This window comes from Pseudomonas sp. xss_4 (genome assembly GCF_043104125.1).
GTDB classification, from domain to species: domain Bacteria; phylum Pseudomonadota; class Gammaproteobacteria; order Pseudomonadales; family Pseudomonadaceae; genus Aquipseudomonas; species Aquipseudomonas parafulva_B.
Map to the genome: position 1 here is coordinate 1 of NZ_JBICKJ010000009.1, position 81,620 is coordinate 81,620.

At 63.0% G+C, this 81,620-nt stretch carries 60 protein-coding genes; 17 read left to right on the forward strand and 43 right to left on the reverse strand.

The annotated features are described in order from the left end of the window. Window positions 1-586: 586 nt before the first annotated feature. On the forward strand, window positions 587-1,492 hold the full coding sequence (locus tag ACF8GB_RS00640) for a LysR family transcriptional regulator (RefSeq protein ID WP_145257347.1): 906 nt from the start codon (window positions 587-589) through the stop codon (window positions 1,490-1,492). Window positions 1,493-1,502: 10 nt separating this feature from the next. Here ACF8GB_RS00640 and ACF8GB_RS00645 read toward each other — a convergent pair whose 3' ends face one another. From ACF8GB_RS00645 to ACF8GB_RS00710, 14 genes are all read right to left on the reverse strand, one after another. Further along, window positions 1,503-2,198, reverse strand: coding sequence for a response regulator (locus ACF8GB_RS00645; protein WP_078478813.1), 696 nt, complete (start codon window positions 2,196-2,198; stop codon window positions 1,503-1,505). Beyond that, window positions 2,195-4,849: a DUF4118 domain-containing protein gene (locus ACF8GB_RS00650; protein WP_392526432.1), complete on the reverse strand. Its 2,655-nt coding sequence runs from the start codon at window positions 4,847-4,849 to the stop codon at window positions 2,195-2,197. The genes ACF8GB_RS00645 and ACF8GB_RS00650 overlap by 4 nt, the downstream gene beginning before the upstream one ends. A gap of 22 nt (window positions 4,850-4,871) precedes the next feature. Then, window positions 4,872-5,438 (reverse strand): potassium-transporting ATPase subunit KdpC, encoded by a 567-nt coding sequence (gene kdpC, locus ACF8GB_RS00655; protein ID WP_326384104.1) that lies wholly within the window; start codon window positions 5,436-5,438, stop codon window positions 4,872-4,874. Between the two features lie 10 nt (window positions 5,439-5,448). Beyond that, complete coding sequence (gene kdpB, locus ACF8GB_RS00660) at window positions 5,449-7,503, reverse strand: potassium-transporting ATPase subunit KdpB (protein WP_392526433.1); 2,055 nt, start codon at window positions 7,501-7,503, stop codon at window positions 5,449-5,451. Between the two features lie 9 nt (window positions 7,504-7,512). Further along, entirely contained in the window at window positions 7,513-9,207 is a 1,695-nt protein-coding gene (gene kdpA, locus ACF8GB_RS00665; RefSeq protein WP_392526434.1) for a potassium-transporting ATPase subunit KdpA, read from the reverse strand. A gap of 10 nt (window positions 9,208-9,217) precedes the next feature. Beyond that, window positions 9,218-9,307 (reverse strand): K(+)-transporting ATPase subunit F, encoded by a 90-nt coding sequence (gene kdpF / locus ACF8GB_RS00670; protein WP_058639621.1) that lies wholly within the window; start codon window positions 9,305-9,307, stop codon window positions 9,218-9,220. A 134-nt stretch (window positions 9,308-9,441) separates the two neighbouring features. Beyond that, complete coding sequence (locus ACF8GB_RS00675; protein WP_392526435.1) at window positions 9,442-10,491, reverse strand: AI-2E family transporter; 1,050 nt, start codon at window positions 10,489-10,491, stop codon at window positions 9,442-9,444. Between the two features lie 11 nt (window positions 10,492-10,502). Further along, window positions 10,503-11,297, reverse strand: coding sequence for a DUF4892 domain-containing protein (locus ACF8GB_RS00680; protein ID WP_392526436.1), 795 nt, complete (start codon window positions 11,295-11,297; stop codon window positions 10,503-10,505). Window positions 11,298-11,406: 109 nt separating this feature from the next. Then, complete coding sequence (locus ACF8GB_RS00685; RefSeq protein WP_196121902.1) at window positions 11,407-12,261, reverse strand: alpha/beta hydrolase; 855 nt, start codon at window positions 12,259-12,261, stop codon at window positions 11,407-11,409. Beyond that, complete coding sequence (locus ACF8GB_RS00690; protein WP_058639962.1) at window positions 12,258-13,046, reverse strand: alpha/beta fold hydrolase; 789 nt, start codon at window positions 13,044-13,046, stop codon at window positions 12,258-12,260. Before ACF8GB_RS00690 ends, ACF8GB_RS00685 begins: the two co-directional genes overlap by 4 nt. Window positions 13,047-13,137: 91 nt before the next feature. Next, window positions 13,138-13,512, reverse strand: coding sequence for a hypothetical protein (locus tag ACF8GB_RS00695; RefSeq protein WP_058639964.1), 375 nt, complete (start codon window positions 13,510-13,512; stop codon window positions 13,138-13,140). A 132-nt stretch (window positions 13,513-13,644) separates the two neighbouring features. Continuing rightward, entirely contained in the window at window positions 13,645-14,103 is a 459-nt protein-coding gene (gene sixA / locus ACF8GB_RS00700) for a phosphohistidine phosphatase SixA (RefSeq protein ID WP_078478820.1), read from the reverse strand. Next, entirely contained in the window at window positions 14,100-14,447 is a 348-nt protein-coding gene (locus ACF8GB_RS00705) for a DUF4389 domain-containing protein (protein ID WP_058602678.1), read from the reverse strand. The genes sixA and ACF8GB_RS00705 overlap by 4 nt, the downstream gene beginning before the upstream one ends. A gap of 36 nt (window positions 14,448-14,483) precedes the next feature. After that, window positions 14,484-15,509 carry an NAD(P)H-dependent glycerol-3-phosphate dehydrogenase gene (locus ACF8GB_RS00710; RefSeq protein ID WP_058602677.1) on the reverse strand — a complete coding sequence of 342 codons (1,026 nt, stop codon included), beginning with the start codon at window positions 15,507-15,509 and terminating at the stop codon, window positions 14,484-14,486. A 201-nt stretch (window positions 15,510-15,710) separates the two neighbouring features. Here ACF8GB_RS00710 and ACF8GB_RS00715 point away from each other — a divergent pair, with 201 nt between their 5' ends. The 5 genes from ACF8GB_RS00715 (at window position 15,711) to fabB (ending at window position 22,598) form a co-directional block, all read left to right on the forward strand. Then, on the forward strand, window positions 15,711-17,825 hold the full coding sequence (locus ACF8GB_RS00715) for a TonB-dependent receptor plug domain-containing protein (protein ID WP_392526437.1): 2,115 nt from the start codon (window positions 15,711-15,713) through the stop codon (window positions 17,823-17,825). Beyond that, window positions 17,825-18,715 carry an ABC transporter substrate-binding protein gene (locus ACF8GB_RS00720; protein ID WP_197844746.1) on the forward strand — a complete coding sequence of 297 codons (891 nt, stop codon included), beginning with the start codon at window positions 17,825-17,827 and terminating at the stop codon, window positions 18,713-18,715. The genes ACF8GB_RS00715 and ACF8GB_RS00720 overlap by 1 nt, the downstream gene beginning before the upstream one ends. Continuing rightward, entirely contained in the window at window positions 18,712-20,643 is a 1,932-nt protein-coding gene (locus ACF8GB_RS00725; RefSeq protein WP_196185411.1) for an ATP-binding protein, read from the forward strand. The genes ACF8GB_RS00720 and ACF8GB_RS00725 overlap by 4 nt, the downstream gene beginning before the upstream one ends. A 207-nt stretch (window positions 20,644-20,850) precedes the next feature. Continuing rightward, window positions 20,851-21,366, forward strand: a complete 516-nt coding sequence (gene fabA, locus ACF8GB_RS00730; RefSeq protein ID WP_023533607.1) for a 3-hydroxyacyl-[acyl-carrier-protein] dehydratase FabA — start codon at window positions 20,851-20,853, stop codon at window positions 21,364-21,366. Between the two features lie 11 nt (window positions 21,367-21,377). Beyond that, on the forward strand, window positions 21,378-22,598 hold the full coding sequence (fabB, locus tag ACF8GB_RS00735; RefSeq protein ID WP_058639738.1) for a beta-ketoacyl-ACP synthase I: 1,221 nt from the start codon (window positions 21,378-21,380) through the stop codon (window positions 22,596-22,598). A gap of 94 nt (window positions 22,599-22,692) precedes the next feature. Here the strand turns inward: fabB and ACF8GB_RS00740 are convergent, their stop codons facing one another. The 3 genes from ACF8GB_RS00740 to htpG form a co-directional block, all read right to left on the reverse strand. Continuing rightward, a complete protein-coding gene (locus ACF8GB_RS00740; RefSeq protein ID WP_058639739.1) occupies window positions 22,693-23,697 on the reverse strand; it encodes an amidohydrolase family protein in 1,005 nt (334 codons plus the stop codon). 108 nt (window positions 23,698-23,805) lie between these two features. Then, a complete protein-coding gene (locus tag ACF8GB_RS00745) occupies window positions 23,806-24,531 on the reverse strand; it encodes a dienelactone hydrolase family protein (RefSeq protein ID WP_196127007.1) in 726 nt (241 codons plus the stop codon). Window positions 24,532-24,596: 65 nt separating this feature from the next. After that, entirely contained in the window at window positions 24,597-26,501 is a 1,905-nt protein-coding gene (gene htpG, locus ACF8GB_RS00750) for a molecular chaperone HtpG (protein ID WP_058602670.1), read from the reverse strand. 433 nt (window positions 26,502-26,934) lie between these two features. Here htpG and ACF8GB_RS00755 point away from each other — a divergent pair, with 433 nt between their 5' ends. Beyond that, entirely contained in the window at window positions 26,935-27,210 is a 276-nt protein-coding gene (locus ACF8GB_RS00755) for a hypothetical protein (RefSeq protein ID WP_058602669.1), read from the forward strand. A 66-nt stretch (window positions 27,211-27,276) separates the two neighbouring features. Here ACF8GB_RS00755 and ACF8GB_RS00760 read toward each other — a convergent pair whose 3' ends face one another. From ACF8GB_RS00760 to sdhC, 11 genes are all read right to left on the reverse strand, one after another. Continuing rightward, complete coding sequence (locus tag ACF8GB_RS00760) at window positions 27,277-28,026, reverse strand: DUF599 domain-containing protein (protein WP_058602668.1); 750 nt, start codon at window positions 28,024-28,026, stop codon at window positions 27,277-27,279. Between the two features lie 236 nt (window positions 28,027-28,262). Next, on the reverse strand, window positions 28,263-29,576 hold the full coding sequence (brnQ, locus tag ACF8GB_RS00765) for a branched-chain amino acid transport system II carrier protein (protein WP_058639741.1): 1,314 nt from the start codon (window positions 29,574-29,576) through the stop codon (window positions 28,263-28,265). 408 nt (window positions 29,577-29,984) lie between these two features. Then, window positions 29,985-30,869, reverse strand: coding sequence for a succinate--CoA ligase subunit alpha (sucD, locus tag ACF8GB_RS00770; protein WP_004376004.1), 885 nt, complete (start codon window positions 30,867-30,869; stop codon window positions 29,985-29,987). Next, window positions 30,869-32,035, reverse strand: a complete 1,167-nt coding sequence (sucC, locus tag ACF8GB_RS00775; protein WP_023533614.1) for an ADP-forming succinate--CoA ligase subunit beta — start codon at window positions 32,033-32,035, stop codon at window positions 30,869-30,871. The genes sucD and sucC overlap by 1 nt, the downstream gene beginning before the upstream one ends. Window positions 32,036-32,207: 172 nt before the next feature. Continuing rightward, window positions 32,208-33,644: a dihydrolipoyl dehydrogenase gene (gene lpdA, locus ACF8GB_RS00780; protein ID WP_392526438.1), complete on the reverse strand. Its 1,437-nt coding sequence runs from the start codon at window positions 33,642-33,644 to the stop codon at window positions 32,208-32,210. Window positions 33,645-33,738: 94 nt separating this feature from the next. Continuing rightward, window positions 33,739-34,959 carry a 2-oxoglutarate dehydrogenase complex dihydrolipoyllysine-residue succinyltransferase gene (gene odhB, locus ACF8GB_RS00785; RefSeq protein WP_058602665.1) on the reverse strand — a complete coding sequence of 407 codons (1,221 nt, stop codon included), beginning with the start codon at window positions 34,957-34,959 and terminating at the stop codon, window positions 33,739-33,741. A gap of 42 nt (window positions 34,960-35,001) precedes the next feature. Beyond that, entirely contained in the window at window positions 35,002-37,833 is a 2,832-nt protein-coding gene (locus ACF8GB_RS00790; protein WP_058602664.1) for a 2-oxoglutarate dehydrogenase E1 component, read from the reverse strand. A gap of 239 nt (window positions 37,834-38,072) precedes the next feature. Then, window positions 38,073-38,777, reverse strand: coding sequence for a succinate dehydrogenase iron-sulfur subunit (locus tag ACF8GB_RS00795; protein ID WP_023533615.1), 705 nt, complete (start codon window positions 38,775-38,777; stop codon window positions 38,073-38,075). A gap of 11 nt (window positions 38,778-38,788) precedes the next feature. Next, window positions 38,789-40,561, reverse strand: a complete 1,773-nt coding sequence (gene sdhA / locus ACF8GB_RS00800) for a succinate dehydrogenase flavoprotein subunit (RefSeq protein WP_058602663.1) — start codon at window positions 40,559-40,561, stop codon at window positions 38,789-38,791. Between the two features lie 3 nt (window positions 40,562-40,564). Then, window positions 40,565-40,933 carry a succinate dehydrogenase, hydrophobic membrane anchor protein gene (gene sdhD / locus ACF8GB_RS00805; RefSeq protein ID WP_023533603.1) on the reverse strand — a complete coding sequence of 123 codons (369 nt, stop codon included), beginning with the start codon at window positions 40,931-40,933 and terminating at the stop codon, window positions 40,565-40,567. Continuing rightward, window positions 40,927-41,313, reverse strand: coding sequence for a succinate dehydrogenase, cytochrome b556 subunit (gene sdhC, locus ACF8GB_RS00810; RefSeq protein ID WP_008091902.1), 387 nt, complete (start codon window positions 41,311-41,313; stop codon window positions 40,927-40,929). The genes sdhD and sdhC overlap by 7 nt, the downstream gene beginning before the upstream one ends. A gap of 352 nt (window positions 41,314-41,665) precedes the next feature. Here sdhC and gltA point away from each other — a divergent pair, with 352 nt between their 5' ends. Beyond that, window positions 41,666-42,955, forward strand: coding sequence for a citrate synthase (gene gltA / locus ACF8GB_RS00815; RefSeq protein WP_058639744.1), 1,290 nt, complete (start codon window positions 41,666-41,668; stop codon window positions 42,953-42,955). A 110-nt stretch (window positions 42,956-43,065) separates the two neighbouring features. Here the strand turns inward: gltA and ACF8GB_RS00820 are convergent, their stop codons facing one another. From ACF8GB_RS00820 to ACF8GB_RS00860, 9 genes are all read right to left on the reverse strand, one after another. Next, window positions 43,066-43,671, reverse strand: coding sequence for an START domain-containing protein (locus tag ACF8GB_RS00820; RefSeq protein ID WP_058602662.1), 606 nt, complete (start codon window positions 43,669-43,671; stop codon window positions 43,066-43,068). Between the two features lie 33 nt (window positions 43,672-43,704). Next, window positions 43,705-43,959: a YkgJ family cysteine cluster protein gene (locus ACF8GB_RS00825; protein ID WP_027916297.1), complete on the reverse strand. Its 255-nt coding sequence runs from the start codon at window positions 43,957-43,959 to the stop codon at window positions 43,705-43,707. A gap of 126 nt (window positions 43,960-44,085) precedes the next feature. Further along, window positions 44,086-44,550 carry a hypothetical protein gene (locus tag ACF8GB_RS00830; RefSeq protein ID WP_196127013.1) on the reverse strand — a complete coding sequence of 155 codons (465 nt, stop codon included), beginning with the start codon at window positions 44,548-44,550 and terminating at the stop codon, window positions 44,086-44,088. Between the two features lie 64 nt (window positions 44,551-44,614). Continuing rightward, window positions 44,615-46,057, reverse strand: coding sequence for a PLP-dependent aminotransferase family protein (locus tag ACF8GB_RS00835; protein WP_196127005.1), 1,443 nt, complete (start codon window positions 46,055-46,057; stop codon window positions 44,615-44,617). Between the two features lie 293 nt (window positions 46,058-46,350). Continuing rightward, on the reverse strand, window positions 46,351-47,160 hold the full coding sequence (locus tag ACF8GB_RS00840) for an OmpA family protein (RefSeq protein WP_153008582.1): 810 nt from the start codon (window positions 47,158-47,160) through the stop codon (window positions 46,351-46,353). Continuing rightward, a complete protein-coding gene (locus tag ACF8GB_RS00845; protein WP_058639747.1) occupies window positions 47,160-47,513 on the reverse strand; it encodes a DUF4398 domain-containing protein in 354 nt (117 codons plus the stop codon). Before ACF8GB_RS00845 ends, ACF8GB_RS00840 begins: the two co-directional genes overlap by 1 nt. A 9-nt stretch (window positions 47,514-47,522) precedes the next feature. Next, window positions 47,523-48,344 (reverse strand): ABC transporter substrate-binding protein, encoded by an 822-nt coding sequence (locus tag ACF8GB_RS00850; protein ID WP_058639748.1) that lies wholly within the window; start codon window positions 48,342-48,344, stop codon window positions 47,523-47,525. Between the two features lie 75 nt (window positions 48,345-48,419). Then, the gene (locus ACF8GB_RS00855; protein ID WP_058602655.1) at window positions 48,420-49,349 is read right to left on the reverse strand and encodes an electron transfer flavoprotein subunit alpha/FixB family protein; all 930 of its coding nucleotides are present in this window, start codon (window positions 49,347-49,349) and stop codon (window positions 48,420-48,422) included. After that, window positions 49,350-50,099 (reverse strand): electron transfer flavoprotein subunit beta/FixA family protein, encoded by a 750-nt coding sequence (locus ACF8GB_RS00860; protein ID WP_023533596.1) that lies wholly within the window; start codon window positions 50,097-50,099, stop codon window positions 49,350-49,352. Between the two features lie 585 nt (window positions 50,100-50,684). Between ACF8GB_RS00860 and ACF8GB_RS00865 the strand changes: the two genes are divergently transcribed. Then, entirely contained in the window at window positions 50,685-52,349 is a 1,665-nt protein-coding gene (locus tag ACF8GB_RS00865; RefSeq protein ID WP_058602654.1) for an electron transfer flavoprotein-ubiquinone oxidoreductase, read from the forward strand. A gap of 99 nt (window positions 52,350-52,448) precedes the next feature. Here the strand turns inward: ACF8GB_RS00865 and ACF8GB_RS00870 are convergent, their stop codons facing one another. The 3 genes from ACF8GB_RS00870 to ACF8GB_RS00880 all read right to left on the reverse strand — a co-directional run bounded on the left by ACF8GB_RS00870 (window position 52,449) and on the right by ACF8GB_RS00880 (window position 54,945). Then, complete coding sequence (locus ACF8GB_RS00870) at window positions 52,449-53,768, reverse strand: MFS transporter (RefSeq protein WP_144965070.1); 1,320 nt, start codon at window positions 53,766-53,768, stop codon at window positions 52,449-52,451. A gap of 73 nt (window positions 53,769-53,841) precedes the next feature. Further along, the gene (locus tag ACF8GB_RS00875) at window positions 53,842-54,315 is read right to left on the reverse strand and encodes a response regulator (RefSeq protein WP_058639751.1); all 474 of its coding nucleotides are present in this window, start codon (window positions 54,313-54,315) and stop codon (window positions 53,842-53,844) included. 153 nt (window positions 54,316-54,468) lie between these two features. Continuing rightward, window positions 54,469-54,945, reverse strand: a complete 477-nt coding sequence (locus ACF8GB_RS00880; protein ID WP_058602651.1) for a sigma-70 family RNA polymerase sigma factor — start codon at window positions 54,943-54,945, stop codon at window positions 54,469-54,471. A 211-nt stretch (window positions 54,946-55,156) separates the two neighbouring features. On the opposite strand from ACF8GB_RS00880, the gene ACF8GB_RS00885 reads away from it, so the two are divergent. Genes ACF8GB_RS00885 through ACF8GB_RS00895 form a run of 3 tightly spaced genes read left to right on the forward strand, consistent with a single transcriptional unit; the run spans window position 55,157 to window position 59,707 of the window. Next, window positions 55,157-56,323: an efflux RND transporter periplasmic adaptor subunit gene (locus ACF8GB_RS00885; protein ID WP_058602650.1), complete on the forward strand. Its 1,167-nt coding sequence runs from the start codon at window positions 55,157-55,159 to the stop codon at window positions 56,321-56,323. Beyond that, entirely contained in the window at window positions 56,324-58,288 is a 1,965-nt protein-coding gene (locus ACF8GB_RS00890) for a MacB family efflux pump subunit (protein WP_058639753.1), read from the forward strand. Window positions 58,289-58,291: 3 nt separating this feature from the next. Beyond that, window positions 58,292-59,707: an efflux transporter outer membrane subunit gene (locus tag ACF8GB_RS00895; RefSeq protein ID WP_392526439.1), complete on the forward strand. Its 1,416-nt coding sequence runs from the start codon at window positions 58,292-58,294 to the stop codon at window positions 59,705-59,707. A gap of 247 nt (window positions 59,708-59,954) precedes the next feature. On the opposite strand, the gene ACF8GB_RS00900 is transcribed toward ACF8GB_RS00895, so the two are convergent. Beyond that, the gene (locus ACF8GB_RS00900; protein ID WP_326384094.1) at window positions 59,955-61,583 is read right to left on the reverse strand and encodes a PvdJ/PvdD/PvdP-like protein; all 1,629 of its coding nucleotides are present in this window, start codon (window positions 61,581-61,583) and stop codon (window positions 59,955-59,957) included. 211 nt (window positions 61,584-61,794) lie between these two features. On the opposite strand from ACF8GB_RS00900, the gene ACF8GB_RS00905 reads away from it, so the two are divergent. From ACF8GB_RS00905 to ACF8GB_RS00925, 5 genes are all read left to right on the forward strand, one after another. Further along, complete coding sequence (locus tag ACF8GB_RS00905; protein ID WP_058602646.1) at window positions 61,795-63,141, forward strand: dipeptidase; 1,347 nt, start codon at window positions 61,795-61,797, stop codon at window positions 63,139-63,141. 16 nt (window positions 63,142-63,157) lie between these two features. Beyond that, window positions 63,158-64,444 carry an aminotransferase class V-fold PLP-dependent enzyme gene (locus ACF8GB_RS00910; RefSeq protein ID WP_392526440.1) on the forward strand — a complete coding sequence of 429 codons (1,287 nt, stop codon included), beginning with the start codon at window positions 63,158-63,160 and terminating at the stop codon, window positions 64,442-64,444. Window positions 64,445-64,481: 37 nt separating this feature from the next. Further along, window positions 64,482-65,384, forward strand: coding sequence for a formylglycine-generating enzyme family protein (locus tag ACF8GB_RS00915; protein WP_078478832.1), 903 nt, complete (start codon window positions 64,482-64,484; stop codon window positions 65,382-65,384). A 27-nt stretch (window positions 65,385-65,411) separates the two neighbouring features. Then, entirely contained in the window at window positions 65,412-67,061 is a 1,650-nt protein-coding gene (locus ACF8GB_RS00920; protein WP_058602643.1) for a cyclic peptide export ABC transporter, read from the forward strand. A 110-nt stretch (window positions 67,062-67,171) separates the two neighbouring features. After that, window positions 67,172-69,622: a TonB-dependent siderophore receptor gene (locus ACF8GB_RS00925; RefSeq protein ID WP_392526441.1), complete on the forward strand. Its 2,451-nt coding sequence runs from the start codon at window positions 67,172-67,174 to the stop codon at window positions 69,620-69,622. A 563-nt stretch (window positions 69,623-70,185) separates the two neighbouring features. Here the strand turns inward: ACF8GB_RS00925 and ACF8GB_RS00930 are convergent. Together ACF8GB_RS00930 and ACF8GB_RS00935 are read right to left on the reverse strand one after the other, a co-directional pair. Beyond that, entirely contained in the window at window positions 70,186-71,148 is a 963-nt protein-coding gene (locus tag ACF8GB_RS00930) for an alpha/beta hydrolase (RefSeq protein WP_196126172.1), read from the reverse strand. Between the two features lie 36 nt (window positions 71,149-71,184). Beyond that, the coding region (locus tag ACF8GB_RS00935; protein WP_392526442.1) for an amino acid adenylation domain-containing protein at window positions 71,185-81,620 on the reverse strand (10,436 nt) is incomplete at its 5' end.

Below are 81,620 nucleotides of genomic sequence, written 5' to 3' on the forward strand. Positions count from 1 at the left end.
ACCCACGCCAACGCAATCAAACTTGAAACTTGAAACTTGAAAGCGTGGGCGCGCACAGCAAGTTGGTATTCATTGCCGCGGGTGGCGCACAGTCACCTTTCCGCCCTTACGGCGGCTCACTTTTTGTCTTGTCAAAAAGTGAGCAAAAACCGCCTGCTCCTATCATCCGGCCCCTACGCTGCGCTCCGGGGTTCCCTCACTCCGGGCTTGCTCCCGGGAGGACCGCGCTGTAGGCCCCATCCTGGGGCCCAGCGCTTGACAGGCATCCATGCCTGTCACCTCCCTCCGCAAGCCCTGCGCTCAGCCTCCTGAAGTCGCGATCTGCGGCGCCTGAGCTACCGCGCGCTTAGAAGCAAAAGCCAAAGCAACGGCAACGGCAACGGCAACGGCAACGGCAACGGCAACGGCAACGGCAACGGCAACGGCAACGGCAACGGCAACGGCAACGGCATCTTGGGCTTAAACTGTAGCTCCAGTTCCAGGACGAATCTAATAGATGGGCATTGAAGGCCCGGTAGGCGGTAGCAATCCCCCCGCCCCAGCATTACCCTCGCCCCACCCAATCGGCTCATCAGCAGGCACCCGCATGGCCTTCACCAGTGACTCCTTGACGATCTTCCTGGCCGTGCTGGAGGCCGGGTCTTTTTCCGCTGCAGCGCGCAAGCTGGGCCGGGTGCCATCCGCGATCAGCATGGCCATCGCGCAACTGGAGGCAGAACTGGACCTGCCGCTGTTCGACCGTACCACCCGCAAAGCCTTACCCACCAGCGCAGCGCTGGCGCTGGAGTCGCAGGCCAGGCAGGTGATCTGCCAGCTGAACCTGCTCGATGCTCAGGCCCTGCAACTGCATCAAGGGTTGGAAAAACGCCTGACCATCGCCATGGCACCCGAACTGCAAACAGGGCCCTGGAGCCAACCACTACACGCCTTGGCGCAGGCCTTTCCTGGCCTGGAAGTGGAGGTGCGCTCGGCCAGCCAGCGCGAGGCCATCCGCTTGCTGCATGACGGTACCGTGCAACTGGCACTGGTCTTCGAACGCCCAGGTATCGATGAGCGTGAGTCGTTTCTCGAAGCCGGCAGTCAGCTACTGGTGGCAGTCGCCTCCCCCCGTCACCCCGCCGGCATGCAGGGCGCCTTGCCCCTGCCCGAAGAGACCTTCGCCGAACAGCGGCAGATCATCGTCGCCTCCGGCAACCCCACCGGCTCCGACCCGCGCATGGTGCTGTCCCGGCGCATCTGGCTGACCGATAGCTACCTGGCCACACTGGAGCTGGTGCACTCAGGCCTTGGCTGGGCCTATCTGCCGCAGCCCCTGGTCGAGCCGCTCATCGCCTCGGGCGCGCTGGCTGAGGTGCGCTTTGACAACATGGCCAGTCGCCTGCGCCTGTGGGTGGACATCATCTGGATCAAGCCTCGACCCTTGGGCCTCGGCGCACGGCACTACCTGGACAGCGTCCGCAAGCTATTCGAAAAGGACCCGCCCAGGGCCTGAGCCAGGCCGCTCACTGCACCGGGGCGAGCAATCGGTACCCTACCCCTGCCTCGGTGGCGATGAAGCGCGGCGCCATCGGGTCATCGCCAAGCTTCTGCCGCAGGTGCCCGACCACGATGCGCAAATAATGCGTGTCACCCACATGGGTTGGCCCCCAGATGTCCTTGAGCAGTTGCTGCTGAGTGATGACGCGCCCGGGATGGCTCGCAAGTTGCGCCAATAGGGCATATTCCTTGCGGGTCAAAGTCACATCGGCGTCTTCCAGGGTCACGCGTCGCAAGGCAAGATCGACGGTCAGCGGCCCGATACTGACGCAGGCCGGCGCGCTGCCCCTCTGCGGCACCTGCCTGAGCAGGGCACGAACGCGTGCAAGAAACTCCTGAATGCCAAACGGCTTGGTCACATAGTCATTGGCGCCGGCGTCCAGGGCGTCGACCTTCTGTACTTCGCTGGCGCGTACCGACAAGACCATCACCGGCACCGTGCTCCACTGGCGCAGTTCGCGCAGCACCTGCTGCCCGTCCATGTCCGGCAGGCCAAGGTCGAGGACCACCAGGTCAGGCTTACCCAAGGCAGCCTGCGCCAGCCCCTGGGTGCCGTTCTCCGCTTCAAGGACTTTATAGCCCTGGGAAGCTAGGCTGATGCGCAGGAATTTGCGGATCTGAGGCTCGTCATCGATGACCAGCAAGGTGGCGGTCTGGCTCATGGCACGTCGCTTCCAGTGTCCGGTTGGGTAGGCAGCGGCAAGCATAAGGTCATGCAGGTGCCAACACCATCTGTGCCCTCTCCAACCCTGACCTGACCGCCATGCGCCCCGACCATGCCCTGGCAGATTGCCAAGCCCAGGCCCGTGCCCTGGCCACCGCGATCACCGCGTGCAGCGGTGTAGAACATGTCGAAGACCTTGTCCCGGTCCGCCAGGGCGATGCCAGGGCCTTCATCGCTGACGGCGATATGCAACTGTTGGTCAAGCACCGTCACCTCGACACGCAGGCGCCCTTGAGCAGGCGAAAACCGCGCGGCGTTCTCAAGCACGTTGACCAGGGCCTGCTCGATCAACGCGGCGTGCACGAAAAGCAGTGGCAAGTTGGATGGCACCTGGATAATTAGGTTCAGGGGTGCCAGCACGGCCCGCAGTCGATGCAGCGCGCTGCCCACGATGTCGGCAGGCGCTACCCAGTCCCGAGCCAGCTTGAGACTGCCGTGCCCCAAGCGGGTCATGTCCAGCAGGTTCTGGATGTAGCGGTCCAACCGTTCCGCTTCGTCGCGGGTGCCTTCGAGCAGTTCACGCCGATCCGATTCGGCAATGACCTCCCCCAACGCCAGCAAGCTGTCGATGCTGCCGCGCATGGACGTGAGCGGCGTGCGCAAGTCGTGGGATACGGAGGCCAGCAATGCACTGCGCAGCTGTTCGGTCTCGCCGTGCAGACGCGCCGCCTCTAACTGCTCGGACAGCTGTGCCCGGGCCAGGGCCTGGGCCACTGGCTGCGCCAAGCCACGCAGCAATCGCCGCTCGGGGCCACTGAGCGCCTGGCCTGCGCACTGAGCCACGCCCATCAAGGCCAAAGGCTGGCTGTCCACGGTCAAGGGCCACCACCACCAACGCCCTTCGGGCAGTGTATCGCTACCAAATCCGGCCGCCTGGTCGTGCTGCCAGGCCCACTGCGCCGCTGCGCGCTCGTTGTCGGTAAAAGAAGTGGGGTCGCCGCTGGCTACGTGCAGTTGGCCATGCTCGTCGCGCTGCAGGATGCAGACCTGCAAGCCAAGCCGGCCATCGAGGTGCTGGTGCGCAGCCTCCAGCACCGCCTGACGGTCCGTGGCTCCGGTCAGGCGGCGAGACAGGTCCAGCAACTGGATGGTTTGCGCCTGGGTTTCACGCAGGGCCTGCAACTGACTGCGCTGGCGCGCGGCAAGGTTACCCGTGAGCGCGGCCATCAGCAGGAAAAACACCAGGGTCAGCACGTCCTCTTCGCGCTGGATACTCAGGGAAAAGTTGGGCGCAATGAACAGATAATCGTACGCCAGGAAGGACAGCATCGCACAAGCCAGGGCGGGCCCAAGGCTGGTGCGCACTGCCACCAGCAGCACCGCTGCCAGAAACACCAGGGAAATGTTGGGCAACGCCAGCACGCTGGTCACCGCCCAGGCCAGGCCCGCCGCCAGGACGGTCGCGGCCAGCGCCAACAGGTAATGTCGCCATGCCCACACATACCGGGCTGCGGGCTTGGGTGCCGAGCGCTGGACGTCGCGATCGAGCACATTGACCTCCAGACCATGACTGCCCCGCAGCAGCCGTGCAGCGACACCTGCGCCGAACAGTCGGCGGCGCCACCGGTCACGGGACTGCCCTACCAGTACCAGGCTGGCACGCCGCTCTCGGGCATGCTCGATCAGCGTACGAGCCACCTCCGCAGCGCGCAGCACGACCACCTCCCCACCCAGGCGCTCGGCCAGTTGCTGGGCGGCTTGTATTCGCTGGCGCCCGTTCTCGTCGTGCAGGCGCCCGTTGTCCACGTGGACCAGGCTCCAGGGCAAGTGCCGACGCTGCGCCACGCGACTGGCATGACGCACCAGGCGCTCAGCCTGGTCGTCGCCATCTACCCCGACCAGCAAGCGCCCGCGCAGCGCTGGCGCTGCAGTGCCGCCCTGGCGATAGCCCTGGGCGGCGTCGGTATCGACCTGGGCGGCAGCGGCCTGCATGGCCAGTTCCCGCAGCGCGCTGAGGTTGCGCTGGGAAAAGAATGCGTCGATGGCCGCCCTCGCTTGCTCAGGCACGTACACCTTACCTTCGCGCAGCCGTTCGAGCAGGTCGCGTGGCGGCAGGTCCACCAGCAACAGGTCGAACGCTTCGTGTACCACCCAGTCCGGCACCGTTTCACGCACCAAAACACCGGTGATGTCGCGCACTTTGTCGTTGAGGCTCTCCAGGTGCTGGACATTGACTGTGGTGTAGACGTCGATACCAGCGGCTAGCAGTTCCTGCACATCCTGCCAGCGCTTGGCGTGGCGGCTGCCCGGCGCGTTGCTGTGAGCCAGTTCGTCCACCAGCACAAGGCTGCCCGGGGTACTGAGCACCCCATCCAGGTCCATTTCGTGCAGGGTCACGCCCCGGTAACGGGTGCGCAACAGCGGTTGCTGGGGCAGGCCCGCCAACAGGGCTTCGGTTTCGGCACGCCCGTGGGTTTCGACCACGCCTACCAGCACTTGGCGGCCCATGCGCTGCTGGGCATGGGCATGGGTGAGCATGGCGAAGGTCTTGCCGACACCGGGCGCGGCGCCAAGAAACACCTTCAGCCGCCCTCGCCCCGGCTTTGGGAAATCTGCCAGCAGCGCATCGGCGCGGTCGGAATCACTCATGGGGTTTCCTTCACAGCAAGGGTCACAGGCCCTGGCCCGAACGGCTCATCCTTTCCAGTGCCTGGTTCAGGGCCAGGACGTTGACCACCGCAGGGCCCACCAATGGGCGCAGCGTGGCGGCTTCGAGCAGACCCTGCAAGCGTTCGATGGGTAGATGTCGGGCGGCGGCTACCCGTGGCAACTGATAGGCCACGGCCAGCGGCGGCAGGTGTGGGTCCAGCCCACTGCCCGAGGTTGTGACCAGCGCCAGTGGGACCGGCCCCTGCTCTGGCTGGTGCAGCGCGGCTGCCTGTGCCTGAACACGCTGCATCAAGGCTGGGTTGCCAGGGGCAAGGTTGCTGGCGCTGCTGGCCACGGTCGCGAAATCACCTGCCGAGGGACGGGAATGAAACCAACCGTCACCCTCGAAGCGCTGGGCGATCAAGGCAGAGCCGCGCACGCGACCCTGCTCGTCTTGCACCAGGCTACCATTGGCTTGGTAGGGGAACGCCACCTGGGCAATACCGGTGACTGCCAGGGGGTACAGCGCACCTGTCAGGAAGGTCATCGACAGAACCAGGCTCAGAGCCGGGCGTAGGTATGCAGTCATGATGGCCTCCTCAGACCAGGTGCAAGGCGTTGAGCAGCAGGTCGATGACCTTGATGCCGGCGAACGGTACGATGATGCCGCCCAGCCCGTAGATCAGCAGGTTGCGCCTGAGCAGCTGCGCAGCACTGGCAGCCTGTACCTGCACCCCACGCAAGGCCAACGGAATGAGCACGACGATAATCAGTGCGTTGAACACGATGGCCGACAGGATCGCGCTCTGCGGGCTTGCCAGCTGCATGACGTTGAGCACCCCCAGCTGCGGATAAATCACCGCGAACAACGCTGGCAGGATGGCGAAGTACTTGGCCACGTCGTTGGCGATGGAAAAGGTCGTCAACGCCCCACGGGTGATGAGCAGCGCCTTGCCAACCTGCACCACGTCCAACAGTTTGGTCGGGTCGCTGTCCAGATCGACCATGTTGGCCGCCTCCCGTGCAGCCTGGGTGCCATCGTTCATGGCCATACCCACATCCGCCTGGGCCAGAGCTGGCGCGTCGTTGGCACCATCGCCGCACATGGCCACCAGACGGCCGTCTTGCTGCTCCTGGCGAATGCGCGCCAGTTTTTTCTCCGGTGTTGCCTCTGCCAACACATCATCCACGCCCGCTTCGGCCGCGATGGCGGCTGCCGTGAGCGGGTTGTCGCCAGTGACCATGACGGTCCTGATACCCAGCTTGCGCAGTTCGGCAAAGCGTTCGCGAATGCCAGGCTTGACCACATCCTTGAGGTGAATCACGCCCAGCAGACGCTTGTCGAGGCACACCAGCAACGGCGTACCGCCTGACTGGGCAATGCGCTCTACCTCTCGGGCAAGGGCTGTCGGCATGTCCGCGCGCTGCATCTCGACGAAGGCAAGGAGCGCATCGACGGCGCCTTTTCGATAACGACGTGGCCCCAGGTCGATACCAGACAGGCGTGTCTGGGCCGTGAAGGCTACCGGTTGGTAGTGCCCGGCCGCCGGTTCGACGAAATCATGAAGCTGGTGCAGGTACTCGACGATCGACTTGCCCTCTGCCGTGTCATCGGCCAGCGAAGCCAGCAAGGCCCCCTCCCCCAGCTCACGGGCGGTCACACCGGGCGCGGCGTACAGTGCGCTGCAGCGGCGGTTACCGAAGGTGATGGTACCGGTCTTGTCCAGCATCAAGGTGTGCACGTCGCCTGCGGCTTCCACGGCGCGCCCTGAACGTGCGATGACGTTGAGGCGCACAAGGCGGTCCATGCCGGCGATGCCGATGGCAGAGAGCAAGCCGCCGATGGTGGTGGGAATGAGTGTGACGAACAACGCGGCCAGAAAAATCAGCGGCAAGCTGCCCCCAGCGAAGTGAGCAAAGGGTTGCAGGGTCACCACCACAATCAGAAACACCAGGGTCAGGCCGATCAACAGCATGTCCAGGGCGATCTCGTTGGGCGTTTTCTGCCGGCGCGCGCCCTCGACCAGGGCGATCATACGGTCCAGGGTGGAGTCACCGGGGTTGCTGGCGATGCGGATCAGCAGCCAGTCCGACACCAGACGGGTATTGCCGGTCACCGCCGAACGATCGCCGCCTGACTCCCGAATGACGGGCGCAGATTCCCCGGTGATGGCTGCCTCGTTGACGGCAGCGATACCTTCTATCACCTCGGCGTCGGCGGGGATCATCTCGCCAGCCTCCACCCGGACTACATCACCCTTGCGCAGGGATACAGCCGGCACGTTGTCGAAGCTGCCATCCGGATTGCGACGCCTGGCCGAGAGCCCCTGGCTGCCGGCTTTGAGGCTGTCGGCTCGGGCTTTACCCCGGCCTTCGGCCAGGGCCTCGGCGAAGTTGGCGAACAGCACGGTGAACCACAGCCAGGCTGCGATCTGCACCGCAACGCCTGGGGTGACGCCATTGGCCGGGGCCAGGCACAGCACGGTGGTCAGTAAGGCCGTAATGGCCACCACCAGCATGACCGGTGAGCGTTTGAGTTGACGTGGATCGAGCTTGAGCAACGCCTGCAGCAACGCTGGCCGCCACAGCGCGGCCAGCCGCGTCTGGGCTACTGCGTCTGGTTGGGCCTTGATCTCTGGAATGGGCATGTTCATGGTCATCTCTCAATAGGCCTGGCTCAAATGGTCGGCAACCGGCCCCAAGGCCAAGGTCGGCAGGAAGGTCAGCCCGCCTACCAGCAGGATGGTCAGCAGCAGCAGGAGGGTGAACAGTGGCCCTTGGGTGGGAAAGCTGTTGGGGCCTTGAGGTGCCTGTGGCTTGGCTGCCAGGCTCCCAGCCAGCGCCAGGACAGGCAGGATGTAACCGAAACGGCCGATCAGCATCGCCAGACCGATCATGAGGTTGTGAAACACCGTGTTGGCGCCAAAGCCTGCGAAGGCCGACCCGTTATTGGCGGCCCCGGAGGTATAGGCATAAAGCAACTGACTGAAGCCATGGGCGCCAGGGTTGCTCACCGCTGTGGCCGGCCCTGGCAGGCTGGCAGCGACGGCGGCCAGTACCAGCACGCCGACCGGCATCACCAGCAACGTCGCCATCAGCAGCTGTACCTCGCGGGCTTGAAGCTTCTTGCCCAGGTACTCCGGCGTGCGGCCGATCATCAGCCCGCACAGGAACACTGCGATCAGCACGAACAGCAACATGCCGTACAGGCCTGCCCCGACGCCGCCGAAGATGACTTCGCCGACCATCATGTTGACCATGGCCACCATGCCTGTCAGTGGGTTGAGGCTGTCGTGCATGGCATTGACCGAACCGTTGGAGGCTGCAGTGGTAGTGACTGTCCACAACACCGAACCCGTGATACCGAAGCGACTTTCCTTGCCTTCCAGAGGGGCTGCCTGCTCCACCTCGCTGACGTGCAGCGCCGGGTTGGGCTGGTGTTCGGACCACAAAGCCGATGCGCCGCCGACCAGAAACAATGCAAGCATGCAGGCCACAATGGCGCGGCTCTGGCGCAGGTCTTTCACGTAATGGCCGAACATGAACACCAGCGCCACGGGAATCAGGATGATCGCCGACACCTCGAACAGGTTGCTCCACGCTGTCGGGTTTTCAAACGGATGCGCCGAGTTGACGCCGAAGAAGCCACCGCCGTTGGTACCCAGTTGCTTGATCGCAATCTGGCTGGCTGCCGGGCCGAGCGGGATCAGCTGCTCGGCCCCTTGCAATGTCAGGGCATGGGCATAGTCGCTAAAGGTCTGGGGCACGCCCTGCCATACCAACAGCAGCGCCAGTAGCAGGGACAGGGGTAACAGCCCATAAAGCGTGGCCCGGGTCATGTCCACCCAGAAATTGCCCAAGGCCGCACTGCTGCGACGGGCGATACCACGGCACAAGGCTACCAGCACGGCCAGGCCCGTGGCCGCACTGATGAAGTTCTGCACGGTCAGGCCGAGCATCTGGTTCAGGTAGCTGATGGAGGCCTCGCCACTGTAGGCCTGCCAGTTGGTGTTGGTCACGAAGCTGACCGCGGTGTTGAAGGCCAGCGACCACTCAAGGCCGGGTAAGCGCTGCGGATTCAATGGCAGAAGGCCTTGGGCCACCAGCGCGCCGAACAGCAGTAGGAACCCAACTAAATTGAAGATCAGAAGCGCCAGGGCATAGTGGCGCCAGCCCTGCTGCTGCGATGGGCAGACCCCAGCCACCCGGTAACAGACATTTTCAATCGGTCCCAGTAATGGCGTAAGCCAGGTGCGCCGGCCTTCCATGACATTGAAGTAGTACCTTCCCAGCCAAGGGGCCGGTAGCAGGACAATGGCGAAGAAGGCCATCAGCAAGGCGATATCGTAGGCGTGCATTGGCGCCCCCTTAGCTGCGATCGGCGCGTAGTAGCGCCGTCAGCAGGTACACCGCCATGGCCACCGCGATCAGCAGTGACAACCCTTCGAGCAAGTTCATGAATCAATCCCCTTTAATGCGGCTGCGGCCGCTTTAGGGGGATTTTCGGTCAGGCCAGCGTAAAGGCTCGAGATCGTGGGGGCAGGCCTGGCATAAAGAACACGTAAAGAAACATGCTCGACCAGGCGGCAGGCCTAGGCAGTCGGGGTAGGCTGCACGTTGCGACTCCAGTCCAGCAGCAGGCTGTAGCCGATGGCCAGTAACGTCGGGCCGATGAACAGGCCGATGAAGCCGAAGGCAATCAGGCCGCCGAACACGCCGAGCAACACGATCACGAGCGGTAAGTCGCCGCCACGGCTGATCAGGTAGGGCTTGAGCACGTTGTCCACGCCACTGATCACGAAGGTGCCCCAGATACCCATGAAGATCGCCATGCCGTAGTCACCCTTCCAGATCAGCCAGCCGGTCACCGGCAGCCAGGCCAGCGGCGGGCCCATGGGGATCAGGCTGAGCATGAAGGTGATCAAACCAAGCACGATGGCACCCGGCACGCCTGCGATGAGAAAGCCGATCAACGCGAGCAGGGCTTGCGCCGCCGCCGTACCGATCACGCCATTGACCACCCGTTGTACCGTGCCGGCCACCAGGTTCAGGTAATACTCGGCGCGCTCGCCGGTCAGCCGGTGCAGCAGCCGAAGCACGAACGCCGAGAGCCGCGGCCCGTCGCGGTAGAAGAAGAACACGAAGACCAGGCTCAGGGTGAGTTCCAGCACGCCACTTCCGATCTGCGCGCTGCGGGCCAGGAGCCAGTTGCCCACCTGCCCCAAGTAGGGTTTGACCGATGCCAGCAGCGCGGCGCCCTGCTGGTCCAGCGACGACCACCAGCTGGCCATGCGTTCGCCTACCAACGGGATGTCGACCAGCCACACAGGCGCATCCGGCAGGCCATCGACCTGCACATCACGCACGAACAAGGTCGCATCACGAATGTGGTCGGCCAGGTTGAAGCCCAGCCAGACCAAGGGCAGCGCCACGATGAGGATCCAGGCGCTGGTCAACAATCCGGCGGCAAGGGTTTCGCGCCCACCCAGCACGCGGGTCAGGAACCGCATCAAGGGCCAGCTGGCGAATGCGAGGATGGCGCCCCACAGCAGCGCCGAAATGAAGGGGGCCATGACCCATAGGCCGGCGCCTAGCAATGCCAGCAAAAGGATCTGGATCAGCAGGCGATCATTGTCAACCATGGTCTTGCCCGTCAACGGATCAGTTCGAGGTGCAGGCCATCGGTCGGCGAATCGCCGAGCTCCAGGCGAGCGCTGCGTACACCGGCCTTTATCAGTGCTTCACGCCAGGCCTCGGCCTGGGCACCGCTCAGGGTGGCGCGCAAGGTGCTGTCCAGATTGAGGCTGCGTGCAAGCAGGGTTGCCCAGGCCGGCTGCGGCTCGCTCAGATCAGGATAATCGAGCTTGCCGGTGTCACGCATTTCACGCAGCACGGTTGCAGCAGTAGGCAGCAGTTCACCCAACGGGCTGGCGGCGACGAACTCCTCCACATGCAGGTAGGCCCGGCGATTACCACGGGTCACGCTGTAGAGTGCGACCAACGTATCGGCCTGCTCGGCAGAGCGGCGCAGCAGGATGAACGCCTGGCGCTCATCGCCACCATTGAGCCGAGCATTGGCAAAGACATCGTTGGCCCACAGGCTAGCCTCGCCACAGTCGCGGCCCTGGCACCAGAACAACGGATACCCGCCGTCTTGCTGCAAGGCCTCGCGCGCGCGCGTGAAAGCCTCCCGCGCGGAGCGCTCAACCGGCAGCTCATAGGTGGTGGAACTGACCTGGCCACGGCTCTCTACTTTATCCTCCACCCGCAGGCGGCCGCTAATCTTGCGCAGTGGCCCCAATGGATAGACGCGCTCCTGCTCCACAGCCGGGCGCTGATCGACAACCTTGGCGTCCACTGGCACTGGCAGGCTGCCGGCCCAGAGCGTGGTGCTGGCAAGCAGCGCGCTGAAGGCCAACAGGCAACGCAAGGCGGCAGGCGCATTCATAGGCGGCCCACGCGGCGCTCGGCGTCAAGGTGAAGCATGTACATGTCTGGCAATTGCATGGTTGTCTCCCTGATCAACCCGCCAAGCCTCGACACTTGTCCGGTGCAAGTCAAGCAAAGCCAAAGAAGCGATTGAAACAGTCTGCTACAAGCGTTGCGCCCTGCTCATCGTTCAGGTGCAGGTGATGGCCACCGGGCAAGGTCACCTGTTCAAAGGGTAGCTGCTCAAGCAACCCCTCGCGACGCGCCAGCATACCCTGCGCTGCCACCACCAGGCAGCCGGGGCACTTGACGTGCCGCACGTAGGCCATCGCCTGGGCTTGCGTCAGGCGCATCGGCGAGGGCAAGGTCAGGCGACTGTCGCTGCGCCAGCTGTAGCCACCGGCCACGGGCATCAGCCCACGCTGGGCCAGCAGCTCGGCCGCTTCGCGGCTCACCGCGACCATGCCCTTCATGCGTGCCTCCACGCCTTGGTCCTGGGTGCTGTACACCGACTTGCGCTTGGTATCGAGGCGCATCTGGGCGCGCAGCGCCATCCCGAGCCGCTCGGCAGCATCCTGCTCCTCACCGGTAGGCGGGATGAGGCCATCGATGAGCGCCAGGTGGCTGACACGCTCGGGCAATGCGGCGGCCAGTTGCACGCTGATGATAGCGCCCAGTGAATGCCCCAGCAGGGCGAAGCGCTCCCAGCCAAGTTGCTCGGCTGCGCGCACGATGTCGTAGGCGTAGTCGGCCAGCGCGTAGCCGGCACCCGGCGGACGATGTTGCGAATGGCCATGACCGGCCATGTCCAAGGCCACGATGCGCAGGCCCCGAAGGCGGGGCGCCAGGCGCGCGAAGCTGTTGGCGTTGTCCAGCCAGCCGTGCAATGCGATCACCGGCAGGCCGTCCTCGGGGCCGAACACGTGGCCGGCCAGCTCGATATGGCCAAGGTTCAAGCGTATGTCTTCGACCTGGATATTCATGCCTGACCCCACCGATCGAACAGGCCCTTGATCAGGCTGGCGGTATCTTCCGGGTGCTCAAGCGGGAACATGTGGCCACCCGGAACGCTGTGATATTCCCCCTTCGGCATGCCCCGCACCGCCAAGGCATGATGACGACGCACCACGGTACTGGCCTGACCACGGACCATGGCCAGCGGCAGGTGCAACTGCTGAACAGGCGCAGGGCTCAGGTGGGGTACGTTGCGATAGATGCTGATTTCGATAGCAGGATCGAAGCGCAGGCACAGCGCGTGCTGATGCTCGTGCAGGCCATGCTCGACGTAGGCATCCAGGCAGTCGGGGTCGAAGTGGCGGAACAGTGATCGGCTGGCGAAATAGGAACGGGCACTGAGCCGATCTTCGAATTCGGCGCGCCGACCTAGCGTCCGGCCGGCCGGGGTAATGCGGTCGATCAAGCCCAGGTGCTTGGCAGCGCGCAGCAGCCACTGGTCTGCGCGGGTCAGCACGGGCGAGTCGAGCATGACCACGCCCCGGTAGAGCTCAGGTCGCCGCAGGGCGGCATGCAAATGCAGAACACCCCCTAACGAATGTCCCACACCCCATACGGGGCCTGGCTGCTGCTCAAGGTGGTACAACAGCTCGTCCACCAGGCTCTGCCAGTTGGCGTCTACCGGAAAGCGCGGATCGTGGCCGTGCTGGGGCAAGCTCTGCACAGAGTAGTCCGGCGCCAGGGCGGCGAACAACTTGCCGTAGGTTGCCGACGGAAACCCATTGGCATGGGCAAAGAATATCGGTTGCGGCATGGTGGGCTTCCGGGCGCAGAGAGTGGCCCATTGTGGTTGTCCACCAAGCCCCAGGCAACGTTCGGAAAGGTCATCGGCAAGGGCGATCAGGTCAGGCCGATCGATCAAAGCTACCCAGCGAGCGGCGCAGACACGCCTTGATGAAGGCTTGCTGGCTTTCCAGCGCCTCGCGCGCCAGACGCTGGTCTTCAGCGTCAAGATCCAATCTGCGCAGCGCCAGGCAGCTGGTTTGTATCAGGTGGGCCACGCGGGTGCAGGCTAGCTGCAAGGCAAGCAGTTCCTGCTCGGCTTGCTGACGTCGACCTTCCTCAAGCGCCGTGTTCGCCTCGATCTTGCGCATCAGGTGATAGAACTTGGCGTCGGAGACCTCCCGCAGCAAGCTGTGCTGGGCGTGGTCCAGGGCGATGCCTTGCTCGACCTTCTCCGTGGTGGTTTGCAGGTTCAGCGAGCACAACAATTTCAACATTTCGCCCGTCATCGACCCAACCTTATGCCTGTTCTTTGTGACTAAGCTAGCAAGTCGCAATCGATTGAAACAACTAACAAAAATGCCAGTTGCCTCCATTGCAAACCTGTATGACGTAGCCAGCGCAGGCAATCAGCAGGACATGTGCAAGGCGCGCAGCGACATCAATCCCGCCAAGGGCCAATCCCCTTCTAGCTCCGCTAGGCTTGCCGTGCCCATGGCGGCCGGCCGCTGCAGGTGACCGTGCTCGAGCAACCCGACTAGGTGGCCGACCAACGGCTGGTGGCTGACCAGCAGCACGTGATCCAGACCAAGGCGTTCAATCTGGCCGATCGTGTGTTGCACATCGCTCTCGGGCATCAGCCACGGCACCGTGCGTACCGGCTCGCTAAACCCCAATGCCTCATGGACCAACGCAGCGCTCTGCTGCGCCCGAACATAAGGGCTGGCAATGATCGCCTGCAGTGGCTTGCCTGCCAGGTGTGCAGCGCTGTGCAGAACCTGCTCGTGACCGCGCGCGGTCAAGCGCCGCTCGGCATCGCGGGTGGCTCGCGGCTCGGCTTCACCGTGGCGCAACACCCACAGGTTCACAGCTTGGGCTCTCGGTCAGGTTCAGCAGGCGCAGGCGCGCGCGCCACATGGGGCGCCTCGCCGTCCGCCGGGCGTGGTGCTGGCCAATCGGCAAACGGCCAGGGCTTCTGATCGGTATGGAAGGTGCCGAAACGTCCGATCTGAGCCAGGTACTGGCTCAGGCTATCGCCAACGTCCATCACGCTGGCGCTGGGCGCACCGTAGATCAGTCGATAGATCAACTGGACTACTACCAGACCGGCCAGCAGCAACTCGGCCAATTGCCAGACCACCAGGAAAACCAGCATCCAGACCACGCGCAGGATCAGGGACTCGCGCTGGGCATGTTCAGGGGTATCGTTCATGTGTCGCTCCTTGCCGTTTGCCAGGGTTATCAGGGTTCAGTTGAAGCCGCTGGTGGAAATGAAATCGACATCGGTCTTCGGCTCGGCGCTCATCAGGTGCTCGATCACCTGATTCAACGTGCGGCCTTCGAACAGGATGGCATGCAGGCCGGCGACCAGGGGCATGTACACCTGCGCCTGCTGGGCCTTGGCCTTGAGTACCTTGAGGGTGTTGACGCCCTCTGCCACTTCCCCCAGCCGACTCACCGCCTCATCCAGGCTCAGCCCTTGGCCGAGCGCGTAGCCCACCTGGTAGTTACGACTCTTGGGTGAGGAGCAGGTGACGATCAGGTCGCCCACGCCGGCCAGGCCCAGGAAGGTCATGGGGTTGGCGCCCTGACTGACTGCAAAGCGGGTCATCTCGGCCAGTGCGCGGGTGATCAGCATGCTCTTGGTGTTCTCGCCCATGCCCAGCGCCACGGCCATGCCAGCGATGATGGCGTAGACGTTCTTCAGGGCGCCACCGAGTTCCACGCCAAAACGGTCACTGCTGGCATACACGCGGAAGGTCCTGCCATGCAGCACAGCCTGCACCTGTTGGCACAGGCGCTCGTCTTCGCTGGCCACCACAGTGGCAGTCAGGGCGTGCTCGGCAATTTCCCGGGCAAGGTTGGGCCCGGAGAGCACACCTATGCGCGCCTGCGGGGCGATCTCCTCGACGATCTGGCTCATCAGCTTGAACGTCTGGGCCTCGATCCCTTTGGTGAGGCTGACCAGTCCTTTGCCACGCAGCAGGTCGGCATGTGGCGCCAATACGCTACGCAAGGCACTGGAGGGCAAGGCCACGAAAATCAGGTCGCACGCCTGGAGCGTGGCCAGCAGGTCATTGACCGGCTCTACCCCCTCGTGCAGCCCAATGCCCTTGAGGTAGCGCGGGTTCTCGCGATGCTCACGCATCGCCTGGGCCTGTGCCGGGTCGCGCATCCATTGGCGCACGGGCACACCGTTCTGTGCCAGCAGGTTTGCCACGGCCGTGCCGAAGCTGCCGCCGCCCAGAACTGCAACAGGTTGCTGATCAGTCATATCCAATCCGTTAACACCTAAAATAAATGGCGACCGGCGCATTATACGGGTCACCTGCCCTGCGCCAAGGCCGGTCGGGCATTGCTCGCCCAGGCCAGGTGCATGCCCACTGATCGGCCAGCATCAATACCGCCGCAGATCACTGGCAAAACGGCAAAGTTCATTTACCATGCCGGCTTACCCACGATACAAGGCCGCTCCGTGCTCCCTGGCTCGCCTCCCTACCCGCGGCTGTTGCTGTTGACCGCCCTGCTCGGTGCACCTGCGCTGGCAGATGACTTGTTCATCGACAACAGCGACCTGCCACAGGTTTTGACTGCAACCCGCCTCAAACAATCCCCGGCTGCGGTGCCAGGGAGCATGACCGTGCTCGACGGCGCCTTGATCCGGGCCAGCGGCGCGCGTGACATCCCCGAGCTGCTCAGGCTCGTGCCAGGGATGATGGTGGGCTATTTGGCTGGCAATCAACCGACCGTCAATTACCACGGCAGCAACGTCAACGAAGCGCGCCGCATGCAGGTGCTGATCGACGGCCGCTCGGTGTATCGGGCCGGGCTGGCGACGGTAGACTGGAGCGATATCCCGCTGGCGCTGGAAGACATCGACCGAATCGAGGTGTTCAGAGGGCCGAACACGGTCAGCTATGGCGCCAATGCCTTGATGGGTGTGGTGAACATCCTCACCCGCAATCCTGCCGACAGCCACGGCACGCGCCTGAAAGTCACGCGCGGGCAAAACGGCACCGACGACTTCTATGCCAGCCAGGGCTTTGGCTGGGACAACGGCGATATGCGTCTGTCCATCTCGGGCCTGCAAGATGATGGGTTCGACCATGACCAGTTCGGCCAGCACTACCGTGACAGCCGCCGCGCCACACGTTTGAACCTGAGCGCCAGCCATGCCCTGGCGCAGGACCAGACACTGGACTGGCAACTGGCCGCCAAGGAAGGCACCAACCAGCGGCCCTATACCTACCAGCCAGTGTTCCCGTTCGTGACCCAGCGCGGCAAGGATGCCGACGTCAAGTCCATGGACTATGCAGGCTCGGTGCGCTGGAACATCGACTTTGCCGCTGAACACAGCCTGTACGTCCAGGGTTCGGCGCAGCACTTCGACCGCCAGCAAGTGTGGCGGGCCTGCGACGCGGCGTTGTCCTTCAGCCCTGAACTCACCCGCCTCTGGCAAATGAACCCCAATTACGCCGAACGGGTAGCCCGCGGCGCGAACAACCCGCCCCCTAGCAGCAACCCTCAGGAGCAGGCCCTGGTCGATGCGATCAAGGAGCAGTGGAACAACCAGGGCGGCAGTGACGTGGTGTGCGGCGATGTCGACCAGAGCACGCGTGAAACCCGCTATGACCTGGAAATCCAGGACACCTACAGCCTGACCGACAGCCTGCGCCTGCTCAGCGGCATGAACTATCGCTATGATCGTGCCGACTCGCAGACCTACTTCAATGGCAGCGTGGACGATCAGACCTGGCGGCTTTTCGGGCAACTGGAGTGGCGAGCCGACGAGCACTGGATCGTGCAGGGCGGCGCCATGTTCGAGGATTCGCGGCTCTCTGGCAGCTCGCTTACCCCACGGTTGGCGGTCAATTACCTGATCACTCCGCGCCATGGCCTGCGCGCCGTCTATTCCGAGGCGGTACGTTCGCCTGACATGTTCGAAAACAACGTCAACTGGAGCTACACCGTCAAGAACCTGATGCCCTACGCCTTTGGCCAGCAGCATGGCGAATACTTCGTCAAGACCCGCGGCCCTGGTGACCTGGAGCAGGAGCACATGCGCTCGCGTGAGCTGGGCTACAACGGCTACTTCAGCGATCTGGACCTGAGCATGGACCTGAAGGTGTTCTTTGATGAGATCACCGGCATGATCAGCGAGCCGCTCAAGAACAACCAGTACATCGCCAGCAATGCGAACCGCGCGCGCTTCAGCGGCAGCGAGGCCCAATTCGATTGGCGCCCTACCCTGCGCGACCGGCTGCGGTTGACCTTCGCCCATGTCGACGCCTGGGCCAGCAATCCTGCCGACCGCAACCTCAGCGCCAGCAACAGCGGCTCAGTCGGCTGGATGAGGGACTGGGGCCACGGCTGGTCCAGTGGTGCTTTCTATTATGGAGACGATGCCCTTAATCAGTACCGCTACGAACGCCTGGACCTGCGCGTGGCCAAGCGCTGGCGCGTGTACGAGAGCACCCTGGAACTGGCAGCCCTGTGGCAGCAACGCCTGGATGATGAGCCCACCACGGCCGTGCAGAACCGCTACGACAGCCGGCATCGGCTGAGCCTGAGCGCGGAGCTGGAGTTCTGATGGTTCGGTTGCTGCGCCTGTTGGTGCTATGGCTGTGGCCATTGGGACAGTTGTCCGCTAGCGAAATCCTGCTGGTCGGCGCCCAGGACCAGCCGGGCATCCGCAGCTTCATCGCTGCCCTGGAAAGTCGACGCCCCAATGACCACGTGCATTTCCAGGCTGCCAGCGAGCTGCCTGCGCCGGGCCGGCTTGACCTGGACCTGCGCTTGGTGTTGCTGGACGATGAGGCACTGCAATGGCGCCTGTCGCAAACCGCCGGGCCACCGGCACTGGCCATGAGGGTCAGCCGGGTGCAGGTGGAACAGCGCCTGGGAAAGTCACGCCCCGGGTTTCTCACCTTGCTGTGGAGCGACCCGCCGCTGGATCGGCAACTGCGCTTGACCCGCTACCTGTTGCCGCAAGCCAGGCGCATCGGGGTGCTGTACGGTGAGCACAGTGGGTTTCTGCTGGATGAGCTGCGCCGTGCCGCGCAACCGCTTGGCCTGGAGATCGTGGCACAGGCTTGGCCCGACCCGCGTGACAGCCGCCCCTTGCAATACCTTCTGGGCAGCAGTGACGTGCTGCTCGGGCTCGATGATCCGGACCTGTACAATTCCAAGACAGCAAAAAACCTGTTGCTCAGCAGTTACGGCCGTCAAATGGCCTTGATCGGACCCAATGCCGGGTTCGTTCGAGCCGGCGCACTGGCCAGCACCTACAGCGACCAGCAAGATTGGCTGAGCGTGCTCGACAGCTTGCTCGGGCAATCGCCTGCGCGCTGGCCCCGCAGCCTCTACCCAGCTCATTTCGGGGTCAGCGGCAATCAGCAGGTGGCACGGGCGCTGGGCCTGGAGCCCATTGATCCCGATGCCGCTGCCCAAGCCCTGGCTGCTGGAGAGCGCACCCCATGACCAAGGGCCTGAACTGGGACATTCATACGCGCACACAGATCATCAGCCTAGGCCCGGCGCTGCTGCTGACGCTGCTTTTGATCAGCTTCTTCACGTTCGTGCGCATCCAGGATTTGCGTCAGGAGCTCAACCACACCGGCCAATTGATTGCCAACCAGCTTGCGCCCGCGTCCGAATACGGAGTCATCTCAGGCAACAATGAAGTGCTCGAAGGCCTGATGCGCGCCACCCTGAGCATTCCCCACGTGCGGTTTCTGGAGGTGCAGGACAGCCGCAACCATATTTTGGTGTACGTCGAGCAGTCTGACGAAAGCACCAACCGCGCCCAGCAGGTGGAGGTGTTTCAGGCGCCGATTCGTCTGCAACAGATTCGACTCGAAAGCGATTTCCTCCAGGAAGGCCTGGCGGCTGCCCCGGCTATTGGCGATGACTACCTGGGGCGGGTCATCGTCGGCATGTCGGACGATGCGTTCAGTCAGCGTCAGCAGGAGATCGTGATCAAGGCCGCCGTGCTGGCGTTGTTCGCACTGCTGTTCACCTTCTTGCTGGCTCGCCGCCTGGCCCTGAGCCTGGCCAAACCCATCAGCGACATGGGCCATGCCGTCAAGGCCATCCAGCAGGGTCACTACGATACGCCCGTTCCAGTGGTGGACGACAGCGAGCTGGGGCATCTGGCCCGGCACATCAATAATCTGGCCCGCGCGCTGGAGCAGGCCAGTACCGAGCAGAAGACAGCCATTGCCGAGCTGATCCAGGCTCGCGAAGAGGCCGAGCAGGCCAACCGCGCCAAGTCCGATTTCCTGGCCATGATGAGCCACGAGCTGCGCACACCGCTCAACGGTGTACTGGGCATGCTGCAATTGCTCGAAACCACCTCGATGAGCAGCGAGCAGGCCGAATACACCGCAGTGGCGAGCGAGTCGACGGGGCATCTGCTGCGGGTCATCAATGACATCCTCGATTTCTCGCGGATTGAACGGGCGGCCTTGCAGCTCGAGCACATCGACTTCAACCTCGGCGAGCTCATCACCCACTGCGTCCAGTCATTCCAGCATGCAGCGCAGCAACAAGGGCTGACGCTGGACTTGAGCCTGGCCGAGAACACCGCCCAGTTGCAGGTGAACGGCGACCCTACCCGGATCCGGCAGATTCTCCTGAACCTGATCGGTAATGCCCTGAAGTTCACCGAACAGGGGCAGGTGCGGGTCGAGGCCCGTTGGCAGGTGATGGATGAGCAGCGCATCTGGCTGACCTGCAGCGTGCAGGACACGGGTATCGGCATCGACAACGATCGCCTGGAGATGATGTTCGTCGCGTTCCAGCAGGCCGACAGCTCGATTTCCCGTCGCTACGGCGGCACCGGCTTGGGCCTGTCCATCGCGCGCACCCTGGCCGAACGCATGGGTGGGCACCTGCATGGCCAGAGCCTCGAAGGCCATGGCTCGACCTTTACGCTGGAGATGCCCCTGGCATTGCCAGCATTGACGCGCCGGGCCCGCCACGTTGCGCCGCCCGGCCAGCTTGCCTGGACCGAACCCACCAGGGTATTGCTGGTCGAAGACAATGCCGTCAACCAGAACGTCACCGAGGCCATGTTGCGCAGCCTGGGCGTTGAGGTGAGCACGGCCGATGACGGTCAGCAGGCCGTGGAGCAGGTCAGGCTGCAGCATTTCGCCGCCGTTTTCATGGACTGTGGCCTGCCCTACATGGACGGTTACGAGGCCACGCGTCAATTGCGCCTGCTGACAAACGGCGCGCACGTACCGATCATCGCCCTGACCGCCAATGCGTTGCAGGGTGACCGCGAACGGTGTATTGCCGCAGGGATGGATGACTACCTGAGCAAACCCCTGCGCCGCAGTGAATTGCAGCAGGTGCTGGCGCGCTGGCTGCCAGGACAGGCAACCGCGACTGGCGATAAATGCTAAAGTGCGGCAGTCTTAAACACTGGACAGGACTCCTTTCGGACCTGAAAATAGACATTTCAGTGCACACCTGTACTTCTTTCGACAGGTGCGCTGTGACTTTCACTACAACGCAATAGTCTACCTGTAGGCTGCCGACCCGCTCGCGATGCGTGACGGGCCGGCCGGGAAGATTCATCCCCTGCCGCAGGGGGTTATTGAGGAGCTCGCATGACCAAACAACACGCCTTTACTCGGGAAGACCTGCTGCGCTGCAGTCGCGGTGAGCTGTTCGGCCCAGGTAATGCGCAACTGCCCGCGCCGAACATGCTGATGGTCGATCGCATCACCCACATCAGTGAAGAAGGCGGCAAGTACGGCAAAGGTGAATTGGTCGCCGAGCTGGACATCAATCCTGATCTTTGGTTTTTTGCCTGCCATTTCGAAGGCGACCCCGTGATGCCAGGGTGCCTGGGCCTCGATGCCATGTGGCAGCTGGTCGGCTTTTTCCTGGGCTGGCAAGGCCTGCCGGGCCGCGGTCGTGCACTGGGTTCCGGTGAAGTGAAGTTCTTCGGTCAGGTGCTGCCCACCGCCAAGAACGTCACCTACAACATTCACATCAAGCGCGTGCTCAAAGGCAAGCTGAACATGGCCATCGCCGATGGTTCGGTCAGTGTCGATGGCCGCGAGATCTACACCGCCGAAGGCCTGCGGGTCGGCGTGTTCACCTCCACTGACAACTTCTAAGGGTTATTCGCATGCGCCGCGTCGTTATCACTGGTCTGGGCATCGTGTCGTGCCTGGGCAATGACAAAGCTACCGTCACCGAAAACCTGCGCAACAGCCGTCCGGGTATTCGTTACAACCCGGAATACAAGGAAATGGGGCTGCGTAGCCAGGTTTCCGGCTCCATCGACCTCAATCTCGAGGAACTGATCGACCGCAAGGTCTTCCGTTTCGTCGGGCATGCGGCTGCCTACGCCTATCTGGCGATGCAGGACGCCATCAAGGACTCCGGCCTGACCGAAGAGCAGGTCTCCAGCCCGCGTACCGGCCTGGTTGCCGGCTCCGGTGGTGCATCGACCCTGAACCAGATGGAAGCGCTGGATACCCTGCGCGAAAAAGGCGTCAAACGTGTAGGCCCCTACCGGGTAACTCGCACCATGGGCAGCACTGTTTCGGCGTGCCTGGCGACGCCGTTCAAGATCAAGGGCATCAACTACTCGATCTCTTCTGCCTGCGCTACATCGGCCCACTGCATTGGTACTGCACTGGAGCAGATCCAGTGGGGAAAGCAGGACATCGTGTTCGCCGGCGGCGGTGAAGAAGAGCACTGGAGCCAGTCGTTCCTGTTCGATGCCATGGGCGCCCTGTCGACCAAGCGCAACGAAACCCCGGAACTGGCCTCGCGTGCCTATGACGCAGACCGCGATGGCTTCGTCATCGCCGGTGGCGGTGGCATGGTGGTGGTCGAAGAGCTGGAACATGCGCTGGCCCGTGGCGCCAAGATTTACGCCGAGATCGTCGGCTATGGCGCCACCTCCGACGGCTATGACATGGTCGCCCCAAGCGGCGAAGGCGCCATCCGCTGCATGCAGCAGGCGCTGTCGACCGTCGATACCCCGATCGACTACCTGAACACCCACGGCACCTCTACCCCAGTGGGCGACGTTGCCGAAATGAAGGGCGTTCGTGAAGTGTTCGGCGAAAATGCACCGAAGATCAGCTCGACCAAGAGCTTGTCCGGTCACTCCCTGGGGGCTGCCGGTGTACACGAGGCGATCTACTGCCTGCTGATGATGGAGAACAACTTCATCGCCGGCTCGGCCAACATCGACGAACTGGACCCGGCGGTCGCTGACTTGCCAATCCTGCGCAAGACCGAAGAAAATGCCAAGATCGATACGGTCATGAGCAACAGCTTCGGTTTCGGCGGCACCAACGCCACCCTGGTGCTCAAGCGCTGGGAAGGCAAGTGATTCGCTGACGCGCCAATAGAAAACGCCCCGACTGGTTCGGGGCGTTTTCATTTACGTTGTAAAAAAGATCCCATGGGGCACGACGGGACCTGTGTCATTTCCCCTTGGGCAGTACAGCCAGGAAGTTGTCCTTGGCCACGCGCCTGGCCACGTCCTCGGGCAAGGCATCCAGAAATGACCTGAAACTGTCCATCTCCTTCCCCAGGCTATCGAAGCGGCCGACCACATCCGAGCCCAGCATGAACCGCGTCGGATACCGCTTTACCAGCGCCAGCCAGGGTTCGCGTGGGACGCCTTGCTCATCGAGCAGGTAGGGCTTGAGCACACTCCACGACAGGTCCACATACAGGTTCGGGTAATCTTCGAGCAATCGCGTCAGCACGGGCAGCAGAAAATCCATCTGTGTCTGGTGCCGGTGAATTTCCATGCTGCTGCCAGCGTGTGCCCAGATGAAGCGCGTATGCGGATGATTGCGCAGGGGCTCTTCGATCTCGGCCAGGTACAAAGGGTTACGCTCGCGCTTGGAGGTGATATTGGAATGCAACAGCACCGGCAGGTCGCGCTCGGCGGCCAGGTGATAGACCCGCGTCATGGCTTCGTTGTTGGCACGCGGGGTTTCACCGCTGGTCAACGCCGTCAGGTCATCGTGACGTGTGAATACCTCGCCGATACCCTGCCAGAGGCCTGGATAAAGGTCGAGCATGCGCTCGATATGGCTCACGGCATTCTTGTCTACTGGATTGAAGCCGGTCAGGAAGGGGTGAAATCGCTTGCGCTGTTCGCCCGACAACTGCTGCAGCGCCGCTGCCACGTAAGTATCGGTGGCACTGTACCAATAGGCGTCGGCATCGTCGCCGGCGTAATAGCGGGGGCGCTTGGGCTCGTCTTCATGCCATTTCTTGGCAACGGGGATGCCGGAGATCATCGACTGATCGATGCCTGCAGCGTCCATGGCCCTGAGCAGCGCCGGCATACCTTCGGATTCCTGGAAGAAATCCACGTAATGCAGGTGCGCATCGCTGTAGCGGTATTCACGGGCCTCGGCACCTGGGCCAAGCCAGGCGGTCAACGCTACGCAGGCCAGTGCTCTGGCGATCATGGTTGGCTTCCTTGTAAGGGGCAAACCTACTAGACCTGCAAGGGCAGCGTGCGGTTCGCCAGCCCTGCCATCAACGCAGCGCTGGCAATCGCTCCGGTCACGTGCGCGCTAGCGCTGGAATACCTCGGCCAGCAGGTTGTGCATTGCGCGGAAGGCCCGCTCGGAGGTGCGCCGGTCGTACTGCGTCTTGCCAGGCACGTTGGCATCCGGGTCAGTGAACGAATGCACCGCACCGCCATAGCTCACCAGTTGCCAATCGACTTTGGCGGCGTTCATTTCATTTTCGAACGCCGGGAGCTGCTCTTGGGGCACCAAGGGGTCGGATGCGCCATGCAGCACCAGGACCGAGCCCTTGATGCGTTTGGCATCCTCAGGATCAGGTGTGTCCAGTGTGCCATGGAAGGAGATCGCTGCTCGCAGATCAGCCCCCGCGCGCGCCAGTTCGAGCGCACAGCATCCCCCGAAGCAGAACCCGAAGGTCGCCACCTTGCCGGGGCTCAGCGGCGCCTTGGACTGGCCCAGCAACTGGGCAAGGGCGCCGTCCATGCGCCTGCGCAACTCGGCGCGGTCTTCTTTGAGCGGCATCATTGCAGCGCCCGCCTCATCGGCATTCGCCGGGCGAACGGTCTGACCATAGAGATCGACGAGCAGCACCACATAACCTTGCGCTGCCACTTCCTTGGCGATGCGCTCGGCCCCTTCGGTCACGCCCATCCAGTTGGGCGCCATCACCAGGCCAGGCCGACCCAAGGCGCCGGGCTCATAGGCCAAACGGCTCTCGAAGGTCTTGCCGGACAGGTGATGGACCAGGGATTCGACGACTACCTTGCTCATGCTGTACTCCTTAAGGCTGCACCATGAAAAAAGCCCGCCGAAGCGGGCTTTAGCCATACGTCAATTCAAGCAGACAACTCGACCAACAGCTTGTTCAGACGACGCACGTAGGCTGCGGGATCTTTCAGACTGTCACCGGCTGCCAGCGCGGCCTGGTCGAACAGAATGTGCGACAGCTCGGCGAAGCGGTCCTCGCTCTGTTCGTGATCGAGCTTCTCGATCAGCGGGTGGGTCGGGTTGAACTCGAAGATGGGCTTGGAATCGGGCACTTTCTGGCCGCTGGCTTCCAGAATCTGGCGCATCTGCAGCCCCAGGTCCTGCTCGCCGATGGCCAGAATGGCTGGCGAATCCGTCAGGCGATGGGAGACGCGGACCTCGGCGACGTTTTCGCCCAATGCGCTTTTCAGGCGCTCTACCAGGCCTTCCTTATCCTTGGCGACTTCTTCCTGGGCCTTTTTGTCTTCTTCGGTATCCAGTTTGCCTAGGTCCAGATCGCCACGGGCCACATCCACGAACGCCTTGCCGTCGAATTCGTTCAGGTAGCTCATCAGCCACTCGTCGATGCGGTCGGTCAGCAGCAACACTTCGATGCCTTTCTTGCGGAAGACTTCGAGGTGCGGGCTGTTCTTGACCTGCGCGTAGGACTCGCCGGTGAGGTAGTAGATCTTGTCCTGCCCTTCCTTGGCGCGGGCCAGGTAGTCGGCCAGCGACACGCTCTGCTCGCCGCTTTCGTCGTGGGTAGACGCGAAGCGCAACAGGCCAGCGATCTTTTCCTTGTTGGCAAAGTCTTCGGCCGGGCCCTCTTTCAACACCTGACCGAAGTTCTTCCAGAAGCTCTTGTACTGCTCTGGCTCGTTCTTGGACAGTTTTTCGAGCATGTCCAGCACGCGCTTGGTCAACGCGGTCTTCATCGAATCGATGATCGGGTCTTTCTGCAGGATTTCCCGCGACACGTTCAGCGACAAGTCGTTGGAATCCACCACACCCTTGATGAAGCGCAGGTAAAGCGGCAGGAACGACTCGGCCTGATCCATGATGAACACGCGCTGAACGTACAGCTTCAAGCCACGCGGCGCTTCACGCTGGTACAGGTCGAACGGGGCGCGGGCAGGCACGTACAGCAGCGAGTTGTATTCAAGCTTGCCTTCGACCTTGTTATGGCTCCAGGCCAACGGGTTTTCGAAGTCATGGCCGATGTGCTTGTAGAACTCCTGATATTCCTCGTCCTTGATCTCGGTACGCGGACGGGTCCACAGGGCGCTTGCACGGTTGACGGTTTCCCACTCTTGGGCTGGCTGCTCTTCGCCTTCGGCTGCTGTCTGTTCCTTGGGCAACTGAATTGGCAGGGCAATGTGATCGGAGTACTTCTTGACCACGTTGCGCAGGCGCCAGCCATCGGCGAATTCCAGCTCGTCCTTTTTCAGGTGCAGAACAATGCGGGTACCGCGCTCAGGCTTGTCGATGGTCGCGACTTCAAACTCGCCCTCGCCCTTGGACGACCAGTGCACGCCTTCGCTGGCGGGCTGGCCCGCGCGACGGCTGTAGACATCGACCTGATCAGCCACGATGAATGCCGAGTAGAAGCCCACGCCAAACTGACCGATCAGGTGCGAGTCTTTCTTCTGATCGCCGGTGAGGTTCTTCATGAAGTCGGCAGTGCCGGATTTGGCAATGGTACCCAGGTGAGCGATGACGTCGTCGCGGCTCATGCCGATGCCGTTGTCCTCGAGGGTGACCGTACCGGCCTCCTTGTCGAAGCTCAGGCGAATCTTCAGGTCCGCATCGCCTTCGAGCAGTTCGGGCTTTGCCAGCGCCTCGAAACGCAGCTTATCGGAGGCGTCGGAGGCGTTGGAGATCAGTTCGCGCAGGAAGATCTCCTTGTTCGAGTACAAGGAATGGATCATGAGGTGCAGCAGTTGCTTCACCTCGGTCTGGAAGCCCAGCGTTTCTTTTTGAGTCTCCACGCTCATGTTCTTCAAACTCCGATCAGATGACAGTGGTCGCCAAGCGGCATGGATGGCTGCGTTGGCGGCGGATGTCATGCAGATGGGGGCTGCCGAATTGATTTCAAGGGCTTGCCCGATTCGATCTTCAAATCCGAGCAGGTCGTGGCGAGCTGCTTGGCCGCCCTGCTTGCCGCAGGCGGTGTATCGTTTCCAGGTTCAGACGGGTGCCGATACTGACGCAACGAAAAGACGTGCATGTGCATACCTGCCGTGCACTGCCATACTGGCGGAGTTGCAGTTGCCCGCGGCCGTTAACCCGCCTTAGTGCGAAACAATCGCCATGGCCGGAAGTTCAGTTTCAAGATATTTAATATCTGCGTAATGACGGTGGAACTAATCCAGCAGGGCCCGACTCGAAGCATCAAGTCAACTTATTCCACCAAGGAGAGACACCCTCATGCGTAAACCATTTGCTTTTGCTCTGATGCTGGCTGCTGCCATGGGCCTGGCTGCTTGCGATAAAGCGAGCGAAGACAAAGCCCAGGACGCACAAGAACACCGTGAAGAAGCCCAGGAGAAGATGGGTGACGCACAGGACAAGATGAACGAAGCCGCCAAGGAAAACGCCGAAGCTGCCCAAGACCAGGCCGAAGCCAATCGCAAGGCTGCCGAAGAGGCTGCCCCAGCCACGCCAGCGACCACCACTACGCCGGCCGATCCTGCCAAGCAGTAATCGAACCGAACAAAAAACCCGACATTGTCGGGTTTTTTTATGCCTGTCATTCGTGGACTAATCGTTTCAGTTAGGCAACGTGGACTGTGGGGCGTGCAACTCGCCTGTCGAACTTTCGGTGGGGGTGAACACCATGACGTCAAGCACGTCTGAATGGAACTCGCGGCGATAAAGGATCAGCACAACCCCTACACTTACCGCCATGAACAACCAGGGGTTGATAAACCAGCTCAACATGGCCATGCCGAAGTAATAAGCGCGCAGCCCGAAGTTGAATTGGTTGGCCGCCAATGACAGCACCCTGGCCGCCCTCAAGGCAAAGGCCTTGCGCTCTAGTTCGCTTACCTGACGCTCGCCGATCATGGGCGCCGAGCCCACCAGTACGGCAGCGAAGTTGTATTGACGCATGCACCAGCTGAACGTGAAGAAGGCATACACGAACACCGTGGCCAGGCACAGCAACTTGATCTCCGACATGCCCTGGGATGCCTGCTGCACCAGCGGTAAATCCGCCAGCAACGACAGCGCGCGGTCGGAAGCCCCCAGCACAGTCAAGATACCCGCCAGGATGATCAGGGTGCTGGAGGCGAAAAAGGAGGCGTTGCGTTCCAGGTTGCCGATGACGCTGGCATCGGCAATGCGGTTGTCACGCAGCAGCATCCTGCGCATCCAGTCTTCACGGTATAAATGCAACACGCTGGCCAAGCATGCGGTGTCCCGCCCCTTCCAGATGGCATAGCGCGTATAGCCGCCCCAGCACAGCACGAACCAGCATGCCGCTATGAGGTTATTGAGGTTGCTCAGGATGAAGTTCATGCAGAGATCCGTAGGTGCCATGTGCCGAAAGCATAAAGACCGTCTTTCGACGCTGGCAAGCCGCAAAAGGCACGCGAACTCCGGCGAATAATTTCCAAGGCGGCTCGCTTGCGACGTTTGCCAAGGTGCATATGAACAAAAGCCCCGCATCCTTGCGAATGCGGGGCTTGCAGTGCCAAGCAGTGGGTCCAGCATCTCGTGGCTTGTGGCCGATGCCGCACCCTGGGCTTAGCAACTCATGCCATGGCCTGGCGGGGCTTGCCGAGCATGCGATCGCATACCACTGCACCCGCCAAGGTCACCACCGACGGCACCAGCCAAGCCAGGCCCTGATCGCTCAAGGGCAAGTGAGCCATGAAGTCCGGGAGCACGTGGGCAATGTCGCTACCTTTGACGGCATCTACCATGCCGAACAGCAACGAGACCAGCATCACCGGGCCGAGGATGCGCGTTGGCGAGTTCCACAGCTCGTTCACGAAGCTCAGCCCCACCACGACGATGCACGGCGGGTAGATGGCGGTGAGCACAGGGATCGAGAACATGATCAGCTTGGTCAGCCCGAGGTTGGACACCAGCAGCGAGAAGCCTGCCAGGATCACGACCAGCGCGCGGTAGGACAACGGCAGGATCTGGCTGAAGTACTCGGCACACGCGCAGGTCAAGCCCACGGCAGTCACCAGGCACGCCAGTGCGATCAACACGGCCAGGAAGCCGCTGCCCAACGAGCCGAAGGTATGTTGCACATAGGCGTGCAGCACAGCCGCCCCGTTGCTGGCCCCTGCCGCGATTTCGTGGCTACCGGCGCCCAGGCGGAACAAGCTGATATACACCAGCGCCAGGCCAACACCGGCAATCAACCCGGCAATGATGGCATAGCGAGTGATCAACTTGGGCGACTCCACGCCGCGCGAGCGGATGGCGTTGACGATGACGATGCCAAATACCAGCGCCCCGAGCGTATCCATGGTCAGGTAGCCATCGGAGAAGCCCTTGGAGAACGCGGCAGCAGCATAGGCAGGCTGCGCCTCTCCAATGGTGCCCGCTGGCAAGGCGAAGGCCGCGATGCCAAGCACGGCCAGCGCGATGATCTTGAGCGGTGCCAGGAACCGACCCACGGTGTCCAGCAGCTTGCCAGGGTACATCGACACCGCCAACACCACGATGAAGTAGACCAGGCTGTAGATGAACAGCGCCAGCGGGCTTTCACCCGTCAACGGCGCTACACCCACTTCGAACGATACCGTCGCGGTACGCGGTGTTGCGAACAAGGGGCCTACCGACAGGTAGCAAACGGCGGCCAGCAGGCCACCAAAGAACTTGCCGATCGGGCTGCTCAGCGCATCCATGCCGCCGCCGACCTTGGCCAGGGCGACCACGGTGATCACAGGCAGCCCCACCGCCGTGACCAAAAAGCCCAGCGCAGCCATCCACACGTGCGGGCCGGATTGCAGGCCGACGATGGGCGGAAAGATGATATTGCCAGCGCCTACGAAAAGCGCGAACGTCATAAAGCCAAGCGCCAGGATATCCTGGCCTTTGAGAACTTTCATTTGAGGTAGTACCACACTGCTGAAATCGGGATTCGTGAGGGGATTTCCCCATGGGTGAGGGAAATGCTGCCCGGCTTGGTAGGCCAGACCCGTTTAGCGTGTCGTTCCCTTTTGGGGCACGGGCACAAAATAGTCGCGTAGATTAACCGGTTTACCCTTCAAACGCACTGGCACAGTGCGTGTTGTCCGATGTGCGTACGTCATTGTCGTCTGCGTGAACGGGACGATCGGTATTATCCGCTGGTTGAACAGGGTGTATGTACGAAAATTCCTATCACAGCTATCGAGAAAACCTAATCCGTTTGGCCCCCTGACCTGACGAGCACATCTTCACGAGATTAATCGGCGCCCCTATACGACAAAGGCCACCCGAAGGTGGCCTCTGTGCGCGTGGGGGGTGCAGCAATATTACTTCTTCACTTCCCAACCGGTCAGCTCGGCCAAGGCCTTGCCGATGTCAGCCAGCGAACGTACGGTTTTGACACCTGCGTCCTGCAGGGCTGCGAACTTCTCGTCTGCAGTGCCCTTGCCGCCCGAAATGATGGCGCCAGCGTGGCCCATGCGCTTGCCCGCAGGTGCGGTAACACCGGCGATGTAGGAAACGACAGGCTTGGTGACGTTGGCCTTGATGTAGGCTGCGGCTTCTTCTTCAGCCGAACCGCCGATCTCACCGATCATGACGATCGCTTCAGTCTTCGGGTCTTCCTGGAACAGCTTCAGGATGTCGATGAAGTTGGAGCCCGGGATCGGGTCACCGCCGATGCCGACACAGGTCGACTGGCCGAAGCCGGCGTCGGTGGTCTGCTTGACAGCTTCGTAGGTCAGGGTGCCGGAGCGCGACACGATACCGACCTTGCCTGGCAAGTGAATGTGACCCGGCATGATGCCGATCTTGCACTCGCCCGGCGTGATGACGCCTGGGCAGTTAGGGCCGATCAGGGTCACGCCCAGCTCGTCGCACTTGACCTTGGCGTCCAGCATGTCCAGGGTCGGAATGCCTTCGGTAATGCACACGATCAGCTTGATGCCGCCAAACGCTGCTTCCAGGATCGAGTCCTTGCAGAACGGCGCTGGTACGTAGATGACCGAAGCATCGGCGCCGGTCGCCTCAACGGCTTCCTTGACGGTGTTGAACACCGGCAGGCCCAGGTGGGTGGTGCCACCCTTGCCTGGAGTGACGCCGCCGACCATCTTGGTGCCGTAGGCGATGGCTTGTTCGGAGTGGAAAGTACCCTGCGAGCCGGTGAAGCCCTGGCAGATGACTTTGGTGTCTTTATTGATCAGGACGCTCATTACTTGCCCTCCGCAGCTTTGACAACTTGTTGAGCAGCGTCGGTCAGGCTGGTTGCAGCAATGATGTTCAAACCGCTTTCTGCCAGTACTTTAGCGCCCAGTTCGGCGTTGTTGCCTTCAAGGCGAACGACGACCGGCACCTTCACGCCGACTTCCTTCACAGCACCGATGATGCCTTCGGCAATCATGTCGCAGCGAACGATGCCGCCGAAGATGTTGACCAGAACGGCCGCGACATTGCTGTCGGACAGAATGATCTTGAACGCTTCGGTAACGCGTTCCTTGGTAGCACCGCCGCCCACGTCGAGGAAGTTGGCTGGCTTGCCGCCATGCAGGTTGACGATGTCCATGGTACCCATGGCCAGGCCAGCACCGTTGACCATGCAGCCGATGTTGCCTTCCAGGGCAACGTAGTTCAGTTCGAACTTGGCAGCGTGGGCTTCACGGGCATCGTCCTGGGACGGGTCGTGGAAGGTTTTCAGCTTGGGCTGACGGTACATGGCGTTGGCATCGATGTTGATCTTGGCATCGAGGCAGTGCAGGTCGCCGTCGGCCTTGATCACCAGCGGGTTCACTTCCAGCAGGGCCAGATCGTGATCCTTGAACAGCTTGGCCAGGCCCACGAAGATCTTGGCGAACTGTTGCACTTGCTTGCCTTCCAGACCCAGCTGGAACGCCAGCTCGCGACCTTGGAACGGCTGAGCGCCGACCAGTGGATCGATAGTGGCCTTGAGGATTTTTTCAGGTGTGTCGTGAGCGACTTTCTCGATGTCCACGCCACCTTCGGTGGAGGCCATGAACACGATGCGGCGGCTCGAGCGATCGACCACAGCGCCCAGGTACAGCTCTTTGGCGATGTCGGTGCAGGATTCGACCAGAATCTTGGAGACGGGTTGACCGTTGGCATCGGTCTGGTAGGTGACCAGATTCTTGCCCAACCACTGTGCAGCGAACGCCTTGGCGTCTTCCTTGCTGCGAACCAGCTTGACGCCGCCCGCTTTGCCGCGACCACCAGCGTGAACCTGGGCTTTGACGACCCACTCGTTCCCGCCGATCTTGTCGCAGGCTTCTGCCGCTTCTTCAGGGGTATCGACCGCGAAACCCTTGGAAACTGGCAGGCCGTACTCAGCGAACAGCTGCTTACCCTGATACTCGTGAAGATTCATGCTTTTTACCGTCTTCGTTAGGTACTGCGCTTCGGCGCTGCGCCATCACTGGCGCCGCACCACCTGTGACCGTTGACCCCGGGTTATCCCATGTGATCCGGTCCGGCGGACTTTCCGCGGTGAGTCATGCACGCAAGACTCACGACGGGCAGCCCGCCGTGGTTTCTTATGATTAACGCTTCTTACGGTTGGCGACGTGAATGGCACCGCCATTCACCGCCAGCGCTGCTTCGTGCAACGCTTCGGACAGGGTTGGATGGCTGAAGACCATCATGCCCAGATCCTCGGCACTGGTGCCGAATTCCATTGCGATTGCGCCCTGCTGTACCAGTTCGGCAGCCGATGGGCCAATCACGTGCACACCCAGTACGCGGTCGGTCTTGGCATCGGCGATGACCTTGACGAAACCACCGGTGTCGTTGGCCGCCATCGCACGGCCGCTGGCCGCGAACGGGAAGGTGCCCACGTTAACCTCAACACCCTCGGCCTTCAAGGACTGTTCGGTCTTGCCGACCCATGCGATTTCCGGGTGGGTGTAAATGACCGATGGGATCAGGTCGTAGTTCATCTGGGCCTTGTGACCCTTGATGCGCTCGACGACCATGATGCCCTCTTCCGAGGCCTTGTGCGCCAGCATCAGGCCACGCACCACGTCACCGATGGCGTAGACGCCCGGCACGCTGGTCGCGCACTGGTCATCGACGTAGATGTAGCCACGCTCGTCGATGTTCACACCGCTGTCGGCAGCCAGCAGGTCGGTGGTCACTGGACGGCGGCCCACCGCAACGATCAGCTTGTCGAAGGTGAGCTTCTGCTCGCCTTCGGCGTTGGTGTAGGTCACTTCGACTTCGTCGCCGTTGACCTTGGAACCGGTGACGCGCGCACCCAGCTTGATGTCCAGGCCTTGCTTGGTCAGAACCTTCTGGGCTTCCTTGGAGACGGCGGTGTCGGCAGCCATCAGGAAGGTGTCCAGGGCTTCGAGTACGGTCACTTCTGCGCCCAGACGCGCCCATACCGAACCCAGTTCCAGGCCGATCACGCCAGCACCGATCACGCCAAGGCGCTTGGGCACGGCTTGGAATTCCAGGGCGCCGGTGGAGTCGACGATCACATTCTGGTCGACCGGGGCCGGCGGAATGTCGATCGGGCGCGAGCCGGAAGCCAGGATGACGTTATCCGCTTCGATGACTTCGCTGGTGCCGTCAGCCTTGGTCACTTCGACCTTCTTGCCCGCCAGCAGCTTGCCGTGGCCCTGGATGGAGGTCACGCCGTTGGCCTTAAACAGGGTGGCGACACCGCCGGTCAGGTTCTTGACGATGCCTGCCTTGCGGCCAACCATCGCCGGTACGTCCATCTTCACTTCGCCAGTGGAGATACCGTGGACGTTGAAGCTCTCTTTGGCTTCCTTGTATTTCCAAGAGCTGTCCAGCAGCGCCTTGGAAGGAATGCAGCCTACGTTGAGGCAAGTGCCGCCCAGGGCCAGCTTGCCCTCGGCGTCGGTGTACTTCTCGATGCAGGCAGTCTTCAGACCAAGTTGGGCGGCCTTGATAGCAGCTACATAGCCGCCAGGACCGGCACCAATCACTACCACGTCGAATTTCTGGGTCATAAAAGATTCCTTGTTAGCTCAAGCGGCCGCTGCAAGCCGCAAGACAGACAGGCTTCGATCTGAAGCCTGTCGCTCGCAGCTTACAGCTGCGCGATTAGATGTCCAGCAGCAGGCGGGACGGATCTTCCAGCAGGTTCTTGATGGTCACCAGGAAGGTCACCGCTTCCTTGCCGTCGATCAGGCGGTGATCGTAGGACAGCGCCAGGTACATCATCGGGCGAATCACCACTTGGCCATTGATGGCCATCGGGCGCTGGATGATGTTGTGCATGCCCAGGATCGCGGCTTGTGGTGGGTTGACGATCGGCGTCGACATCATCGAACCGAAGGTACCACCGTTGGTGATGGTGAAGGTGCCGCCGGTCATTTCTTCGATGGCCAGCTTGCCGTCACGGGCTTTCTTGCCGAAGGTGGCGATACCGTTCTCGATTTCGGCCAGGCTCATGGACTCGGCGTTGCGCAGTACCGGGACCACCAGGCCACGGTCGCTGGAGACCGCTACACCGACGTCCGCGTAACCATGGTAGACGATGTCGTTACCGTCGATCGAGGCGTTGACAGCCGGGAAGCGCTTGAGCGCTTCGGTCGCAGCCTTGACGAAGAACGACATGAAGCCCAGGCGCACGCCGTTGTGGGTCTTCTCGAACAGGTCCTTGTACTTCGAACGCAGGGCCATGACTTCGGTCATGTCGACTTCGTTGAAGGTGGTCAGCATGGCCATGTTGGACTGGGCTTCGACCAGGCGCTCGGCGATCTTGGCGCGCAGACGGGTCATCGGCACACGCTTCTCGGTACGATCGCCAGCGGCGGTCACGACCGGTGCCGGTGCTGCAGCGGCAGGCTTGGCCGCCGGGGCAGGCGCCGACTTTTTGTTGGCCACGGCAGCGACCACATCTTCCTTGGTCACGCGACCGCCTTTACCGGTACCCGACACGCTGGCCAGGTCGATGCCATTTTCTTCTGCCAGCTTGCGGGCAGCAGGGGCAGCGACCGGGTCGTCTTCACCGGTGTCGGCAGCGGCGGCGGCCGGTGCGGCGGCCTGGGCAGGCGCAGCAGCAGGTGCAGCGGCAGCAGCGCCGCCCTCCACGATCGAACCCAGCACTTCGTCGGACAGGACGGTATCGCCCTCGCCCTTGACGATGTCACCCAACACGCCGTCGGCAGTGGCCAGCACTTCCAGCACGACCTTGTCGGTCTCGATGTCGACGATCAGCTCGTCCCGCTTGACGGCGTCGCCTGGCTGCTTGTGCCAGGTGGCAACGGTGCCGTCGGCAACCGATTCCGGGAAGGTTGGGGCTTTGATCTCGATAGCCATTATCAGTGTTTCCTTAAATTCGGTTTCAGATGCGCGAAGGCGTTAAACGGTGAACGCGTCTTGCAGCAGTCGTTCCTGCTGTTCGGCGTGCTTGGAAGCGTAACCACAGGCTGGCGCGGCAGAAGCTTCGCGACCGGCGTATTCCAGGTTCAGCGCCTTGTTGTGGCGGCCCAGGATACGACGCATGTGGTGCTGGCTGCTGTACCAGGCGCCCTGGTTCATCGGCTCTTCCTGACACCAGACCGCGTGCTTGAGGTTGGTGTACGGCGCCAGGATTTCGACCAGGTCGTCTTCCGGGAACGGATACAACTGTTCGATACGCACGATCGCAATGTCTTCGCGGCCTTCGGCACGACGTTTTTCCAGCAGGTCGTAGTAGACCTTGCCACCGCACAGCACCAGGCGCTCGACCTTGGCCGGATCGAGGGTGTCGATTTCCGGAATGACGGTCTGGAACGAACCTTCCGCCAGGTCTTCGAGCGTCGAGACGGCGAGCTTGTGACGCAGCAGCGACTTGGGCGTGAGCACGATCAGCGGCTTGCGCAGCGGGCGAATGACCTGACGACGCAGCAGGTGATAGATCTGCGCCGGCGTGGTCGGCACACAGACCTGGATGTTCTGCTCTGCACATAGCTGCAGGTAACGCTCCAGGCGCGCCGAGGAGTGCTCTGGGCCCTGGCCTTCATAACCGTGCGGCAACAGCATGGTCAAGCCGCACAGACGGCCCCACTTGTGCTCGCCGCTGGTGATGAACTGGTCGATCACCACTTGCGCACCGTTGGCGAAGTCGCCGAACTGAGCTTCCCAGATCACCAACGCGTTCGGCGTGGTGGTGGAGTAGCCGTACTCGAATGCCAGCACCGCTTCCTCGGACAGGAAGGAGTCGTACAGTTCGAAGCGTGGCTGGCCCGGGTACAGGTTCTTCAGCGGTACGTAGGTGCTGGCGTCCTTCTGGTTGTGCAGCACCGCGTGACGGTGGGAGAAGGTGCCGCGTCCGATGTCCTGGCCGGTCATGCGGATCGGGTGCCCTTCGAACTGCAGCGTGGCGTAGGCCATGGTTTCGGCGTAGCCCCAGTTGATCGGCAGGCCACCGGCTTGCATCTTCTGGCGATCTTCGTAGATCTTGGCGACCTGACGCTGGACCACGAAACCTTCAGGCAGCTCCAGCAGTTTTGCCGACAGCTCCTGCAGGGTCTTGAGGTCGAAGCGGGTGTCGTGGCGAGCCGTCCAGGCGTGACCCAGGTAGGGGCGCCAGTCCACGAACAACTCTCGGTTCGGCTCCTTGACCAGGCTCTTGACCACATGCAGGCCGTTGTCCAGCGCACTGCGGTAGTCGTCGATCTTGGACTGGGCGCGCTCGGCGTCGATGCGGCCTGCCTGGATGAGGGCCTCGGCGTACAGCTCGCGGGTGGTGCGCTGCTTGGTGATCTGCTGGTACATCAGCGGCTGGGTGCCGTTGGGCTCGTCGGCCTCGTTGTGACCGCGGCGACGGTAGCAAACCAGGTCGATGACCACGTCACGCTTGAACTGCATGCGGTAATCGACGGCCAGCTGGGTGACGAACAACACGGCTTCCGGATCGTCGCCATTGACGTGCAGGATCGGCGCCTGAATCATCTTGGCCACGTCGGTGGCGTACTCGGTCGAGCGCGCATCGAGCGGGTTGCTGATGGTGAAGCCAACCTGGTTGTTGATCACGATGTGCACGGTACCGCCGGTCTTGAAACCGCGGGTCTGCGACATCTGGAAGGTTTCCATCACCACGCCCTGACCTGCGAAGGCCGCGTCGCCGTGGATGGAGATAGGCAGCACCTTGTCGCCAACACTGTCGTTGCGGCGGTCCTGACGGGCGCGCACCGAGCCTTCGACCACAGGCGACACGATTTCAAGGTGGGACGGGTTGAACGCCATGGCCAGGTGGACTTCGCCGCCTGGGGTCATCACGTTAGAAGAGAAGCCCTGGTGATACTTCACGTCACCGGAGCCCAGCTCGTTCATCTTCTTGCCTTCGAACTCGTCGAACAGCTCGCGCGGGTTCTTGCCGAAGGTATTGACCAGCACGTTCAGGCGACCGCGGTGGGCCATGCCGATGACGACTTCTTTGGTGCCGTAGGAGCCGGAGCGCTGGATCATTTCGTCCAGCATCGGGATCAGGCTTTCGCCACCTTCCAGGCCGAAACGCTTGGTGCCCGGGTACTTGGTACCCAGGTATTTCTCCAGGCCTTCGCCTGCAGTGACGCGCTCGAGCAGGTGGGACTGCACGTCGGCGGAGAATTCAGGACGGCCACGCACGCTTTCCAGGCGCTGCTGGAACCAGCTGCGCTGCTCGGAATCGACGATGTGGGTGAACTCGGCGCCAATGGTGCGACAATATGTCTTCTGGAGCGCATCGAGGATGTCGCGTAGGCTCGCCTCCTCTTTGCCGATGAACAGGTCGCCGGCACGGAAGGTCGTATCAAGATCGGCATTGGTCAAGCCGTAGTGATTGATCGACAGGTCTACGGGCGCAGGGCGCTGCCACAACCCCAAGGGGTCGAGCTTGGCAGCCTGATGGCCGCGCATACGATAGGCCTGGATCAGTCGCAGCACTTCAACCTGCTTCTTCTCGTGTTCACTGCTCACGCTCCCGGCAGATACCGGCTGGGCGCGGCGCTGGTTCTTTGCCAGCAGTACGAAATGATCGCGGATCGTGGAGTGCGATACGTCGGTAGCGGTGCTGCCGTCGGCGGGCAACTTCTGGAAGTAGGTGCGCCACTCTTCTGGCACAGCGTTAGGGTCGTGCAGGTAGAGTTCGTAGAGCTCTTCCACATATGCAGCGTTACCACCTGAAAGGTGGGCGCTTTCCCACATGCGCTGCATCACGCTTTCTTGCATGCTTGGTCACCCTCGATTAGGGGACTGATCGGCGAGAGCCATGAAAACCTGGAACGGTCCGAAAACAGCGACTGAACCACGCCACCTGGATCCTGCTGATTTTCCGGGTACCAGCCCGGAAAGCCCCTGCTGGTCTCATCTTCATAGGTAATGAACAGGGGCTTTGTGAGCCCCGTTCGGGTTTTACCTCGGTGCGGGTGTTACACCCGCACGTCGGCGTACTGCAGGTACAACGTGTATCAGGTGCCGCTTTGCAGCAGCATGTTACGTACGTGGCCGATCGCCTTGGTCGGATTGAGACCTTTAGGGCAAACGTTGACGCAGTTCATGATCCCGCGGCAGCGGAATACGCTGAACGGGTCATCCAGGGACGCCAGGCGCTCCTGGGTTTTGGTGTCACGGCTGTCGGCCAGGAAACGGTAGGCCTGCAACAGCGCGGCGGGGCCCAGGAACTTGTCCGGGTTCCACCAGAACGACGGGCAGGACGTGGAGCAGCACGCGCACAGGATGCACTCGTACAAGCCGTCCAGCTTGTCACGGTCTTCCGGCGACTGCAGACGTTCGATGGCCGGAGGCGGCGTATCGTTCTGCAGGAACGGCTTCACCTTCTCGTACTGCTTGTAGAAGATGCTCATGTCCACGACCAGGTCACGAATGACCGGCAGGCCAGGCAACGGACGCAGTACCAGCTTGTTGCCCTTGACCACGCCCGACAGCGGGGTGATGCAGGCCAGGCCGTTCTTGCCGTTCATGTTCATGCCATCGGAACCGCACACGCCTTCACGGCAGGAGCGACGGTACGAGAAGCCCTCGTCCTTTTCCTTGATCAGCGCCAATACATCCAGAACCATCAGGTCCTTGCCGCCGGTATCGACGTCGAACGACTCCATCTTGGGGGCCGCGTCGGTGTCGGGGTTGTAGCGATAAACTTCGACTTTCAACATAGCAGCCACCCTTAGTAGGTCCGGATTTTTGGTTCGAAGGCCGGCACGGTCTTCGGCGCAAAGTTGACGCCACGCTTGGCAACGCGCTTGACACCCGGGTAGTACAGGGTGTGGCACAGCCAGTTCTCGTCGTCACGGTCTTCGAAGTCTTCACGGGCGTGAGCGCCGCGCGACTCTTTACGGGCTTCGGCCGCGATGGCGGTAGCTTCGGCAACTTCCAGCAGGTTCTGCAGCTCCAGCGCTTCGATACGCGCGGTGTTGAAGGCCTGGGACTTGTCGTTAATCTTGACGTTGGCAATACGTTCACGCAGGCCAGCCAGTTGCTCGATACCCTTGAGCATGTACTCGCCGGTACGGAACACACCAAAGTAGTTCTGCATGCAGCTCTGCAATTCGCGCTTGAGGCTGGCTACGTCTTCGCCGGTGGAGCGCTCGTTGAGCTTGTTCAGGCGATTCAGGGCAACGTCGATGTCGGTGTCGCTGGCGTCGAGGTGCTCGATGCCGTCGCTCAGCGCCTTCTCCAGGTGCAGGCCGGCAGCACGGCCGAATACCACCAGGTCGAGCAGCGAGTTGCCGCCCAGGCGGTTTGCACCGTGAACCGATACGCACGCCACTTCACCTACGGCGAACAGGCCAGGAATGATGTGATCATTGCCTTCTTCGTCCATGGTGATGGCCTGGCCATGAATGTTGGTGGCAACGCCACCCATCATGTAGTGGCAGGTCGGAACGACCGGCACTGGCGCAACGACAGGGTCAACGTGGGCGAAGGTCTTGGACAGTTCGCAGATGCCTGGCAGACGGCTGTGCAGCACTTCCTCGCCCAGGTGGTCCAGCTTCAGCAGTACGTGGTCCTTGTTCGGGCCCACGCCGTTGCCGGCGATGATTTCCTTGACCATGGAACGGGCAACCACGTCGCGGCCGGCCAGGTCTTTGGCGTTTGGTGCGTAGCGCTCCATGAAGCGCTCGCCGTGGGCGTTGATCAGGTAACCACCCTCACCGCGGCATCCCTCGGTGACCAGTACGCCGGCGCCGGCGATACCGGTCGGGTGGAACTGCCACATCTCGATGTCCTGCACCGGAACACCGGCGCGCAGGGCCATGCCGATGCCGTCACCGGTGTTGATCAGGGCGTTGGTGGTGGAGGCGTAGATACGGCCAGCACCGCCAGTGGCCAGAACGGTGGCCTTGGACTTGATGTACATGGTTTCGCCGGTTTCGATGCAGATCGCGATCACGCCGACGAAGGCGCCTTCCTGGTTCTTCACCAGGTCAACGGCATAGTATTCGTTGAGGAAGGTGGTACCGGCTTTCAGGTTGCCCTGGTACAGGGTGTGCAGCAGCGCGTGACCGGTACGGTCGGAAGCGGCACAGGTACGGGCAGCCTGGCCACCTTTACCGAAGTCCTTGGACTGGCCGCCGAACGGGCGCTGGTAGATACGGCCGGTTTCGGTACGCGAGAACGGCAGGCCCATGTGGTCCAATTCGAAGACCGCAGCCGGGCCTTCCTGGCACATGTATTCGATAGCGTCCTGGTCACCGATGTAGTCCGAGCCCTTGACGGTATCGTACATGTGCCAGCGCCAGTCGTCGTTCGGGTCGGCCGAAGCGATGGCGCAGGTGATGCCGCCCTGGGCGGATACGGTGTGCGAACGGGTCGGGAAGACCTTGGTGACCACGGCAGTCTTGTGACCGCCCTGGGCCAGCTGCAGCGCTGCGCGCATGCCGGCGCCGCCGCCACCGATGATGATGGCGTCGAAAGAAATGGTTGGAATGCTAGCCATGGATCAGATACCCCAGAGAATCTGCACACCCCAGACGAAGTAAGCGAACATCGCAACGCCGCATACCGCCTGGAACAGGAAACGAATCGCAGTTGCCGACTTGCCGAACGACATAGGCGTCAGGTAGTCGGTAGCAATGGTCCACATGCCAACCCAGGCGTGAGCGCCGAGGGCAACGAGGGCCAGCAGACTGAAGATCCGCATCGCGTTGTTGGAGAACAGGGCATGCCACTGGGCATAGTCGATGCCTGGGTGGGCGACCACGTAGCCGATCAGGAAGATGAAGTAAGCCGCGAGAACGACCGCCGAGACGCGCTGCGCCATCCAGTCATAGAGGCCCGAACGCGACAGGTTCGTGACGTTGGTTACCATACCCAAACTCCCACCAGAACGATCAGCACCACGGAGATGACGATCACGATTTTCGAGCCCAGCTTGCCGCCTTCCAGCGTCTCGCCGATACCCATGTCCATGATCAGGTGACGAACACCTGCCACGAGGTGATAAAGCAGGGCGGACAACAGGCCCCAGGTCACAAACTTGGCCAGCGGGCTGGTCAGACACGCCTTCACTTCACCGAAGCCTTCCTCCGAACCCAGCGACTTGCCCAGTGCATACAGCATGATGGCAAGGCCGATGAACAGAATGACGCCGGAGATACGGTGCAGGATGGACGTGTACGCGGTGACAGGAAGCTTGATGGTCCTTAGGTCTAGGTTTACAGGTCGTTGGCTTTTCACGGCTTTTTTCACACTGAAGAGCCCCTAGCGAATCAGGGCAAAGTTGTTGGTAAGTGTACTGGTCAGGTACCCACCACCCAGGGAACGGCGACCCCCAGCAGGTCGGGCTTGCAAGCCCCTGGCGGTCGGGTGCCGAGTATAGACAGTTAGGCTGCTCATGACAACGTGAGGGGGTAGCCCGAATAGCGCATTGCCTTTAAGGAGGAAAAGGCGTAAATGGGCGAGAATTTCGGGAAAAATCAGGCTTGAACAGCTGATTCAACAAGCCTTTAGGCAAATTGACATCTGAATTTATCCCTCTATAGTGGTGCGGGCCCTGCGTGGGGGGTCTGTCTGATGATTTCAAGCATTAATAGGAGGCCACATGGCTGACAAAAAAGCGCAGTTGGTCATCGAGGGCACTGCCCCCGTCGAGCTGCCCATTTTAACCGGCACGGTTGGTCCTGATGTAATCGACGTCCGCGGGTTGGGGGCCACTGGTCACTTCACCTTCGACCCTGGTTTCATGGCAACGGCCTCGTGCGAGTCGAAGATCACCTACATCGACGGCGACAAGGGTATCCTGCTGCATCGCGGCTATCCCATCGAACAACTGGCCGAACAGTCCGACTACCTCGAGACCTGCTACCTGCTGCTCAACGGCGAACTCCCCAATGCCGAGCAGAAAGCCCAGTTCGTCAGCACCGTCAAGAACCACACCATGGTTCACGAACAGCTCAAGACGTTCTTCAACGGCTTCCGCCGCGACGCTCACCCGATGGCGGTGATGTGCGGTGTGGTCGGCGCCCTGTCGGCCTTCTACCACGACTCCCTGGACATCAATAACCCGCAACACCGCGAAATTTCCGCGGTGCGCCTGGTCGCAAAGATGCCGACCCTGGCCGCGATGGTGTACAAGTATTCCATGGGGCAGCCCATGATGTACCCGCGCAACGACCTGTCGTATGCGGAAAACTTCCTGCACATGATGTTCAACACCCCGTGCGAGATCAAACCGATCAGCCCGGTGCTGGCCAAGGCAATGGACCGGATCTTCATCCTCCACGCCGACCACGAGCAGAACGCCTCCACCTCCACCGTGCGCCTGGCAGGTTCGTCGGGTGCCAACCCGTTCGCCTGCATCGCTGCCGGCATCGCGGCACTCTGGGGCCCGGCCCACGGCGGTGCCAACGAAGCGGTACTGACCATGCTCGATGAGATTGGCGATGTGTCCAACATCGACACCTTCATCGCCAAGGCCAAGGACAAGAACGATCCGTTCAAGCTCATGGGCTTCGGCCATCGCGTCTACAAGAACCGCGACCCGCGCGCCACCGTGATGAAGCAGACCTGCGACGAAGTCCTGCGCGAGCTGGGCATCAAGAACGACCCGCAGCTCGAACTGGCCATGCGCCTGGAAGAGATCGCCCTGACCGATCCTTACTTCATCGAGCGCTCGCTGTACCCGAACGTCGACTTCTACTCGGGCATCATCCTGAAGGCCATCGGCATTCCGACCAGCATGTTCACCGTGATCTTTGCCCTGGCGCGCACCGTAGGCTGGATTTCGCACTGGAAAGAAATGCTCTCCAGCCCGTACAAGATCGGCCGCCCGCGCCAGCTGTACACCGGCGAGGCGAAGCGCGACATCGTGGCACTGAGCGACCGCAAGTAAGCGTTCAACGCCCAATGCCAAAAGGCTGCCCTCGGGCAGCCTTTTTTGGTTGGCCCAGTGCTGACCGCCTCTTGTGACAGGCGGCCCTTCACCCATCCAGCAGAGAAACGTCAGTTTTTCTCAGCGCGCGCCCGAAGCGCCTTGAGCGTATTGAACGGCGCTTCCACCACGAACTTGTTGGCAACCATCGCCGGCACACTGCCGCCTGGCTCGGTATGCACCTGGTACGTGACCTCCGTGCTGTCACCCTTGGGCACCAGCTTCCAGAAACCGTCCACCTTCGCCACCCGCACGAAGCCCTTCTCCTCGGGCACATAGGCAGGCTCTTCGACGAGGTTGCGCGTAAGGCTGCCATCGGCACTCTTGACCGTGGTTACACGCAGCACGGAGTCGCGTGGTGTCACAGGCCAGGGTGTATTGAACTGGGTGTAGGTCCAGCTCTGGTCACCCTCGTGCTTGAGCAGCTTCTGCAACTTGCACTCGTGAATCCAGGCACAAGCCCCGGCCACATCCTCCTGCAACGCCTGAACCTTGGCCAGGGGCGCCTTGATGACGGTCACGCCTCGGTAAGCCTTGTACTTGGAGCCCGGCACTTCACTGAGAGAGACCTTGATGCCCTCCTCGTCCTTGGCCACCTGCCAGTTTTCAGCCAAGGCAACAGGTGCAAACAGAACACTGACGCCACACAGCAGCGCAATACGCTTGAACGATCTCATCATGTTTATCCTTGTTGTCGAAGATCCAGCCTGTCACGCCGCCGTTACCCGCTCCCACCAGCCCAGAATCCTGATCGCCTCTTCATTGTCAGCGCCGCACACCTCGGGATCGGCCTTGAAACCGCCACAGACCGCCGGCCGCTCGGGTTTGCCGAACAGGTCGCACAGGTTCGCAGGGGTAAGGTGCAGACACCTCACCCCTGCCGGCTTGCCCTCGGGCATCAGTGGCATGGCTGAGGTGATGGATGGCGCGATGCAACAGGCGCCGCAGCCTTCGCGGCATTTCATGGCATTCAAGTGAATCAGGACTCCAGAGAACGGGATAGGGCGGCACACACGGATAGTAACCGCTCAAACAGACGTTTGAAATTGCCACCCAGATGAAAATCCACTGACTGGCCGGTCAGTCCCCGCTCACTGACGGTACTCGAAATCGATGGCGGCGCCTTCGACATCCCGGCGGCTGTCGTTGCGAAGCTGCAATTGCATTTCGTTGCTGATCAAGCGGCCGTTGAGTTGAAACGGACTGTCGGCTTCGGACTTTTCAACGAACAACGGCGGCAGCAACGGCTTGCGCTTCTTGATGGGCGATGGCTCACCCACATTCGGCTGCAGGTTATCCACCAGCTCGGTCGGCAAGCTCAGGTCGAGGTTGGCTTTCGGCAATGGCTTGGCCACTTGCTTGCTGACCTTTTTGTGCGTCGATTTAGCGCGCTTGCTGACTGCCTTGCGATCACTTTGCTGTGCCTTGGGCTTGACTTGCGCTTTACCTGTAGCGGACTGTGCCTGGCTTGCTGGCTGGGCAGCCTGGGCTGGGCTGCCCGGCAGAACCACAAGCAGCAGACACAAGACCATCAGATACCGGCGCAGTGCGTTCATGGCAAATGGACAGAACTCCATGGAAAATGCGTATGCTCCCTGTTCCGCAGCTGCCTGGCAAGCCTCACAAAAGTGGGGCTGCAGGCTCCCTGCACAATTGTTGTGCCAGTAGTCCCAAGGTGATGACTGCGCGCTCGGCCTCCTTGTTCCATGGAATCCCGCAGTTCAGGCGGATACAGTGGTTGAACTGCTCGGTGTTGCTGAAAATCAGCCCCGGCGCGATGCTGATCCCCTGCTCCAGTGCCCGCACGTGCAGCTCCTGGGTATTGACCCGGCCAGGCAAGCTCACCCACAGAATGAAACCGCCCGTTGGGCGCGTCATCTGTGTGCCCTCCGGGAAGTGCTGCTGCACTGCCAACTGATACGCACTGAGGTTCTTGCGGTACTCCTGGCGAATGAAGCGAAGATGGCGATCATAACCACCGTTTTCCAGGTAAGCCGCTACCGCCATCTGGGTCACGCTGCACGCCGAATGGGTGGTGAAGGTCTGCAAGCGCTGGATCTCGTCCTGGTAGCGGCCGGCAATCATCCAGCCCACTCGCACGCCAGGCGAGAGCGTCTTGGAGAAGCTTGAGCAGTAGATGACCCTGTCCAGACGATCGAACGCTTTCAAAGCCTTGGTCTTGCCCTGCTCGAACATCAACTCGCCATAGATGTCATCTTCGACGATCTGGATGTCGTAGTCCGATGCCAGGCGCAGCAACTGCTTTTGCCGCTCTTCAGGAACGGTCCCTCCTAGCGGGTTGCTCAACCGAGCGGTCAACACCAACGCCTTGATGGACCATTGGTTGGCGGCCAATTGCAAGGCCTCGAGACTGATGCCGGTCGAGGGGTCGCTGGGGATCTCGATCACTTTCAACCCGAGCAAGTCCGCCAATTGCAGAAGACCGTAGTAGGTCGGCGACTCGGCCGCGATCAGGTCGCCGGGCTTGGTGAGCACACGCAGCGACATCTGCAACGCATCGACACAGCCATGGGTGACGATCACCTCCTGAGGGTCGACCAGCACGCCGGCGTCGCGCATGCGAATGGCGATCTGCCGACGCAGGGGCTCGAAGCCTGGGCTGAACATGTAGCTGAAGGCGCGCGGGCTGTGAAAGCGTGTCACCTTGGCCAGTTGCTGGTGCAAGGCTCGCACGGGCAGATAGTCGACATGTGGCACGGCCGCGCCGAAGGCGAATACGCCATCGCGGCGCGCCTCGGTCAGCACCTGCTGGATGATGCTGGCCCGGGTCACCAGACCGGGGCGCTCCACGCGCGCGATGTCCGGCGTGGGCGCCGTTAGCGCCGGGGTCTGGTGCACATAGTAGCCAGACTGGGGACGCGCGCGAATCAACCCCTGGTCCTCCAGGTTGGCATACGCTTGCAGGACGGTGGCATGGCTGACATTGAGCTGTGCACTCATCTTGCGCACCGAAGGCACCCGTTCGCCTGGCTGGTAGACACCGCGCCGGATGTCTTCGGCCAGTTGCTGGGCGATACGCTGGTATAACAGCAGGTTGGTCATGGCTGGATCTCGACGCGCGGACAGGCTCATTATTCTTGTGTCGCTCACTGCGGTTCAGGATACCGGAACAGTTGCAAAGTGTACTGGGACAGATGACAGAATAGTCAACGGTACACGTGCTTGGAAGCGATTTGCAGCACCGGCACTTAAACGGTGTGCGGGCATGCTGGTCATGAGCCTATCCGGCAGGTGGCAAGCGCCCAAAAGTCATTCACGCGCAGGGGCAACGGCTGCCATGCACTGCCCATTTCGACGGCCAGCATGACCCATTGCCCGGGCCTGACACCCATCCATCAGCGTGCTGGCGCGAGCTTGCCCTTGTCGTCGGAGAACACGATCTCGACCCGTCGATTCTGCGCCCTACCCCGCTCCGAGGCGTTGACCTCAACCGGGTATTGGTCGCCATAGCCCTCGACTTGCATCCGTTTTTCATCGATGCCCAGGTCGGCCAGCATATCGGCCACGGCCTGCGCCCGGTCGCGGGACAGCTTGAGATTCTCTTCAGGCGTGCCAGTGCTGTCGGTATAACCTTCGATGCGCACTATGCGGCGGGGGTTGAGCTGGAGGAACTGCACAAGCTTGAGCACCGTCCGGCTGGCCGAGTTCTTGAGGTCGGCGCTGCCGGTATCGAACAGTACGTCACCCAGCGTCATGACCAAGCCACGGTCGGGCTGCTCCGACGCCAGTGCGACGATCTGCGACTCGACCCATTTGCCCTGTTGCTGCACGCTGGCCAGCTTGGCCTCGCGCAGCGCCAGTTGCAGCCGTTGGCGTTCCAAGTCGAGCTTGGCCTGGCGCTCCTGATTCAGCGCAAGCTTGGCGTGCTCACTGGCAATTTCGCTGTAGCGTTGACTGAGGTAGGCGTAATGGCGTACATCGGCACCGGTACCCATGTAGCTGGACAAACGCTCGGCGCGCGCCAGCGACTCGCCGGCGCGAATCACATCACGCGGCGCGCTGCGCAGCACATCCGAGTCGTCCTTGACCTTCTGGAAGCTGGCAGCGGCTTGATCCAGCGCGGCCGTGCTGCGCTGGCTGGCGCAACCGGTCAGGCCTGCTGCAAGGGCCAGCAACGTCAGTACCGTGAAAGAACCACGCGCCATCATGGCTGCACCTCCAATTGTTTGCGCAGGCGCTTAATCCTCGATTGCAGCAGTTGCAACTGCTCATCGCTCTTTTGGTTCAACACTTGTGCCTCGGCCAGCCGAGCATCGAGCTCAGCCTGTTCGGCGCGCATGCGAGCGTCGCGAAAATCCTGTGTGAGCATGTTTGTACGAGCACGTCCCAGTTTGTCTTCGGCCAGCTTGAACGCTTCGACCTGGTCGGTAGCACCAACCGCTTTTGCTTGTTCCAGGGCCTGTTCGGAGAGGCGCATCTGCTCATCCGGGACAGGGTCGTTGGCGCAGCCAGCCAGGGCAAGCACGGCCATGGCAAGGATCAAAGGTTGGGTTTTCACGCGATCTTCCTAGTGTTTGGGGGCGTCGCCCTGCACCTGCAATTGCGCCTTCCAGCGCTCGAGATTGGTCTGCAGCACAGCATCGGACGTACCGGAGATGGGCAATTCTGTCAGTTTTTCCGCCAAATGCCCACGCAGCCAACTGTCGTTGCACGCCGAGTCATGGGACAGCGCCACGTAAAGCCCGGGTCGATCAACGGGTAGGCCGCGGGCAATCAGGGCATCGTTCATGCCCAGGCTCTGGACCATGGCCATGCCCGAGTAACGACCGGCTAGCACGTAGTCTACTTGGCCGAGTACCAACTTCTGAAAGGCCTGGGTCAGATTCTGCGCCATCACCGGTTTCAACTGGTCTTTGGCAAACGCGGTGAACGCGGGGGTCAACCGCGCTCGCTCCGAAAGACTTCCCCGATACCGCGCAAGGTCGGCTGGGCCATCGAAGGTCAACTCGGCATCGTGCCGCGTCCATACCAGATACTCATTGAGTTGCAACGGCGGGTGGATGTAGTCCAGCGATGTCAATTGCTCAACTTGCAACGGCGCATCGAGCAGCAGATCCATGCGCCCGCTGCGCACCTCCTCAAGGGCCTGATCGCGCCGGCCGGCATTGAGCACTTCCACCTTGATACCCAGCTCGCCCGCGACTTGGCGCAGCAAGTCGACGTTGGCGCCAATCAGGTGCTTAGGGTCTTTAGGATCCTGCCACGAATAGGGCGGCGCGTCGGGGCTGCCGGTGGCCACCAGGCGTTCGCACTTGCCTGCCGCCATCGCCAGTGGCGATACCAGAACTGTCATGCAGGCCAGCGTCCTGCCCGTTGCACCCAACCTCATCCCATACTCCTCGACCATAAAAAAAACCCGGCCCTCAACAAGAGGGCCGGGTTCTTTATAAGTGAAGCCAGCGGATCAGACCAGCTTTTCCAGCTCCGGCACGGCTTCGAACAGGTCGGCAACCAGGCCGTAGTCGGCAACCTGGAAGATCGGTGCTTCTTCGTCCTTGTTGATCGCCACGATCACCTTGGAATCCTTCATACCGGCCAGGTGCTGGATGGCGCCCGAGATACCGACGGCGATGTACAACTGCGGAGCGACGATCTTGCCGGTCTGGCCGACCTGCATGTCGTTGGGCACGAAGCCCGCATCGACCGCTGCACGGGAAGCGCCAACAGCGGCACCCAGTTTGTCGGCCAGGCTGTACAGGTGGCTGAAGTTATCGCCGTTACCCATGCCGCGCCCGCCGGAAACGACGATTTTGGCAGCGGTCAGCTCAGGGCGATCGGACTTGGCCAGCTCTTCGGAAACGAACGCCGAGATGCCAGCATCATGGGCAGCACCCACCGCCTCGACAGCGGCGGCGCCACCCTCGGCAGCCACGGCATCAAAGCCGGTCGTGCGCACGGTGATGACCTTCACGCTGGCGCTCGACTGCACGGTAGCGATGGCGTTACCCGCGTAGATCGGGCGCTTGAAGGTGTCGGCAGATTCGACCGAGATGATTTCGGAGATCTGATCGACGTCCAGCAGCGCTGCAACGCGCGGCAGGGTGTTCTTGCCATTGGTGGTGGCCGGGGCCAGCACGTGGCTGTAGCCCTGGGCAAGCTCGACGATCAACGGCGCAACGTTCTCGGGCAGCGCATGGGCGTAAGCGGCATTATCGGCGACCAGAACCTTGGCCACGCCGGCGATCTTGGCGGCGGATTCGCCAATGGCACCTACATTGTGACCGGCGACCAGTACGTGCACGTCACCACCAATCTTGGCGGCAGCAGCAACGGTATTGAGGGTGGACGGCGCAACGGCACCGTTCTCGTATTCAGCGACAACCAGGATAGTCATTTAGATTACCTTCGCTTCGTTCTTCAGCTTCTCGACCAGTTCGGCCACCGATTTGACCTTGATGCCAGCGCCACGGGCAGCGGGTGCTTCCACTTTCAGGGTCTTGTTGGTAGAGGCCAGGGAAACGCCCAGCGCATCCGGCGTCAGGGTCTCGAGCGGCTTCTTCTTGGCCTTCATGATGTTGGGCAACGACGCGTAGCGCGGCTCGTTCAGGCGCAGGTCGGTGGTGACGATGGCCGGCAGGTTGAGCGCGACGGTTTGCAGGCCGCCGTCGATTTCACGGGTGACGTTGAGCTTGTCGCCAGCGACTTCGACCTTGGACGCGAAAGTGCCCTGGGCGTAACCGGTCAGTGCGGCGAGCATCTGGCCAGTCTGGTTGTTGTCACTGTCGATGGCCTGCTTGCCGAGGATGACCAGCTGCGGCTGCTCCTTGTCGACCACGGCCTTGAGCGCCTTGGCCACAGCCAGGGAGTTCAGTTCGTCGGCTGCTTCGACCAGGATGGCGCGGTCGGCACCCAGCGCCAGGGCGGTACGCAACTGCTCCTGGGCGGTAGTCGGGCCGACGGATACGACGACGATCTCGGTCGCAACGCCTTTTTCTTTCAGGCGAACGGCCTCTTCCACGGCAATTTCGCAGAAGGGGTTCATGGACATCTTGACGTTAGCAAGGTCGACGCCGGAGTTGTCCGCCTTGACGCGAACCTTGACGTTGTAGTCGACCACTCGTTTGACAGCTACAAGAACCTTCATGGATTCCTCGTTACTCTCCGGTGAATAGATAGTCGCCTGGGACTAGGCCCTGCGATACGCGTGGGTACAAGGGCACCTCTGGAAACAAGCCGCAGACGAAGTTTTCATGGTGAACGCAACCAAGTGCGCCCCGGCGTTCGCCGACCCATCACTGATGTGCACATGCCTGGGGCAAAAATGCACGCGGGTCATTTGCTGTCGTGGCGTGTAGACTTCACTACAAACCGCTTGAACGCTTGAAAACCCTGCTCCACACCTGGTCTTTAGAGGTGTACCTGCGCCCGGCTGCAAGCCTACGGCGAACGTAAAACCGCTCGTATCTTGACCGTATCACCCCATCCGGTCAATACGGCAAATCGGTCACCTTCCAGCCGCCTTCCTTTGATTTTACTGGGCTGCGGCAAATTCAAACAAACGTTTGTATTGGACCGGTCAAGTGGTGTAGATATAATGCGCGTCCAAGACAAAACGGTGTAGTTCGTCATTTGCCCAGCTACAACCTGGTGGCCTGGCCACCGCTGCGAATGCCCGCGCACCCATAAGACAAAGCAACAGCTATGAGCCTTGATGAGTAGGAGAGAACCTGTGGAACGCGAATACATGGAATTCGACGTGGTCATCGTCGGCGCCGGCCCGGCGGGCCTGTCCGCCGCCTGCCGCCTGAAGCAGAAGGCCGCCGAAGCCGGTAGCGAAATCAGCGTCTGCGTGGTGGAAAAAGGCTCCGAAGTCGGTGCCCATATTCTCTCCGGCGCCGTGTTCGAGCCACGCGCCCTGAACGAGCTGTTCCCGGACTGGAAGGCGCTGGGCGCGCCGCTGAACACCGAGGTCAAGCGTGACGACATCTACGTGCTCAAGGATGCCGGCAGCGCTACCAAGGTACCTGACCTGTTCGTGCCCAAGACCATGCACAACCAGGGCAATTACATCATCTCGCTGGGCAACCTGTGCCGCTGGCTGGCCCAGCAGGCCGAGAACCTGGGTGTCGAGATCTACCCAGGCTTCGCAGCCCAGGAAGCGCTGTTCGACGAAGACGGCGTCGTACGCGGCATCGTCACGGGCGACCTGGGGGTCGATCGCGAAGGCCAGCCCAAGGAAGGCTTGTACACGCCAGGCATGGAATTGCGCGCCAAATACACCTTGTTCGCCGAAGGCTGCCGTGGCCACATCGGCAAGCAACTGATCAAGCGCTTCAAACTGGACAGCGATTCGGACGTGCAGCACTACGGTATCGGGCTCAAGGAACTGTGGGAAATCGACCCAGCCAAACACCAGCAAGGCCTGGTGGTGCATACCGCCGGTTGGCCGCTGGACGTCATGGCCAAGGACAACACCGGTGGCTCGTTCCTCTACCATCTGGAGAACAACCAGGTGGTCGTCGGGCTGATCGTCGACCTGTCCTATGCCAACCCCTACCTGTCGCCCTTCGACGAGTTCCAGCGCCTGAAGCACCACCCGGTGATCAGCCAGTACCTCGAAGGCGGCAAACGCATCAGCTACGGTGCGCGCGCGCTGGCCAAGGGCGGCATCAACTCGCTGCCCAAGATGGTATTCAAGGGCGGCGCCCTGATCGGTTGCGACCTGGGTACCATGAACGTTGCCAAGATCAAGGGCAGCCATACGGCCATGAAGTCGGGCATGCTCGCTGCGGAGGCCGTCGCTGACGCCCTGATCGCCGGCAGTGAGGGCGGTGACCAGCTAGACGGCTATGTCAGCGCCTTCAAGGCCAGCTGGCTGCATGAAGAGCTGTTCGCCAGCCGCAACTTCGGCCCGGCCATGCACAAGTTCGGCCCGTTGCTGGGTGCTGCGTTCAACTACATCGACCAGAACTGGTTCGCCGGCAAGCTGCCCTTCACGCTGCGCGACACCAAGCCTGACTATGCCTGCCTGAAGCTGGCCGCGGACTCGCAAAAGATCGAATACCCCAAGCCCGACGGCAAGCTCAGCTTCGACAAGCTCAGCTCGGTGTTCCTGTCCAGCACCAACCATGAAGAAGAGCAGCCCTGTCACCTGAAGCTGGCCGACCCGACCATTCCGATCGCCAGCAACCTGCCGCTGTATGACGAACCTGCTCAGCGTTATTGCCCGGCAGGCGTCTACGAAGTAGTCACTCAGGAAGATGGCAGCAAGCGTTTCCAGATCAACGCGCAGAACTGCGTGCACTGCAAGACGTGCGACATCAAGGACCCGGCCCAGAACATCACCTGGGTCACGCCGGAAGGCGCTGGCGGGCCCAACTACCCGAACATGTAGTCACCTCGCCCTGGCCGATATAAAAAGCCCCCGGTTCTCTCGAACCGGGGGCTTTTTATATCGGCCAGGGCGTGCTCGGAAACGGCAGGGTCGCACGTGTCAGGCCGTGCGCGAGAGCTCAAGCCCAGGTTCACCCGCCGCCAGGGGCTCTCGGCGCCCGAAGTACACCGCCGTCATTACCCCTACCCCGCCCATCACCAGACAGAAACCCACACATACCCAAGGGCTCCATGGCATCAGTGCGATAAGCGCCAAGGGCGTGATACTGGCCCACAGCGCATAGGCCACGTTGTAGGTGAACGAAATACCCGATACGCGAATCTGCGCGGGGAACAGCCCGACCATGACCGAGGGCACCACGCCCACCACGCCGCACGACAAGCCCGCCAGGGCATAGGCCACCCATGTCATGCCCCAGTGCCCGATCAGGCTGGCATAGAGCACGCCGATCCCCAGGGGTAGCAGCACGCTGTACAGCAGCAGCGCCCGCCACGCGCCCACGCGGTCTACCAACAACCCGGCAAGCACACAGCCCAGATTCAGAAACACGATGCCCACGCTGCTCAGGGCAAAGGTATCCCCGGCACTCATGCCAAAGCGCTGCTGCATGACCGTCGGGGTGATCACCACCAGCACCACCACTGCCGAGGTCAGCACGCAGGTCAGCAACGCCGCTGGCGCCAAGGCACGTTTATGTTCGCCAAGCACCTGTCGCAAGGGAAACTTCACCGGGGCCTGCTGGCTGCGCAAGGCCACAAAAACCGGCGTTTCACTCAGCCAGCGGCGCAACCACACGCCGATGACCCCGAACACGCCCCCCAGCAGGAACGGATAACGCCAGGCGTAGCTGAGTATTTCCTCGGGCGAGAACACGTGGGCCAGCAAGGTTGCCGTCAGGGCGCCCAGCAGATAGCCGAACGTGAGCCCGGCCTGCAGAAAACCCAAGGCATAGCCGCGTCGCCCGGGCGGTGCATGTTCGGCAACGAAGGTCCAGGCACTGGGCACTTCACCGCCGACTGCAGCCCCCTGCAGGATGCGCAGAGCCAGCAACAACAACGGCGCCGCGTAGCCGATGTCGGCATACGTCGGCATGACGCCGATGAGCAGGCAAGGCAGCGCCATCATCAGAATGCTGAGGCTGAAAACGCGCTTGCGGCCCAGGTGATCCGCGAAATGCGCCATCAGGATGCCACCCAACGGCCGGGCCAGGTAACCGGTGACGAAGATGCCGAAACTTTGCAGCAGCCGTAGCCATTGAGGCATTTCGGGCGGGAAGAAAAGCTGGCTGAGGGTCAGGGCAAAAAAGACGAAGATGATGAAATCGTAGATTTCCAGCGCGCCGCCCAGCGCAGCCAGGCCCAGCGTCCTGTGGTCACGGCGGGTGAACCGGGGTGGACGAGCGGTATCGGTGGCAGTCATGGCAGGTTTCGCAGCAATGGTCAAAGGCCGGAGGATAGCAAATAGCGACCCGATTGCCCCTACCCTGCCCGGCTCAGCGATGAAAGACCGTCTGGGCCAGGTTGCCGGGCGCTCTGGGGCCCGCCCTGCGTAGCCCGTCCGGCATAGGCAAGGTGCCCACCACCACGGGTGCGTCGATGATGGACATGAACGACGCCAGGGCGTCATCGTCAGGTACGTGGGGCAGGCTCAGGCTGACCGCCTGGCGCTCGGCCTGGGGCACCGCAGGCACCTTCAGCTGGGCGCAATGGTAAAGCAGGGCATGCTGGATCTGCGTGCTGACCCGGCAAAACCGTACCAGGTCTACGCCTGCGTGGCTGGCCAATTCGATGTTGCCCAGCAGCAGGTGGAAGGGCTGCAGGGCACCGAGTACCAGGCGCTGCAGCTCCTCGAAACTGTCGACAGGGGCAATACGGTAATACCCCAGGCCATTGAGCATACGCTCCAGTTGCAGGCGTTGGTGCGGGTGGGCATCGGCAATCAGGATACGCAAGGACTTGTTGGCCATGGTCGGACCTGCACAGTGGTAGGAGCGCCCAAGACCTGGCCGAGCCCGTCAAGCCCATGCCAGGTCCGGCATTGATACCCCTAGATACAAGCCGGGAAACCCTCGGAAAGCAAGCGGCGGCCCAACAGAATGTGCAGTTTGCGCGGCGTGCCGTCAGGACTCCCACTGGCGCATGCGTTGCCGGCAGTGTTTCATGGCATTGACGATGTGCTTCTCCACCAGGCTACGCGACAGGCCCAGCCGCTCGGCGATCTGCGGGTGGGACAAGCCTTCGAGCTTGCGCAGCAGAAAGCTGTCACGGCATGGCTTGGGCAATTCGTCCAAGGCGCGCTTGAGCAGGTCCAGCCGCTGGGCGTGGTGCATGTCCTGGGACCAGACCGTGTGCTGCCACTGAACGCCCTCGTCGAGCACTTCCAGCGGTTCGGTCTGGCGAATCAAGTGGCGCCGATGTCGATCCACCACCAGATTGAGCGCGGTGCGATAAAGAAACGCCCGAGGGTGTTCGATCACTTGCGCATCGACACGCTCCAGTACCCGAACGTAGGCGTCATGGGCCACATCTTCGGCAGCCTGGCGGCTGCCAAGGCGTGCGCTCAGGAAATTGACCAACTCGCGATAATAGTGTTCCACGGCGGCACCCTGAATCGCCCGATGAAGGCCCCGCGCAGCCCAGATGGTCGCAGGTGATATCAAATTGGAATCTTACAAATTATCATTAACCGCAGCAACCGACGTCGGTCGCCTGCCAAGGCTAAATTCAACACCATGACCTTCGTTTAACGGGGACCTGCCTGCGCACAGGCATTGCTTGCGCTCAGGCCCACTTCGGCTGGAAGTCCCCATGAGACGTGCACCCGCTACTCGCCACCGCCTGCTTCTGGGCGGCTTCGCCCTGCTGAGCCTGGGCAGTCTTCTGGCCTGGAGCACCCTGCCCCTGGGCGCGGTACCGGCCAATACCGTCACCGTGACGCGTGCAGACATTGAAAGCAGCGTCACCGCGCTGGGCACGCTGCAACCCAGGCGCTATGTGGATGTTGGCGCACAAGCCTCCGGGCAGATTCGCACGCTTCACGTCGAAGCCGGCGATACCGTGCGCAAGGGACAACTGCTGGTGGAGATTGACCCGTCAACACAGCAGGCGCGCGTGGATGCCGGGCGCTTTTCCATCGACAATCTCAAGGCGCAGCTCGCCGAGCAGCGCGCCCAGTTCAAACTGGCCAAGCAGCAGCTCGCCCGCCAGCGCAGCCTGGCCGATGCCGGCGCCACCCGCGAAGAGGATGTGCAGGCGGCCAATGCGCAGCTCAGCGTCACCCAGGCGCGTATCGACATGTATCAGGCGCAGATCCGTCAGGCCCAGGCGAGCCTGCGCAGTGACGAAGCCGAATTGGGCTACACCCGCATCTACGCCCCGATGGATGGCACCGTGGTGGCGGTGGATGCCCGTGAAGGCCAGACCCTCAATGCCCAGCAGCAAACCCCGTTGATCCTGCGCATCGCCAAGCTCTCGCCCATGACGGTGTGGGCGCAGGTATCGGAGGCCGACATCGGTAAGGTCAAGCCTGGCATGACGGCCTACTTCACGACACTGGCAGGCGGCAAGCGCCGCTGGAGCAGCCGCGTCAGGCAGATCCTGCCGATTCCACCCAAGCCGCTGGAGCAAACCAGCAGCGGTGGCGGTAGCCCGGCGAGCGCGACCAATGGCGCCACCGGTACTCAGGTGGTGCAGTACACCGTCTTGCTGGATGTGGAAAACCCTGATGGGGCGCTGATGGCCGAAATGACCACGCAAGTGTTCTTCGTCGCCGGGCAGGCCAGCGGTGTACTGACCGTACCCCTGGCCGCGCTGGACGAACGCGATGGCATGCACATCGCCCAGGTGCTCGCCCCCGATGGCCAGGTGCAACCGCGTCAGGTACGAACAGGGCTTAGCGATCGCCTGCGTGTGCAGGTGCTCGATGGCCTGGGCGAAGGTGAGCGGTTACTGATCGGCCAAGGCAGTGGAGGCTAGATGACCACGCCCCTGATCGAACTGCGCGACATCTGCAAGGCTTACGGCGGCTTCGGCACCCCCAGGGTGGACGTGCTGCGGGGTATCAGCGTGCGTATTCATCCCGGTGAATTCGTTGCCATCGTTGGCGCTTCGGGCTCCGGAAAGTCGACCCTGATGAACATCCTCGGTTGCCTGGACCGTCCCACCCGCGGCAGCTATCACTTCGCGGGGATGGACGTGGCCGAGCTGGGCAACGATGAACTGGCGTGGCTGCGCCGCGAGGCATTCGGATTCGTCTTTCAGGGTTACCACCTGATCCCTTCCGGCTCTGCGCTGGAAAACGTCGAAATGCCCGCCATTTACGCAGGCATCCCGACCCAGGAACGCCAGGTGCGCGCCGCGGCCCTGTTGGACCGGCTAGGCTTGGCAAGCCGCACTGCCAACCGCCCGCATCAACTCTCGGGGGGTCAGCAGCAGCGGGTGTCGATTGCCCGCGCATTGATGAACGGTGGCCACATCATCCTCGCCGACGAGCCCACCGGTGCCCTGGACAGCCACAGTGGCAAGGAAGTCATGGCACTGCTGGACGAGTTGGCCAGCCAAGGCCATGTCATCATCCTGATCACCCACGATCGAGATGTCGCGGCCCGCGCGCACCGGGTCATCGAAATTCGCGACGGCCTCATGATCAGCGACTCGGCCGACCAGCGCGACGGCGCAGCCCGCCACCCCGGCCTGCAGGCCGATGATCTGCGTCAGCGCCTGGGCCAGGGGGCGCAGCTGCGCGGCGCCTGGAAAGGCGAGCTGGTCGAAGCACTCCAGGCAGCTTGGCGCATCATGTGGATCAATCGCTTTCGCACCGCGCTCACCTTGCTGGGCATCGTCATCGGAGTAGCCTCGGTGGTGGTCATGCTGGCCGTGGGCGAAGGCAGCAAGCGCCAGGTGATGGCGCAGATGGCCGCGTTCGGCTCCAACATCCTTTATCTCAACGGCAAGCCGGCGACACTCGGCGAGCCTGCAGGTACCGTCACCCTGGACGATGTCGCCGCCATCGGCCAATTGCCGCAGGTCAAGCACGTCATGCCCGTTATCGGGGAAAAGCTCATGGTGCGCCAGAACAACACCAGCCAGATGTTCTACGTGGGCGGCAACAACACCTGGTTCGAGGACATTTTCAACTGGCCCGTGGTCGAGGGCTCATTCTTCAGCCAGGCCGACGAAGCCGGCGCGGCGGCAGTCGCCGTGATCGGCCAGAAAGTGCGGGAGAAGATGCTGGGCGATCATGCCAACCCGATCGGCCAATACCTGCTGATCGGCAACGTGCCCTTCCAGGTGATCGGCATACTGGCGGGAAAAGGCGCCAGCTCCGGCGACCAGGACAGCGACGGGCGTATCGTGGTGCCGTACTCGGCCGCCGCCATCCGCCTGTTCGGTCATCGCGACCCCGACTACATCACCATCGCGGCGCGCGATTCGGCGCAGGTCAACGGGACCGAGGCGGCCATCGATCACCTGTTGCGCCAGCGCCACCAGGGCCGCCACGATTTCGAACTGACCAACGATGCGGCCTTGATCCAGGCCGAGGCACGCACCCAGAGCAGCCTGTCGTTGATGCTCGGCGCCATCGCGGCCATCTCGCTGCTGGTGGGCGGCATTGGGGTGATGAACATCATGCTGATGACCGTGCGCGAGCGTACCCGCGAAATTGGTATCCGCATGGCCACCGGAGCGCGCCAGCGCGACATCATGCGCCAGTTCCTAAGCGAGGCGGTCATGCTGTCGATGGTGGGCGGGCTCAGCGGCATCGTCCTGGCCCTGGTCGTCGGCGCCGGCTTGATGCTGGCCGATATCGCGGTGGCCTTCGCGCTGCCTGCCATGCTTGGCGCGTTTACCTGCGCTGTGATCACCGGCATCGTGTTCGGCTTCATGCCCGCACGCAAGGCCGCCCGACTCGACCCGGTCAAAGCCCTTACCAGCGAATAAGCCATGCACTTGCCGAGCCGCATCAGCCTGTTGACCCTCTGCCTGGCGCTCGCCGGGTGCAGCCCGCCCACTCTGCCCCAGGCAGAGGTCCAGCTGCCAGGGGCCTGGCAGGGCCCGACACGCGCTTTCAGTGAGGCCGATAGACCGGCGCGTCAGTGGTGGCAGTCCTTCAACAGCCCCGAACTGGACAACCTGGTGCAACGCGCCCTGCATAACAGCCACGACCTGGCGGCCGCCACCGCGCGCATCCGCCAGGCCAGAGCCCGTGCTGCCATCGCCAATGCACCCTTGCTGCCAGCGGTCGAACTGGGCGTGGATGCCAGCCGCCAGCGGCTGCTCAAGGGCGAGGGTTATAACGACCTCGATGCCACCAGCAGCCAGCGCACCAGCACCGCGTTCGATACCCAGCTCAGTGCCAGCTATGAAATCGATTTCTGGGGCGGCCTGCGGGCTAGCCGCGACAACGCCCTGCACGCACTGCAAGCCAGCCGCTTCGACCGGCAGACGGTGCAGCTGAGCCTGCTCAGCGACATTGCCAACACGTATCTGCAGGGCCTGGCCCTGGCCGAGCAACTGCGCATCGCCCAACTGAACCTGGACAATGCACGGGGCATCTTGCGCCTGGTCCAGGCGCGTCAGCGCGCAGGCTCGGCAACACGCCTGGAACTTGCCCAGCAGCGCAGCCTGGTCGCGGCCCAGGCGCGTCAGATCCCCCTGTTGGCGCAACGCGTGCAAGACGCCCGAATCACCCTCGCGACATTGCTCGGCGACCCGGTGCAGCAACTGCCAACCAGCCGTCAGCCGTTCGCCAACGTGGCCTGGCCGACGGTCGACAGCGGCCTGCCCAGCGACCTGCTGACCCGTCGCCCCGATATTGCCGCCGCCGAGGCCCGCCTGGCAGCGGCCAATGCCAACGTGCAGGTGGCCCGAGCGGCCATGCTGCCCAAGGTAACCCTTGGCGCCACCCTTGGCAGCGGCGCCCGCACCTTCGCCCAGACACTGGAAAGCCCCTATTACACCCTGACCTCCGGCCTGCTTGCGCCGATTTTCGACAACGGCAAGCTGCGCGCCTCCCGCGACCTGGCCGAGGCCGAGCAGGCCGAATTGCTGGAGCAGTATCGCAGCAGCATCCTCGCTGGCCTGAGCGATGTGGAGAAGGCGCTCAATGTCCTTGACGGTGTCGACCGCCAGCGTCACTGGCAGGACGAAGAAGTGCGACAAGCCCAACTGGCCTTTGACCTGGCCGAACAGCGCTACGGGGCAGGCGCCGAGACCGTGCTGACCGTACTGGAAACCCAGCGCACGCTGTATACGGCCCAGGACCAGCAGGCAACGCTACGCCTGGCCCGCCTGCAAGCGAGCGTGGCGCTTTACAAGGCGCTGGGTGGTGGGTGGGAGGTGGGGGGTGATGCACCGTAGGCGCAACGCTGAGCTCGAAAAACGCCAGGATAGCCGAGGCCGCTGCGCGGCCTGTCGCGGCGCAAGGCCGCACAGGCTAACCTTTAGATGCGATGTAAGGCAGTTGCTCCGCTATAGTCTGGCGCGGCCTCGCCAGGGCGCCAGACCGACCGCGCTGGGCTGCGCAGCAGCCCCAAGAACCCAGCGTCGCAGCGCATATTGTCGGGGCCGCCTTGCGTCCCATCGCTGCATGAATTGCCCCAGGCCCTTACCGCGACGCCCGCATCACCTTCAGATGCCGGGCATACCACGGCCGCTGCGGCACCTTGGGCCGTAACGCGGCGAAACGCTCGTCTTCGGCATAGATGATACGCAGGGCCAGCTTCATGGTCTCCGGGTCCATCTCCACGCTCCGCCCTGGGCGCAAACCGGGCACTGTAGAGCACCCATGGGTATCCGGCCCCAGCCAGGGGTCGGCGACCTCTACCCAGCGCCCCGGCGCGAACCAGGGCACGCCGTTGACCTCCAGGCGCCGCACCTCACCAGGATGAAGCCGTTCATGGGCCTGGAACCAGTCCTCGATGCGGTCGTCGATCCAGCCATGAAAGCGCCAGAACACCGGGTTTACATGGGATGAAAAAGGGTCGCCGAGAAAATCGTTCTCGGCGCCATACCAGCGCTGGGCATAGTCGTCGGGCGTGCGCGCCATCGGCACCGGCATGCCGTTGGCCGGATCGCGCGGCACCGAGGCCCAGCGCATGTGCAGCCAGTCATGCAGGCCCAGCTCCAGCTCCGAGCCAAGCTGCCCCAAGGTCAGCGTACTGAGGTAATGAGGATCGCCATAGCGCGACTCCCAAACCTGGAAGTTGCCGTAGAAGGTGTCCGGGCTCTTGATGTCGCGCACCCACTGGGTGTACTCCTCATCATCATCGGCCAACCATGTAGGCGGCAAAGCATCGCCGTCATGGTTGTCGAAGTAGGCCGCAAACCCTGCGCGGTCGCGCTCGAGCGCTGGTTGGGGCAAGGGAAAGCGCGCCCACGACGGTAAAGGCTCGATGGCCCTGGCGTTACCCAGCATGTGCCGGTGCATGAACAGAAAGTCCTCGCCGGAGCCGTTGCGGTCCTTGTGCCGGCCCCGGGCATCACGCTCGCGCGCCCTTGGCCCTGGCTGCCAGCCCAGCCCTCGCAGCGCACCGCGCTTTTCGTCATCGAGCTTGTGCCACTTGTCCCGTGACGCATGCCACAGCTGGTGAAACAGCCGGTGTTCCGGCGCGATCAACTTGGCCAGCAACGGCGCCGACAACGGCGTGCGCTCCCGCGCTTCGGGAAAGGTTTTTTTCAGCGCCAGGAAACGGTTGTCCTGCACAGGCAGCGCCAAGGGCCGCTCCAATGCCGCCACGTGTCCGCTCAAGGTCGCAGGCCCTGCGTTACCGTACGCCCCCCAGACCTCGTCAAGCACAACCTGGCACTCGTAGCGTGCCCCAAGCGGGTTGGCGTCCGTGGCCAACAGCCGCCAGCGTAGCGTCCCTGGCTGATCGAGCAACAAGTCAGCCACCACCCGATAGCGTGGCTCCAGCGTGCTGCGCAAACGTTCAGGTGTGTCGAGGTAGCCGCGCAAACCCCGCCCGCTCCAAGCCACATCCAGGAACAGCTCAAGCTCCCCTGGCGGCACGCCGGCAAGCCCGGCCTCGCGGCCTTGAGGTGTCCAGTGCCAGATACCGCGCAAGGTGTCGCCCAGTTGCCTGACAGGCGTATCGGCGAGTTCCACCACCGCCTCGCCAGGGGTCTCAGGGTATTGCTCTTCACTGGCTCGCCGCCGCTGCAGGTACCGCGCGCCTGGCACTGCCATACCCGTCAATGCCACACCGGCGATGAACCCGCGTCGAGAAATCGTCATTGCCCTACCTGTGCTTTCACTTCGGCCATGGAGCACGGCCCATCCAAGGCTAGGACGTGGCCCGGCGGGCGAAATTTAGCGCTGCAGTGCGCGCTGACACCTGCCTTCAGCCAGGCGGCGGGGGCTTAAATTTCTGCCATCGCAGCTCGTTCCCTCCAGGTAGCGGCGGCATCCAAGCCCATCCCTCGACGGTGAACCTACTGAGACCAAGATGACGACACCACGCTGGAAGAAAGCCCTGTATATCAGCCTGGCCGCGGCCGTGGCCGCCGGTGCCGGGTGGGCGGCCTGGGACTACCTCGACACGCCGGCAGGCTACCCCAGGGAGGTCATGCGCCAGGCCAATGACCTGCAGGAGCGCCTGCTTTCGTTCGACAGCCACATCACGCTGCCGCTGACCTTCGGCACCGAAGGCAGCGAAGCCGACCAGGACGGTGCGGGGCGCTTCGACCTGAACAAGGCAGCGCGCGGGCGCCTGTCTGCCGCTGCCCTGACCCTTTTCGCCTGGCCCGAATCCTGGACCGGCGACAATGGCCCACACCGCCCTACCCCCGGCTTCGTCGAGGCCGCCCGCCATACGCAAGAGGTGCGCTACAACGCCATCATGGGCATGGTCCGCGACTTTCCCGAAAGGGTGGGCATTGCCTATACCCCACAGGACATGCGCAGGTTGCACGGCGAAGGCAAGTTTGCGGTGTTGCTCAGCATGCTCAATGCCTACGCACTGGGCGACGACCTGGACCAGCTGGACCGTTGGGCCGCCCGCGGCATGCGCCTGTTCGGCTTCAGCTATGTGGGCAACAACAGCTGGGCCGACTCCTCGCGCCCGCTGCCCTTCTTCAATGACACCGTCGATGCACTCGAAGGCCTGTCACCCATAGGCAAACAGGCGGTACAGCGCCTGAACGATCTGGGGGTGGTCATCGACGTGTCGCAGATGTCCAGCCAGGCACTGGCCCAGGTCGTGGCGCTCAGCCGGGCACCGGTGGTGGCGTCGCATTCAGCGCCCCGGGCGATGGTCGACATCCGCCGCAACCTGTCGGACAAGGAAATGCAACTGATCAAGGACAGCGGCGGCGTCATCCAGATCGTCGCCTTCTCCACCTACCTCAAGCCCTTGAGCAGCAAAACCCAGCAGCGGCTCAACGCGCTGCGCAGCGACTATGCCCTGCCGCCCCTGGCCGACCTGAACTACGCCCTCATGCCGGGCGACCCTGTCATCGCGGGCTGGCCTGAACAGAAAGTGGGCCAGTACGCCAATGCGTTGTACGCCATCCTCGACGAAGAACCGCCAGCCACGCTCAAGGACTACGGCGACGCCATCGACTATGCGGTGCGCAAGGTCGGCATCGACCATGTCGGCCTGAGTTCGGACTTCAACGAAGGCGGCGGCATCGACGGCTGGCAGGATGCCAGCGAGGCCCGCAACGTTACGGCCGAACTGATTACACGGGGTTACTCCGAAGCTGACATCAGCAAGCTGTGGGGCGGCAATTTCCTGCGTGTCTGGCAGCAGGTACAAGCGGCAGCGGCCCCTGGCGCCACCCCCTCCCGATGATGATGCGAGCCCTTAGATGAACGACCGTCGCGCCTTTCTGAAGCAGGCCAGCCTGCTCGCTGCCAGCCTGCCACTGGCAGGGCACTTGATAGCCGCCGCCCAGGCCGCGCCCACACCCGCCACAGGCGCTGACGCCTGGGCGGGCTTTCGCAGCCTGTTCAACCTCGACCCGGCCTACGCCCACTTCGCCAACTTCCTGATCACGTCGCACCCAAGACCGGTGCGCGAGGCCATCGAGGCCTTGCGCGCGCAATTGGACCGGCACCCGGCACGGCTGGTGGACTGGGACAGCCAGTCGGAATGGAAACACGAAGCGCAGGTGCGCGAAGCGGCGGCCCGCTACCTGGAAGTCGCCCCGCGGCAAATTGCCCTGACCGGCAGCACCACCGAGGGGTTGGGCCTGATCTACGGTGGGCTGAAGATAGCACCCGGGCAAGAGATCCTGACGACGGTGCACGAGCACTCCGCAGCGCGCCACACCCTGGACTTTCGCACCGCCCGCGACGGCACCCCGGTACGCCGCCTGCGGCTGTTCGACGAGCCGTGGAACCTGTCCACCGACCAGGTGCTGAGCACCATCAAGGCGGCCATCAACCCCGAGACCCGCGCGCTGGGCATGACCTGGGTGCACTCGGGCAGCGGCGTGAAGCTGCCGGTCGGCGCCATCGGCGAACTGGTCCGCGAAGCCAACCGCGACCGCGCCGAGCATGAGCGCATCCTGTACGTCATCGACGGCGTACATGGCTTTGGTGTCGAGGACATGCGCTTTGCCGACCTGAACTGCGACTACTTCATTGCCGGCACGCACAAGTGGATGTTCGGCCCACGCGGCACAGGGATCATCTGCGCTGCCACCACCGCACTCGATAACCTGAACCCGCTTATCGCGACCTTTTCCGAGGACGAGGATTTCGCCACCACCTTCACCCCAGGCGGCTATCACGCCTTCGAGCATCGGTGGGCGCTGGGCACAGCCTTCGACTTGCACCTGCAGCACGGCAAGGCCGCCATCCAGGCACGCATCCACGGCCTCAACAACTACCTCAGGCAGCGGCTCGAAACGTTACCGGGCGTGCAGCTGGTCACGCCGCGCAGCACCCGCCAATCGGCTGGCTTCACCTTCTTTCGGGTGACCGACCAGGATGCCGACGAGGTCGCCGCCTACCTCAACAGCCAGCGCATCGTCGTCGATGCGGTATCGCGCGACGTGGGACCGGTGGTGCGCACTGCACCGGGCCTGCTCAACACCGAAGCCGAAATCGACCGGCTGATCGCCGTACTCACGCCACGCTTGCGCCGCTGAACCCTTCATCCAGACCACCGATCACGGACTTATCACCATGCCCAACCTGCCTTGCGCTTCACCCAAACCATTGTCCAGCAGACTGTACAAGCTAGGCGCTGCCTTAGTGCTCGGCCTGCTGGCCTGCCCTGTTGTCCACGCAGGCGAAGCGATCAAACCCGGTAGCGTTTTCAAGGACTGCCCACATTGCCCGGAAATGGTGGTACTGCCCGCCGGCAGCTACCTGATGGGTACCCCGGAGGATGAAGTGGGCCGCGAATACGACGAAGGCCCGCAGCACACCGTGACCTTCGCCAAGCCGTTCGCGGTGGGCCGCTTCCCGGTCACCGCAGGCGAGCTGGATGCGTACATCCGGGAAACCGGGGTCAAAATCGCCGATGGCGACACCCGTCCTGGCCGCTTCTGCAAGGCCAGCAAACCCACCTATAAGCAGGGCCCTCGCCAACCGGCGGTGTGCATCAGCTGGTTCGACGCCGATGCGTACGCTCAATGGCTGACGAAAAAGACCGGGCACACCTACCGTCTGATCAGTGAGGCGCAGCGCGAATACGCCGCCCGGGCCGGCTCCACCGGCCCCTTCCCGTTCCCCTTCGACAACAACGACGAGAAGGCCTACAGCATCAGCCAGCACGCCAACACCTACGGCCCCGCCGATGGCTACTCCTACACCGCGCCCGTGGGCAGCTACCCGGCCAACGCCTTTGGCGTGTACGACATGCATGGCAATGTCTACGAGTGGACGGCCGATTGCCTGAACCCTGACTACGAGGGTGCGCCTGCCGATGGCAGCGCCTGGAAGACCGGCAACTGCGAGAAACGCGTCATGCGCGGCAACGACTGGGGCGAGGCCCCGGTGTTCTCGCGCTCGGGCAACCGCAACAACCGCTCCCCCGAGGTGCGCGGCGACTTCCTTGGTTTCCGAGTCGTCCGCGACCTCTGACAGCCCCACGCGATTGAGGAGAAACACATGACCCATCCACCTCGTGGCGCCGTCAGGGAACTGTTCGCCCTGCTCAAGCCGTTCTGGCCCCTGGTCACGGTTTGCATCGTCCTGGGCATGATCGGTGGCCTGAGCGTCACCGCTCTGCTGGCCACCATCAACAGCAGTTTGCACAGCGACGCCGGCCTGACCCAGGGCGTGGTGCTGGGCTTCGCCGGCCTGTGCCTGCTGGCGCTGCTCAGCTCGATTCTGTCCGACATGGGCACCAACTACGTAGGCCAGCACGTCATCGCGACCTTGCGTCGTCAGCTGGGTGAAAAGGTGCTGGCCGCACCCATCGACCAGATCGAGCGTTACCGCAGCCACCGGCTGATCCCGGTACTGACCCATGATGTGGACACCATCAGCGACTTCGCCTACGTCTTCGCCCCGCTGGCCATCTCGCTCACCGTGACGCTGGGGTGCCTGGGCTACCTGGCCCACCTGTCGTGGCAGATGTTCCTGGTGATCCTGGTGGCCATCGGCGTGGGAACCGTGTTGCAGTTCATCGCCCAGGCCAGGGGCATGCGTGGCTTTGAAGCCGCCCGAGAAGCCGAGGACGACTTGCAGAAGCACTACAGCGCCATCGCCGAAGGCGCCAAGGAATTGCGTATTCACCGTCCACGCCGTCAACGGATGTTCAGCCACGGCATCCGCGACACGGCCAACCGGATTTGCGCCACCCAGGTCCGCTCGATCAACACCTTCGTGATCGCCAAGACCCTGGGCTCGATGTTGTTCTTCGTGGTCATCGCGGTGGCGCTTGCCCTGCAATCGTACTGGCCCTCGGCGGACAAGAGCGTTACCAGCGGTTTTGTGCTGGTGCTGCTGTACATGAAGGGCCCGCTGGAGCACCTGATCAGCACCCTGCCGATCATCGGCAAGGCCCAGATCGCCTTTCGCCGCATTGCTGCGCTGTCCACGCAGTTCTCCTCGCCCGAACCACACCTGCTGCTGGACGACGCACGCAAGCCAGCCCTGGCCATGAACTCGCTCGAACTCAGGGACGTTCGCTACACCTTCCCTGCCGTGGAGGGCGCCGAGCCCTTCCAATTCGGGCCGGTGAATTTGCAGGTCGAGCAAGGCGACATCGTGTTCATCGTCGGTGAAAACGGCTGCGGCAAGACCACCCTGATCAAGCTGCTGCTGGGCCTGTACGCCCCGCAGGCCGGAAGCATCGTGCTCAACGGCCAGCCCGTGACGGCCCAGACCCGCGATGACTATCGCCAGCTGTTCACCACCATCTTCGCCGACTACTACCTGTTCGACGACGTGATCCAGGGCGACCAACCGCTGCCCGATGACGCAGGGCGTTACCTCAGGCGGCTGGAGATCGACCACAAGGTGAGCATCCGCGACGGGGTGTTCAGCACCACCGACCTGTCTACCGGCCAACGCAAGCGCCTGGCGCTGGTCAGCGCCTGGCTGGAGGAGCGGCCCGTCCTGGTGTTCGATGAATGGGCCGCCGACCAGGACCCGACGTTCCGGCGGATCTTCTACACCGAGCTGCTGCCAGACCTGAAGCGGCTAGGCAAGACCATCATCGTGATCTCCCACGACGATCGCTACTTCGATATCGCCGACCACTTGGTGCGCCTGCACCGCGGCAAGATCGCGCCAGCACTCCACCCCGCCTGATCCGTTGTAACCGGACTGAAACTTTTCTTTCCGGTTTTCCTACGCTGATGCGTCTCACTGAGCAACTAATACAAATCATTATCATTTCAAACTCCATCAGAGAGGATGTAATGCCAGCCCTTAGCACGCTCAACCCGCTCACCCAGGCCTTCAGGCTTCACCGTGCCTTCCAGACGACGCTGCTCGGCTCAAGCCTGAGCATGGCGCTGTGCCTGCCGTTGTCGGCCCAGGTGATGGCCCAGGAAGTGGATGTGGACATTGCCGCCATGCCGCTCTCCGCTTCGTTGCAGGCGTTCGGCCGGCAGGCCGACCAGCAGGTGTTGTTCAGCCCGGATGATGTGCAAGGGCTCAAAGGTCGAGCCGTCAAAGGCCACCTCACCGCGCAGCAGGCCCTGGCCACTTTGCTGGCAGGCACGGGGCTTGCGTACGACATCCAGGGCAACAGTGTGACCATTCACCGTCGTGGCAACGACACCAGCTCGCTGCAGCTGGACGCCACCACCGTGCAAAGCAACCTGGACGGTTCGAGCGAAGCCAGCCGTTCGTACACCGTCAACAGCAGCAGTGCGTCCACCAAGCTGCCCATGTCCCTGCGCGAAACGCCTCAGTCGGTCAGCGTGATGACCCGTCAACGCCTGCAGGACCAACAGCTGACCACCCTCAGCGACGTGCTCAAGCAGGCGCCGGGCCTGTCGGTGCAGAACATCGACAGTGAGCGGGTGAATATCTATTCGCGCGGCTATTCGATCGACAGCTACCAGTTCGATGGCATCCCCACCACCCTGATCGTGCAGACCAGTGCCAGCCCGCAGAGCCTGATCGACACTTCGATCTACGACCGCGTCGAAATCGTGCGCGGCGCCACTGGCCTGATGACAGGTGCCGGTGACCCATCGGGCAGCATCAACCTGGTCCGCAAGCGCCCGACCTCCACCTTCCAGGGCTCGATCACCGCCGGGGCGGGTTCCTGGGACACTTACCGCACCGAGGTGGACGTGTCTGGCCCCCTGACCGACGATGCCCGCCTGCGCGGTCGCACAGTCGTGGCGTACAAGCAAGGCAACAGCTACATCGACCACTACCAGCAGGAAAAACAGACCTACTACGGCATCCTCGAAGCCGACCTCACCGACAGCACCCTGTTGAGCGTGGGCGTGGACTACCAGAAGAACAACCCGCGTGGCGTATCGTTCGCCAGCTTCCCGCTGTTCTACAGCAATGGCGAGCAGACCGACTTTTCCCGTTCGATCAACGCAGGTTCGCGCTGGAGCTATCGCAAGCAGAACACGCTCACCACCTTCGCCAACCTTGAGCAAAGCCTGGTCAACGACTGGAAGCTCAAGGTGGCGGTCAACAACATGTACAGCTCGCGTGACTATTCCCTGGCCTCGCTCAGCGGCGACTTCCCCGATAAGCAAACCGGCGAAGGTGCCTACCTGTACGGCGGCGACGGCTCAGGCTCGCAGCGCCAACTGGGTATCGACGCCCTGGTGCAGGGCCCCTTCCAGCTATTGGGCCGCGAGCATGAGCTGGTGATCGGCCTGAGCGGTTCGGAATTCCACGACTACAGCGACCCGGCAGACGACGACCTGGAAGGCCGCCCGGCCAATATCTACACCTGGGACAACGACACAGAGCGCCCCCTTTCAGTGGGCAAGCTGATGAACGACGACACCACCGTGCGCCAGAACGCCGCGTACATGGTGGCGCGCTTCAAACCCACCGATGACCTGTCGCTGATCCTGGGCGCGCGGGTAGGCGACTACAGCTACAAGAAAAAAACCGTGGCTAACCCGTCCTACCCGGGCCTGAACAGCCGGGCCTCGACCCGCGAAAGCGGTTTCGTCACCCCCTATGCAGGAGTGGTGTACGACCTCACCGACATCCACTCGCTTTACGCAAGCTACACCAAGATCTACAAGCCGCAGTCGATCCGCGATCAAGCAGGCAAGACCCTGGAATCGCGCGAAGGTGACAACTACGAGATTGGCCTGAAGAGTGAGTTTCTGGAGGGGCGAGTCAACACCGCCGTCGCCCTTTATGAAATCAAGCAGGACAACCTGGGCGTGGCCACCGGCGAGACTGTCGAAGGTACCGTTCGTGAGTCGGCATACCGCGCGGTGTCCGGCGCCAAGACCCGCGGCATCGACATGGAAATCTACGGCGAAGTCATGCCCGACTGGAACGTCAGCGCCAGCTACAGCCACAGCCTGACCAAGGACTCGGACCACGAGCGCATCATGACCGAGGCGCCGGCCAACCTGGTCAAGCTCTGGACCACCTACCGCCTGCCCGGCGAGCTCAACCAGCTGACCGTGGGTGGCGGCATGAACTGGCAGAGCGGCTTGAGCCTGACCACCAGCCAGGGCAAGGCGACCCAGCAGCAGTACGCCGTGTTCGACCTGATGGCGCGCTACGACATCACCAAGGAGCTGAGCGCCACCGTCAACGTGAACAATGTGTTCGACAAGAAGTACTTCAGCGCCTTGGACCCCACGTTCTTCACCGGTTATTACGGTGAGCCGCGCAACGTGATGTTCACGACCCGGTATAGCTTCTAAACCCCCTGCCTGGAACGTCAAGCCGGCTCGGCAACTGGGCCGGCTTGCCTGCGAGGCGCCGCAAGGCGGCTGTGCTCGAACGCTACCCATCCTGTAGCCATCCGCAACGCCTACCTAGGCTCCGTCTGAAAAGTCTTGAGACGAAGGTCAGGCAAGGCGAAAAACAGCCGAGGAACGGTCGGAGTCGCGCTCGACGTTACGGGTGGTTGTAAATGAGCATTCCGACCGGGCTGGCGATCCAGGCTGTTTTCCACGCAGCATCACCGAGTATCAAGGCTTTTCTCACAGAGCCTAGTAAACGATCAGAAAAAGCACACACCTACTGTCCAAGTTGGTCGCAATAGATAGGGCTGGATGTGTGTGCGCTCTATTCTGCTAACGGCACGCCAGGGCTATTACGCTCATCGCCTGCCCGCCGCTGTTGCACATGGGCTGCGCCGCCCGAAACGTGTACGTCATCCAAATGCAACGTCAGCTGAGAAATCGTCAGGTACCAGCGCCGTGGTAACGGCAGATCAGTCTGCTGTTGATGGCCAAATCGACGAAATAACACAACGCCCACCTCACCCCCCAACCGCGTTCAGCCACCCCCCCACATCCCGATAAATTCCCCCCACCTGCCCCACCAACCCCGACATCCGCAAAAAGTCATGGCTAAGCCCCTGTGCCCGTACAAACGTCACCGGCGTCCCGCTCGCCTGCAACCGGTCGCGATAGGCCAGGCCTTCGTCATGCAACGGGTCATATTCCGCCACCCACAGATAAGCCGGCGCCAGAGGCGTGTCCACTTGGGCTAGCAGCGGTGAAGCGCGCCAGTCCAGGCGTTGTTGGGGCAGCGGTGCGTAGTGCTGGTAGAACCACTCCAGCGTCTCGGTCTCCAGCAAATAGCCTTCGGCATGCTGGCGGTGGGAGTCGCGCAGGCACGACAAGTCGGTGACCGGGTAGAACAGCAGCTGCGCCAGCGGCTTGATCGCCAACGTTTCAGGGGCCTTGACCGCGGTGATGGCCAGGACGGTCGCAAGGCTTGCGCCGACGCTGTCGCCGGCAAACACCACCCGGCGGTTGTCCAGCCCAAGCGCAAGGGCATGCTCGGCCAGCCAGTTGGCGGCATCGAGCGCATCGTTCACAGGAACGGGGAAACGGTGCTCCGGCGCCAGTCGGTAATCCGGGGCGAGCACCGCGAAGTCGCCCATGCTCGCCAGGCGCCGGCACACCGAATCGTGTGAGTCGAGGCTGCCGACCACATAGCCGCCGCCGTGCAGGTAGAGGATCACCGGTTGCGGTGCAGCTGCAGGCTGCCCGTTGCGGTAGAGCCGTGCGGGCAGCTGGGCGCCGTCGCGGGTGGGGATGCTCAGTTCGCTGACACTCAGGTCACCGGGCGGGCTGGGGTCGAGCACTTGCGAGCTGGCGGCGAATTCGGCGCGGGCCTGGGCCACCTCCATCGCGTGCATGGGCTGGCTTTTGCCGGTCAGCCTGCCGAATTCGACCAGTTCCAGAAACGCGGCCAGGTCAGGGTGCAATGCCATGTTCAATCCTTACTTGAAAGTCAGTGACAGGGCGCGTCACGCGCGCCCCTGGGTTTCGGTGGTCGCGTCCAGGCACTGGCACACCTCGCGCAACACCTGGGGCTGCTTGAGGATGTCGAAGTGCGACGCCTGGATGAGCGTTGCGTCGTCATGGCTGAACCGCCGTTGATAGGCGTGGGCCGGCGCGCCGTACCCCTCCTCTGCCCACCAGAAGCTGGCCGGGCACTCGATGGCGGGCAGCGGCGCCAGGCGTCGCGACAGGGCCTTGAGGCGCAGCGCCACCGTAAAGGCATGCACCAGTTCCTCGGCAGCAAAGCGCGGTGAATCACCGCTGCCCAGCACGTGGGCCTGCACCTGCGCTACCAGGGCTTCGAGGGCCTGGTGGGAGCCGTCGAGAGTCAGGTCGAACGTGGGCAGGCTTTCGGGCGGCTGGTCCAGGATGATCGACAGGAAGTTGCGCAGCTCTTCGGTCAGGTCGTCCTCTGGGCCGTGGTCACCGGGCACGAAGCTGTCCACCAGCCCAACGAAGTGCACGCAGTGGCCCTGCCCTTCCAGCACACGGGCGACCAGCAGCGCCAGCGGCCCGCCCAGCGACCAGCCCAGCAGGTGGTACGGCCCTTGTGGTTGCTGTTCGCGGATGAACCCTGCGTAGTCCTGGGCCATGGCTTCCAGCGAGCTGTCCTGCCAGTGCTTGTCCAGCAGCATGCGGCACTGCACGCCGATGACCTGGCGCACTCCGTCCAGTCGCCGCGCCAGGGGCTCGTAGTCGAACACGGTGCCGAACCCTGCGTGCAGGCAGAACAGGGGCTCGCAATGCGCGACCGGGCCGTTGAGCGGCAGCAGCGGTGACGGCACTGCCACGGCGTCATCCACATAACCGGACAACTCGGCGATGGTGGGTTTGCTCATCATGTCACGCAGCTTCAGCTCAACGCCCAGCGCCGGTTGATTGCGCACCTTGGACAACACCTTCAGGGTGCGCAAGGAATCGCCGCCCAGCTCGAAGAAGTTGTCCGTCACCCCGACCTGCTCCAGCTCCAGCACCTCTTGCCAGATCGCGACAAGGCCCGCTTCGAGGGCGTTGCGCGGCGCCACGTACTCGCGGCCCTTGAAGGACGGGTCTGGCAGCGCCTTGCGGTCGACCTTGCCGTTGGGGCTCAGCGGCAGGTGTTCCAGCACCAGGATCTGGCTGGGCACCATGTAGTCGGGCAAGCCCTGTTGCAACGCCATGCGCAGCGCCTCGCCTTGCAGCGCCGGGCTGCTGGTGGCCACGTAGCCGATCAGTTGCTTGCCGCCTTCGGTGTCACGGGCCACGACGACCGCATCGCGCACCTGGGGTTGACTGCGCAAGCGGGCCTCGATTTCGCCCAGCTCGATGCGAAAGCCCCGGATCTTCACCTGATGATCCAGGCGGCCAAGGAAGTCGATCACTCCGTCTGCGCGGCGGCGCACCAGGTCGCCGGTGCGGTACAGGCGCGCGCCACTGCCGCTGGGGTCGGCGACGAAACGCTCGGCGGTCAGGCCTGGCCGCGCATGGTAGCCCCGCGCAAGCCCCTCCCCGCCAATGTACAACTCACCCGGTACGCCATCGGGCAATGGGTTCAGGCCGGCATCGAGAATGTGCAGGGTACGCTCGCCCACCCGTGTGCCAATCGGCGCATAGGCCGCCTCGCAGCGCTGGTCGGTATCGACCACCCACAGCAACGGCGTGACCACGGTTTCGGTAGGGCCGTAGCCATTGGTCAGCAGCCTTGGGCGCAGGGTGCGCTTGACCAACTCGAAATTGGCATCGGCCACAGCGTCGCCGCCAAAGCAGTAGATCTGCACCGGTGGCGGGCTGTCGAAGGCCTGGCCGTATTCGGCCAACTGTTGCAGGTACGCAGGCGGGAAACAGGCGATGGTGATGGCCTGCTCATGCAGCACCTGCCAGGTTTCCTCGGGCGTCCACAGACGGTTGTCGCGCACCACCAGCTGACCACCGGCCGCCAGGGTGGACAGCCAGCGCTCCTGGGCGCCATCGAAGGCGAACGACATGAACAGCAATTCGCGGGTTGCCTCACTCATCCCATAGCGCTCGATGATGGCCTGGCAGTGCATGGCCAGCGGCCCGCGGGCGACCGCAACGCCTTTGGGCTTGCCCAGCGAACCGGAGGTGTAGATCAGGTACGCCAGGTTGTCCTCGTCGATCGCGACCGCCGGCAAGGCGACCTGCGCCTGTACCGGCGCAAGCGATTCGAGCAGGAGGGTGTCGACCCCTTCGGCGCTTGGCAAACGTTCACTGACGCTGGCCTGGCTGATGAGCAGTCGCATGGCCGAGTCCTCGATGATCCACTGCACCCGCTCGCGTGGGTAGTCGATATCGACAGGCACATAGGCAGCGCCGGTCTTGAGCACCGCATAGAAGGCCACGATCATGTCCACCGAGCGCTCCAGCGCCACCCCGACACGCACCTCCGGGGCAGCACCGGCCTCGATCAGGGCCACGGCCAGGCGGTTGGCGCGCGCCTCAAGTTCGGCATACGTCAGGGACCGCCCGGCGCAGCTGACCGCCACCTGCTGACCACGGGCCTGCACATGCCCGGCAATGCGCTGCAGCAGCGGCGTGCGGGTCGGGTTGGCGACCAGCCGGTTGGCCTGGGCTTGCTGGCGTTCAGCGTCGGCATCGAGCATGGGCAGGCTGCCGATGGCTGCCAGTGGGTCGCCCAGCAGCGCTTGAAGCAAGCGCTCGAAGCTGCGCCGGATGCCTTGGCAGGCGGCGGGGCTGAAGCGGCTGCGCCAATAAAGGAACTCGATGCTCAAGGTGTCATCCAGGTGCACGGCGAGGTCCATGGCATAGTTGGTCACGTCGCGGCCTTCGCTGGCGCCGAAGCGCAAGCCGTCTTCACCGGCGTCTTGCAGGCGCTCGTCCAGGGGATAGTTCTCGAACACCACGATGCTGTCGAACAGCGCCTGCCCGCTTTGCCCGGACCAACGCTGCACATCGGCCAGAGAGACGTGCTCGTAGTCGCGCACCTGCACGTTGTAGTCCTGCAGGGCCTGCAACCACTGGCCCACCGGCTGTTCGGGCGCAGGTGCCTGGATGATCGGCAGCGTGTTGATGAACAGGCCCAGCATGTCTTCAGCACCCGGCAGGTTTGCCGGACGACCGGCAACGGTTGCGCCGAAGCACACGCGCGATTGCCCGGTGTAGCGTTGCAGCAGCAGCAACCACGCCGCCTGGATCAGCGTGTTGGGCGTGACCCGCAGGCGCTGGGCCTGATCACGCAGTTGCCGGGTTTGCGCGGCGTCCCAGTTCAGGTACAGGGCGTCGTAGCCGTCGGCCTCGGCGACGGGCGCTGGATGCAACCCGGTGGCCAGCAGGGTGGGCCCTTCCAGCCCGGCCAGCTTGTCTTTCCAGAAGAGCTCCATCTGCGCCTGGGGCTGGGCGGCCAGCCAGCCGATGTAGTCGCGGTAGCTGCCGCGCTTGCCGGGCAGTGCTTGCCCACCGTACACGGCGAACACCTCGCCAAGCAGGCGTGAGTGGCTCCAGCCGTCCATGAGGATGTGGTGGCTGCTCCAGATCAGTTGCTGGCGCTGCTCGTCCAGGCGCACCAAGGTCAGGCCCATCAAGGGCGGCTGCAGCAGGTCGAAGCCGCGGGCGTAGTCCTGTTCGGCCAGGCCTTGCAGGTCGGCGACGCTGACCGGGCGATCTCGCCAATCGAGCTCGCGCACACGCAGTTCGGCACGCTTGGCCACCCATTGCAACGGCTCGCTGAGGTGGCTTTCGGTCCAGAACCCAGTGCGCAGGATTTCATGGCGATCGACCATGTGCTGCCAGGCCGCAATGAAGCGCGCGTTGTCCAGCCCTTGTACCTGCACGCTGGTTTGGCTGACGTACAGCCCCTGTTGGGCGGCTTCGAGGGTATGGAACAGGATGCCCTGTTGCATCGGCGACAGCGGGTACAGGTCTTCGACAGCCCCGGCCGGCACCGGCAAGCGGTCCAGCTGCGCCTGGCTCAGCCCTGCGAGCGGGAAGTCGGACGGGGTCAGGCAGGGGTGCTCCAAGGCCAGGCAGTGTTCAACGACCGCACGTAGCTCGCCCACATAGGCCTGGGCCAGTTCCTCGATGGTGCCCGCGGCGAACCGCTGGCGGCTGAACGTGAAGTCCAGCTTCAGGGCGCCCTCGAACACCTGCCCGTTGATGGTCAAGGCATTGCCCAGCGGCGCCTGATCACTGACCTGGCGCCCACCGCTCTGCGCAGCCGGGGCGAACAGCGCGTCGTCCTCACGTGCGGCGCTGGCGTCGAACTGGCCCAGGTAGTTGAAGGTGATGCGTGGCTGCGCCAGGGTGGCCAATGCCTGGCGGGTGGCCGCATCGCCCAGATAACGCAGCACTCCAAAGCCAAGGCCCTTGTCCGGGATGGCACGCAGGTGCTCCTTGACCTGCTTGATGGTGTCCCCCACTGGCCCCGCCACCGGCAGTTTCACTGGGAACAGGCTGGTGAACCAGCCCACGGTACGGGTGAGGTCGACGTCGTCGAACAGCGTCTCGCGGCCGTGGCCTTCCAACTCGATCAATGCCGCCTGCTCGCCCGTCCATTGGCAGATCACCCGCGCCAGGGCGGTCAGCAGCAGGTCATTGACTTGGGTGCGGTAAGCGGCCGGGGCCTGCTGAAGCAGTTGTCGGGTCAGCGCTGGATCCAGTTCAACCTGCACGGTGTGGGCGTCGCCCACCTGCTGGCTGCCTTGGGCATCTTCGCCAGGCAACGTCTGGGCAAAGCCCTGCAGTTGGGCCTGCCAGTAGGCCAGTTGCTGGCATAGGGTTTCGCTTCGGGCGTGGGCTTGCAGGCGTTCAGCCCAGGCCTTGTAGGCGCTGGTCTTGGCCGGCAGGCTGAGCGGCTGCCCGGTCAGGCACTGCTGGTAAGCCTGTTGCAGGTCCTCGAACAGAATGCGCCACGACACGCCATCGACCACCAGGTGATGGATCGCCAGCAGTAAGCGCTGACTGCCATCGGCCAGGGTGGCCAACACCGCGCGCAGCAGCGGGCCCTGGGCCAGGTCCAGGCTACGCTGGGCATCGTCGCACAGGGCGGTGAGTGCCTGGGCATCGGTCACCTCGCGTTGCCACAGCAGCGCCTGGGCACTGTCGCCGTGGCAGGCCTGCCAACCCTGCTCGCCTTCACTGAAGCGCAGGCGCAGGGCATCGTGGTGGTGCACCAACGCCTGCAACGCCTGCTCCAGCGCAGCCCCTTGAAGCGGCGCGCTCGGCACCAGCAACACCGACTGGTTCCAGTGGTGACGCTGGGCAATGGCCTCACTGAAGAAGCTGTGCTGCACAGGGAGCAACGGCGTGCTGCCGGTGACCGCACCTTGGTCGATCTGCAGAGCTGTGTCTGCCGTGCCAACGACCTGGGCCAAGGCCCGGAGTGTCTGGTGCTGGAACAACGCTTTCGGGGTCAGGTGCAGCCCCAGTTGCCGCGCTCGGCTGACCACCTGAATGGAGATGATCGAGTCACCGCCCAGCTCGAAGAAGTTATCGTCCACCCCGACCCGCTCAAGCTTCAGCACGTCTTGCCAGACTGTGGCCAACTGCTGTTCGAGCGCTGTCTGCGGGGCGGCGAAGGCATGGCTGCTAGCGGCCTCGGGCAGCGGCAGTGCCTTGCGGTCGATCTTGCCGCTCGGGCTCAATGGCAGGCTGTCGAGCACCACCAGGTGCGCCGGCACCATGTAGTCCGGCAGGCTCGCTTTCAGGGCATCGCGCAGCGTGACCGCAGCCACCTGCGTGACCACGTAGCCCACCAGTTGCGGCCCATTGGGGCCAGGCTGCGCCATGACCAGCGCCTCGCTGACACCGGCCTGCGCCAGCAGGCAAGTCTCGATCTCGCCCAGCTCGATACGGAAGCCACGGATCTTCACCTGATGGTCCACCCGGCCGACGTATTCGATCACGCCATCGGCACGGTAGCGCGCCAGGTCGCCCGTGCGGTACAAGCGCCCGCCGTTGCCGCCGAACGGGTCGGGCAGGAAGCGCTCGGCGGTCAGCGCACTGCGGCCGAAATAGCCGCGCGCCAGCAACTGGCCGCCGATCACCAGCTCACCTACGACACCGGTCGGCACCGGCTGCCCGGCGTCGTCCAGCAGGTAGATGTCCCGCCCTGGCAAAGCCGTGCCGATCGGCAAGGTGTGAGGCACGGGTTGTTCGCCCAGCACGTACGGGGTGCAGTCGAGCGTGGTGGAAGTGACCGTGGTTTCGGTCGGGCCGTAGGTGTTGAGCAGGCGCACATGGCCCAGCCCGGCCTTGTGCCAGGCGGCCATGCCTTCAGGCGGCATGGCTTCGCCGCCCGCATGAATCTGGCGCAGCTGCCCGTAGTCGCGTGGCCCTACGCTGGCAAACTGGGTGGCCAGCAGGTTCCAGTACGCGGTCGGCAGGTCGGCCACGCTGATGCCGTGGGCCAGCACCCGCTGGTAGAACGTCTCGCTGTCCCAGATTTCGTTGCCCCGCAGCATCACGGTGGCACCGCAGACCAGCGGGGCGTAAAGCTGCTCGACGAAGGCGTCGAAGTTGAACGTGGCGAATTGCAGCACGCAGTCGGATGCGTGGATATCGGAATACCACTGGGCCACGAAAGCGTGGCGGGTCAAGGCACCATGGCTGATGGCCACGCCCTTCGGCCGGCCGGTCGAGCCGGAGGTGAAGATCACGTAGGCCAGGTTGTCGGCGTGCACGCGGTTGAGCGGGTCGCTGTCGGCGCCGCTGCCGTCCTCAGGCGTATCCAGCAGCAGGCACTGCACCTGCGCGTCCAGCGCCAGTGCTTGGCGCAAGTGCGACTGGGTCAACAGCAGCGCGATGCGGCTGTCCTCGACCATCTGCTGCAAGCGCTCGCGGGGGAATTTCGGATCGAGCGGCACGTAGCCGCCGCCTGCCTTGAGCACGGCCAGCAAGGCGATGACCATCGGCGCATCGCGCTCGACGGCGATGCCGACCAGCACGTCCGGGCCCACGCCCTGGGCGATCAGGCGGTGGGCCAGGCGGTTGGCCGCCGCGTTGAGCTGGGCGTAAGTCAGTTCGGTGGTTTCAGTGATCAGCGCAGTGTGGTGCGGAACGCGCTGGGCCTGCTGCTCGAACAGCACATGGGCAGGGGCCAGGCTTGGGTATTGACCGGCGGCCATGCCCCAGTCCTGCACCGGGGCGTGCTGGCGCCCGTCGTCCAGCAGGGTCAGATCGCCCAGGCAAAGCCCGTCGGGCCCCTCGACCATTTGCAGGAGCAAGTGGGCCAGGTTGTCACTGATGCCCGCGATACCCGGCGCATCGAACGCCTCGCCCGCGTAGGTAAAGTGCAGCAGCACGGTGGACCCGGCGTTTACGCTGACGGTCAGCGGGTAGTTGCTCTGCTCATGGTTGTCGATGCTGCCAAAGCGCAGGTCCACGGGCGCTGCTTGCAGCGCCTCGGAAACCGGATAGTTCTCGAACACCAGGATGTTGTCGAACAGCGCTTCACCGCCCTGCCCGGCCCAGCGCTGGATATCGAAGAGCGGGGTGTGCTCCTGCTCGCGCAGTGCCAGGTTCAGTTGCACAAGCGCATGCAGCCACGCCTGCAGCGGCTGATCTACCTGGGGGCTGGCCACTACCGGCAAGGTGTTGATGAACAGGCCGATCTGCTGCTCCACACCGCTGATCGCCGCCGGGCGCCCGGCCACGGTGGCCCCGAACACGACGCCGTCGTGCCCGGTGTAGCGTTGCAGCAGCAACAGCCAGGCCGCCTGGATGACGGTGTTGAGGGTGACCTTGTGGCGCCGCGCAAAGGCGTTCAGACGCTGGGTGTGATGTTCGTCCAGCCGGTGGTAATGATCGTATTGACCTGAGCTGCGCGTTGCCGGCTTCAAGGCTTGTGCCAGCAGGGTCGGTGCCGGCAGGCGGGCCAGTTGATCGCGCCAGAACGCCTCGCTGGCCTGACGGTCCTGACGCAGCAACCAGCCGATGTAGTCGCGGTACTGCGTAGGCCCTTGGGTGACCGGGTGACCGGCATAGCGCTGGAGCACTTCGCCCAGAAGCTGCGAGGTGCTCCAGCCGTCCATCAGGATATGGTGGCTGGTGTAGATCAGGTGATAGTCCTGCACATCGGTCTGTGCAAGTACCAGCCTGAGCAACGGCGCGGTATGAAGCTCGAAGCCACGTTGCAGTTCGCTTTGCGCCAGGGCATCAAGGGTTGCTTGCGCAGAGGTTTCGTCGCGCAGGTCCAGCAGGCGGAACGGCAGCTCGACCCGATTCATGACCACCTGCACGGCCTGCTCGAACTGCCAGTTGAACCCGGTGCGCAGGATGGCGTGGGCATCGAGGGTGGCCTGCCAGGCACTGCGGAATCGCTGCGGGTCGAGCCCACCGATGTCCAGACGCATCTGGTTCAGGTAATCGCCACTTCCCTGTTCGTAGAGGCTGTGGAACAACATGCCCTGCTGCATCGGGGACAGCGGGTAGATGTCCTCAAGGTTGGCCGCAGGCACCGCAAGCTGGTCCAGTTGCGCCTGGTCAAGACTGGCCAGGGGGAAATCGGACGGCGTCACGCCGCCCGCGTCAGGCGCCAGGCAGTGTTCGATCAGCGCTTGCAGTTGTGCGCCGTAGGCATCGGCCAAGTCCTCGATGGTCTGCACCTCGAACTGCTCGGCGCTGAACGTCCAGTCCAGGCTCAGGCAACCGTCGTACACGCGCCCGTTGAGCACCAGCCAATTGTCCAATGGGGCATCTGGGCTTTGCTCACGGCCGCGCTTTTCGGTAGCCGGGGTGAACAAGGCGTCATCGTCGTCGGCAAAACTGCCGTCGAACTGGCCCAGGTAGTTGAAGGTGATACGCGGCGTCGCCAGGGCCCCCAGGGCCTCGCGTGTGGCAGCGTCCCCCAGGTAGCGCAGCACACCATAGCCGATACCCTTGTCAGGGATGCCGCGCAGGTGTTCCTTGACCTGGCGAAGCGTATCGCCAAGGTCGGTCGACACGGGCAACTTCACCGGGAACAGGCTGGTGAACCAGCCCACGGTACGGGTGAGGTCGACGTCGTCGAACAGCTCCTCGCGGCCATGGCCTTCCAACTGGATCAGCGCGGCCTGTTCGCCCGTCCACTGGCAGATCACACGGGCCAAGGCGGTCAGCAGCAAGTCGTTGACTTGGGTGCGGTACGCCGCAGGCGCCTGCTGTAACAGGCGACGGGTTTGCTGGGCGTCCAGGCGGGTCTGCACAGTCTGGGCGTGGTGCCCCTGCATGCCCGCATCGGCCTTGGCGCCCGGCAGGTCTGTGCGTTGACCACGCAGTTGCGCCAGCCAGTAATCCTTCTGGCCCAGCAGGGCCGGGCTGTGGGCATGCGCCTCAAGCTTATGCGCCCAGGCCTGGTAGGCCGTGGTCTTGCTCGGCAGTTTCGCGGGCTGCCCGGCCAGGCATTGTGCGTAGGCCTGTTGCAGGTCCTCGAACAGAATGCGCCACGACACGCCATCGACTACCAGGTGATGGATCACCAGCAGCAAGCGCTGGCTGCCGTCGGCCAGGGTGGCCAACACCGCGCGCAGCAGCGGGCCCTGGGCCAGGTCCAGGCTACGCTGGGCATCGTCGCACAGGGCGGTGAGCGCCTGGGCATCGGCCACCTCGCGTTGCCATAGCAGCGCCGTCACGGGCTCGCCATGTTCGGCGTGCCAGCCTTGCTCACTTTCGCTGAAGGTAAGCCGCAACGCATCGTGATGCAGCACAAGGGCCTGCAATGCCTGCTCCAGTGCAACGCCCTCAAGCGCGGTGCGTGGTACCAGCAGCACCGACTGGTTCCAGTGGTGACGCTGGGCAATGGCCTCGCTGAAGAAGCTGTGCTGCACCGGCAGCAGCGGCATGCCGCCGAGGACGGTGCCCTGGTCGATGTGCACGGCGCTGTCGCCAGTGCGCACGACCTTGGCCAGGGCGCGCAGGGTCTGGTGCTGGAACAGCTCCTTGGGCGTGAAGTGCAGCCCCTGCTGACGGGCTCGGCTGACCACCTGGATGGAGATGATCGAGTCACCGCCCAGCTCGAAGAAGTTATCGTCCACCCCGACCCGCTCAAGCTTCAGCACGTCTTGCCAGATACGCGCCAGTTGCTGTTCGAGCGGGCGCTGGGGGGCGATAAATGCCTGGTTACTGGAGGCCTCGGGCAGCGGCAGTGCCTTGCGGTCGATCTTGCCGCTCGGGCTCAGCGGCATGTGGTCGAGCAGCATGAGATGGGCGGGGACCATGTAGTCCGGCAGGCTCGCCTTGAGCGCTTCGCGCAGCGTCTGCACGTTTGCATCTGCAACCAGGTAAGCGACCAGTTGCGGCCCGTTCGGGCCAGGCTGCGCCATGACCAGCGCCTCGCTGACACCGGCCTGCGCCAGCAGGCAAGTCTCGATCTCGCCCAGCTCGATACGGAAGCCACGGATCTTCACCTGATGGTCCACCCGGCCGACGTATTCGATCACGCCATCGGCACGGTAGCGCGCCAGGTCGCCCG

Bases quoted from the DNA above. Each gene is read 5' to 3' on its own strand.
- ACF8GB_RS00640 (WP_145257347.1), top strand. From the start codon at position 587: ATGGCCTTCACCAGTGACTCCTTGACGATCTTCCTGGCCGTGCTGGAG.
- ACF8GB_RS00645 (WP_078478813.1), bottom strand. From the start codon at position 2,198: ATGAGCCAGACCGCCACCTTGCTGGTCATCGATGACGAGCCTCAGATC.
- ACF8GB_RS00650 (WP_392526432.1), bottom strand. From the start codon at position 4,849: ATGAGTGATTCCGACCGCGCCGATGCGCTGCTGGCAGATTTCCCAAAG.
- kdpC (WP_326384104.1), bottom strand. From the start codon at position 5,438: ATGACTGCATACCTACGCCCGGCTCTGAGCCTGGTTCTGTCGATGACC.
- kdpB (WP_392526433.1), bottom strand. From the start codon at position 7,503: ATGAACATGCCCATTCCAGAGATCAAGGCCCAACCAGACGCAGTAGCC.
- kdpA (WP_392526434.1), bottom strand. From the start codon at position 9,207: ATGCACGCCTACGATATCGCCTTGCTGATGGCCTTCTTCGCCATTGTC.
- kdpF (WP_058639621.1), bottom strand. From the start codon at position 9,307: ATGAACTTGCTCGAAGGGTTGTCACTGCTGATCGCGGTGGCCATGGCG.
- ACF8GB_RS00675 (WP_392526435.1), bottom strand. From the start codon at position 10,491: ATGGTTGACAATGATCGCCTGCTGATCCAGATCCTTTTGCTGGCATTG.
- ACF8GB_RS00680 (WP_392526436.1), bottom strand. From the start codon at position 11,297: ATGAATGCGCCTGCCGCCTTGCGTTGCCTGTTGGCCTTCAGCGCGCTG.
- ACF8GB_RS00685 (WP_196121902.1), bottom strand. From the start codon at position 12,261: ATGAATATCCAGGTCGAAGACATACGCTTGAACCTTGGCCATATCGAG.
- ACF8GB_RS00690 (WP_058639962.1), bottom strand. From the start codon at position 13,046: ATGCCGCAACCGATATTCTTTGCCCATGCCAATGGGTTTCCGTCGGCA.
- ACF8GB_RS00695 (WP_058639964.1), bottom strand. From the start codon at position 13,512: ATGTTGAAATTGTTGTGCTCGCTGAACCTGCAAACCACCACGGAGAAG.
- ACF8GB_RS00705 (WP_058602678.1), bottom strand. From the start codon at position 14,447: ATGAACGATACCCCTGAACATGCCCAGCGCGAGTCCCTGATCCTGCGC.
- ACF8GB_RS00710 (WP_058602677.1), bottom strand. From the start codon at position 15,509: ATGACTGATCAGCAACCTGTTGCAGTTCTGGGCGGCGGCAGCTTCGGC.
- ACF8GB_RS00720 (WP_197844746.1), top strand. From the start codon at position 17,825: ATGGTTCGGTTGCTGCGCCTGTTGGTGCTATGGCTGTGGCCATTGGGA.
- ACF8GB_RS00725 (WP_196185411.1), top strand. From the start codon at position 18,712: ATGACCAAGGGCCTGAACTGGGACATTCATACGCGCACACAGATCATC.
- fabA (WP_023533607.1), top strand. From the start codon at position 20,851: ATGACCAAACAACACGCCTTTACTCGGGAAGACCTGCTGCGCTGCAGT.
- fabB (WP_058639738.1), top strand. From the start codon at position 21,378: ATGCGCCGCGTCGTTATCACTGGTCTGGGCATCGTGTCGTGCCTGGGC.
- ACF8GB_RS00740 (WP_058639739.1), bottom strand. From the start codon at position 23,697: ATGATCGCCAGAGCACTGGCCTGCGTAGCGTTGACCGCCTGGCTTGGC.
- ACF8GB_RS00745 (WP_196127007.1), bottom strand. From the start codon at position 24,531: ATGAGCAAGGTAGTCGTCGAATCCCTGGTCCATCACCTGTCCGGCAAG.
- htpG (WP_058602670.1), bottom strand. From the start codon at position 26,501: ATGAGCGTGGAGACTCAAAAAGAAACGCTGGGCTTCCAGACCGAGGTG.
- ACF8GB_RS00755 (WP_058602669.1), top strand. From the start codon at position 26,935: ATGCGTAAACCATTTGCTTTTGCTCTGATGCTGGCTGCTGCCATGGGC.
- ACF8GB_RS00760 (WP_058602668.1), bottom strand. From the start codon at position 28,026: ATGAACTTCATCCTGAGCAACCTCAATAACCTCATAGCGGCATGCTGG.
- brnQ (WP_058639741.1), bottom strand. From the start codon at position 29,576: ATGAAAGTTCTCAAAGGCCAGGATATCCTGGCGCTTGGCTTTATGACG.
- sucD (WP_004376004.1), bottom strand. From the start codon at position 30,869: ATGAGCGTCCTGATCAATAAAGACACCAAAGTCATCTGCCAGGGCTTC.
- sucC (WP_023533614.1), bottom strand. From the start codon at position 32,035: ATGAATCTTCACGAGTATCAGGGTAAGCAGCTGTTCGCTGAGTACGGC.
- lpdA (WP_392526438.1), bottom strand. From the start codon at position 33,644: ATGACCCAGAAATTCGACGTGGTAGTGATTGGTGCCGGTCCTGGCGGC.
- odhB (WP_058602665.1), bottom strand. From the start codon at position 34,959: ATGGCTATCGAGATCAAAGCCCCAACCTTCCCGGAATCGGTTGCCGAC.
- ACF8GB_RS00790 (WP_058602664.1), bottom strand. From the start codon at position 37,833: ATGCAAGAAAGCGTGATGCAGCGCATGTGGGAAAGCGCCCACCTTTCA.
- ACF8GB_RS00795 (WP_023533615.1), bottom strand. From the start codon at position 38,777: ATGTTGAAAGTCGAAGTTTATCGCTACAACCCCGACACCGACGCGGCC.
- sdhA (WP_058602663.1), bottom strand. From the start codon at position 40,561: ATGGCTAGCATTCCAACCATTTCTTTCGACGCCATCATCATCGGTGGC.
- sdhD (WP_023533603.1), bottom strand. From the start codon at position 40,933: ATGGTAACCAACGTCACGAACCTGTCGCGTTCGGGCCTCTATGACTGG.
- gltA (WP_058639744.1), top strand. From the start codon at position 41,666: ATGGCTGACAAAAAAGCGCAGTTGGTCATCGAGGGCACTGCCCCCGTC.
- ACF8GB_RS00820 (WP_058602662.1), bottom strand. From the start codon at position 43,671: ATGAGATCGTTCAAGCGTATTGCGCTGCTGTGTGGCGTCAGTGTTCTG.
- ACF8GB_RS00825 (WP_027916297.1), bottom strand. From the start codon at position 43,959: ATGAAATGCCGCGAAGGCTGCGGCGCCTGTTGCATCGCGCCATCCATC.
- ACF8GB_RS00830 (WP_196127013.1), bottom strand. From the start codon at position 44,550: ATGAACGCACTGCGCCGGTATCTGATGGTCTTGTGTCTGCTGCTTGTG.
- ACF8GB_RS00835 (WP_196127005.1), bottom strand. From the start codon at position 46,057: ATGACCAACCTGCTGTTATACCAGCGTATCGCCCAGCAACTGGCCGAA.
- ACF8GB_RS00840 (WP_153008582.1), bottom strand. From the start codon at position 47,160: ATGGCGCGTGGTTCTTTCACGGTACTGACGTTGCTGGCCCTTGCAGCA.
- ACF8GB_RS00850 (WP_058639748.1), bottom strand. From the start codon at position 48,344: ATGAGGTTGGGTGCAACGGGCAGGACGCTGGCCTGCATGACAGTTCTG.
- ACF8GB_RS00855 (WP_058602655.1), bottom strand. From the start codon at position 49,349: ATGACTATCCTGGTTGTCGCTGAATACGAGAACGGTGCCGTTGCGCCG.
- ACF8GB_RS00860 (WP_023533596.1), bottom strand. From the start codon at position 50,099: ATGAAGGTTCTTGTAGCTGTCAAACGAGTGGTCGACTACAACGTCAAG.
- ACF8GB_RS00870 (WP_144965070.1), bottom strand. From the start codon at position 53,768: ATGACTGCCACCGATACCGCTCGTCCACCCCGGTTCACCCGCCGTGAC.
- ACF8GB_RS00875 (WP_058639751.1), bottom strand. From the start codon at position 54,315: ATGGCCAACAAGTCCTTGCGTATCCTGATTGCCGATGCCCACCCGCAC.
- ACF8GB_RS00885 (WP_058602650.1), top strand. From the start codon at position 55,157: ATGAGACGTGCACCCGCTACTCGCCACCGCCTGCTTCTGGGCGGCTTC.
- ACF8GB_RS00890 (WP_058639753.1), top strand. From the start codon at position 56,324: ATGACCACGCCCCTGATCGAACTGCGCGACATCTGCAAGGCTTACGGC.
- ACF8GB_RS00895 (WP_392526439.1), top strand. From the start codon at position 58,292: ATGCACTTGCCGAGCCGCATCAGCCTGTTGACCCTCTGCCTGGCGCTC.
- ACF8GB_RS00900 (WP_326384094.1), bottom strand. From the start codon at position 61,583: ATGACGATTTCTCGACGCGGGTTCATCGCCGGTGTGGCATTGACGGGT.
- ACF8GB_RS00905 (WP_058602646.1), top strand. From the start codon at position 61,795: ATGACGACACCACGCTGGAAGAAAGCCCTGTATATCAGCCTGGCCGCG.
- ACF8GB_RS00910 (WP_392526440.1), top strand. From the start codon at position 63,158: ATGAACGACCGTCGCGCCTTTCTGAAGCAGGCCAGCCTGCTCGCTGCC.
- ACF8GB_RS00915 (WP_078478832.1), top strand. From the start codon at position 64,482: ATGCCCAACCTGCCTTGCGCTTCACCCAAACCATTGTCCAGCAGACTG.
- ACF8GB_RS00920 (WP_058602643.1), top strand. From the start codon at position 65,412: ATGACCCATCCACCTCGTGGCGCCGTCAGGGAACTGTTCGCCCTGCTC.
- ACF8GB_RS00925 (WP_392526441.1), top strand. From the start codon at position 67,172: ATGCCAGCCCTTAGCACGCTCAACCCGCTCACCCAGGCCTTCAGGCTT.
- ACF8GB_RS00930 (WP_196126172.1), bottom strand. From the start codon at position 71,148: ATGGCATTGCACCCTGACCTGGCCGCGTTTCTGGAACTGGTCGAATTC.